The 115,343-nt window shown below is 67.1% G+C and carries 88 protein-coding genes, 1 rRNA gene, 1 pseudogene and 1 riboswitch; of the genes and pseudogenes, 45 read left to right on the top strand and 45 right to left on the bottom strand.

The window, feature by feature from the left end; genetic code table 11:
• The first annotated feature begins 81 nt into the window (after positions 1 to 81).
• The 8 genes from BDI24065_RS00450 to BDI24065_RS00415 all read left to right on the top strand — a co-directional run bounded on the left by BDI24065_RS00450 (position 82) and on the right by BDI24065_RS00415 (position 16,334).
• Positions 82 to 300, top strand: a complete 219-nt coding sequence (locus BDI24065_RS00450) for a transcriptional regulator (RefSeq protein WP_175029514.1) — start codon at positions 82 to 84, stop codon at positions 298 to 300.
• Positions 301 to 395: 95 nt separating this feature from the next.
• Entirely contained in the window at positions 396 to 1,298 is a 903-nt protein-coding gene (locus BDI24065_RS00445) for a ferritin-like domain-containing protein (RefSeq protein ID WP_175029513.1), read from the top strand.
• Between the two features lie 1,004 nt (positions 1,299 to 2,302).
• Entirely contained in the window at positions 2,303 to 9,643 is a 7,341-nt protein-coding gene (locus BDI24065_RS00440) for an ESPR-type extended signal peptide-containing protein (RefSeq protein WP_175029704.1), read from the top strand.
• A 124-nt stretch (positions 9,644 to 9,767) separates the two neighbouring features.
• A complete protein-coding gene (locus tag BDI24065_RS00435) occupies positions 9,768 to 10,430 on the top strand; it encodes an OmpA family protein (protein ID WP_175029512.1) in 663 nt (220 codons plus the stop codon).
• 401 nt (positions 10,431 to 10,831) lie between these two features.
• Positions 10,832 to 11,977: a DUF2827 domain-containing protein gene (locus BDI24065_RS00430; protein WP_175029511.1), complete on the top strand. Its 1,146-nt coding sequence runs from the start codon at positions 10,832 to 10,834 to the stop codon at positions 11,975 to 11,977.
• Positions 11,978 to 11,991: 14 nt separating this feature from the next.
• Entirely contained in the window at positions 11,992 to 13,146 is a 1,155-nt protein-coding gene (locus tag BDI24065_RS00425) for a DUF2827 domain-containing protein (protein ID WP_175029510.1), read from the top strand.
• 47 nt (positions 13,147 to 13,193) lie between these two features.
• Complete coding sequence (locus BDI24065_RS00420) at positions 13,194 to 14,330, top strand: DUF2827 family protein (RefSeq protein WP_175029509.1); 1,137 nt, start codon at positions 13,194 to 13,196, stop codon at positions 14,328 to 14,330.
• Between the two features lie 24 nt (positions 14,331 to 14,354).
• The gene (locus BDI24065_RS00415) at positions 14,355 to 16,334 is read left to right on the top strand and encodes an FkbM family methyltransferase (RefSeq protein WP_175029508.1); all 1,980 of its coding nucleotides are present in this window, start codon (positions 14,355 to 14,357) and stop codon (positions 16,332 to 16,334) included.
• 98 nt (positions 16,335 to 16,432) lie between these two features.
• Here BDI24065_RS00415 and BDI24065_RS00410 read toward each other — a convergent pair whose 3' ends face one another.
• The 3 genes from BDI24065_RS00410 to BDI24065_RS00400 all read right to left on the bottom strand — a co-directional run bounded on the left by BDI24065_RS00410 (position 16,433) and on the right by BDI24065_RS00400 (position 19,678).
• Entirely contained in the window at positions 16,433 to 16,849 is a 417-nt protein-coding gene (locus tag BDI24065_RS00410; protein WP_175029507.1) for a hypothetical protein, read from the bottom strand.
• A 93-nt stretch (positions 16,850 to 16,942) separates the two neighbouring features.
• Positions 16,943 to 17,746: an EAL domain-containing protein gene (locus BDI24065_RS00405; protein WP_175029703.1), complete on the bottom strand. Its 804-nt coding sequence runs from the start codon at positions 17,744 to 17,746 to the stop codon at positions 16,943 to 16,945.
• 789 nt (positions 17,747 to 18,535) lie between these two features.
• Complete coding sequence (locus BDI24065_RS00400) at positions 18,536 to 19,678, bottom strand: DUF2827 domain-containing protein (protein ID WP_175029506.1); 1,143 nt, start codon at positions 19,676 to 19,678, stop codon at positions 18,536 to 18,538.
• A 442-nt stretch (positions 19,679 to 20,120) separates the two neighbouring features.
• Between BDI24065_RS00400 and BDI24065_RS00395 the strand changes: the two genes are divergently transcribed.
• Positions 20,121 to 21,443, top strand: coding sequence for a galactosyl transferase GMA12/MNN10 domain protein (locus tag BDI24065_RS00395; RefSeq protein WP_175029505.1), 1,323 nt, complete (start codon positions 20,121 to 20,123; stop codon positions 21,441 to 21,443).
• Between the two features lie 75 nt (positions 21,444 to 21,518).
• Here the strand turns inward: BDI24065_RS00395 and BDI24065_RS00390 are convergent, their stop codons facing one another.
• The 6 genes from BDI24065_RS00390 to BDI24065_RS00365 all read right to left on the bottom strand — a co-directional run bounded on the left by BDI24065_RS00390 (position 21,519) and on the right by BDI24065_RS00365 (position 29,865).
• On the bottom strand, positions 21,519 to 23,633 hold the full coding sequence (locus BDI24065_RS00390) for a phosphocholine-specific phospholipase C (RefSeq protein WP_175029504.1): 2,115 nt from the start codon (positions 23,631 to 23,633) through the stop codon (positions 21,519 to 21,521).
• Positions 23,634 to 23,675: 42 nt separating this feature from the next.
• Positions 23,676 to 23,879 (bottom strand): hypothetical protein, encoded by a 204-nt coding sequence (locus BDI24065_RS00385; RefSeq protein ID WP_174917077.1) that lies wholly within the window; start codon positions 23,877 to 23,879, stop codon positions 23,676 to 23,678.
• Between the two features lie 317 nt (positions 23,880 to 24,196).
• Positions 24,197 to 26,194: an acetyl/propionyl/methylcrotonyl-CoA carboxylase subunit alpha gene (locus BDI24065_RS00380; RefSeq protein WP_175029503.1), complete on the bottom strand. Its 1,998-nt coding sequence runs from the start codon at positions 26,192 to 26,194 to the stop codon at positions 24,197 to 24,199.
• A 45-nt stretch (positions 26,195 to 26,239) separates the two neighbouring features.
• Positions 26,240 to 27,025, bottom strand: a complete 786-nt coding sequence (locus tag BDI24065_RS00375; RefSeq protein WP_034190576.1) for an enoyl-CoA hydratase/isomerase family protein — start codon at positions 27,023 to 27,025, stop codon at positions 26,240 to 26,242.
• Positions 27,026 to 27,044: 19 nt separating this feature from the next.
• Positions 27,045 to 28,652 carry a carboxyl transferase domain-containing protein gene (locus BDI24065_RS00370; protein ID WP_175029502.1) on the bottom strand — a complete coding sequence of 536 codons (1,608 nt, stop codon included), beginning with the start codon at positions 28,650 to 28,652 and terminating at the stop codon, positions 27,045 to 27,047.
• Between the two features lie 31 nt (positions 28,653 to 28,683).
• Positions 28,684 to 29,865, bottom strand: a complete 1,182-nt coding sequence (locus tag BDI24065_RS00365; protein WP_175029501.1) for an isovaleryl-CoA dehydrogenase — start codon at positions 29,863 to 29,865, stop codon at positions 28,684 to 28,686.
• A 170-nt stretch (positions 29,866 to 30,035) separates the two neighbouring features.
• On the opposite strand from BDI24065_RS00365, the gene BDI24065_RS00360 reads away from it, so the two are divergent.
• Entirely contained in the window at positions 30,036 to 30,782 is a 747-nt protein-coding gene (locus BDI24065_RS00360) for a TetR/AcrR family transcriptional regulator (RefSeq protein ID WP_175029500.1), read from the top strand.
• Between the two features lie 62 nt (positions 30,783 to 30,844).
• Here BDI24065_RS00360 and BDI24065_RS00355 read toward each other — a convergent pair whose 3' ends face one another.
• On the bottom strand, positions 30,845 to 31,333 hold the full coding sequence (locus tag BDI24065_RS00355; RefSeq protein ID WP_174972031.1) for a MarR family winged helix-turn-helix transcriptional regulator: 489 nt from the start codon (positions 31,331 to 31,333) through the stop codon (positions 30,845 to 30,847).
• Between the two features lie 198 nt (positions 31,334 to 31,531).
• Here BDI24065_RS00355 and BDI24065_RS00350 point away from each other — a divergent pair, with 198 nt between their 5' ends.
• The 5 genes from BDI24065_RS00350 to BDI24065_RS00330 all read left to right on the top strand — a co-directional run bounded on the left by BDI24065_RS00350 (position 31,532) and on the right by BDI24065_RS00330 (position 37,381).
• Positions 31,532 to 32,611: an aromatic ring-hydroxylating dioxygenase subunit alpha gene (locus tag BDI24065_RS00350; RefSeq protein ID WP_175029702.1), complete on the top strand. Its 1,080-nt coding sequence runs from the start codon at positions 31,532 to 31,534 to the stop codon at positions 32,609 to 32,611.
• Positions 32,608 to 33,573, top strand: coding sequence for a PDR/VanB family oxidoreductase (locus tag BDI24065_RS00345; RefSeq protein WP_175029499.1), 966 nt, complete (start codon positions 32,608 to 32,610; stop codon positions 33,571 to 33,573). Before BDI24065_RS00350 ends, BDI24065_RS00345 begins: the two co-directional genes overlap by 4 nt.
• A 49-nt stretch (positions 33,574 to 33,622) precedes the next feature.
• A complete protein-coding gene (locus BDI24065_RS00340) occupies positions 33,623 to 34,684 on the top strand; it encodes a Rieske 2Fe-2S domain-containing protein (RefSeq protein WP_175029498.1) in 1,062 nt (353 codons plus the stop codon).
• Between the two features lie 156 nt (positions 34,685 to 34,840).
• Entirely contained in the window at positions 34,841 to 36,184 is a 1,344-nt protein-coding gene (locus BDI24065_RS00335) for an MFS transporter (protein ID WP_175029497.1), read from the top strand.
• A 102-nt stretch (positions 36,185 to 36,286) separates the two neighbouring features.
• On the top strand, positions 36,287 to 37,381 hold the full coding sequence (locus tag BDI24065_RS00330) for a porin (RefSeq protein ID WP_175029496.1): 1,095 nt from the start codon (positions 36,287 to 36,289) through the stop codon (positions 37,379 to 37,381).
• 25 nt (positions 37,382 to 37,406) lie between these two features.
• Here BDI24065_RS00330 and BDI24065_RS00325 read toward each other — a convergent pair whose 3' ends face one another.
• Positions 37,407 to 37,853: a hypothetical protein gene (locus tag BDI24065_RS00325; protein ID WP_175029495.1), complete on the bottom strand. Its 447-nt coding sequence runs from the start codon at positions 37,851 to 37,853 to the stop codon at positions 37,407 to 37,409.
• A gap of 416 nt (positions 37,854 to 38,269) precedes the next feature.
• Between BDI24065_RS00325 and BDI24065_RS00320 the strand changes: the two genes are divergently transcribed.
• The gene (locus tag BDI24065_RS00320) at positions 38,270 to 40,459 is read left to right on the top strand and encodes a TonB-dependent siderophore receptor (protein ID WP_175029494.1); all 2,190 of its coding nucleotides are present in this window, start codon (positions 38,270 to 38,272) and stop codon (positions 40,457 to 40,459) included.
• A 36-nt stretch (positions 40,460 to 40,495) separates the two neighbouring features.
• On the opposite strand, the gene BDI24065_RS00315 is transcribed toward BDI24065_RS00320, so the two are convergent.
• The 5 genes from BDI24065_RS00315 to BDI24065_RS00295 all read right to left on the bottom strand — a co-directional run bounded on the left by BDI24065_RS00315 (position 40,496) and on the right by BDI24065_RS00295 (position 46,107).
• Complete coding sequence (locus BDI24065_RS00315) at positions 40,496 to 41,785, bottom strand: MFS transporter (RefSeq protein ID WP_175029493.1); 1,290 nt, start codon at positions 41,783 to 41,785, stop codon at positions 40,496 to 40,498.
• A gap of 85 nt (positions 41,786 to 41,870) precedes the next feature.
• On the bottom strand, positions 41,871 to 42,905 hold the full coding sequence (gene yiaK / locus BDI24065_RS00310) for a 3-dehydro-L-gulonate 2-dehydrogenase (RefSeq protein ID WP_175029492.1): 1,035 nt from the start codon (positions 42,903 to 42,905) through the stop codon (positions 41,871 to 41,873).
• 179 nt (positions 42,906 to 43,084) lie between these two features.
• Positions 43,085 to 44,116, bottom strand: a complete 1,032-nt coding sequence (locus tag BDI24065_RS00305; protein WP_175029491.1) for a Zn-dependent oxidoreductase — start codon at positions 44,114 to 44,116, stop codon at positions 43,085 to 43,087.
• Positions 44,117 to 44,145: 29 nt separating this feature from the next.
• A complete protein-coding gene (gene manD, locus BDI24065_RS00300; RefSeq protein ID WP_175029490.1) occupies positions 44,146 to 45,354 on the bottom strand; it encodes a D-mannonate dehydratase ManD in 1,209 nt (402 codons plus the stop codon).
• A gap of 21 nt (positions 45,355 to 45,375) precedes the next feature.
• Positions 45,376 to 46,107, bottom strand: a complete 732-nt coding sequence (locus tag BDI24065_RS00295) for a GntR family transcriptional regulator (protein ID WP_175029489.1) — start codon at positions 46,105 to 46,107, stop codon at positions 45,376 to 45,378.
• Between the two features lie 157 nt (positions 46,108 to 46,264).
• Between BDI24065_RS00295 and BDI24065_RS00290 the strand changes: the two genes are divergently transcribed.
• The 6 genes from BDI24065_RS00290 (at position 46,265) to BDI24065_RS00265 (ending at position 52,928) form a co-directional block, all read left to right on the top strand.
• Positions 46,265 to 47,731 carry a mannitol dehydrogenase family protein gene (locus tag BDI24065_RS00290; protein ID WP_175029488.1) on the top strand — a complete coding sequence of 489 codons (1,467 nt, stop codon included), beginning with the start codon at positions 46,265 to 46,267 and terminating at the stop codon, positions 47,729 to 47,731.
• A gap of 140 nt (positions 47,732 to 47,871) precedes the next feature.
• Positions 47,872 to 49,167, top strand: a complete 1,296-nt coding sequence (locus BDI24065_RS00285; protein ID WP_175029487.1) for an MFS transporter — start codon at positions 47,872 to 47,874, stop codon at positions 49,165 to 49,167.
• 217 nt (positions 49,168 to 49,384) lie between these two features.
• Positions 49,385 to 50,176 carry a transcriptional initiation protein Tat gene (gene tetH / locus BDI24065_RS00280; RefSeq protein ID WP_175029486.1) on the top strand — a complete coding sequence of 264 codons (792 nt, stop codon included), beginning with the start codon at positions 49,385 to 49,387 and terminating at the stop codon, positions 50,174 to 50,176.
• A gap of 8 nt (positions 50,177 to 50,184) precedes the next feature.
• The gene (locus tag BDI24065_RS00275; protein ID WP_175029485.1) at positions 50,185 to 51,249 is read left to right on the top strand and encodes a molybdate ABC transporter substrate-binding protein; all 1,065 of its coding nucleotides are present in this window, start codon (positions 50,185 to 50,187) and stop codon (positions 51,247 to 51,249) included.
• Positions 51,250 to 51,309: 60 nt separating this feature from the next.
• Positions 51,310 to 51,996, top strand: coding sequence for a c-type cytochrome (locus BDI24065_RS00270; protein ID WP_175029484.1), 687 nt, complete (start codon positions 51,310 to 51,312; stop codon positions 51,994 to 51,996).
• Positions 51,993 to 52,928: a c-type cytochrome gene (locus tag BDI24065_RS00265; RefSeq protein ID WP_175029483.1), complete on the top strand. Its 936-nt coding sequence runs from the start codon at positions 51,993 to 51,995 to the stop codon at positions 52,926 to 52,928. Before BDI24065_RS00270 ends, BDI24065_RS00265 begins: the two co-directional genes overlap by 4 nt.
• A gap of 52 nt (positions 52,929 to 52,980) precedes the next feature.
• Here the strand turns inward: BDI24065_RS00265 and BDI24065_RS00260 are convergent, their stop codons facing one another.
• The 3 genes from BDI24065_RS00260 to BDI24065_RS00250 all read right to left on the bottom strand — a co-directional run bounded on the left by BDI24065_RS00260 (position 52,981) and on the right by BDI24065_RS00250 (position 57,094).
• Positions 52,981 to 54,903, bottom strand: coding sequence for an SMP-30/gluconolactonase/LRE family protein (locus BDI24065_RS00260; RefSeq protein WP_175029482.1), 1,923 nt, complete (start codon positions 54,901 to 54,903; stop codon positions 52,981 to 52,983).
• Positions 54,904 to 55,368: 465 nt separating this feature from the next.
• The gene (locus BDI24065_RS00255) at positions 55,369 to 55,800 is read right to left on the bottom strand and encodes a GFA family protein (RefSeq protein WP_175029481.1); all 432 of its coding nucleotides are present in this window, start codon (positions 55,798 to 55,800) and stop codon (positions 55,369 to 55,371) included.
• A 100-nt stretch (positions 55,801 to 55,900) separates the two neighbouring features.
• On the bottom strand, positions 55,901 to 57,094 hold the full coding sequence (locus tag BDI24065_RS00250; protein WP_175029480.1) for a porin: 1,194 nt from the start codon (positions 57,092 to 57,094) through the stop codon (positions 55,901 to 55,903).
• Between the two features lie 305 nt (positions 57,095 to 57,399).
• Here BDI24065_RS00250 and BDI24065_RS00245 point away from each other — a divergent pair, with 305 nt between their 5' ends.
• From BDI24065_RS00245 to BDI24065_RS00230, 4 genes are all read left to right on the top strand, one after another.
• Positions 57,400 to 58,032 carry a LysE family translocator gene (locus BDI24065_RS00245; protein WP_175029479.1) on the top strand — a complete coding sequence of 211 codons (633 nt, stop codon included), beginning with the start codon at positions 57,400 to 57,402 and terminating at the stop codon, positions 58,030 to 58,032.
• A gap of 12 nt (positions 58,033 to 58,044) precedes the next feature.
• Positions 58,045 to 58,578 carry a GNAT family N-acetyltransferase gene (locus tag BDI24065_RS00240; protein WP_175029478.1) on the top strand — a complete coding sequence of 178 codons (534 nt, stop codon included), beginning with the start codon at positions 58,045 to 58,047 and terminating at the stop codon, positions 58,576 to 58,578.
• 111 nt (positions 58,579 to 58,689) lie between these two features.
• A complete protein-coding gene (locus BDI24065_RS00235; protein ID WP_175029477.1) occupies positions 58,690 to 59,424 on the top strand; it encodes a metallophosphoesterase family protein in 735 nt (244 codons plus the stop codon).
• 53 nt (positions 59,425 to 59,477) lie between these two features.
• Positions 59,478 to 60,089, top strand: coding sequence for an alpha/beta fold hydrolase (locus BDI24065_RS00230; RefSeq protein ID WP_175029476.1), 612 nt, complete (start codon positions 59,478 to 59,480; stop codon positions 60,087 to 60,089).
• 84 nt (positions 60,090 to 60,173) lie between these two features.
• Here the strand turns inward: BDI24065_RS00230 and BDI24065_RS00225 are convergent, their stop codons facing one another.
• A complete protein-coding gene (locus BDI24065_RS00225) occupies positions 60,174 to 61,496 on the bottom strand; it encodes an ATP-binding protein (protein ID WP_175029475.1) in 1,323 nt (440 codons plus the stop codon).
• Positions 61,493 to 62,233, bottom strand: a complete 741-nt coding sequence (locus BDI24065_RS00220) for a response regulator (protein WP_034190595.1) — start codon at positions 62,231 to 62,233, stop codon at positions 61,493 to 61,495. Before BDI24065_RS00220 ends, BDI24065_RS00225 begins: the two co-directional genes overlap by 4 nt.
• 227 nt (positions 62,234 to 62,460) lie before the next feature.
• On the opposite strand from BDI24065_RS00220, the gene BDI24065_RS00215 reads away from it, so the two are divergent.
• Entirely contained in the window at positions 62,461 to 63,042 is a 582-nt protein-coding gene (locus tag BDI24065_RS00215) for a thioredoxin family protein (RefSeq protein WP_175029474.1), read from the top strand.
• Positions 63,043 to 63,097: 55 nt separating this feature from the next.
• Here BDI24065_RS00215 and BDI24065_RS00210 read toward each other — a convergent pair whose 3' ends face one another.
• Positions 63,098 to 63,736 (bottom strand): FMN-binding negative transcriptional regulator, encoded by a 639-nt coding sequence (locus tag BDI24065_RS00210; RefSeq protein WP_175029473.1) that lies wholly within the window; start codon positions 63,734 to 63,736, stop codon positions 63,098 to 63,100.
• A 123-nt stretch (positions 63,737 to 63,859) separates the two neighbouring features.
• On the opposite strand from BDI24065_RS00210, the gene BDI24065_RS00205 reads away from it, so the two are divergent.
• Positions 63,860 to 65,374, top strand: coding sequence for a PLP-dependent aminotransferase family protein (locus BDI24065_RS00205; RefSeq protein ID WP_175029472.1), 1,515 nt, complete (start codon positions 63,860 to 63,862; stop codon positions 65,372 to 65,374).
• Positions 65,375 to 65,575: 201 nt separating this feature from the next.
• Positions 65,576 to 67,804, top strand: coding sequence for a penicillin-binding protein 1A (locus tag BDI24065_RS00200; protein ID WP_175029471.1), 2,229 nt, complete (start codon positions 65,576 to 65,578; stop codon positions 67,802 to 67,804).
• Positions 67,805 to 67,850: 46 nt separating this feature from the next.
• On the opposite strand, the gene BDI24065_RS00195 is transcribed toward BDI24065_RS00200, so the two are convergent.
• Both BDI24065_RS00195 and BDI24065_RS40915 read right to left on the bottom strand, forming a co-directional pair.
• Entirely contained in the window at positions 67,851 to 69,773 is a 1,923-nt protein-coding gene (locus tag BDI24065_RS00195; protein WP_175029470.1) for a WG repeat-containing protein, read from the bottom strand.
• 54 nt (positions 69,774 to 69,827) lie between these two features.
• Positions 69,828 to 71,090 carry a hypothetical protein gene (locus tag BDI24065_RS40915; RefSeq protein ID WP_254609638.1) on the bottom strand — a complete coding sequence of 421 codons (1,263 nt, stop codon included), beginning with the start codon at positions 71,088 to 71,090 and terminating at the stop codon, positions 69,828 to 69,830.
• Positions 71,091 to 71,350: 260 nt separating this feature from the next.
• On the opposite strand from BDI24065_RS40915, the gene BDI24065_RS00185 reads away from it, so the two are divergent.
• Positions 71,351 to 71,803 (top strand): nuclear transport factor 2 family protein, encoded by a 453-nt coding sequence (locus BDI24065_RS00185; protein ID WP_175029469.1) that lies wholly within the window; start codon positions 71,351 to 71,353, stop codon positions 71,801 to 71,803.
• Between the two features lie 30 nt (positions 71,804 to 71,833).
• Here BDI24065_RS00185 and add read toward each other — a convergent pair whose 3' ends face one another.
• Positions 71,834 to 72,934 (bottom strand): adenosine deaminase, encoded by a 1,101-nt coding sequence (add, locus tag BDI24065_RS00180; RefSeq protein ID WP_175029468.1) that lies wholly within the window; start codon positions 72,932 to 72,934, stop codon positions 71,834 to 71,836.
• Between the two features lie 47 nt (positions 72,935 to 72,981).
• The gene (locus BDI24065_RS00175) at positions 72,982 to 74,331 is read right to left on the bottom strand and encodes an NCS2 family permease (RefSeq protein WP_071331954.1); all 1,350 of its coding nucleotides are present in this window, start codon (positions 74,329 to 74,331) and stop codon (positions 72,982 to 72,984) included.
• A gap of 94 nt (positions 74,332 to 74,425) precedes the next feature.
• Here BDI24065_RS00175 and BDI24065_RS00170 point away from each other — a divergent pair, with 94 nt between their 5' ends.
• Positions 74,426 to 75,337, top strand: coding sequence for a LysR family transcriptional regulator (locus BDI24065_RS00170; RefSeq protein WP_175029467.1), 912 nt, complete (start codon positions 74,426 to 74,428; stop codon positions 75,335 to 75,337).
• A 41-nt stretch (positions 75,338 to 75,378) separates the two neighbouring features.
• On the opposite strand, the gene BDI24065_RS00165 is transcribed toward BDI24065_RS00170, so the two are convergent.
• The 4 genes from BDI24065_RS00165 to BDI24065_RS00150 all read right to left on the bottom strand — a co-directional run bounded on the left by BDI24065_RS00165 (position 75,379) and on the right by BDI24065_RS00150 (position 80,836).
• Positions 75,379 to 76,431, bottom strand: a complete 1,053-nt coding sequence (locus BDI24065_RS00165; RefSeq protein WP_175029466.1) for a nucleoside hydrolase — start codon at positions 76,429 to 76,431, stop codon at positions 75,379 to 75,381.
• A 10-nt stretch (positions 76,432 to 76,441) separates the two neighbouring features.
• Entirely contained in the window at positions 76,442 to 77,554 is a 1,113-nt protein-coding gene (locus BDI24065_RS00160) for a porin (protein ID WP_175029465.1), read from the bottom strand.
• A gap of 162 nt (positions 77,555 to 77,716) precedes the next feature.
• Positions 77,717 to 79,018: a hypothetical protein gene (locus BDI24065_RS00155; RefSeq protein ID WP_175029464.1), complete on the bottom strand. Its 1,302-nt coding sequence runs from the start codon at positions 79,016 to 79,018 to the stop codon at positions 77,717 to 77,719.
• A 399-nt stretch (positions 79,019 to 79,417) separates the two neighbouring features.
• Entirely contained in the window at positions 79,418 to 80,836 is a 1,419-nt protein-coding gene (locus BDI24065_RS00150; RefSeq protein WP_175029463.1) for an MFS transporter, read from the bottom strand.
• 453 nt (positions 80,837 to 81,289) lie between these two features.
• On the opposite strand from BDI24065_RS00150, the gene BDI24065_RS00145 reads away from it, so the two are divergent.
• Complete coding sequence (locus BDI24065_RS00145; protein ID WP_175029462.1) at positions 81,290 to 83,734, top strand: DUF3772 domain-containing protein; 2,445 nt, start codon at positions 81,290 to 81,292, stop codon at positions 83,732 to 83,734.
• A 151-nt stretch (positions 83,735 to 83,885) separates the two neighbouring features.
• Here the strand turns inward: BDI24065_RS00145 and BDI24065_RS00140 are convergent, their stop codons facing one another.
• Positions 83,886 to 84,275, bottom strand: a complete 390-nt coding sequence (locus BDI24065_RS00140; RefSeq protein ID WP_175029461.1) for a hypothetical protein — start codon at positions 84,273 to 84,275, stop codon at positions 83,886 to 83,888.
• Positions 84,276 to 84,543: 268 nt separating this feature from the next.
• Entirely contained in the window at positions 84,544 to 86,055 is a 1,512-nt protein-coding gene (gene amaB, locus BDI24065_RS00135; RefSeq protein WP_174988726.1) for an L-piperidine-6-carboxylate dehydrogenase, read from the bottom strand.
• A 634-nt stretch (positions 86,056 to 86,689) separates the two neighbouring features.
• Here amaB and BDI24065_RS00130 point away from each other — a divergent pair.
• From BDI24065_RS00130 to BDI24065_RS00120, 3 genes are all read left to right on the top strand, one after another.
• Complete coding sequence (locus BDI24065_RS00130) at positions 86,690 to 88,270, top strand: amino acid permease (RefSeq protein ID WP_175029460.1); 1,581 nt, start codon at positions 86,690 to 86,692, stop codon at positions 88,268 to 88,270.
• A gap of 155 nt (positions 88,271 to 88,425) precedes the next feature.
• Positions 88,426 to 89,694: an NAD(P)/FAD-dependent oxidoreductase gene (locus BDI24065_RS00125; RefSeq protein WP_175029459.1), complete on the top strand. Its 1,269-nt coding sequence runs from the start codon at positions 88,426 to 88,428 to the stop codon at positions 89,692 to 89,694.
• A gap of 116 nt (positions 89,695 to 89,810) precedes the next feature.
• A complete protein-coding gene (locus BDI24065_RS00120; protein ID WP_085042517.1) occupies positions 89,811 to 90,485 on the top strand; it encodes a TetR family transcriptional regulator in 675 nt (224 codons plus the stop codon).
• 76 nt (positions 90,486 to 90,561) lie between these two features.
• Here BDI24065_RS00120 and BDI24065_RS00115 read toward each other — a convergent pair whose 3' ends face one another.
• Together BDI24065_RS00115 and BDI24065_RS00110 are read right to left on the bottom strand one after the other, a co-directional pair.
• Positions 90,562 to 92,355 carry a phospholipase D-like domain-containing protein gene (locus BDI24065_RS00115; RefSeq protein ID WP_175029458.1) on the bottom strand — a complete coding sequence of 598 codons (1,794 nt, stop codon included), beginning with the start codon at positions 92,353 to 92,355 and terminating at the stop codon, positions 90,562 to 90,564.
• 105 nt (positions 92,356 to 92,460) lie between these two features.
• The gene (locus BDI24065_RS00110) at positions 92,461 to 93,219 is read right to left on the bottom strand and encodes a DeoR/GlpR family DNA-binding transcription regulator (protein WP_039339705.1); all 759 of its coding nucleotides are present in this window, start codon (positions 93,217 to 93,219) and stop codon (positions 92,461 to 92,463) included.
• Between the two features lie 208 nt (positions 93,220 to 93,427).
• On the opposite strand from BDI24065_RS00110, the gene BDI24065_RS00105 reads away from it, so the two are divergent.
• From BDI24065_RS00105 to nadE, 3 genes are all read left to right on the top strand, one after another.
• Complete coding sequence (locus BDI24065_RS00105) at positions 93,428 to 93,613, top strand: hypothetical protein (RefSeq protein WP_006480515.1); 186 nt, start codon at positions 93,428 to 93,430, stop codon at positions 93,611 to 93,613.
• A gap of 192 nt (positions 93,614 to 93,805) precedes the next feature.
• Entirely contained in the window at positions 93,806 to 94,675 is an 870-nt protein-coding gene (locus tag BDI24065_RS00100; RefSeq protein ID WP_175029457.1) for a DMT family transporter, read from the top strand.
• A gap of 211 nt (positions 94,676 to 94,886) precedes the next feature.
• Complete coding sequence (gene nadE / locus BDI24065_RS00095; RefSeq protein WP_175029456.1) at positions 94,887 to 95,741, top strand: ammonia-dependent NAD(+) synthetase; 855 nt, start codon at positions 94,887 to 94,889, stop codon at positions 95,739 to 95,741.
• A gap of 75 nt (positions 95,742 to 95,816) precedes the next feature.
• Here nadE and BDI24065_RS00090 read toward each other — a convergent pair whose 3' ends face one another.
• From BDI24065_RS00090 to BDI24065_RS00080, 3 genes are all read right to left on the bottom strand, one after another.
• Positions 95,817 to 97,493 carry a S10 family peptidase gene (locus tag BDI24065_RS00090; RefSeq protein WP_175029455.1) on the bottom strand — a complete coding sequence of 559 codons (1,677 nt, stop codon included), beginning with the start codon at positions 97,491 to 97,493 and terminating at the stop codon, positions 95,817 to 95,819.
• A 75-nt stretch (positions 97,494 to 97,568) separates the two neighbouring features.
• Complete coding sequence (locus BDI24065_RS00085) at positions 97,569 to 99,176, bottom strand: S53 family peptidase (RefSeq protein ID WP_175029454.1); 1,608 nt, start codon at positions 99,174 to 99,176, stop codon at positions 97,569 to 97,571.
• Between the two features lie 249 nt (positions 99,177 to 99,425).
• Positions 99,426 to 100,052 (bottom strand): LysE family translocator, encoded by a 627-nt coding sequence (locus BDI24065_RS00080; protein WP_027790530.1) that lies wholly within the window; start codon positions 100,050 to 100,052, stop codon positions 99,426 to 99,428.
• A gap of 134 nt (positions 100,053 to 100,186) precedes the next feature.
• Here BDI24065_RS00080 and BDI24065_RS00075 point away from each other — a divergent pair, with 134 nt between their 5' ends.
• Positions 100,187 to 100,651, top strand: a complete 465-nt coding sequence (locus BDI24065_RS00075) for an Lrp/AsnC family transcriptional regulator (protein WP_046549763.1) — start codon at positions 100,187 to 100,189, stop codon at positions 100,649 to 100,651.
• A 126-nt stretch (positions 100,652 to 100,777) separates the two neighbouring features.
• On the opposite strand, the gene BDI24065_RS00070 is transcribed toward BDI24065_RS00075, so the two are convergent.
• Positions 100,778 to 101,689: a LysR family transcriptional regulator gene (locus BDI24065_RS00070; protein ID WP_043181461.1), complete on the bottom strand. Its 912-nt coding sequence runs from the start codon at positions 101,687 to 101,689 to the stop codon at positions 100,778 to 100,780.
• Between the two features lie 139 nt (positions 101,690 to 101,828).
• Between BDI24065_RS00070 and speB the strand changes: the two genes are divergently transcribed.
• Both speB and BDI24065_RS00060 read left to right on the top strand, forming a co-directional pair.
• Entirely contained in the window at positions 101,829 to 102,785 is a 957-nt protein-coding gene (gene speB / locus BDI24065_RS00065; protein ID WP_011353980.1) for an agmatinase, read from the top strand.
• 54 nt (positions 102,786 to 102,839) lie between these two features.
• Positions 102,840 to 104,165 carry an MFS transporter gene (locus BDI24065_RS00060; protein ID WP_175029453.1) on the top strand — a complete coding sequence of 442 codons (1,326 nt, stop codon included), beginning with the start codon at positions 102,840 to 102,842 and terminating at the stop codon, positions 104,163 to 104,165.
• A 130-nt stretch (positions 104,166 to 104,295) separates the two neighbouring features.
• Here the strand turns inward: BDI24065_RS00060 and BDI24065_RS41610 are convergent.
• From BDI24065_RS41610 to metE, 3 genes and pseudogenes are all read right to left on the bottom strand, one after another.
• A pseudogene (locus BDI24065_RS41610) lies at positions 104,296 to 104,496 on the bottom strand (epoxyqueuosine reductase QueH); the annotation flags it as partial.
• Positions 104,459 to 104,758 (bottom strand): hypothetical protein, encoded by a 300-nt coding sequence (locus BDI24065_RS00050; RefSeq protein ID WP_175029451.1) that lies wholly within the window; start codon positions 104,756 to 104,758, stop codon positions 104,459 to 104,461. The pseudogene BDI24065_RS41610 and the gene BDI24065_RS00050, both read right to left, overlap by 38 nt.
• Positions 104,759 to 104,888: 130 nt before the next feature.
• Positions 104,889 to 107,183 (bottom strand): 5-methyltetrahydropteroyltriglutamate--homocysteine S-methyltransferase, encoded by a 2,295-nt coding sequence (gene metE, locus BDI24065_RS00045; protein WP_175029450.1) that lies wholly within the window; start codon positions 107,181 to 107,183, stop codon positions 104,889 to 104,891.
• Between the two features lie 128 nt (positions 107,184 to 107,311).
• Between metE and BDI24065_RS00040 the strand changes: the two genes are divergently transcribed.
• The gene (locus BDI24065_RS00040) at positions 107,312 to 108,220 is read left to right on the top strand and encodes a LysR family transcriptional regulator (RefSeq protein ID WP_175029449.1); all 909 of its coding nucleotides are present in this window, start codon (positions 107,312 to 107,314) and stop codon (positions 108,218 to 108,220) included.
• Positions 108,221 to 108,242: 22 nt separating this feature from the next.
• On the opposite strand, the gene BDI24065_RS00035 is transcribed toward BDI24065_RS00040, so the two are convergent.
• Entirely contained in the window at positions 108,243 to 108,965 is a 723-nt protein-coding gene (locus BDI24065_RS00035) for a CbtA family protein (RefSeq protein ID WP_175029701.1), read from the bottom strand.
• Positions 108,966 to 108,978: 13 nt separating this feature from the next.
• A complete protein-coding gene (locus tag BDI24065_RS00030) occupies positions 108,979 to 109,188 on the bottom strand; it encodes a CbtB domain-containing protein (protein WP_175015013.1) in 210 nt (69 codons plus the stop codon).
• Between the two features lie 34 nt (positions 109,189 to 109,222).
• Positions 109,223 to 109,360, bottom strand: a riboswitch (cobalamin riboswitch).
• A gap of 49 nt (positions 109,361 to 109,409) precedes the next feature.
• Between BDI24065_RS00030 and BDI24065_RS00025 the strand changes: the two genes are divergently transcribed.
• From BDI24065_RS00025 to BDI24065_RS00015, 3 genes are all read left to right on the top strand, one after another.
• Positions 109,410 to 110,003: a histidine phosphatase family protein gene (locus BDI24065_RS00025; RefSeq protein WP_175029448.1), complete on the top strand. Its 594-nt coding sequence runs from the start codon at positions 109,410 to 109,412 to the stop codon at positions 110,001 to 110,003.
• A gap of 188 nt (positions 110,004 to 110,191) precedes the next feature.
• The gene (locus BDI24065_RS00020; protein ID WP_175029447.1) at positions 110,192 to 111,784 is read left to right on the top strand and encodes an inorganic phosphate transporter; all 1,593 of its coding nucleotides are present in this window, start codon (positions 110,192 to 110,194) and stop codon (positions 111,782 to 111,784) included.
• Between the two features lie 301 nt (positions 111,785 to 112,085).
• Positions 112,086 to 112,829 (top strand): 2OG-Fe(II) oxygenase, encoded by a 744-nt coding sequence (locus BDI24065_RS00015; protein ID WP_175029446.1) that lies wholly within the window; start codon positions 112,086 to 112,088, stop codon positions 112,827 to 112,829.
• Between the two features lie 276 nt (positions 112,830 to 113,105).
• On the opposite strand, the gene BDI24065_RS00010 is transcribed toward BDI24065_RS00015, so the two are convergent.
• Both BDI24065_RS00010 and rrf read right to left on the bottom strand, forming a co-directional pair.
• Positions 113,106 to 114,530: a DHA2 family efflux MFS transporter permease subunit gene (locus BDI24065_RS00010; protein WP_175029445.1), complete on the bottom strand. Its 1,425-nt coding sequence runs from the start codon at positions 114,528 to 114,530 to the stop codon at positions 113,106 to 113,108.
• A 617-nt stretch (positions 114,531 to 115,147) separates the two neighbouring features.
• Positions 115,148 to 115,260, bottom strand: a 5S ribosomal RNA gene (rrf, locus tag BDI24065_RS00005).
• Positions 115,261 to 115,343: the final 83 nt, after the last annotated feature.

Genomic DNA, 115,343 nt, shown 5'->3' with positions numbered 1-115,343 from the left:
GATTTGCATTGGCCGAAAGATTGGTTCACGCCGCGGGCGGGTTTTCGTACGCTGAACCTCCGAACTCTCTCCGCGCACGCCATGAACCGTACGATCCGCTACAAGGGCTACGAAGTCGCCCCCGCTGCCGCCCGGTTGCCGAACGGGCTGTTCGCCGCCAACCTGACGATCGAGAAGGCGAGCGGAGGCCCGTCGCCGAGCGCCGTTTCGTTCGACGCGATCGATTTCTTCTTCGAGGAAGAACACGCGCTGGCCTACGCGTCCCGCTGGGGCCGCCTCTGGGTCGACACGAACGCGTGACGCACGCCGGGCCGGCGTGCACATGGCCGCTCGAAAATACGCGTTTACGGAAGCTATGCAAGAATCTTTCGACCCGTAAACGTATGACAACAGCCATGAGTGACACGCTGCAGGAAGCGCATGCAGCGGCAGATCACGCAATGCGCAACTGGACCTTCGACAGGCAAGGCCCGGTACGGATCGGTTCCGATGCGCACATGCAGATGTTCTGCCGCATGCTGCTCGACACACACAACCCGTACAAGCCGGCGGTGATCGACTGGCCGGCGCTCCGGCCCGCCGAGCTCAAACGGCTCACGTCGCTGCCGATCTGGGACATCGCGGTGCAGACCGAAGGCCGCGCATCGATCCGCGTGGCAACCTATGCGGCGACGATCGGCAATCCGCTGCTGCGCCGCGCGCTCGAGATGGACGGCGGCGAGGAAGCCCGCCACAAGGTCGTGCTGTCGAAGCTCGTCGGCGCATACGGCATCCGGCTCGCCCCCGAGCCGGCGTACCCCGCGCCGAAGGATCCCGAGTGGTGGTGGATCGTCACGGGCTTCAGCGAATGCATCGACAGCTTCTTCGCATTCGGCCTGTTCCGTTCCGCGCAGCGCTCCGGCTATTTCCCGCCCGAACTCGTCGACACCTTCGAACCCGTGATCCAGGAAGAAGGCCGCCACATCCTGTTCTTCGTGAACTGGTACGCGTGGTACTGGCGCTCGCTCCCGTGGTGGCGCCGGCCGTGGTTCTTCGCGCGGGTCGCGGCCGTGTGGGTGCATTTGATCCGGGAGCGCATCGGCATTGCGCGCGGCATCGATTCCGACGGCGTCGCGCGTGACGCGAACTTCCCTGCGACCGGCACCGGGGACATCGGCGATGCGCTCGATCCGCGCGAGCTGATCGAACTGTGCCTCGCCGAGAACGACCGGCGGATGGCCGGCTACGACAAGCGCCTGCTGCGTCCGAGGTTCGTACCGCGCATGGCGCGGCTCGCGCTGCGGTTTCTCAAGAAGTAACGAAGCCGTTCCGGACGATGGCCCGGTTGCCCGATCGCGCAACCGGGTCACGACCCTCGACGATCGAAACGCCGGCGCGACCCGAAGCCCGCACCGACCTGCCCCCACCTGCCGGATGTGGCGCGCCCGACACATTCACTCCCGCCCTTTTTCTTCCGCGCTTCAGGGTGCGCAGACAAATTGTCGCACCCTGAATTTGACGATTCGGGGACGCCAGCGCCGACGCCAGACAGCGTCTTTAACAACCTGTCGCCAGCAGACGCACCGCTGACGCAGGACACGCCTCCGTGACGGATTCGCCCCGTCTTCGAACCCCGCCCTATTGTCACCATTACCGAAATAGTCAATAGGACAAATTCGAAAGATGAATGATGACGATCCGGCCCACAGCCCTGTAGCACTTTTTTACAAATTCGACGAGCCGACCGGCCCGGAACGCCCGTCGCACGGGCCATCGCAGCGAACGAGATGCGCAAATCAGCATAGTCCAATGTCAGAAATTTTAAATTAAATTGATTTACAGTTAATCCGATAAGCCAATAGAAAATCGAGATACAAATTTAGAATTAACAAATTAATAAGATAGTGCTCATATTATCAATTTGCACATCCACATACATTACAATCTAGAAAGATTTGCTTATCTCGCAAACGTTTGCTATTTCATTTGTCTTACAATTGAGTGCCTTGTATGTGTTACCTGCCGCACAAAACCAATGTAACACATTGATTTTTATAAGAAAAATACGCTAGAGCCAGGAGACTCCAAACCCTACACTAAACATTCTTACATCTTTCCAATACATTCTTCGTCGATACATCAAAACACGATGTATTAACCATCTTTTAACTTTCAAAACCCTCCATTTATCACTTTTTATCAATCTGAAAAATCCTCCTCCAATAAACTCCGCCCATCAATTTTGAGATTCGCGCGAGCGCACGGAGTATTCCTCTAACGAAAGAGACCGGTGTGTGGCGTGCATATTTGGAGGTAGCAGGACATGAACCGCACATACCGCTCGATCTGGAACGAAGCGCTCGGCGCGTGGGTCGCCGCATCGGAAATCGATTCGGCACGGGGCAAGCCGAACAAGTCGGCTGTCGTGGTCGCCGCAGTCGCGGCGCTGGCGATCAGCCTGCCCGGGCTCGCCGAAGCCAACACAATCAACACACAGCAGACCTGCTTCACGGGAAGCAACAGCGCGGTCGGCCGCGTGAACCCGGGCGGCACGCAAAACCAGGCCGGCGACGGCTCCGGTACGTATTCGGTCGTGGCCGGATGTAACTCCAACGGCAACGGCTGGACCGGTGTCACCGTCTATGGCGCCTTCGCGCAGGCGAACGGCAATGGCGCCGTTGCCACCGGCATGCAGTCATCGGCCGGCCTGTGGGGCGTCGCGGCCGGCCTCGAAACCACCGCCAGCGGCGCCGGTGCAACCGCACTCGGCTTCGGCTCGACGGCGAGCGCCTTGAACTCGGTCGCAATCGGTGGCGCGGGCGGCAACGGCACGACGCCGCTGTCGCAGGCAAACTCGACCCTCGCATCGGGCGCAGGCTCGATCGCAATCGGTAGCAACGCCACGAAGGGCGCTCAGTCGGCCGCGTCGGACGGTATCGCAATCGGCGGGCAGTCGTCGGTGACGTCGAGCGCCACGTCGGGGATCGCGGTCGGCCGCGGCGCGACCGTCAATGGCGCATACGGCATCGCGCAAGGCGACGGTGTCACCTCCGGCGCGACGGGCCAGAACGTGGCGATCGGCTCGTCCGGCACCACCGCGAACGGCGCGACGGCTGGCGGCGGCGCGGTCGCCATCGGCCGAGGCCAGGTCGCAAGCGGCGACGGCGCCGTTGCGATCGGCGATCCGAACAGCGCAACCGGTACGGGTGCGCTGGCAATCGGCGCGAACAACACGTCCAACGGTTCCGGTGCGCTTGCGCTCGGCAACGGCAATTCGGCGAGCGGCACCGGCTCCGTCGCGCTGGGCAACAGCAGCACGGCAACCAACAGCGCGGTTGCAATCGGCAGTTCCGCAAACGCGACGGGCACGAACGGCTCCGTCGCAATCGGCAATTCCGCCACCGCGACGGGCATTGGCGCGATTGCGCTCGGTACAGTCGGCAGCTTCGCCGCCACCACGCGTGCGACAGGCGCAGACGCACTCGCGCTCGGCAACGGCTCGACGGCCAGCGGCGCCTCCGGCTCGGTCGCCGTCGGCTCCGCCGCCGTGGCCTCGAACAACTATGCGACGGCCTTCGGCTCGAACGCGACCGCGTCGGGTTCGGGTTCGATCGCGTTCGCACAAAACGCGAATGCGTCGGTCTCGAACGCCATCGCCATCGGCGTCGGTTCGACCGCGAACGTCGCGAATTCGGTCGCGCTCGGCAGCAGCTCGGTGACGAGCAGCGCCGCGTCGGTGACGACCGGCGGCAACACCGCCGTCAACAGCACCACGATCGGCGGCCAGAGTTTCGGCAACTACCAGGCCGGGACGCCGACGGGCGGCATTGTCAGCGTCGGCCAGCCGAACGCGGAGCGCCGCATCCAGAACGTCGCGGCAGGCCTCGTCAGCGGGACCAGCACCGACGCCATCAACGGCAGCCAGCTCTACGCGGTTGCAAGCACGACGACGTCGAACATCACGAGCCTGTCGACGTCGGCTTCGACCGGTTTGTCGTCGGCCAACAGCTCGATCACGTCGTTGTCGACTTCGACGTCCACGGGCCTCTCGTCGGCCAACAGCTCGATCGGCTCGCTGTCCACTGGCCTCTCGTCGACCAATAGCTCGGTTACGTCGCTGTCGACGGGTCTCTCGTCGACCAACAGCTCGGTTGCGTCGCTCTCGACTTCGACGTCCACCGGCCTGTCGTCGGCCAACAGCTCGATCGGCTCGCTGTCCACCGGCCTCTCGTCGACCAACAGCTCGGTCACGTCGCTGTCGACTTCGACGTCCACGGGCCTCTCGTCGGCCAACAGCTCGATCGGCTCGCTGTCCACCGGCCTCTCGTCGACGACTAGCTCGGTTACGTCGCTGTCGACGGGCCTCTCGTCGACCAATAGCTCGGTCACCTCGCTGTCGACCTCCACGTCGACGGGTCTTTCGTCGGCTACCAGCTCGATCGGCTCACTGTCGACCGGCCTCTCATCGACCAATAGCTCGGTCACCTCGCTGTCGACTTCCACGTCGACGGGTCTGTCGTCGGCTACCAGCTCGATCGGCTCGCTCTCGACCGGCCTCTCGTCGACCAATAGTTCGGTTACCTCGCTGTCGACTTCCACGTCGACGGGTCTGTCGTCGGCTACCAGCTCGATCGGCTCGCTGTCGACCGGTCTCTCGTCGACCAATAGCTCGGTCATCTCGCTGTCGACTTCCACGTCGACCGGCCTCTCGTCGGCCACCAGCTCGATCGGCTCGCTGTCGACCGGCCTGAGCACGATTACGACCAAGACGAACAACCTTGGCACCAGCACGGCGTCTGCACTCGGCGGCGGGTCCACGTACGACCCGACGACCGGGACGGTTTCCGCGCCGGCGTACACGACCTACAACGCGAACGGCACGACGTCGACCGCCAACAGCGTCGGCTCGGCGATCAACAACATCAACAGCCAGGGCATCAAGTACTTCCACGCGAACTCGACCGGCGCCGACAGCACCGCGACCGGCACCGACGCCGTCGCCATCGGCACCGGCGCCGTCGCCAGCGCCAACAATGCCATTGCCATTGGCAACGGCGCCTCCGCCGGCAACAGCAATTCCGTGGCGCTCGGCGCCGGTTCGCAGACCGGCACGGCCACGGCCACGAGCAGCGCGACCGTCGGCGGCGTCACGTTCAGCGGATTCGCAGGCACCGCGCCGGTCGGCACCGTTAGCGTCGGCAGCCCGAACAACGAGCGACAAATCACCAACGTCGCCGCTGGCCAGGTAACGTCGTCCAGCACCGACGCGATCAACGGCAGCCAGCTCTATTCGGTCGCCCAACAGGTTGGTACCGCGACCAGCGCCATTTCGTCGCTGTCGACGGGCTTGAGCTCGACCAACAGTTCAGTGACCTCGCTGTCGACTTCCACGTCGACGGGTCTGTCGTCGGCCAATAGCTCGATCACTTCGCTGTCGACCTCCACGTCGACCGGCCTGTCCTCGGCGAACAGCTCGATCACCTCGCTGTCGACCTCGACCTCGACCGGTCTGTCGTCGGCCAATAGCTCGATCACGTCGCTGTCGACCTCGACCTCGACCGGTCTGTCGTCGGCTAACAGCTCGATCACCTCGCTGTCGACTTCGACGTCGACGGGTCTGTCGTCGGCTAACAGCTCGATCACTTCGCTGTCCACCTCGACCTCGACCGGTCTCTCGTCGGCTAACAGCTCGATCACCTCGCTGTCGACTTCGACGTCGACTGGCCTGTCGTCGGCCAATAGCTCGATCACCTCGCTGTCGACTTCGACCTCGACCGGCCTGTCGTCGGCTAACAGCTCGATCACTTCGCTGTCGACCTCGACCTCGACGGGTCTGTCGTCGGCCAACAGCTCGATCACTTCGCTCTCGACTTCGACGTCTACCGGTCTGTCGTCGGCTAACAGCTCGATCACTTCGCTGTCGACCTCGACCTCGACCGGTCTGTCGTCGGCAAACAGCTCGATCACTTCGCTGTCGACTTCGACGTCGACCGGTCTGTCGTCGGCTAACAGCTCGATCACTTCGCTGTCGACCTCGACCTCGACGGGTCTGTCGTCGGCTAACAGCTCGATCACTTCGCTGTCGACCTCGACCTCGACCGGCCTGTCGTCGGCCAACAGCTCGATCACGTCACTGTCGACCTCGACCTCGACCGGTCTGTCGTCGGCTAACAGCTCGATCACCTCGCTGTCGACTTCGACCTCGACGGGTCTGTCGTCGGCTAACAGCTCGATCACTTCGCTGTCCACCTCGACCTCGACCGGTCTCTCGTCGGCTAACAGCTCGATCACCTCGCTGTCGACTTCGACGTCGACTGGCCTGTCGTCGGCCAATAGCTCGATCACCTCGCTGTCGACTTCGACGTCGACCGGCCTGTCTTCGGCTAACAGCTCGATCGGCTCACTGTCGACCTCGACCTCGACCGGTCTGTCGTCGGCCAATAGCTCGATCACGTCGCTGTCGACCTCGACCTCGACCGGTCTGTCGTCGGCCAACAGCTCGATCACTTCGCTGTCGACCTCGACCTCGACCGGCTTGTCCTCGGCCAACAGCTCGATCACTTCGTTGTCGACTTCCACGTCGACCGGCCTGTCGTCGGCTAACAGCTCGATCACTTCGCTGTCGACTTCCACGTCGACCGGCCTGTCGTCGGCCAACAGCTCGATCACTTCGCTGTCGACCTCGACCTCGACCGGTCTGTCCTCGGCCAACAGCTCGATCACTTCGCTGTCGACTTCGACCTCGACGGGCCTGTCGTCGGCTAATAGCTCGATCACTTCGCTGTCGACTTCGACGTCGACGGGTCTGTCGTCGGCCAATAGCTCGATCACCTCGCTGTCCACGTCGACCTCGACCGGCCTGTCGTCGGCTAACAGCTCGATCACTTCGCTGTCGACTTCCACGTCGACCGGCCTGTCGTCGGCAAACAGCTCGATCACCTCGCTGTCGACTTCGACGTCGACCGGCCTGTCGTCGGCTAACAGCTCGATCACGTCACTGTCGACTTCGACCTCGACGGGCCTCTCGTCGGCCAACAGCTCGATCACGTCGCTGTCGACTTCGACCTCGACCGGTCTGTCCTCTGCTAACAGCTCGATCACGTCGCTGTCGACCTCCACGTCGACCGGTCTGTCGTCGGCCAATAGCTCGATCACTTCGCTGTCGACCTCCACGTCGACCGGTCTGTCGTCGGCCAACAGCTCGATCACGTCGCTGTCGACCTCGACGTCGACCGGCCTGTCGTCGGCTAATAGCTCGATCACTTCGCTGTCGACCTCGACCTCGACGGGTCTGTCGTCGGCAAACAGCTCGATCACTTCGCTGTCCACGTCGACCTCGACGGGCCTGTCGTCGGCCAACAGCTCGATCACTTCGCTGTCCACCTCGACCTCGACCGGTCTGTCGTCGGCGAACAGCTCGATCACGTCGCTGTCGACTTCGACCTCGACGGGCCTCTCGTCGGCCAACAGCTCGATCACCTCGCTGTCGACTTCGACCTCGACCGGCCTCTCGTCCGCCAACAGCTCGATCACGTCGCTGTCCACTTCGACCTCGACCGGCATCAACTCGCTGTCCACCGGCCTGAGCAGCACGAACAGCTCGGTGTCGTCGCTCTCGACCTCGACCTCGACCGGCCTCTCGTCGGCCAACAGCTCGATCACGTCGCTGTCGACTTCGACCTCGACCGGCATCAACTCGCTGTCTACCGGCCTGAGCAGCACGAACAGCTCGGTGTCGTCGCTGTCCACCTCGACGTCGACCGGCCTGTCGTCCGCCAACAGCTCGATCACGTCGCTGTCGACCTCGACCTCGACCGGTCTCTCGTCGGCCAACAGCTCGATCACTTCGCTGTCCACGTCGACCTCGACCGGCATCAACTCGTTGTCCACCGGCCTGAGCAGCACGAACAGCACGATCCTGTCGCTGTCCACGTCGACGTCGACCGGCATCGGCTCGCTGTCCACCGGCCTGAGCAGCACGAACAGCTCGGTGTCGTCGCTGTCGACCTCGACCTCGACCGCGATCAATGACGCGAAGACGCACTACTACAGCGTCAACGACAACGGCACGACGCAAGGCAACTACGACAACAAGGGCGCGACGGGCATCAACGCCCTCGCGGCCGGCGTGAACGCCAGCGCAGCCGGCAACAGCAGCGTGGCGGTCGGCGACGGTTCGAACGCACAGACGGCAGGTGCGGTCGCGATCGGCCAGAACGCATCGGCAACGGGCGGCAAGGCCGTGTCGATCGGCTCCGGCAACACGGCAACCGGCGACGGCGCAGTCGCGATCGGCGACCCGAGCATCGCAACGGGTACCGGCGCGGTGGCGATGGGCGCGAACGACACGGCGACCGGCAACGGCGCAGTGGCGCTCGGCAACGCGAACACCGCCAACGGCGCCAGCGCGCTCGCACTCGGCAGCTCGAACCAGGCGCTCGCCGACAACACGATCGCGCTCGGCAACCAGGCCACGGCCAACGCCGTCGGCGCACAGGCCTACGGCTCGGCTGCGAAGGCAACCGCCGCGGATGCGCTCGCCTTCGGCACGAACGCACAGGCCAACGTCGCCAACTCGATCGCACTCGGCGCGAACTCGGTCACGAGCACCGCGAACCCGACGTCGAGCGCCACGATCGGCGGCGTCACGTACTTCTTCCAGGGCACTTCGCCGGTCGGCGTGGTGAGCGTCGGCGCCCCGGGCCAGGAACGCCAGATCACGAACGTCGCGGCCGGCCGGATCTCGGCCAGCAGCACGGACGCGATCAACGGCAGCCAGCTCAACGCGACGAACAGCGCGCTCAACACGCTGTCGACGTCCACCGCATCGAACGTCGCATCGCTGTCGACCGGCATCAACTCGCTGTCCACCGGCCTGAGCGCGACGAACAGCAACGTGGCCTCGCTGTCGACGTCGACCTCGACCGCGATCAACTCGCTGTCGACGGGCCTGAGCGCGACGAACAGCAACGTCAACTCGCTGTCGACGTCGACCTCGACCGGCATCGGCTCGCTGTCCACCGGCCTGAGCACGACGAACAGCAACGTGGCGTCGCTGTCGACCGGCGTGAACAACATCAACAACACGTTGAACCAGCTGTCGACGACGATCAACAACAACACGACGCGTGCCGCCAACAGCAACGGCGTCGCGGCCGACATGAACGGCACGGGCAGCGATGCGCCGAAGGTCACCGCCGGCTCGAACTCGGTGGCGATCGGCGCCAATTCGACGGACAGCAACCGCCAGAACGTCGTATCGGTCGGCAACGACACGCAGCAGCGCCAGGTCATCAACGTCGCGCCGGGTACGCAAGGCACCGACGCGGTGAACGTGAACCAGCTGACGCAGGTGCAGACGACGCTGTCGACGGCACTGTCGGGCCAGCAGGCGCAGATCAACTCGCTGGGTTCGCAACTGCAGCAGACCGACCAGATGGCGAAGCAGGGTATCGCGGCCGTCGGCGCGATGGCATCGATCCCGCAGCTCGATCGCGACGCCAACTTCGGGATGGGTGTGGGTACGTCGACCTTCCTCGGCCAGAAGGCAATGGCGGTCAACATGCAGGCCCGCATCACGGAGAACCTGAAGGCGTCGATCAACGGCGGCTTCAGCGGCGGTCAGAAGGTGATCGGCGCCGGCATGCTGTACCAGTGGAAGTAACGCGTCGCGCCGCCAGGCCGTCCGGCTCGCCAGCCGGACGGCCCGCGGCGGCCCCGACGGCCAGACGAGCCCGCCGCGCCCCCCGTGGCGGGCTTCAGTCAACCCAAGCATTGAGGATGTAACCGTGAACAAACTCGCTCTTGCGCTCGCACTTTCCGCAACGGCCCTCGCCGCGTGCTCGACCGCATCCGGCCCGACCTTCAGCGCCTCCGAACTGCAGCCGCGCGACGGCGTGCGTACCTTCCAGGTGGACTGCCACGGCCTGCTGTCGGGCCCGCAGACCTGCATGAAGGCCGCCCGCAAGATTTGCGGCGAAGAGCCGGTGCGTGCCGTCGACTCGGCCCGCGCGCTGCGCGACAAATCCGATCCCGCGACGCTCGTGTTCCAGTGCGGCGCCGCGCCGGCCGAAGCGGCGTCGGCCGCCGCGCCGGCGGCTGCCGTCGTCGAACAGGTGAACCTGTCGGGCGACGCGCTGTTCGCGACCGACCACGCGACGCTCGCCCCGACCGCGCGCGAATCGCTCGACCGATTGCTGAGCGAGCGCGCGGACCACACGTACTCGCAGGTGAGCGTCACCGGCTTCACGGACTCGGTGGGCAGCGACGACTACAACCTCGCGCTGTCGAAGCGCCGCGCCGAATCCGTCGCGACGTACCTGAAGGCGCACGGCCTGAAGACCGACTCGCTGACGGTCTCGGGTCGCGGCAAGGCCGATCCGGTCGCGTCCAACGCGACGCCGGAAGGCCGCGCCAGCAACCGCCGCGTCGAAATCCGCCTGCAGCACTGAGCGGGCCGCCGCCGCGTGCGGCGCCCCGATCCGGCCGGCCGCCAGCGCCGCGCCGGACCCGCACCCGCCCTCCGCCGGACCACCCGGGCGCCGCTTCGCCGGCGCCCGTTTCCGTTGGCCTGCGGCTATGTCAAAGTTCGTCACGTCCCGCCAAAACCGGTGGTTTCCGTGCCACAATCGCCGCAGACAGTCGCCGGGGCAGCCTGCCCGAATCGCACGCCGTGCCGGCGTGCCCGACGACACGCCGGAAACCGGCTGCCGCCCGCGCGAACCAGGTCGCCCGATTCGCCCGCCGCGGCGCACCGGCGCACATGCAACCATGACAATCCACGGCGCGCCGCTTCCGGGCCAGACGCTCGACGCGATGCCCGGTCGCACGACGCCGCAGAGGAAACCAACCGGTGACGGACATCAATGAAGCCGCCTCGGGCGGCACCCGCAAGCAACGGCCGGCGGTCGGCATCTCGCTGTTTGCGCGCGACGGCCAGGCGATCTGGGAAAACGGCATACACCAGAACATCGCGTTCCTCGCGATGATGCTCAAGCGCTCGGATCGCGTCGGCCCCGTCTACTTCCTGAACGGCGGTGACGCCAACGCGCTGCCGGCCGGCCTCGAACTCGACGGCCTCGACATTCCGCTCGTGAAGCCCTCCGACGTCACGCACGAACTCGACGTCGTGATCGAAATGGGCGCGCAGCTGCCGGTCGAATGGCTCAGGCACATGAAGGCGCTCGGCAAGAAAATCGCCGCGTTCTTCTGCGGGCACGTGTATGCCGGCCTGTGCGAAACCCCGATCTTCGGCAAACCGTCGGGGCACATCTTCAACGGCGCGCCGTTCGACGAAGTGTGGCTGCTGCCGCAATATGACAAGACGGCCGCGCCGATGCTGCAGACCATCCTGCGTGCGCCCGTCCACCTGATGCCGCACATCTGGTCGCCGTACTTCCTCGAGCGCCGCATCGCCGCGCTCGCCGCGGAAGGCGCGACGTTCGGCTATCGGCCGGGCCGCCGCCCGTGGCACCTGGCCATGCTCGAACCGAACATCTCGGTCGCCAAGTCCTGCCACTACCCGATGCTCGCGTGCGACGAGTTCTACCGTGCGCGCCCGGACGCGGTTCAGCACATGTTCGTGGTGAATTCGTTGCACATGAAGGAGCACCCGACCTTCGTGCACTTCGCGAACAGCCTCGATCTCGTGCGCCAGCACAAGGCGACCTTCGAGCCGCGCCTCGACCTGCCGGGCTTCATGGCGCGCCACGCGGACGCGGTCGTGTCGCACCACTGGGAAAACGGGCAGAACTACCTGTATTACGACGTGCTGTACGGCGGCTATCCGCTGATCCACAACTCGACGCTGATCGGCGACGCCGGCTATTACTACCCGGACTTCGATTCCGCCGCGGGCGGCCGTGCGCTGCTCGACGCGTGGCTGCATCACGACGAACGCCTCGACGACTACCGCACGAAGACCGACCGGCTGCTGCAGTCGGTCTCGATCGACAACCCCGCGAACCTCGACGCGTTTGTCTCGCGTCTGGTCGCCTGAACCGGAGAATACGCATGTCGGACTCCAATGCCCGTCAAGCGCCCGGCGAGGGCAAGCGTCTCGTCGTCGGCGTGTCGCTGTTCGTGCGCGGCGCCGGCCAGTCGCTGTGGGAAAACGGCATCTTCCAGAACTGCCTGCTGCTGATCCTGCTGCTGCGCCAGTCGCCGCTCGTCGCTCAAGCCGTGATGGTGAACGGTGGCGAGCAGGTCGCCGATCCGCAGATGATGCTCGGCGAATGGGACGTGCCGCTGCTGTCGATGGACGAAGCGCTGGAACGCTGCGACGTGCTGATCGAGATGAGCGCGCAGTTCGGCGCGGACTACCTGCGCGCGTTCCGCGAGCGCGGCGGCAAGGTCGTCACGATGCGGGTCGGCAACGACTACGTGATCGATATCGAACGCGCGATGTTCGACAAGCCGTCGGGTTTCCTGTTCTCGGGTGCGCCGTACGACGCCGTGTGGACGATTCCCGAGTTCGAGCGCTCGTGCCTGCACTATTACCAGACGGGCCTGCGTGCGCCCGTCACGATCGTCCCGCACATCTGGCACCCGATGCTGTTCGACAAGGCGCGCGCGACGCTCGGCGCCGGGCTGTCGTTCGGCTATGAGCCCGGCAAGCCGCGCTGGCGCGTGACGATGTTCGAGCCGAACATCTGCATGGTGAAGACGAGCGTCATCCCGATGCTGGTGGCCGAGGAAGCGTATCGCGCGAAACCGGATTTCCTCGAGTTCGTGCGCGTATGCAACACGCTGCACCTGAAGGAGCATGCGACGTTCGTCCACTTTGCGAAGAGCCTCGACATCGTGAACCACGGGATCACGACGTTCGAAAGCCGCTATGCGGTGTACGAGTTCATGGCCGCGTACGGCGATGCGGTGGTGTCGCACACGTGGGAAAACGCGCAGAACTACCTGTACTACGAGCTGCTGTACGGCGACTACCCGCTGATCCACAACTCGCCGTTCCTCGGCAAGGCCGGGTATTTCTATCCGGACTTCGATTGCCAGGCCGGCGGCCGCGCGCTGCTGAAGGCGTTCGCCGAGCACGACGCGAACCTGGAGGCGTACCGCGAGCAGTCGAAGCACGTGCTCAGCTCCGTCAGCATCTACAACCCCGAGAACGTCGCCGCCTATACGGACGCGATCGCCACCCTCTATCGCGACGCGTGACGCACCGCTTCTCGCAATAAACCGCCCGCCCCCACGGAGCCGATCCGATGAAACTCAATGTCGCGATAACGATGAACGTGCAGCGCGACGCGACACAGTCGATCTGGTACAACGGCGCGAACCAGCACTGCGTGTACCTGTACATGCTGCTGAAGCAGTCGCCGCTGATCGGCGAAGTCTGGCTCGCGCACGACGACGGCGTCACCGACTATCCGCAGGCGCTGATGATGGACGCGTTCGGCGACGCGCTGCGGCCGCTGTCGGCCGTCGTCCACCAGACCGACCTGCTGATCGAGATGAACGCGTTCATCGATTCGAGCCACACGGAGGCCGTGCGCCGGCGCGGCGGCAAGTGCGTGTCGTACCGCTTCGGCAACGATTACGTGATCGCCGTCGAGACGATCAACTTCGAGAAGAACGCGTGGCGGCCGAACCCGAACCGCGTGCAGTTCGACGAGATCTGGACCAACCCGCAGCACATGCACACGTGCGCGGCCTATTTCCAGGCCGTCTATCGCGCGCCGGTGATCGAACTGCCGCACATCTGGTCGCCGTATTTCATCGAGCGCAGCCTCGACGCCGATCCTGAACTGAAGGCGCGCTTCGGCTATCGCAACCACGGTATCGCGAAGCGCATCGCGTTCTTCGAGCCGAACCTGAACGTCGTGAAGAGCGCGATCGTGCCGATGCTCGCCGCGAACGCGTGCTACGTCGAGCATCCGGAACTCGTCGAGCACGTGTACATGACCAACACGTTCGACAAGAAGGAAAACGTCGCCTTCAAGCATCTCGCGCTCGGGCTCGAGATGGTGCGCGACGGCAAGGCGACCGCCGACGTGCGCGCACCGTTCGTCGCGTGGGCCGCGCATCACACCGACATCGTCGTGTCCCATCACTGGGAAAACGGTCTCAACTACCTGCTGTACGACGCGCTGTACGGCAACTATCCGCTCGTGCACAACTCGCCGTTCCTGCGCGACGTCGGCTACTACTACCCGGACTTCGAGATCTTCGATGCGGCGCGTGCGATCGCGACCGCCGCGCAGACGCACGACGCGCGGCTCGACGACTATGCGGCGGCGGCCCGCCGCTGCCTGCACCAGGTCGACACGCTCGCCGAGCACAACGTCCACGCGTATTCCGCGCAGATCCGGCAGCTGTTCGCCGGCCGCGCACTCGGCTGACCTCATCCGTCCCCGCCCCCGCCCATGAATCAGACCGTCCGCCATTTCGTCGTGATCGATTCGATCCACGGCCCGTTCCTCATCAACCGGCACTGCGCGCTTCAGGCCGAGGCGCTGATCAAGACCGGCCGGCCGCATATCCAGGGCGAGCTCGACACGATCCTGCACGTGATCGACCAGCTACCGGACGATGCGATCGCGGTGGACGGCGGCGCGAATGCGGGGCTCGTGTGCGTGCCGATCGCGCACCGGCTGCGTGCGCGCGGCGGCCGCGTGTATGCGTTCGAGCCGCAGCGCACGCTGTTCCATGCGCTCGGCGGCACCGTCGCGCTCAACCAGCTCGACAATGTCCATCTGCTGAACATGGGACTCGCCAGCGCCAACGGGACGATGAAGGTGCCCGACGTCGACTATGGACAGGATGCCGACTTCGGCCAGGTTTCGCTCGTCGAGGAGCAGGCGGACGGCGGCACGCCAACCCCCGTCGTACGGCTCGACTCGCTCGGCCTGCCTCGGCTGGATTTCCTGAAGCTCGACATCGAAGGGATGGAGATCGACGCGCTGCGCGGCGCGCGCGAGCTGATCGAGACGCATCTGCCGTGGTGCTGGATCGAATACTGGAAAGTCGGCGAGGCGCCGATCGTCGACACGTTCGCCGGCCTCGACTACACGTTCTACCGGATCGACGGCCTGAACATGCTGTGTGTGCCGAACCCGCGCTGGGACCGGCAGAAGCTGTTCATCTCGGGCGAACCGCTCGCCGTCGTGGCGAAGGCGGAAAACAATCCGGCGCACCCCACAGCGACAACCGCAGCCGCCGACGCCGATGCGCCCGAAACGAACTGGAATCGCGCACTCGACCACGAGTCGCGCTGCGAATGGGGGCATGCAATCGACCGCTGGCAGCGCGCGCGCGGCCGCGGTCTCGACGACGACGCGATCGCGCTGCAGCTTGCGTCATGCTACGGCTTCGCCGGCGCACCCGATGCCGGGCTTGCGGCGCTCGAACGCTTCGGCGACGCGGACGCGCTCCCTGACGCCACGCGCGGGCGCATCGAGCTGGCGCGCTCGGCGCTGCTACTGCGCGCCGGCCAGCGCGACGAAGCGGCCCGCGCCACCATGGCGAGCGAAAACGTGCTGACGGCTGCGCAGTTCGGGCTGCCGCCGGAGCGGCTTTACCAGGGCCAGCCGCTGCAAGGCAAGCGGCTGCTCGTGCTCAGCTACGGCGGCGTCGGCGACCAGCTCCAGTACGCGCGCTACCTGCCTGCGCTCGACGCACTCGGCGGCACGAGCGTGACCGTCGTCGTGCCGGACGCGCTGACGGGCCTGCTGCGTCACGCGTTCCCGCACATCGAATTCATCGGTGCGCACGGCGCGTGGGTCGACACGTCTCAGATCGCGCACGACTACTGGTGTTCGTTCCTGATGCTCGCCGCGCAGTTCGGCTACGCACCGGCGCCCCAGGGATCGGCGGCCGCGTACCTGTCGTGCCCGCCCGCGCACGCGGCCGCGTGGCGCGAGCGCCTGCAGCGCGACGGCCATGCCGCCGGCACACGCCGCATCGGGCTCAACTGGCGCGGTCGCGACGAAAGCGACGCGCGCTTCCATCGCGCGGCCAGCCTGCGCGACCTCGCGCCGCTCACGCGGATGCACGGCCACGCCGCGTACTGCGTCAACCGCGACCTGTCCGCGCAGTCCGAGCAATCGGACCTGCCGGTGACGTTCCCGCATCACGCGATCGGCGATTTCAGCGACCTGGCGGCGCTCATGCTCGCGCTGGATGCCGTGGTGACCACCTGCACCGCGCACATCCACCTCGCCGGCGCGCTCGGCGTGCCGGCCGTGCTGCTGCTCAGCCCGAAAGCCGACGCGCGCTGGGAAACCGGCTCGCGCACCGCGCTCTATCCGGGCATCCGGATCGTGCGCGCCGCGCACGTCGGGCAATGGGACGACGCGGTCGACCGCGCGATGGCGTTCGTGCTCGGCGGATTCGGAAAGGATTGATCGACTGGATGCGGGTCGGGGCCGCTGCGCGCGGATGATGTCGACGCGGGCAGCGCGTCTCGCGCTGTGCCGGGGCCCGCGGCTGGCGCGAACCAGCGCTAGACCAGCACCCGATCGCCGCTCTGCGCGGCGAACGTCCGGCCATGCCGCCGCCCCATCCGCGCGAGCACGGCGAAGCAACGCGCCGCCGGCCGGCTGGCGCCGCCGGATTGCCTGGCGAGACCGTCGGATACGCCGCGCGCGATCGCCGAATCGTCGCCGCACGCGCCCGCAATGACGCCCGCGTAATAGTGCCGCGCCGCCAGCTCGCGGCCGCCGGCGTCGAGCGGCTTCATCCGCTGAATGCGACGCGCAATGGCCTTCAGGCCGTCGAGATACGGCGCGACGTCGATCGGCACCTCGGTCGATTCGGCGCCCAGTTGCCACAGCATGTCGGCCAGCTCGGCGATCGCGACGAGGTCGCGCGCACCGGCCGCCTGCGTGCCCGTTCCGCCTCCGGCCTTCGTCCCCGCCATGCTCACGCCCCTTTGCGATTCGTCCCGGCCACGCGCCGATCACGCCCGACATCGGCGTGCATCATGCACGCCCCCTCGCCTGTTCCCGCGCCGTCACGCGGCGGCCGACGACCGCCATGAGAAACGGATGCCCTGCGCCCAGGCGACGCCGGCATCCACGATGATCTGCCGGTCGACCTCGCTCTCCACGCCTTCGACGACAACGTGCCGCGCGCCTTCATGCGCGAACGCGATCAGCCTGCGGAACTGGTAACGCCCGATCGCGTTGCGCTTGATCATCGACAGGATCGACCGATCGAGCTTCACGATGTCGGGATTGCCGACCACCAGGTTGTTCAATGCGCTGAAGCCGACACCGAAATCGTCGATCGCGATGCGGCACCCGGCTTGCCGGAAGCGGTTCACGAACGAACGCCCCGCGACAGGGTTCAGCGGCCCCGTCTCCGTGATTTCGACCACCAGCCGCGCCGCGACCGACGGCTCGCGCTCGAGCCGCCTGAAGATGGCCAGCCACGCGTCGTCGACCACCGCGCTCGCCGCCGCCACATTGCAGCCGTAGACGGCAGCCGGATCGGCGCGCAGCGCGTCGATTGTCCGGCCGACCACGAGCCGGTCGAACCACCGCATCAGCCCGAGCGCCTCGAGGCGCGGCAGGAACGCGACCGGCGGCAGCGCATCGCGCTCGCCCCACCGCAATCGCGCCAGGCATTCCCGGTACAGCACACCGCCCGACAGGTCGGCCCGGCACACGGGCTCTTGCGCGAACCCGAGCCGGCTTTCCACGAAACTGCGTACCGACGCGAGGTCGGGATGATCGTCGGGGGCGCCGAACACGAGATCGATTTCGTCACGATTCGCTTCCCGATTCGCCTCCAGGCGAGCTTCGACCGCATTCATCCGGCGCTCCGGCAAATGGCGAGCCGCCGACAGCGGCTCGACCTCAACAAACATGCGGAGCATGCCGACCATGACGCGCTCCGCCGCCTACCCGGCCCATCCTGTTATGTCGATCTTTTCCGGGAGCGTACTTTTCGCTTCGGCGCGCCGTCAAATTCGATATTTTTCAACGATATTCAGTTACTGGAAATACACCATGTCCGCGCGATACCGACTGTGCGACAGGTCACACTAACGCAAATTACGGAACCCCAATCCAGATACTGTTTATTCTTCTCGTCTAAACAACCTTGTCCGAATCAATTCACCCGCCATTTGCATGCCCCGCAATTCTCGAAGCATTCAATTGATCAGATAAATTCCGGCTCCGTGAAGCCCCGTCATCGCACGCTGCCAAGCCCGTCGCGAAGGCCGGCCACCCGGATTTCCGTTCGCTGGAAATCGGCCGTCGCAGGCCATTCGATCACCGCAGCATTCAATTTTCCCGTTTCAAACGAATTATTAAATTTCTAAACGGAATCGAGCTGCATTAAATCAATAATATCAAGTTAAATCATATGATGATTATCGATTGAAACATGTTTAACAATCTTAAAGACTTGTTAACCTCTAAAATGATTTCCGACGGACTTCCCTCGGAGCCGTCAAATTCGTGCCTTCGAAAACCGTCGAACCGACCGGGTTCGGCGGTTTCTTTTTTTAACGGCATTATTTCGTCAGACATTAGGGCGGGACAATCCCGATGGCGGGATTCGGCGCAACGGTGTGCGCCGTGCAAAAAATCGGGCCTTACGCGGCCGATGCGCCGACCAGGTTCGCGAGCAGTGCGTCGTATTCGGCGACGAGTGCCGGATTCGACGACGTATAGCGGCCGAGGATCTCGCGCTGGCGCCGCGTGTACCCTTCCCAGTCGTCGTCGTGCGTATGCAGCGCACGCAACAGCGCATCGGCGCCCAGCTGCACGTCGTTGTCCGGATAGTAGTAGCCGAGATCGGGCGCGAGGCTCGCGTTGTGCACGAGCGGATAGCCCTGCCAGCACACGTCGAAATAGAAATAGTTGAGCGGGTTCGACCACTGGTGCGACACGACGATATCGGTCAGGTCGGCCAGGAACAGCGGCGTGTCGAAGCGCCCGACGAAGCTCGCCTTGCCCGCGCGCACGACGTCCAGGTAGTTCATCAGCATCACGAACTCGGGGCTGTCGTGCGCGAGGCGGTCCGCATTCGTCACGTGCGTGAAGCAGATCGCGTCGGGGTCTCGCCGATACGCTTCGTCGATGATCAGCATCGGATACACGCAGAACTTCACGACGTTTTGGTTCGGCTCCATCACGGTCAGCCGCTTGCCGGGCTCGGTGCGCGGCCGGTATTCGCCATTCCCGGGCAACGACGCCGCGCGCGCGCTCAGGAACATCGGGTCCCACACGAACGGCACGACCCGCCCCGGGCAGCGGCGCAGCGATTGCAGGAACGGCAGCGACGACGGCGCGATCTGCGGAATCGCCCACACCTCGTCGAAGCCGCGGTTGATGAACAACGAATCCCACAGCCGGCGGCCGAACAGCATCGATTCCATCGCGTTGATGTACTCGACACCACAGCAGTAGCTGACGAGCTTCGCACCGCGCGACTTCAGGTAGGCCGTCTGCTCGCCGTCGATCTGCCCGCCGAGCTCGATCACCACGTCGAGCGAATCCTTCATGTCGGCGAACGGGCGCGTGTCGTACACGTTGCGATCCCACGGCAGCGCATCGGTGAGCGGCACATCGGTGGTGTTGACCAGCGTCACGCGGTAGCCGTGCGGCGACGCCATCAGCAGCTTCGCGAGAAACAGCGCGTTCTGCTTGATGCCGTTGATCCACAGGCTTTCGTCGGGGGCACGCAGTCCGATCGTGATACCGATGCGCAGGCCGTTCAGGACAGGAGACGTCATCGTCGGCGGATGGAAGGTTGGATAGGGGTGGAATGGACGCAGTGTAGCGCGCGAAGCGCCGCCCGCGTCAAGCGGCGCACGCCGGCGGCAACCCGCCATTCTAGCGGAGCGCCGGCCGCATACTGTCAGGGATGGTCAGCGCGCGGCCGGCGCATGCAAATCGGCGAGACGGTTGTGCCATACTCCGGCGACCGGCCGCGCCACCGGGTTGCCGGGGTTGCCGGGCGGTATCGGCATCCAGCGCGGGCAGAAAACGACCTCGCAGCAACGCTGCTGAAAAAATGGCTGACAGAATGGAACGCGACGCCGCGCAAATCTTCCGGGCAATCCATCACGAACAGGGGCGGCACGCGCAGGAACGTGTGCCCGGCCGCGATGCCGCGCCGAAACACACCGCGCCCGGCGCCCGCCGTCACCCGCTTCGCGGCCGTCGGAGCGCGCGATGATCGTCCTCAGCCATTTCAGTCACGACGCGCCCGCCAGCCTCGAGAATCACCGGCTGTACGCACAGGCGCACGGATATCGCCACGCATTCGTCGACGCCTCCGCAATGCCGCAGGCGCTGCCGTTGCGGCCGCTCCATCGCTACGAATCGCTGCTCCACGTGCTGCGCGGCGCGCAGCCCGACGAACTCGTGTTGCTGCTCAGCGAAGACGCGGCGATCATCGAGCCCGTCGCGCTCGACCGCCTGATGAGCGGCCGCGACATGCTGCTCGTCGACGCGTTCGCGCCGCCGCTGCCGCAGGTCGACGTGCAGATCTGGCGCAATACGCCGGCCGTGCGGGCGATCGTGATGCAGCTCGTACAGCGCTGCAAGCTCGGCAGCGAACCGCGGCTGACCTCCGAGGCCGCGCTGTTCGCGGCGCTCGACACGCATCGCTACATGACGCCGATCGACGGGCTGTATCCGGTCATGCCGACCAGCCCCGACCTCGATCCGATGTGGAGCCGCGAACCGACGTTCGCGATCAGCATCGACGACACGCCGCACGATCCCGAACGGAAAGGCACGACGCCCCGCTTCCGCGACACGCTCGTGGCGTACGTCAATCGATGCCGTGCCGCCGGCCGGCCGATGTTCTCGTTCGATCACGCCGCCGCCAATACGCCGGACGAAGCCGCCGAGCGCAGCACCTACAATCCGGGCCGCCCGATTGCGCTGATGACGCTCTACACGCCGAACATCGGCAACTATGCGCGCGTCGCCGAGCGGAATTTCCGGCGCTATTGCGACACGCACGGCTATACGCTCTACGTGCATCGCGACATTCCGGCCGAGATCGGCCTGAACGCAACCGGCAACTGGTTCAAGCCGTGGCTGCTGCATGCATACCTGCAGCATCACGAATGGGTCGTGTGGCTCGATGCCGATGTGCTGATCGCAGACCAGCAGAAAGCGCTGGCGCCGCTGCTCGAAGGCCGCGACTGGCTGCTCGCGCACGATATCGGCCAGTGGGCGTTCAACTCGGGCGTGATGGCATTCCGGCGCACCGCGCGCAACGACGCGATGCTGCGCGACATGATGACGACGATTGCCGCGCTGCACGACCGGTCGAGCGTCTATGCGAGCGATGGCGATCAACTGCATTTCATTCGCGCGATGGAGCGCGACGGGCAATTGCACGGCGAAGGCGTGGCCGATCTCGTCAGCTTCAACACGCCCTGGCTGTTTCGCCGCGCGGACAGCTACATCGTGCATTACTACGGGATGTGGTCCGCGATGCGCGCGCTGATGATGGCGCACGACGACGGGGTGCTGCGCTGACGCCGTCGGTTCAACCTCGACGTTGCAAACGCGTGCGCCGGCCGGGCTCAACCGGCCGGCGCACGCGGGCCAAGGTCAGATCGCCGTAACCGTCGGCGCCACGGCGGCCGGATCGGTGAGGCTCGGCTTGCCGGTCTCGACGTGCCCCGCGAGACGGCGCGTCCAGCCGGCGTTCCCCGCCACCGCGAACTGCAGGTCGTACCAGTGGCTGCTGCACGACAGATCCCAGTGCGCCTCGACGCGCTGCCCCGCCGGCACCGTCAGCGTGCGCGGTGCGCCGCCGTACGCGACGTCCGTCGCCGTGACCGTGAGCGTGCCGGTGCCCGCATTGGCGATCGTCACGTACACGTCGCCGTTGGCGGTGTCGTAGCACGGCGTGATTTCAGGCTTCGCGCCGGCATCCGCGGCGGCCGACCCGGCAAAGCGCCGGAAATAGCCGTTCGGCCCCCACACGCTCACCAGGTAGTTGCCGTTCGCGTCGAGCGCCCACGTATCGGTCAGCTGCTTGCCCGCTTCGACCGTGTAGCGGCGCGGCATCGCGGTCGCGTCTCCCGTATAGACCCAGAAGTGCGCGCCCTGCGTGCCGGTATTCGCAAACGTCAGCGCGTAGCCCTGCGCCTGGAGCTGGCCGGTCACGTGCAATTCGTACGGCAGCGCGCGCGCCGGCCGCGTGCCGGCCTCCTGTGCCGTCACGACCTGCTGCGCGGTGCTGGCCGGCGCGGTCTGCGACGACGCGCGCGAGCACTGCAGGTCCGCCTGCGCGACATACGCCTGCGTGCTCGGCAGGGTCGGCAGCGTGGCATCCGATTTCGAGAAGTCGAGCGCCGACGTCAGGTCGCCGCAGATCGCACGGCGCCACGGCGAGATGTTCGTTTCCATCACGCCGAAACGCTTCTCGATGAATTGCAGCACCGACGTGTGATCGAAGACCTGCGAGCAGACGAAACCGCCCTTCGACCACGGCGAGACCACGAACATCGGCACGCGCGGGCCGAGACCGTACGGCAGGTTGTCGGCCGTGTACGTGCCGGTCTGCGTCGACGTCACGACGTTGTGCCGCTCGAGCGACACATCCACCGTGCTCATGCCGGAGCCCGGCAGCGTCGGTGCCGACGGCGGCACGACGTGATCGAAGAAGCCGTCGTTCTCGTCGTACATGACGAGCAGGACGGTCTTGCTCCAGACGTCCGGATTCGACGTCAGCGCATCGAGAATCGTCGACAGGTAGTACGCGCCGTAGAGCGGCGTGAACTTCGGATGCTCCGAATACGCGGCGGGCGGCAGCAGCCACGACACCTGCGGCAGCGCGTTCGCCTGCACGTCGGCCTTCAGCTGCGTGATCGGGCGCGTGCTCATCCCGCGCGTCTGCAGCGACGAGCCGGCCGGCGCATTCACGAAGTTGTTGAAGCACGCGAGCATGTTCGTGCCGTAGTTGCCGGTGAAGTTGTCGAACCCGGTGCCCTGCTGGTAGATCTGCCACGAGATGCCCGCTTTCTCGAGGCGCTCCGGGTAAGTCGTCCAGCTGAAGGGCGGCAACTGGATCTTGTCGAACTGGTTGTCGATGTAGTCGGTGTTGTCGAGCAGCGGGCCGCCGCCCGTGCCGAGCGGGTCGACCATGCCCGTCATCAGGTACATGCGGTTCGGGTGCGTGTTGCCCGGAATCGAGCAGAAGTAGTTGTCGCACACCGTGAACGCATCCGCGAGCGCGTAATGGAACGGGATGTCGTCGCGGACGTGGTAGCCCATCGTCATGTTCGACTTCTGCACCGCCCATTGGTCCGCGCGGCCGTTGTCGATCGCGCCGTGCGTCGTCGCCCACGTATGCGGCAGACCGCCGATGCACTGCGCGTTGACGCCCGGGTTGGTCGTGTCGTAGCGGAACGGCGCGATCACGCTCGTCTTGTCCTCCTGCCGCGGCTGGAACCACACCGGCTTGCCGTTCGGCAGCGTGACCGGGAAGCGGTCGTTATAGCCGCGCACGCCGCTCAGGTGGCCGAGGTAGTGGTCGAACGAACGGTTCTCCTGCATGAACACGACGATGTGCTGGACATCCTGGATCGTGCCCGTGACGGAATTCGGCTCGATCGCCAGCGCCTTGCGGATCGATTCGGGAAGCAGTGCGGTGGCGGCGGTCGCACCGGCGAGGCCGGCGGAGAACTTCAGAAAGTCGCGTCGCGAATGGGTGGCCATGCTGGTTGCTCTTGATTGGATTTCTGGTGGAAACGGCCGGGATCAGGAAGCGGGCGAGGAAGCAGGTGCGGTGAAACCGGGCGGGCAGTGCATCTGCGCGGTGGCGACCACGCCGCCGCCGCAAGCGGCCTTCTGCTGCGCGACGGGTGCGGCGGGTGCCGTCACGTCGTCGTTGCAGGCACCGAGAAGTGCTGTCAGCGCGATCAGACCAACGACCGCGAAAGGCCGTAGGGCCGACTTTCGCATAACGTCTCTCCGTGGATGTGATGACGTGACGCAGGCGCGGGTGCGCACCGGTCATGTCGACGGCGAGATGCTAATTTCAGCGTGTTACACGACAGTGTCGCGTAAGGAGGCGAGCTGCGTCCACGCAGGTAGCGGCACGTGTCGTGGCGGAAGGGTAGCGAGAGGCGTAATGCAATCGAAAGATTCGCATTGCTTCGTTTTGCCGTCGCGATCGAAGCAAGTCCGTCGCAGTACCGGTCGTGCAACGAATCGCGAAGCGTTTTTTTACGGGCCGGCAGCCGCGGCAGCCGGCCCGCACACAGCGAAACAGGCGACGCTCAGGCTTCCGCCATCATCAGCAACTGCGCGCCATCCGACACCTGGTCGCCGACGCCGTACAGCACTTCCGCGACGACGCCCGCGCTCGGCGCGCCGATCGTGTGCTCCATCTTCATCGCTTCCATCACGATCAGCGGCGTGCCCGCTTCGACCTTCTGGCCGGGCTCGACCAGCACCGCGATCACCTTGCCGGGCATCGGCGCGGTCAGGCGGCCACCGCCCTGCTCCGCGTCACCCGCATGCGCGAGCAGGTTGCGCCATTCGAACGTCTCGGCCGCGCCCCGCGTGAACACGTGGAAGTTGTCGCCGTCCGCATACACGCGGCCGCTGCTGCGCACGCCGCCGAGCGTCACGTCGAAATCGAGCGGCGTGGCGCCACGCGTCCATGCGAACGGTTGCGCGGCGGCGGCGCCGGCCGCGAGGCGCGCGACCGCGCCGTCGTCCTCGTATGTGGCCGTCACGTCCGCTTCGCGCTCGGCCGCATGCCATTCGAGCGTGCGGCGATAGCCGCCGTTCAGCCGCCAGTCCGGCAGCGCGCCCCACGGCGACGAACCCTGCGCGGCCGCGCCGCGTTCGCGTGCGAACAGCGCCGCGCACGCGAGCGCCAGCATCGCGCGCGGCGGCTCTTGCGGCGCGAACAGTGCGTCGTGGTTGCGCTCGATCAGGCCCGTGTCGAGATCGGCCGTCGCGAACGGTTCGCACGCCACGATCCGCTGCAGGAATGCGGCGTTCGTGTGCAGGCCGACCACTTCACATGCACGCAGTGCGCGCAGCATCAGGCTCAGCGCTTCCGCACGATCCGCGCCGTGGACGATCAGCTTCGCGATCATCGGGTCGTAGAACGGCGTGATCGAATCGCCTTCGCGCACGCCGCTGTCGACGCGCACCGACGCACCGATCGCGAACTCGACACCTGCCGGCAGCCGCAGGTGCTTCAGCGTACCCGTCGACGGCAGGAAGCCGCGCGCCGGGTTCTCCGCGTAGAGACGCGCCTCGAGCGCATGCCCCTGCACGCGCAGTTCATCCTGCTTCAGCGGCAACGGCTCGCCGGAGGCGACGCGCAATTGCCATTCGACGAGATCGAGCCCCGTGACCATCTCGGTGACCGGATGCTCGACCTGCAGGCGCGTGTTCATTTCCATGAAGTAGAACGCGTCGCCCGTCATGATGAATTCGACGGTGCCCGCGCCGACATAGCCGACCGCGCGCGCAGCCGCGACGGCCGCTTCACCCATCGCGCGTCGCACGTCGTCCGGCAGCCCCGGCGCCGGTGCTTCTTCCAGCACCTTCTGGTGACGGCGCTGCACCGAGCAGTCGCGGTCGAACAGGTACACGGTATTGCCGTGCGTGTCGCCGAACACCTGCACCTCGACATGGCGCGGGCGCGTCAGGTATTTCTCGATCAGCACGCGATCGTTGCCGAAGCTGCTCGCGGCTTCGCGCTGGCACGACGCGAGCGCCGCCGGGAAATCGTCGGAGCGCTCGACCACGCGCATCCCCTTGCCGCCGCCGCCCGCGCTGGCCTTCAGCAGCACCGGATAGCCGATCGCGTCGGCTTCGCGATGCAGGTTGGCCGCGTCCTGGTCGTCACCGTGATAGCCCGGTACAAGCGGCACGGCCGCCGCGTGCATCAGCGCCTTCGCGGCAGCCTTCGAGCCCATCGCCGCGATCGCGTCGACCGGCGGCCCGATGAAGACGATGCCGGCCGCTTCGCACGCATGCGCGAAATCTTCGTTCTCCGACAGAAAGCCGTAGCCGGGGTGGATCGCCTGCGCGCCGGTGGCGCGCGCGGCTTCGATGATGCGCTCGATGCGCAGGTAGCTGTCTGCCGCGGCCGAGCCGCCGATGTGCACGGCCTCGTCGCACGCGGCCACGTGCTTCGCGTTCGCGTCCGCGTCGGAATAGACGGCGACGCTCGCGATCCCGAGACGTTTGCACGTCGCGGCGACGCGGCACGCGATTTCGCCGCGGTTGGCGATCAGAATCTTGTCGAACATGGCTTCGGTGTCGTCCGGAAAGAGGGGGTCACGCGCGCTGCGCGATCATTCACGCCACGACGGCGTGCGCTTTTCGAGGAAGGACGCAATCCCTTCGCGCGCTTCCGCGCCGGCGCGGGTTCGCGCGATCCAGTCGGCGGTCTGCTCGATCAGCGTCGCGTCGAGCGGCCGGCCGGCCACGTCGGCAACGAGCCGCTTGCACGCCTTCACCGCATCGGGGCCGTTCGCGACGAGCGTCGCGGCCAGCTTCGCGACGGTTTCGTCGAGCGCGTCGGCCGGCACCGCGTCGTGAATGAAGCCAAGCGACGCCGCGCGCGCGCTGTCGAACACCTCGGCCGTCGTGAAGTAGCGGCGCGCCGCGCGCTCGCCCATCGCACGCACCACGTAAGGCGCGATCGTCGCGGGGATCAGCCCGAGCCGCGCTTCCGACAGGCAGAACTTCACGCCGTCGGCGGCGATCGCGATGTCGGCCGCGGCAACGAGGCCCACGCCACCCGCATACGCATCGCCATGCACGCGGGCGATCACCGGCTTGCCGCAGCGATGGATCGCCTCGAGCATCCGCGCGAGCTTGCGCGCATCGGCACGGTTCTCGTCGTCCGAGTAACCGGCCATCTTCTTCATCCAGTTCAGGTCCGCGCCTGCGCAGAACGCCGCGCCTTCCGCGGCGAGCACGATCGCGCGCACGCCTTCATGCGCGTCGAGCCATTCGAACGCGGTGGTCAGCTCGGCGATCGTCGTCTCGTTGAACGCGTTGCGCACGTCGGGACGTGCGAGCGTGACGGTCGCCACGCGGCCGGCTTCGCTTACCTTGATCGTTTCGTATCGCATCGTTCAGCCCTCCCGGCCGTTACATGCGGAACACGCCGAAGCGTGTGTCTTCGATCGGCGCGTTCATCGACGCGGCGAGGCCGAGGCCCAGCACGTCGCGCGTCTGCGCGGGGTCGATCACGCCGTCGTCCCACAGCCGCGCGCTCGCGTAATACGGATGGCCCTGGCGCTCGTACTGGTCGCGAATCGGCTGCTTGAATGCGTCCTCTTCCTCGGCGGACCACGAACCGCCCTTCGCCTCGATGCCGTCGCGGCGCACCGTCGCGAGCACCGATGCGGCCTGCTCGCCGCCCATCACCGAGATGCGCGCGTTCGGCCACATCCACAGGAAGCGCGGGCCGAAGGCGCGGCCGCACATCCCGTAGTTGCCGGCGCCGAACGAGCCGCCGATGATCACCGTGAACTTCGGCACCTTCGCGTTCGACACGGCCGTCACCATCTTCGCGCCGTGGCGCGCGATACCTTCGTTCTCGTACTTGCGGCCGACCATGAAGCCCGTGATGTTCTGCAGGAACACGAGCGGAATCTTGCGCTGGCAGCACAGCTCGATGAAATGCGCACCCTTCACGGCCGACTCGGAGAACAGGATGCCGTTGTTCGCGACGATCCCGACCGGATGGCCCCAGATGTGCGCGAAGCCCGTGACGAGGGTCGTGCCGTAGCGCGCCTTGAATTCGGCGAATTCGGAATCGTCGACGATGCGCGCGATCACCTCGCGCACGTCGAACGGCTTGCGCGTATCGACCGGAATCACGCCGTACAGGCTCTTCGCGTCGTAGCGCGGCGGCTTCGGCTCGCGCAGCGCCACCGGCGACGCGATCTTCGGCGCGAGATGATCGACGATGTTGCGCGCGATCGACAGCGCATGCGCGTCGTTCTGCGCGAGATGGTCGGCCACGCCCGACAGGCGCGTATGCACGTCGCCGCCGCCGAGATCCTCGGCGCTCACTTCCTCGCCGGTCGCGGCCTTCACGAGCGGCGGCCCGCCGAGGAAAATCGTGCCCTGCTCCTTCACGATGATCGACTCGTCGCTCATCGCCGGCACGTACGCGCCGCCCGCCGTGCACGAGCCCATCACGACGGCGATCTGCGCAATCCCCGCCGCCGACATCGTCGCCTGGTTGAAGAAGATGCGGCCGAAGTGGTCGCGATCGGGAAACACGTCGTCCTGGTTCGGCAGGTTCGCGCCGCCCGAATCGACGAGGTACACGCACGGCAGCCGGTTTTCCGCGGCGATTTCCTGCGCGCGCACGTGCTTCTTCACGGTGACCGGATAGTAGGTGCCGCCCTTGACCGTCGCGTCGTTGCACACGATCACGCATTCGCGGCCGGCGATGCGGCCGATCCCGGTGATGACGCCCGCGCCCGGCGCGTCGTCGTTGTACATGCCGTTCGCCGCGAGCTGCGAGAACTCGAGGAACGGCGCACCCGGATCGAGCAGTTGCGCGATGCGGTCGCGCGGCAGCAGCTTGCCTCGCGACAGGTGCTTGTCGCGCGCGGCCTGGCCGCCGCCCTGCGCGAGCTGTTCGATCTTCGCGCGCAGGTCGGCGACGACCGCCTCGAGCGCGGCGGTATTCGCGCGGAAGTCTTCCGAGCGCGGGTTCAGTTTCGATTCGATGATCGGCATCGACGGGGCTCCGTTCGCGTGACGTAGGGCGTTACATCGTTTCCGCGAACAGCTCGCGGCCGATCAGCATCCGGCGGATCTCGCTCGTGCCGGCGCCGATCTCGTACAGCTTCGCATCGCGCCACAGGCGCCCGACCGGGTATTCGTTGATGTAGCCGTTGCCGCCGAGGATCTGGATCGCCTCGCCGGCCATCCACGTCGCCTTCTCGGCCGTATAGAGGATCACGCCCGCGCAGTCCTTGCGCACCTGGCGGATGTGGTCGCTGCCCGCCGAATCGAGGTGGCGGCCGACCGCGTACAAGTACGCGCGGCAGGCCTGGAACGTGGTGTACATGTCGGCGACCTTGCCCTGGATCAGCTGGAATTCGCCGATCGCCTGGCCGAACTGCTTGCGGTCGTGGATATACGGCACCACTGCGTCGAGGCACGCGGCCATGATGCCCGTCGGGCCGCCGGACAGCACCGCGCGTTCGTAGTCGAGGCCGCTCATCAGCACCTTCACGCCGCCGTTGAGCTGGCCGAGGATGTTTTCCTCCGGCACTTCGACGTCCCGGAACACCAGCTCGCCCGTGTGCGAGCCGCGCATGCCGAGCTTGTCGAGCTTCTGCGCAACCGAGAAGCCCTTCATCCCCTTCTCGACGATGAACGCGGTGATGCCGCGCGAGTTGGCTTCGACGTCCGTCTTCGCGTAGACGACGAGCGTGTCGCAATCGGGGCCGTTGGTGATCCACATCTTCGTGCCGTTCAGCACATAGCGATCGCCGCGCTTGTCGGCGCGCAGCTTCATGCTGACGACGTCGGAGCCGGCGTTCGGCTCGCTCATCGCGAGCGCGCCGATGTGTTCGCCCGACACGAGCTTCGGCAGGTATTTCTGCTTCTGCGCGTCGGTGCCGTTACGGTGGATCTGGTTCACGCACAGGTTCGAGTGCGCGCCGTACGACAGGCCGATCGACGCCGATGCGCGCGAGATCTCTTCCATCGCGACCATGTGCGCGGTGTAGCCCATGTTCGCGCCGCCGTATTCCTCGGCCACCGTCATGCCGAGCACGCCGAGATCGCCGAACTTCTTCCACAGATCCATCGGAAACTGGTCGGTGCGGTCGACCTCCGCCGCGCGCGGCGTGATTTCCTTCGCCGCGAACGTCGCGACGGCGTCGCGCAGCATCTCGATGTCTTCACCGAGCATGAATTGCACACCGGGCAGGTTGATCATGTCTCCTCCGTCTCCAGAAAGTGTGTGGCACTCACCGATTTCTGAGTTTCGCTCAGATCGAATGAATGCGCAGATTCATTGACCAATACAGCGTAAATTTTGCACAGTTTCGCGCCTGGCCGGGTTCGGCGTCAATAGTTTTTTGAGTGATACTCAGATATCATGCCGAGATGACAGCCGCTACCGCCGACACCATGACCGCCACCGTCAAAGCCGACCGCGCCGACACGTCGCGCGCGCCCGCCGGGCGCAAATCCCAGCAACGCGTGCAGGACATTCTGCGCGCGGGCCGGGAAGTGTTCGCCGAAAAAGGTTACGAGCATGCGACTGCCGCCGAGATCGCGCAGCGCGTGGGCGTCTCGGAGGCGACGGTGTTCAGCTACTTCCGCGGCAAGCGGGAGCTGTGTGCGCGTGTCATCGCGGATTGGTACGACGAAAACATCGCCGCATTCGAGGCAGGGATGCCGCAGGACGCGTCGGTGCAGCAGCAGTTCGCGTTCATCGTGCGCACCCACCTGCGGCTGATGCTGGTGAACGGCACCGGCCTGTGCGCGCTGGTGCTGTCGGAAGGCCGCGCGAAGCAGCATGCGCTGAGCGACGAGCTCACCGCGCTGCAGCGCCGCTACACCGCGCCGCTGATGGACGTGCTCGCGCGCGGCCAGGCGGCCAGGCAGGTGCGCACCGACCTGCCGCTGAGCCTGCTGCGCTCGATGGTGTTCGGGCCGATCGAGCACGTGCTGTGGGATGCGATCCTCGGGCACCGCAAGCTCGATACGGAAGCGACGGCCACGCAGCTCGTCGACATGCTGTGGGCCGCCGTGCAGCCGCCGGCGCCGGAACAGGCGGCGCTCGTGCGCTTCAGGAACGAAGTGGCGGAAGCCGTGCGGCGGCTGGAAGACGAAAGCACGCGCGGGTGACGCGCGGCGGGCAGCGCGCCCGCCGCCTCATCGTCTCCCCACCGTCGTGGGGTTCGGGGGCGCTATGACTCGTCGCTGACGCGCAGCGGTGCGCGGCTCTGCTCGTTGTTCAAATGGACGAACTTGCGCAACAGGCGCACCAGTTCCTGCGAATCGTCCTCTCCCATTCCGTCGAACAGGCCGGCACGCAGCTCCTTCACCGACGGAATCAGATGCGTGAGCAGTTCGACGCCCGCCGGCGTCAGCAGCAGGCGGCGCTGACGCCGCGGCAGCACCTCGCGCACGATCAATCCTTTCGCTTCAAGCCGGACCGCGAGATCCGCGGTCGTCGACGTGTCGAGCGCGACCCGCTGCGCGAGCGTCACCTGGTCGAGCCCCGGGCACTCGTACAGCATCCGCAGGACCGCGTACTGCACCGGCGTCACGTCCCGGCCCAGCTTCTCGTAGAACATCGCAACCGCGATCTGGTGTGCGCGCCGGATCAGGTGCCCGGGTTCGTCGTACAGATCGAGCGGGAAAACCGGCAGGTCGGCGGGATTCGTTTTTTCCATGAATAGTCGATGACATAAGCGGCGCGTGCCGGTTGCGCGCGCCGGCGGCATGGCGCTGCCTCGCGCCATTTCCCGGGAAAACCAGTATACCGCCCGCCTTGCCCCGGCCAACCTCAATGAGTACACTGAATCTCATTCAGTACACGGAATGAAGAGATGCCGCGTACCGGTGGCATCGACCTGACGGAGACGACGAACGTGTTTCTCAAGAATGCTTGGTACGTGGCGTGCACGCCCGATGAAATCGACGGCAAGCCGCTGGGCCGCAAGATCTGCAACGAGTCGATGGTGTTTTACCGCGCGGCGAATGGCCAGGTCGCCGCGCTCGAGGACTTCTGCCCGCACCGCGGTGCACCGCTGTCGCTGGGATTCGTGCGCGACGGCGTACTCGTGTGCGGCTATCACGGGCTGGAAATGGGCTGCAACGGCAAGGCGGCCGGCATGCCGGGCCAGCGTGTCGGCGGCTTCCCGCCGATTCGCAGCTTCCCGGCGATCGAGCGTTACGGATTCATCTGGGTCTGGCCAGGCGATGCGTCGGAAGCCGATCCCGCCAAACTGCCCGCGCTGGCGTGGGCCGAGGATCCGGCCTGGGCCCACGGCGGCGGCCTGTATCACATCCGCTGCGACTACCGGCTGATGATCGACAACCTGATGGATCTCACGCACGAAACCTACGTCCATGCGACGAGCATCGGCCAGAAGGAAATCGACGAAGCGCCGCCGAAGACCACCAGCCACGGCGATGAAGTCGTCACGAGCCGCTTCATGGAAAACGTGATGCCGCCGCCGTTCTGGCAAATGGGGTTGCGCGGCAACGGGCTGGCCGACGACGTGCCGGTCGACCGCTGGCAGATCTGCCGCTTCACGCCGCCGAGCCACGTGATGATCGAAGTCGGTGTCGCGCATGCGGGCCACGGCGGCTACGACGCGCCGGCCGGACTGAAGGCGTCGTCGATCGTCGTCGATTTCATCACGCCCGAGACGGATACCTCGATCTGGTACTTCTGGGGGATGGCGCGCAACTTCCGGCCCGACGATCACGCACTGACCGCCGAGATCCGCGAAGGCCAGGGCAAGATCTTCGCCGAGGATCTCGAGATGCTCGAGCGCCAGCAGCTCAACCTGGAGAAGTGGCCCGATCGCAAGCTGCTCAAGCTCAACATCGACGCCGGCGGCGTGCTGTCGCGCAAGGTGATCGAGCGGCTGCTCGCCGACGAGCACGCGTCGAGCCCGTCGCGGCCCGTGATTCCGGTCGCGCAGATCAAGGAGGCGTCATGAGCGCCGCGACGCTGACGGTCCGGGTAGCCCGCAAGTGGCAGGAAGCACGCGACATCTGCGGCTTCGAATTCGTCAGCGAGGACGGCTCGCCGCTGCCGCGCTTCGATGCCGGCGCCCATATCGACGTACATCTGCCAGGTGGCCTCGTGCGCCAGTATTCGCTGTGCAACCACCCGGAGCATGACGACCGCTATCAGATCGCGGTGCTGCGCGATGCCGACGGTCGCGGCGGGTCGCGCGCCATTCACGACGAAGTGCGGCAAGGCGATACCGTGCGGATCGGCGTGCCGCGCAATCAGTTTCCGCTCGCCCCCGACGCGCCGCACCACCTGCTGCTCGCAGGCGGGATCGGGGTCACGCCGATTCTCTCCATGGCGGAACGGCTGTTCTCCTCCGGCTTGCCATTCGACCTGCACTACTGTGCGCGCTCGACCGACCGCATGGCATTCGTCGAGCGGATCAACGCGGCCGGGTTCCATGACCGCGCCCGCTTCCACGTCGACGACGGCGACCCCGCGCAACGCTTCGACCTGGCCGCCGTGCTCGGCGCGGCGCCCGACGGCACGCACCTGTACGTATGCGGGCCGCGCGGCTTCATGGATGCAGTGCTGAACGCCGCGCGCGAGCGCGGCTGGGCCGACGCGCGACTGCACTACGAGTTCTTCGGCGGTGCGGTTGCGTCGTCCGGCTCGGACCGTGCGTTCCAGGTCCGGATCGCGAGCAGCGGCAAGGTGATCGACGTGCCGGCCGAATGCACGGTCATCGCCGCGCTGGCCGCGAACGGCGTCGACGTGCTGACGTCGTGCGAGCAAGGCGTTTGCGGTACCTGCGCGACGCGCGTGCTGCAAGGCGAGCCCGATCATCGCGATTCGTATCTGACCGAAGCGGAACAGGCGGCCGGCGACCAGTTCATGCCGTGCTGTTCGCGGTCGCGAAGCGACCTGCTGGTACTCGATCTGTAGACGAACCCGCCCGACCCGAGGCGGCCAACCACAATACTGGAGACAATCAATGGAGCAACATCCCCGGTCATCAGTCAATACTCCTCAATTCCCGGTCGACCGATGGTGGGTCGCCGCGCTGTCATCCGAACTGACGGACAAACCCGTCGCCCGCACGCTGCTCGGCCATCCGGTCGTCCTGTTCCGGTTGCCGTCCGGGGAAGTCGGTGCGCTGGAGGATCGCTGCTGCCACAAGTCGCTGCCGCTGTCGTGCGGCTCGCTCGAAGCGCGCGGCCTGCGCTGCGGCTATCACGGCCTGCTGTTCGACCGCGGCGGCGCCTGCGTGGAGATTCCCGGGCAGGACCGGATTCCGGCCAAGGCGTGCGTGTCGTCGTACCCGGTGCAGGAGCAGGACGCAATCGTGTGGATCTGGATCGGCGCCGACGCGCACGCTCGACCGACCTGCGCGCCGCCGCGCTACGCGTTCCACGAGGATCCGCAATACCGGTTCGGCGGCGGCAACTACCATTACGACGCACCGTATCAACTGATTCACGACAACCTGATGGACCTGAGCCACCTCGGCTATGTCCATCTGAACACGATCGGCGGCAACGCGCCGCTGCACATGGGCGCGGAAACCCGCGTCAGCAGCGACGGCGACACGGTGACACTGGTTCGCCGGATGCCGGATTCCGTCCCGCCGCCGACCTACACCGCCGCATGGCCGTTCGCGGCCCGCGTCGATCGCTGGCAGGAAATCGAGTTCCACGTGTCGCACATCCGGATCTGGACCGGCGCGATGGACGCCGGTACCGGCGACCTGCACGACCCGGCGCGCGGCGGCTTTCACATGCGCGGCTTCCACGGCATCACGCCCGAGACGGAAACCACGACGCACTACTTCTGGACCGTCGCGACCAATCCGCAACACGACGTCGAGCGCGTCGCGCAAACGGTCATCGAGCAATCCGCGGCGACGTTCGACGAGGACAAGACCGTGATCGAAGCGCAATACCGGAATCAGTTGCGGTTCCCGGGCGGCCGACAGATCGACATTCACGTCGACGCGGGCCCCAATCGCGCGCGGCGCGTGATCGAACGACTGCTGCTGCAACCCGAACCCGCGTAAGCATCGGGCCGGCGCACCAGCGGCGCCTGCCGGCCGCGGCGGGTGTTCCCCGGGGATGCCCGTCATCCCGCGCATTCGGTTTCATCCCATCCGCTACCGCCGGCTTCGATTCCATTCCATTTGATTAGTCATACTATTTTATGAAGGATCTTTGACGTGAGCGCAAATATCCGCAATACGATCGACGAATCCCCGATGAGCGCGTTCCAGACGATGGCGGTTACGGCCTGCGTCGTGCTGAACATGCTCGATGGCTTCGACGTGCTGGCCGTCGCGTTTGCCGCGCCGCACCTGGCGGCCGAATGGAAACTGAGCGGCAAGGAAATCGGCCTGCTGTTGAGTGCCGGGCTGGCCGGCATGGGCATCGGCTCGGTGCTGATCGCGCCGCTGGCCGACCGCGTCGGCCGCCGCCGCATCATCCTGCTCTGCCTCGCCGTGATCTCGACCGGGATGCTCGCCTGCGCGGCCACGCACGGCACGCTGCAACTCGCCATCGCGCGGGCGTACACGGGGCTCGGCATCGGCGGCATGCTCGCGAGCCTGACCGTGATCAGCGGCGAGTACGCATCGAACAAATGGCGCAGCGCCGCGATCGGCATGCAGTCGACCGGCTACGCGATCGGCGCCACCGCCGGCGGCGTCATCGCCGGCACCCTGCTGTCGACGTGGGGATGGCGCAGCGTGTTCGCGTTCGGCGGCATCCTGACCTTGCTGGCGATCCCGATGGTGCTTGCGCTGCTGCCGGAATCGCTCGATTTCCTGCTGGCGAGGCGCCCGGACGACGCGCTGCAGAAAATCAACCGCATCCTCGCGAGAATGAAGCGCGCACCGATCGACTCGCTGCCGGCCGCGACCTCGCCCATCGACACGGCGAGCCCCGCGTCGAGCTGGACGGCCGTGCTGCGCGCACCGCTCGCGCGCCGCACGATCGCGTTGTGGATCGCGTTCTTCCTCGTGATGGGCAGCTTCTACTTCGTCGTGAGCTGGACGCCGAAGCTGCTGGTCCAGGCCGGGCTGTCGGCATCGCAGGGCGTCACCGGCGGCGTACTGCTCAACCTCGGCGGTATCGCGGGCGCGTCGCTCTTCAGCCTGCTGTCGACGCGCTTCGGCCTGCGCAACCTGTTGGGCGCGACCCTGCTGCTCGGCGGCGCGCTGATGGTCGTGTTCGGCGCGAACACGGGCTCGCTCGGCATCGGGATGACCGTCGGGGTATTCCTCGGCGCGGTGATCAATGCGTGCGTGGCCGGCATGTATGCGCTGTCGCCGACGCCGTACCCCGCCGAGATCCGCACGACCGGCATCGGCCTTGCGGTCGGCATCGGCCGCCTCGGCGCGATCCTGTCGCCGATGACGGTCGGTGCGCTGCTGGACGACGGCTGGTCCGTGTCCCATCTCTATCTCGCGTTCCTCGTACCGATGGCCGGTGCGGCAATCGCCGTCTTCATGGTGGGCGCGCGTGCCGCGGCACCGCGCCGGCAACGCGACCCGGCGATGTCGTAACACGCAACGCCCGCAGTCCTGCCGATACCCGTCGGCATTCCGGATCCGTCCGGGTCAATAAAAAAATCGATAAGCATATCTACATACTGTTTGGAGACAGCCATGAAAACGAAACTGGGCGTCGCACTCGCGACGGCAATGGCGCTGGCCGGACCGGCCTGCGCGCAAAGCAGCGTCACGCTGTACGGGATCATCGATACCGGCGTGTCCTACTACAACAACGCCGCGCACGGCGGATCGTTCACGGGCATGCCGACGCTGACCGGCGAGGTACCGTCACGGTGGGGGCTGAGAGGCACGGAGGATCTCGGCGACGGCTACCAGGCCTTCTTCGTGCTCGAAAACGGCTTCCAGCCCGGCACCGGTGCACTGAACTACGGCGGGCGCCTGTTCGGGCGACAGGCGAATGTCGGCGTGAACAGTCCGTTCGGCGCGCTGACCCTCGGCCGGCAGATGAACATGTCGATGATCGTGCTGACCAATGCCGACGTGATCGGCCCGTCGATTCACTCGATGGCGGATTTCGATTCCTATCTGCCGAACGCGCGCAGCGACAATGCGATCGGCTACAAGGGCACGTTCCACGGCGTGACGCTCGGCGCCACCTACAGCTTCGGCCGCGACGCGGCCGGGCCGGCAGGCCCGTCGGCGACGGGCTGCGCCGGACAGGTGCCCGGCGACATCGTCGCCTGCCGCCAGTACACGGCGATGCTCGCGTATGACGCGAGCAACTTCGGGCTCGCCGCGTCGCACGACGTGATGCGCGGCGGCGGCGGCGCGCTCGCCCCGCTGAACAACCCGGCGTACACCGATACGCGCGACATCGTCGCCGGCTACGTGAAGATCGGCCCCGCGAAACTGGGCGCCGGATGGATCCGCCGCAACCTCGCGGCGGCCGAACACCTGCAGGCCGATATCGTGTTCGCCGGCGGCACGTACTACGCGACACCCTACCTCGCGCTCGACCTTCAGGGCGTACGCTACCTGCAGCGCCGCGAAAGCAGTGAAGGCGGCACGAATGCCACGCTGCTCGTCGGCCGCGCGAACTATTTCCTGTCGAAGCGGACGACCGTCTATACGTCGGTGGGCTACATGTTCAACAGCACGCTGGCTGCGAACGCGGTCGCTGCCGGCGGGACGGTCGGGACCGGGATGAACCAGCTCGGCGTGATGGCCGGCATCCAGCAGAAGTTCTGAACGCCGGACACCGCGCCAGCGCAGGTCAGTTGGCGAGCCGGCAGTGCGACAGCTTCAACCCCGGCAGGACGGGCGCATCGATATAGCCTTCGTTCACGCAACTGAAGCGGAACGCGGCCGACGTGACGAACGGCTTGATCTCGCCGCCGGGGAATTTCGGCTTCAGCGCTTCCTGGTCGGCCACGTCGAAATGCGTGTCGAACTGCTCGCCGTCGGCCGTCAACGCGCCGAAATAGGTGCCGCCCGGATCGCCGCCCATCCGGATCACGGCGCCGACGAACACGAGGCGCTTGCCGTCGTACTTCGTCTTCGCGGCAGCCATATCCTGCGTATAGGCCTCGATCACGGCGCCGTAATGCGCATCGATCGCGGGCTCGGTGTCCGACGCTGCGCAGGCGGTCTGGTGAACGCCCGCCAGCATCGTGCACGCCGCAAACGCGGCCGCCGCGAACGGCGCGGAAATCTTTTTCATGGGTGGTCTCCCGTCAAGCGTGGTGGTTGAAGTGATTGAATACGGCGCTTCGCCGGCTGCCCGGCACAACGCTCGATGAATTCGCTTCCGTTGCTTCAGTCGTTCGAATGGCGGAACACGGCTGCGATCACTTCTCCACCCGCATGGTCGTGTGCGGTGCGCAGCGTCGCGCTGAACGCGACGTGACAGGAAGATGACATGGTGCGGCCCCCGGCTCTCTCATTGAATTTCACTGCGTCTGATTTTGGTCGCTACGGTAGCAGACGGCCGACGGCCCGGCAACCAAGGCCCGCATGCCGCCGATCGCCTCATTGCAATTGCAAATGATTCTCATTACATATATTATTCACACCTTGGTCGCGGTGAAACGCCGCGGCACGCGACACGATCCTTAGTACTCCGTCCTGCATCGATTCATGCCATCCCGTCGAACACCCCGCCGCGCCCGGACCCTGCGTCCGTGGCGCACGAGCCTGCCTGCCCTGATCACCCTGTGCGTCGCGAGCGGCACGCATGCGTCCGCCGCCGAACAAGGCGCCGCCGAACCCGCCGCCTCTGCTTCCGCTTCCACGCCCGCGCCGCCGGCCGCGCGCGAACTCCCGGCCATCAGCGTCAGCGCATCGGCAACCGCCGATCCGACGATCGGCTATCAGCCGCGCACCACGAGCATCGCGGGCGGCGACAACCGTTCGATCAAGGAAATCCCGCAATCGGTCGCGGTGGTCAGCAGCAGCGTGATGCAGGACCAGCAGGCGCGCTCGCTCGACGACGTGCTCGGCAACATCAGCGGCGTCACGCAGACCAACACGCTCGGCGGCACGCGCGACGCGTTCATCAAGCGCGGCTTCGGGTCGAACAACGACGGCTCCGTGCTCGTCGACGGCGTGCGCACGCCGGTGCTGCACAGCTACCTCGCGACGATCGACCGCGTCGAAGTGCTGAAGGGCCCGGCGTCGCTGCTCTACGGGATGCAGGATCCGGGCGGCGTGATCAACCTCGTCACGCGCAAGCCGGAAGACACGTTCGGCGGTTCGATCTCGGCCTCGCGCACGAGTCACGGCGGCAGCAGCGCGACGTTCGATCTCACCGGCCCGCTCGGCAAACCGGGCCAGGTCGCGGGCGGCACGCTCGCGTTCCGGCTGACCGGGCAATACGACACGAGCCGCTACTGGCGCAGCTTCGGCCGCCAGCGCGACGCGCTGATCGCGCCCGCGCTGTCGTGGCACGACGCGAACACGTCGATCGACGTCAGCTACCAGTACGTCGACTACACGACGCCGTTCGATCGCGGCACCGTGCTCGTGAACGGCCAGCTCGACGATGCGCTGCGCTATCGCCGCTACGAAGAAGCGTGGTCGCAGAGCAATGGCATCCAGGAAACGCTGCGCGCGCGCATCGAGCACCGCTTTTCCGATGCGTGGCGCGTGCGCGCGACCTACGGCTGGGGCCGCGATCGCTACGACCAAACCATCACCCGCGCCACCGCATTCAACAGCACGACCGGCGCACTGACGCGCTCTTCCGACGCGAACCTCGGGCGCAACGATTCCGACCAGATCGCGACGCTCGGCCTGCTCGGCAACGTGACGCTCGCCGGGATGAACCACGCGATCTACATCGGCGGCGAATACGAGCGGCAGCGCAGCTTCCGCGGCGACACGATCCGCGGCAAGGCGACGAAGGGCTTCAACCTGTACGACCCCGTGTACGACCTGCTCGCACCCGGCGGCCTGCCCAATCCGAAGCAGAGCGATTCACGCTCGGTAGCGCACGCGTATTCGACGATCGTGCAGGACTCGGTGAAGCTCACCGACCGGCTCACCGCGGTGGGCGGATTGCGCTGGGAAAACTGGCAGCAGGAATCGGGGATGGGGCGGCCGTTCGCGTTCGCCGACCGCTCGCGCGGCAGCGTCTGGTTGCCGCAGTTCGGGCTCGCGTATGCGCTCACACCGGCGCTGACCGCCTATGCGAACGTGAGCCGCTCGTTCAAGCCGAACGTCGCCACGAACGTCGCCGCGCCGCTCGCGCCGGAATATGGCCGCGTGCTCGAAGCCGGGCTGAAGTTCAGCCTGAAGCCGGCGATCACCGGCACGCTCGCGGTCTACCAGATCGACAAGCGCAACGTCGCGGTCACGGTCGGCGATCTCACGTCGACGATCGGCACCGCGCGCTCGCGCGGGATCGAGCTCGACGTCGCGGGGCAGATCACGCGCCATCTGAGCGTGATCGGCAGCTATGCGTATACGAACGCGACCGATCGCGACAGCGACACGCCGCTCGCCAACGTCGCGCGCCACACGGGCAGCCTGTTCGCGGTGTACGACACGGCGATCGCGAACCTGCCCGGCCGCTGGCGCTTCGGCGGCGGCGCACGTCTCGTCGGCGCGCGTTCGGGCGACACCGCGAACAGCTTCACGCTGCCCGGCTACGTCACCGTCGATGCGTTCGCTGCCTACGAAACGACGATCGGCAAGTTCCCGACCCGCTTCCAGCTCAACGTGAAGAACCTGCTCGACAAGACCTACTACCCGTCGAGCAACAATAACCTGATCATCGCGGTCGGCGAGCCGCGGCTCGTCACGCTGACGACGACGGTGTCGTTCTGACCGCCATCGTGCGGACGGCCGCGGCGTGGCGCGCGGCTAGTCCGCCTTGGGCGGACAGACCCGGTAGAACACGATGCTGCACAACGCGAGGAAGCCGGCCAGGATGGTCATGCCGGTCCGCAGGCCCGCATAGCCGATGATCGTCGCGCCGAGGATGCCGGACAGGCTCCCGCACGCGTTGATCAGCGCGAAGCCGGCCGCGGCTGCCGGGCCGGACAGCACGCGCCCCGGCAGCGTCCAGTAGATCGGCATCAGCGACAGGATGCCCGATGTCGCGACGGTCAACATCACCAGTGCGAGCCAGAAGTTGTCGTGCGCAATCGTCGCGACGAGCAAGCCGATCGCGGCCAGCGCGACGGGTATCACGCCGTGCCGGCGCAACCGCCCGGATTGCTCCGCGCGCTTCGCGTTCACGTACATGCAGATGGCGGCCACGCCGAACGGGATGGCGGTCAGCAGCCCGACCGTCAGGTTGTTCGCCACCCCCGCGTCGTGAAACAGCGTCGGCATCCAGAACGTCAGGCCATAGAACCCGGTGTTGAACAGGATCATCACGACGATCAGCGCGTAGATCTTCGGCGACCGGAATGCATCGGCCACGCGATGCGACTTGACGGCCGCCTCCTTTGCGACGTTCGCCTCGATGATCTGCTTCTCGCGCGCGCTCAGCCAGTCCACGTCTGCCGGACTGTTTCGCAGCAGCATCAGGATGACGACGCCCAGCACCACCGACGGCAGCCCTTCGAGCAGGAACAGCCACTGCCAACCGCGGATGCCCGCCACGCCGTTCATCGTCTCCATGATCGCGCCGGACAGCGGCGCACCGAACACGACGGCGACCGGCAACGCCATCAGGAACAATGAATACATGCCGCTTTGGCGCCGGGCAGGCAGCCACGTGTTCGTGTAGTACATGACGCCCGGGACGAAGCCGGCCTCACAGACGCCCAGCAGGAACCGCAGCGAATAGAACGCGGCCTCGTTCCTCGAGAAGATCATCAGGATCGACACGATCCCCCAGGTGATCATGATCCGCGCGATCCATGCCCGCGCGCCGACACGCCGCAGGATCAGGTTGCTCGGGATCTCGAACAGCATGTAGCCCCAGAAGAACACGCTCGCACCGAGTGCGAACGACGCATTCGTCAGACCGAAATCGGCCGCCATCTGCAGTTTCGCGAACCCGATGTTGACGCGGTCCAGGTAGGACATGATGAAACCGAGGAAGAACAGCGGGACGATCCTCAGTATCACTTTCCGGTACAACGCATCTTCGTTCCGTGCCTCGATGCCTGCGTCCAGCGCAAGCGCGACATCCGCCCTCATGGTCAGTTCTCCCGATTAAAACAAGCGTCCTTGCAACAATGGGTTCGATCCGTCGTCTCGTGCCGGCGTGGCCGCCGTCGTGTCGTCAGCGCTTCTGCGACGCCCGGCGTTCCGCGAGCGCGAGCACGTCGGCCCAGATTCCGTCGTCGACGGCGATCCCGTGCTGCCGCTGTTCGATCCGGGTGCGCAGCGCACTCTGCCCCGGATAAAGCACTTCGTTGCTGTCTTCCGCGAGCTCGGACGTGTTCACGTAGTCCGCCACGCCGTCGGCCACGTGGTTCGTGAACGCTTCGCCGCCGAGCTTGCGCGGGTCGATCACGATGAAGACCTGCGAGCACCCGGTGCAGCTTCCTTGCTGAATCGCATCGATCCCGTTCGTCGCGAGCCCTTCGGACAGCACCGCCGCGAGCACGTCGAGCATGATCGCGAAGCCCGAACCCTTCCAGTAGCCCATCGGCAAAATGCGCATCGACGCCTCGATCGGGCCGGGCTCGGCCGTCAAATTCCCGCCGCTGTCGAAGCCTGCCGGAAACGGCATGTTCCTCCCCTTGAGGCGGGTGGCCTGCAGCTTGCCGTACGAGTACTGCGACATCGCCATGTCGAGCACGATATGGCCGCGCTCGCGCGGCACCGCCATCACGAACGGGTTGTTGCCGACGCGCGTATTCTTGCCGCCCCAGCCCGGCATGCAGGATTCGGTGTTGGTCCAGCAGATCGCGATGTAGCCGCGCTCGGCAGCGTGCCAGCCATAGGTGCCGCCCCGCATCCAGTGGGTCGCGTTGCGCATCGCCACGATGCCGACACCCTGCTCGTCGGCGATCTCGATGGCCCGGCCGGTCGCGGACAGCGCGTTGAGAATACCCGGGCCGCGATGGCCGTCGCAGACCTCGATCGCACCGAATTGCTTGACGCGCTCACGCACGCCGTCAAGGTTCACCCACCCCTTGTCCAGATAGTCGACGAATCGTGCGACGCGATTGATGCCGTGCGAATTGACGCCGTCGCAGGTCGATTCGGTATGCACCCGCGCGCAGATCTCGGCGTCGCGTTCGCGCATGCCGGCATTCACGAGCGCCGCATGGATCGCACGCTGCATGTCTTCGAAGGGAATCCGGGTCACGATGCATGTCTCCTGATGGTGGATATCGATGTGTTCGATCCCGAACCTGCCCCCGATGCGGCGCGCGGGATTCGCACCGCCCTGGCCCGCCGTCGGCGGGCGATCGCGTCATGCGACCGGTGCGGCGCGACACGCGCGACACGCTCCGGCCGGTGCGGCGAAACAGGATGGAACCGCGATCAGCCGCCCGCGAAATCGAGCAGGATCTTGCAGCTTTCCGCCGGATTGCGCTCCGCCATGTCGAACGCCCGCGCGACATCCCGAAAGCCCACCTTGTGCGTGACGATATGCTCGGGCTCGATCAGCCCGCGGGCGATCCAGTCGATCACCTGCGGGAACATCGCGCAGTTCAGCCGCGACGCCGCGAGCGTCAGCTCCTTCTTCGTCAGCTCGGCCTGCACGATCGCCGACGGTTCCGATGAAAAACCGAGCACGCCGATCCGCGCTGCCGGCGCGGCGATCCGCACGGCTTCCTCGAGAATCGACGGATGGCACACCGCATCGAAGATCAGCGTCGGGCCGCCGTCGACGCCGCGCCGTTCCAGCGCGTCGGGCAGCGACTCGACGCTCGTGTTGATGATCTCGTCTTCCGCCGCGCCGCACTTGCGCGCGAGCTGCAGCCGCGCATCGAGCCGGTCGGTGATGAACGCGCGGATGCCGTACACGCGCTTGAGCACCTGCAGGATCGTCAGCCCGACCGTGCCGGCGCCGTAGATCAGCGCAACATCGCCCGGCAGCACGCCGGTGCGCGACGTCGCATTCGCGGCCACCGCGAACGGCTCGACGATCGCAGCGCAGGTATCGGCGATCGCTTCAGGAATCCGGTACGCATTGCCGGCCGGCACGCACGTGTACTGGCTGAAGCCGCCGTCCCGATGCACGCCGAGCACGGTCAGGTGGCGGCACACGTTGCGACGGCCGATCGTGCACGCGTGGCAATGCCCGCAGCTGATCACCGGGTCGACCGCAACGGTCTCGCCGAGCCGCGCGGCATCGACGCCCGCGCCGACCGACTCGATCGTGCCGACGAACTCGTGGCCGATGATGCGCGGGTACGACACGAACGGATTCTTGCCGTGAAAGATGTGCAGGTCCGACCCGCAGATGCCCGCATAGCGCACCTTCACGCGCACTTCGCCGGCGACGGGCACGGGCAGCGGCACCTCACGCACGCCCATGCTGTTCGGACGATCGACAACGACACTCAACATTTCGATTCCCTCCTTCCGATCTTCAACGCTTACCAGTTCCACATCGAGCCGTCACGCAGCCGGGCGACCGGCAGGTATGCGCGCTCGTACGGATATTTCGCAGCCAGCGTCTCGTCGATGTCGACGCCGAGGCCCGGCACGTCGTCCATCACGAGATAGCCGTCCTCGAAGCGGTAGCTGTGCGGAAACACTTCATCGGTCAGCGGGCTGTGCGGCATCAGTTCCTGGATGCCGAAGTTCGGCGCCCACAGCCCGAAGTTCACGGCCGCCGCCATGCAGACGGGCGACAGGTCGGTCGCGCCGTGGAAACCGGTACGCACCTGGTACATCGCCGCGTAGTCGGCAATACGCCGCACGTGCGTGATGCCGCCCGCATGCACGATCGTCGCGCGGATGTAGTCGATCAGCTGGTCGCGGATCAGGTCCTTGCAATCCCATATCGAGTTGAACACCTCGCCGACCGCGAGCGGCGTCGTCGTGTGCTGGCGAATCAGGCGGAATGCGTCCTGGTTCTCCGCGGGCGTCGCATCCTCGAGCCAGAACAGCCGGTGCGGCTCGAGATCGCGGCCGAGCCGCGCGGCCTCGATCGGCGTGAGGCGGTGATGCGCGTCGTGCAGCAGGTGCGGCGCATCGCCGACCGCGTCGCGTACCTTGCGGAACAGTTCCGGCGTGTGGCGCAGGTAGAGCGCAGTGTCCCAAGGCTCCTCGGGCGGCAACCCCTTCTCGGCGGGCTCGTATGCGCCCGCGGTCTTGCCGACGCCGTACACCTTGTCGAGCCCCGGCACGCCCGATTGCACGCGGATCGCACGGTAGCCTTCCTCGATGTGCGCGCGCACCGCGTCGACCGCTTCTTCATGATCGCGCCCGTTCGCGTGGCCGTACACCATCAGGCCGTCGCGACTCTTGCCGCCGAGCAGCTGATAGACGGGCATGCCCGCGAGCTTGCCCTTGATATCCCACAGCGCCATGTCGATCGCGGCGATCGCCGTCATCGTCACGGGCCCGCGCCGCCAGTACGCGCCGCGATACAGGTATTGCCAGATGTCCTCGATGTTGCGCGGGTCGCGGCCGACGAGGCACGGGAACACGTGGTCTTCCAGGTACGCGCGCACAGCGAGCTCGCGCCCGTTGAGCGTCGCGTCGCCGAGGCCGTACACGCCTTCATCGGTCACGATCTTCACCGTCACGAAGTTCCGGCCCGGACACGTGACGAAGGTCTGCAAGCGTTCGATTTTCACTGCGCTCCTCCAGCGGGCGTTTCAGTCGACAAAGTAATGGGGCGCGCGGCTGCGCACTTCCGGCAGATGCGAGCCGATCCGGTCGACGTGCATCGCAACGGATGCACCGAGCAGCGCCATGTTGCGCGACGCGATGTGCGCGAGGATCTGTTCGTGTTCCTGCAGCGCGCGGCGCGCATGATCCTCGACGCGGTCGAGCAGCAGCCAGCGCACGCGGTCGAACTGGCGCTTCATCGGCTGCAGCATTTCCCACACGTGCGGCCGGCCCGCGAACGCGAACATCCGGCCGTGCATCGCCTCGTCGAGATCGAAGAACGCTTCGACGTCGCCGGCCGCCACGGCCTCGCGCTGCGCGTCGATGATCCGCGACAGCTCCGCGAGCTGCGCCGGCGTGATCTTCTGCGCGAGCTCGACATGGTTCGCGCATTCGAGCGTGCTGCGCGCGAAGCGCCCTTCCTCGAGGATCGACACCGGAATCGGCGCGACCAGCGTGCCGACCTTCCGGATGATCTGCACGAGCCGCTCGTCGGCGAGCTGCGCAAATGCTTCGCGCACCGGCGTGCGGCTGACCTTGATCGTGGTGGAGATCACCGCCTCCGACAGCGCGATGCGCGGCGGCAGTGCGCCGCGCACGATCGCGTGGCGCAGCAGCGCATGCACCTGCTCCGTATATGACCGGCTCTCGTCCAGCGAGAACCCCTGCAACGCCGTGACCACGACGTCCGCTTCTTCCAGTACTGCCGTTTCGCTCATGGTTGCGATTGATCCGACTCGATATCGATGACTACCATGGTACATAAGCCGCCCGATTCAGGCGATTTAGCGTTTACACCGATAACTTCACGCTAAAAGTCGAAATAACCTGCACGCATCTCCACATCTACCATGGTACAAACCGCTGCTAACCGTCATGCCATCCGCCCCCGATTTCCTGCGCACCGCGCCGCCCGGCACGCGCCGCCCCGGCTATGACCGGCAGGCGGTCCGCACCGGCATCGTCCATCTCGGCCTCGGCGCGTTCCATCGCGCGCACCAGGCGCTGCATACCGAAACGGTGCTCGAACAAGGCGACCTCCGCTGGGGGATCGTCGGCGTCGAACTGCGGCGGCGCCATACCGTCGACCTGCTCGCCGCGCAGGATCACCTGTACACGGTGACCGAACGCGACGGCCACGGTGCGCGCACGCGGATCGTCGGCGCGGTGCACGGCGCGCTGTTCGCGCCCGAATCGCTGCCCGCGCTGCTGGCGCTGATCGCCGACCCGGCCGTGTCGATCGTCAGCCTGACCGTGACCGAGAAAGGCTATTGCCGCCGCCCCGGCGGCGGCGGGCTCGATGCCGACGATCCCGCGATTCGTCAGGATCTGGCGACGCCCGACGCGCCGCGCACCGCACTCGGCGTGATCGCGGCCGGCCTGCGCCTGCGGCCGGCCCATGCGCCGCTGACCGTCGTCTGCTGCGACAACATGACGTCGAACGGCGACACGCTGCGCGCGCTGCTGATCGACTACGCGGAACGCATCGACGGCGCGCTCGCGCGGCGTATCCGCGACGACGTCGCGTTCCCGAACAGCATGGTCGACCGGATCGTGCCGGCCGCGACGCCCGAATCGCTCGACTGGGCGCACGCGCATCTCGGGTCACGCGACGCGGCCGCGATCGTCTGCGAGCCGTTCTCGCAATGGGTGCTCGAGGATCGCTTCGCCGGCCCGCGCCCGCGCTGGGAAGACGCCGGCGCGCACCTCGTCGGCGACGTACGGCCCTACGAAACGATGAAGCTGCGGCTGCTGAACGGCTCGCATTCGGCGATCGCGTATGCGGGGCAGTTACGTGGTCGCGCGACCGTGTCCGACGCGATGGCCGATCCGGCGATCGCGGCGCTCGTCGACGGTGTGATGACGCGCGACCTGCTCGCGACCGTCGACGTGCCGTCCGGTTACGACGCGCATGGCTATTGCGCGACGCTCGTGCAGCGTTTCCGCAATCCGACGCTCGCGCATCGCACCGAACAGATCGCCATGGACGGCACGCAGAAGGTGCCGCTGCGCTGGCTGCCCGCGCTCGGCGAAAGCGCGGCTGCCGGTGTCGAGCGCCCGTACCTCGAACGCGCGCTCGCGCTGTGGCTGCACTACCTCGCCACCGCGCAGGACGAATCGGGTCGGCCGCTCACGATCAGCGATCCGGGTGCCGCCGCGCTCGGCGCGACGTTGTCGGCGGCCGGCGATGCCGCCGATGCGGTTCGAGCCGCCCTCGGCAGCACCGCGCTGGCCGGCTCGACCGCGTGGCCCGATGCGTTGATCGCGCGTGTCGGTGCGCACCTGTCGACGCTGCGCGCGCACGGCACCGACGCGTTGCTCGCCCCGTTGCACGCGCGCTGAACGACCGCTTTCCCCGGTTCACGGGCACCCGACGCGAACCGCGCAATACCGCTTCGCAGCCCGCCGATACAGAAACCGGCGCGGCGAACGATCGACGAGACAACCATGACGGCCGGCCCACCGGCACGAAGGAGACGGACATGAAGCAGAAGTCGCAGGCGTGGTTCACGGTGTTCCTGCTGTTCCTGGTGTACGGGATCAACTATCTCGACCGCGTCGCGCTGTCGATCGTCGCGCCGATCGTGCAGACCGATCTCGGCATCGACGCCGCGCAGATGGGCCTCGTGTTCAGCACGTTCTTCATCGGCTACGCGCTGTTCAACTTCATCGGCGGGCTCGCATCCGACCGGCTCGGGCCGAAGCTCGTGTACGTGCTGTCGGTCGGCCTGTGGTCGGTGTTCTGCGGGATGACCGCGCTCACCGTCGGCTTCGTGAGCCTGCTGATCGTGCGGCTGCTGTTCGGCATGGCCGAAGGGCCGCTGTGCTCGGCCGCGAACAAGATGGTCAACAACTGGCTGCCGCGCGACGCCGCCGCGACCGCGATGGGCCTGCTCAGCGCCGGCTCGCCGCTCGGCGGTGCGATCGCCGGGCCGATAGTCGGCCTGCTGGCCGCGCAGTTCGGCTGGCGGCCGGCGTTCTGGATCGTGTGCGCGATCGGGCTCGCGTGGGTTGTCGTGTGGATGATGTCGACGTCGGATCGCCCGGCCACGCCGGTCAACGACGCGCCGCGCGCGTCCGCGGCAACGCTCGCCGCGTCGACCGCCCACGTGCCTGCGACGGCCGACGCCGCGACGCCGGCGCACACGCTGTCGCACTACGTGCGCCAGCCGCGCATCCTCGCGACGGCCGCCGCGTTCTTCAGCTACAACTACGTGCTGTTCTTCTTCCTGAGCTGGTTCCCGAGCTACCTCGTGCGGGCGCACCACCTGAACATCAAGGAGATGAGCGTCGCCACCGTCGTGCCCTGGCTCGTCGGCACGGTCGGTCTCGCCTGCGGCGGCGCGATCTCGGATGCGCTGTACCGGCTCACCGGCAATCTGCTGCTGTCGCGCCGGATCGTGCTCGTCACCTGCCTGCTTGGCGCCGGCGCATGCGTGGCCGTCGCGGGCGCCGTGCAGTCGACGCAGGGCGCGGTCGCGCTGATGTCCGTGTCGCTGTTCTTCCTGTACGTGACGGGCGCGATCTACTGGGCGATCGTGCAGGACGTCGTGCATCCGGCGCGCGTCGGCGGCGTCAGCGGTTTCCTGCATTGCATGGGCAGCCTGTCGGGCGTGATCGGGCCGGCGGTGACCGGCTTCATCGTCGAGCGCAGCGGCTCGTTCGCGTCCGCGTTCGTGCTGGCCGGTGCGATCGCACTGGCGGGTGCGGTGCTGGCCGGCGTGTTCGTCCGCAACGTGCGGCCTGCGAGCGTGCTGCGCGAACGCACCGCGCACTGATCGTCCACGGTCGACGAAGGCCGCGCGGCGCCGCATGAGTCGGCACCGCGCGGCCTTGTCGTTTCCGCCAATCATCGGACCCTCGAATATCTCTCATCCGATATCGCGATTTCCGGTATCGATCGCACGCCTCTAGACTGGCTACGCGATGGCGACGTTCCGCCACGGCGCGGCAACGCGACACGCCCCCCACAAAAACGATTCCGGGAGATAAGCCATGTCCGACCGGCATGCGCGCCGAGGCGCGCTCAAGACACTCGGCCTCGCGGCCGGCACCGCGCTGCTCGCCGCCGCGCGCCCCGCTCACGCCGCCACGCCTGAAACCGGCGCGCTGCTGCCCGGCGGCGCCACGCACCTCGCCGACCTCACGCGCCGCCTCGCGGCCGCACCGAGACGGCGCGACTTCAAGACGGTGCCGATGGTCCTCGAACGCCCCGACCAGTGGGATCACGCGGCACTCGCCGAACTGACCGGCTACCGCGGCGGCCCCAAGCAGGTGTGGGACAACACCGAGCTCGGCGGCCCGTGGCTGAACCTGATGCGCAATTCGCTGAATGCGCAGATCTGGTCGTATCGTCACCCGGATTTTCTCGTCGTATCGGCCACGCACGGCAGCGCGCATCTCGCGCTGTTCGACCAGGCCGCGTGGGACAAATACGGACTCGCGAAATTCGCCGGCGCCGCGTTCCCGACCAACACGCTGCTCGACGCGAAGCCCGCGCAATCGAAGGGCGCGCAAGACCACGAGTTGCCCGACGGCGCGTTTTCCTCGCACGACAACAGCCTCGCCGCGCTGCAGCAGCGCGGCGTCGTGTTCCTGTCGTGCCACAACGCGATCTGGGAACTCGCGGAACGGCTCGACGGCGCGAACGCCAATCCCGACAAGCTGCCGCTCGATGCGCTCGCGGCCGACCTGACCAACCACGTGATCCCGTCGGCGATCGTCACGCCGGGCGCGGTCGGCACGCTGCCCGAACTGCAGCAGGCCGGCTTCACATACGCAAAATGAGCGCCGCGATGACCTCGATCCCCCCGCAACTACAACCGCCATCGCCGTCGCGCCGCCGTCGGCGCACGCTGCGCGCCGTGCTGGCCGCATGGCTCTGCTGCGCATCGGCCCTCTCGCTCGCCGCGCCCGCCGACACCGCTACGACCGTCTTCCCGCCCTGGCAAAACGGCCGCAACAACGACGCGACGCACCGTGGCCTCGAATTCACGGTGCCGCAGGTCGACGTGCTTGCCGATTTCCATGGCGACCTCACCGCGCCGAAGCTCGTGCTGTTCGTCGGCGGCAACTACTTCTTCGCGATGGCGCCGCTCGTCGCGAAGTTCGAGGAAGACCATCCCGAGTATCGCGGCCGCATCTACTGGGAGACGATCCCGCCCGGCCTGCTCGTGAAGCAGATCCAGGCGGGCGGCACGATCACCGTCGGCAACATGACGTGGACGGTCAAGCCCGATGCGTATTTCGCGGGGCTCGGCAAGATCAACGGGCTGATCGCGGACGGCACGCTCGCCGGCCCGGCCGTGCCGTACGTGACGAACCAGCTGACGATCATGGTGCGCGCCGGCAATCCGAAGCGCATCGCGTCGCTGAACGACCTCGCGCGGCCCGACGTGCAGCTTGCGATGCCCAATCCGGCCTTCGAAGGCGTCGCGCGGCAGATCCGCGCGTCGCTCGTGAAAGCCGGCGGCGATGCGCTCGCGCGTACCGTCTACGACGACAAGGTGCGCACCGGCACGACCGAGCTCACCCACATCCACCACCGGGAAACCGCATTGTTCCTGATGCAGGGGCGTGCGGACGCGGGCGTGCTGTGGCAATCCGAAGCGGCATTCCAGGAACAGGTCGGGCATCCGCTGATGCACATCGACATTCCGGCCGAGCAGAATACGACGGCGATCTATGCAGGCGCGATGGTGAAGGACGCACCGCATCCGGAGGCCGCGCGCGCATGGCTCGCGTTCATCCGGTCGCCGGAAGCGTTCCGGATTTTCCAGCGCTACGGCTTTGGCCGCTACGATGCGGCGACACCGGCGCAGCACCTCGCGCCGGAGCAGAAGCAGCCCGACGCGGGCTGACCGCGCGGCCGCGCCGGCAGTCCGGCGGCGCGCACGCGACCGACAACAAGGAGGGGACACGTGAACGATACGGTGGACACACCGCGCCGCCGGTTCGCGCCGCTGCTGCTCGCAGCGGCCGCGTTGCTGGCTGGCCACGCGCGCGCCGACGACGCGACGCGCGGCAAGACGATCGCCACACAGGGCACGACGACAGGCGTCGCCGCGTGCATCGGCTGCCACGGCAGCCAGGGCGAAGGTAACTCGGCGGCCGGCTTCCCGCGGCTCGCGGGCACTCATGCCGCCTATCTGTCCGCGCAGCTTGCCGCGTTCGGGGACGGCAGCCGCCAGAACCCGGTCATGCAGCCGCTCTCGAAACTGCTGACGCCGCACGAGCGCGATGCGGTATCCGCGTACTTCGCGAGCCTGCCCGCGCCGGCCGGCATCGTCGCGGCCGACGACACGTCGATCGCCCCGGCGAACACCGGCGCGTGGCTCGCGACGCGCGGACGCTGGTCGCAGGGCCTGCCCGCGTGCGCCCAATGCCATGGCCCCGGCGGTCTCGGCGTGGGCACCGCGTTTCCGCCGCTCGCGGGCCAGCCGGCCGCGTACATCGCCGGCCAGTTGACCGGCTGGAAACACGGCACGCGCCCGCCCGGGCCGATGGCGCTGATGCCGGCGATCGCCGGCAAGCTGTCCGACGCCGACATCGACGCGGTGGCCGCCTACTACGCGCGCGGCGGCGCAGCACAAGGAGACAAGCAATGACCGACCGCACGACGCTGATCCGCCGCGCCCGCGCGGCCCTGCTCGGCGCGGCCTGGATGCCCGCGCTCGCGTTCGCGGCCGCCCCGCAGGACGCACCGGCCACCGCTTCCGCACCCGCGCCGGCCACGATGGCGACGGCTGCCAGACCCTTCGCGCCGCCCGCCGAATCCGCGATACCCGCCGACGAGTTCGGCAAGACCGTGAAGCTCGGCGAGCAGATCTTCCTGCACACGCCCGAGTTCGCGGGCAAGTACGTCGGCAACAAGCTGACCTGCGCGAGCTGCCACCTCGACGCGGGCCGCCGGCCCGATTCGAGCCCGATGTGGGCCGCGTACCTGCTGTATCCGGCGTACCGCAGCAAGAACGGCCACGTGAACACGTTCGCCGAGCGCCTGCAGGGATGCTTCCGCTACAGCATGAACGGCAAGGCGCCGCCGGCCGGCGACCCGATCCTCGTCGCGCTCGAGACCTATTCGTACTGGCTCGCGAAGGGCGCACCGGTCGGCACGAAGCTGCCGGGGCAGGGTTTCCTGAAACTGCCGCCGCCCGCGCAGAAGGCCGACTATGCGCGCGGCGCCGCGGTCTACACGCAGCACTGCGTGCTGTGTCACGGGGCGGACGGCCAGGGGCAGTCAAGCGGCGGCAAGGCGGTCTTCCCGGCGCTGTGGGGCGCGCGTTCGTTCAACTGGGGCGCGGGGATGGGCGACATCCGCAATGCGGCCGGCTTCATCAAGGCCAACATGCCGCTCGGGCTCGGCGGCACGCTGACCGACCAGGAGGCGTGGGACGTCGCGACCTTCATGGACAGCCAGGAACGTCCGCAGGATCCGCGCTTCACGGGCTCGGTGCAGGATACGCGCGCGAAGTTCCACAACTCGCCCGATTCGATGTACGGGCTCAGCGTGAACGGGCGCGTGCTCGGCGCGCCGTGACGCGGGCGCCGTGCGGGCTATCCGGCCCGCACGGCCTGCACGGCTTGCGCGCTCACGGATGCCAGCGATACACGATCATGCTGGTGCCGTTGTAGTTGTCCTTCGTGATCACGTATTCGCCGGTCGAGCGCAGGTACGCGCGGATCCCGTACATCGAGTCGACGTCGTTGCCGACGTCCATCGCCGACGTGTTCGAGTTGGTCAGCGTCGTGACGAGGGCGCCCGTGTTGAGATCGAACACGTCGACGTTCGGCACGGTGTGCACGTAGCCGACGAACAGGTAGTGGCCGGCCGCGGCGATCGATTTCGGGTTCGCGCTGGTCAGGTTGATCACCGGGTTCGGCGCGGTCGTGTTGCCGCTCTTCCAGCCGTGATAGACCTCGATGTGCCCGTTCATCGCGGTCCAGTCCCAGTTGTTCGCGAGGCCCTGCGCGAGGATCATCGTGTCGCTGTCCGCCTGGTAGAGGATGCGCGTGGTAGGCGCCACGGTGCTCGGCACGGGCGTCGTCACCGGCTTGCCCCATGACGGCTTGCCGGTCGCGTCGAAGCCCGTCATCGGGTAGCGGGTAATCGCGTTGGAGCCGTTCAGCCCGGCCCACACGTCGCCGTTGCCGTCGATGTCGAAACCGGTCGTGACCTGCAACGTCGTGTTGAACGGCTTGCCCGGCAGCGAGCCGGCCGGATTCGCGATATAGCCGGTCGCCGGCGTGAAGTAATAGAAATTGAAGTTGCCGGGGTTCTGGCCCGACGCGACGAGAATCCGGTTGCCGCCGACCGTCACGAGCTGGCCGAAATGCTGGCCGCGCTGGTAGTCGTTCATGTCGAGGCGCGGGTCCTTCGGATAGGTGAACGGGTCGACCGTGTTCGCGACGAACGTGCCGCCCGCCGAGCCCGTATACACGTTGTTGCCGCTGTAGAAGAACGCGCCGTCCGTCGCCGGGTCGGGTGCGGCGATCGCCTCGAAGTTCAGCGCCTGCAGCTTCCATTGCAGCGCGCCCGTCGGGCTGTACGCATGCAGGTCGGTGCTGCCGTTGCGCCCGAGATCCCAGCCGCCGCCCCACGCGTTGTTGAGCACGTACAGGTTGCCGCCGGAATCCTTGCCGATCCCGACCACGCGCGTGAAGCGCTTGTCGCCCACCTGCCCCTTGATGCCCGAGGTCGTGTCGAGATAGCCGCCCTGCACGCCGAACGTGCCGATCTGCTGCGGCAACCCGGCGAGGCTGTAGATCTTGATGTTCATGTCCGGGCCCTGGTCGCCCACCAGCAACTGCCCCGTCGACGCGTCGAAATACAGCGACGACGGCCGCGCGCCGGCCGCCATCTGGATCGTGTTCGTCAGCGTGCCGGTCGCGCCGTACTGCACGACCACGCCCGCGCTCATGCGCGCCACCCACAGGTTGCCCGCCGCATCGAGCGCCAGCGCGCCGGGCCCGGTCACGCCGATATCGCGCTGCCAGACGCCGTCGGTCGTGTAGACGCGCACGCGGTTGCCGTAGAAATCGCTCGCGTACAGCAGGTTGCCGGCCGTCGCGAGGCCGGTGATCACGTCCGGGTTCGGAAGGCCCGTCCACGTGCTGACCGGGATGCGCAGGTCGCGCTTGTTCGTGCTGCGGTTGTAGCGGCCCACCGAGCCGCTGCCGAAGGTGCGGTTGTAGCCGAGCGCGACGAAGATCGACGTCGCGTTGCCGGTGATCGCGCCGCCCTGGAATTCGTCGTGGATGCCGATCGTGCCCATCGTCTGGCCGTTCTGGTAGAGCGCGACGCCGCCCGCGTTCTCGTCCCAGCGCGACGACGTGTAGATCACGCCCTCGGGCGCGACCCACATCGAGCGCGCGGCATTGCCGACGTGCTGCGCCAGCGTGCCGTACGTGTTCGCGAGCCAGTCGGTCGAGTATTGCACCTGCGCGTGACTCGCCGGCGCCAGCATCGCCATGCACATTCCCAGCAACGCCGCCCGAATTTGTTTCATTGACATGAATAATGCTCCCGAACGTTCAATGGTCGACACTGTAAATCGCGGCGCATGAAATATTGGTGATTCCGGCTAAAACGCATTCGCCGTCATCCCGAATTATTCACTCCGTTCTTTTTGCCGTCCGGCGCTTTTCCGTCAACGATGGTCAAACCCGTTCACCGCGCCGCAGCAGCTCGCCGGGCGCACGATTTCGGTGCTTTTTCCCCGGCATTTTCTTCCGGGCCACTCAATACGAACACGTCATTTTTTCTGAAATGCCCGCATGGTCTTTTTCATTCCCCGGAAATGGGCTCGATGATTACAAATCGAAATTGAAATGAAAGAGAAAAAATATTATCCGGCGCAATCGCGTTATCGCGATTCAGCGCGGCGGCATGCGGCGGGAGGAAGGGAGGGGAAAGCCGGATACGGCGGAGAAAACCCGAAAACCGCGCGCCGGCCGTGCCGGCACGCCGCCGCGATCGTTCAGTTCGCGTCGTCGAGCGTCGGGCCGTCCCAGCCGTCGAGGAATTTCGGCAGCGCGTCGACGATGTCGACCACGCGGTGCCGGTAGAACAGGTGCATCGTCGGCTGCAGGTCGCCGGGCAGTTGCCCGCCGTGCGCACGCGCGGCCAGGCTGTTCGGCACGACGCGCATGCCGAGCCGGTTGGTGCCGAACACGATCTCGCCGCACGACGCGCAGTACGTGCGCGACATCGACTTCGCCGGATGCGGGAACGTCGTGCTACCGCCTTCGACGGCCACCTGCTCGGGCGGCCACGCGGTCGCGGACAGCACCGGCGTCCCGTAGAAATCGCGGCAGGTCGCGCAATGGCAGTTCGCGCGCGCCGCCGGCTCGCCGCGCAGCGTCACGGTGACGGTTCCGCACAGGCAGCTCGCGGAATGCGTTCGGGTCATGTCGTCTCCTCCAGGAAAGGAGGCGACAGTATAGGAGCATGGGTGCAACGTTGCCGGCATCGGCTGCGGGCAACGTTGCGGCTGCAACGATCGCGATGCGTCAGAACTTCTGGCGCAGGCCGAGGCTGACAATGGCCTGCGAGCGCGAATCGGACGAGTGGCCGTTCGCCTTGTCGGACACCGACGCGGTCGCGACCACCGGCCGGCCGAGCGCGTCGAGCGTCATGCCCGATGCATGCTGGTACGCGCCGAGCAGGTACACGCTGGTGCGCTTCGACAGGTCGTACACGGCGCCGAGCGTGACGTTGTGATACTGCGCGCGGTCGTCCACGCCATCGACATCGCTGCCGCGCGTGTAGCTGTAGCCCGCGAACAGTTGGGTCTGCGGGCGCACGTTCCAGCGCGTGAACACGCCCGCGACGTTGAACGTCGCGTGGCCCGTGAACAGCGACTGGCCGCCGCTGCGGTACTGCACGTTGCTGTAGTTCACGCCGACGACGGCCGGGCCGAAGTCGTAGGTCGCGCCGGTCGCGATGATCTGCTGCGATTGCGCGCTCGCATAGCCTTCGTTGATCGACGAGTTGAACAGCCCGTCGTCGGTGCTTTGCCACTTGCCGGCCGTCGGGTCGGTCGCCCCCGTCTTGCTGTTGTCCGACCGCTCGTAGCCGACGCCGACGCGCAGCGGGCCCGCCGCGTACGCCGCGCCGACGCTCCACGTGTTGCGCTGCTTCATGCTGCCCGGCTGGCTGCCGAAGCCGTACAGCGCGCCGAACGTGAAGCCCGAGTAGTTGGCGCTCGTGTACTTGATCGAGCTGTCGACGCGCGCGGTCTGGTCGAGGTCGTCGATGTCGCCCGGGTGCGCGCCGAAGCCGCCGATGTACGACGACGGGCCGACCGGGCTCACGAAGTCGTCGAGCGACGTGTACTGGCGGCCGAGCGTGACCGAGCCGTAGCGGTCGCTGCCGAGGCCGACGAACGCCTGGCGGCCGAACTGGCGGCCGCCCTGGCCCGACGTGCCGTTCGTGATGTCGAAGCCGTTCTCGAGGACGAACAGCGCGCGCAGCCCGCCGCCGAGATCCTCGGAACCCTTGATGCCCCAGCGGCTGCCGGACAGGTTGCCGGTCGTGAGCCCGACGTTCGAATGGCCGGTGTACGCGCCCGCCGAGCCGACCCGCTCGTTGCTGCGATAGGTCACGCCCGCGTCGACGATGCCGTACAGCGTGACGGAGCTTTGCGCGGCGGCGATGCCCGCGAGCGAGAGCAGCAGCGGGGCTGCGATCAGTTGCTTGTTCATGGTTGTCGTGTCTCCGGGCGGTGAGCCCGTTGTTCTGGCTGTCAGTTGCGAGTAGCGCGCGGACGGCGAGATCCGCCGGCGGTGCGAGGCCGGCAGCGTCCGCGCGCGACGACGCGGCGGGCATGCCCACTGCGGCCGCCATGGTAGTTGGAACCGGTTCTAATCGATAGCGGAATAGTGAAAACAGTTTCTTGTCAAAATCGAGATAGTCGATCCGGCGACCGTGGGCGCGGCGCGCCGTCCCTGTACAGCCTGGGCGGACGCAGCCGATAATCGAACGCGCGCCATCCATCGGGAGTGCCTTCATGCATGAAACGACCTTGCTGATCTTCGCCGCCGTCGCCTTCGTCGGCATCGCGACACCCGGCCCGACCGTGCTGCTCGCGCTGACCAACGGCTCGCGCTACGGCGTGCGCCGCGCGGCCTACGGCTTCGTGGGCGCGATGCTGTCCGATTTCGTGCTGATCGTCGCGGTCGCGCTCGGCCTCGGCGCGCTGCTGATGGCGTCGGCGTTCTGGTTCTCGGTGGTGAAGTGGCTCGGCGCCGCGTATCTCGCGTACGTCGGCATCCGGCTGCTGATGTCGAAGGGTTCGCTCGACGTCGCCGCCGCGCACGGTGGCGACGCATCCGGGCGCAACGCGTCGATCTTCGCGAAGAGTTTCCTCACGGCGGTGACGAACCCGAAGGGCTATCTGTTCTTCTCCGCCTTCCTGCCGCAGTTCCTCGATCCGTCCGCGCCGCTCGCGCCGCAGTATGTCGCGCTCGCGGTCACGTTCGCGCTGCTCGACGGGGTCGTGATGTTCGGTTACGCGCTGCTCGGCGCACGCGCGGTGCGGCTGCTGAAGCGCGCGGGCGCGCTGTGGCTCGAACGCACGTGCGGCGCGATGCTGCTCGCGCTCGCCGGATCGCTCGCGCTGTACCGGCGTCATGCCGCGTAGGAGCGGATTCCGATGAGAGTCGCTACGCCGCCCCGCTCCGGCTTTCCCGGCCTGTCGCTGCGCCAGCTCGAACGCGCCGACCTCGACGCGTGGTACGCGTACCTGACGAACCCCGACGTCTTCCGCCACACGAGCTGGAACCTGCGCTCGCCCGACGATCTGCTGCCGCTGTTCGACGCGATCGAATCCACGGATCCCGATTCTATCCGGCGTCTCGCCGTGATCGACGAAGCCTCGGGCGTGCTCGCCGGGACGATCGGCCTGCATACCGTGTCCACCGTGAACCGCTCGGCGGAGATCGCGTACGATCTCGCGCCGTCGCACTGGGGGCGCGGGATCGCGAGCGCGCTGTGCACGGCCGTCACCGAGTGGGCATTCGCCGAGGGCTTCATGCGCATGCAGGCCGTCGTGCTGACCAGCAACGCGGGCTCCGCGCGCGTGCTGCAGAAGTGCGGCTACCGCTACGAAGGGCTGTTGCGCGCCTACAAGATGGTGCGCGGCACGCCGGGCGATTTCGCGATGTACGCGCGCCTCGCGACCGACTGACGCGCGACCCGCCGCTTCACGTCAGACCGCGCACCGCTTCGCATGCGCACGCCATTGGACGGCCTGTGCCGAATTGGCGACAATCGCCGTTCCCTTCCTCGACGATCCGCCATGAAAATCGCCGCGCTGTCCGACATCCACGGCAACCTCGCCGCGCTCGACGCGGTGCTCGACGACGTCCGCCGCCGCGGTGCCGACGTGATCGTCAATCTCGGCGACATCCTGTCGGGCGCGCTTCATCCGCCCGAAACGGCCGACCGCCTGATCGCACTCGACCTGCCCACCATCAAGGGCAATCACGAACGGCAACTGCTCACCGGCGATCGCGAGTCGATGCGGCTGTCGGATCGCTGGGCGCACGACACGCTGCGCACCGACCATCTCGACTGGATCGCCGCGCTGCCCGAACGCATGACGCTCGGCGACGACGTGCTGATGGTGCACGGCACGCCCGACAGCGACCTCGTCTATTTCCTCGAAACGGTCACGCCCGACGGCTGCCGCGCGGCCACGCCCGATGAAATCGCGCAGCGCGCGGGCGACGAACCGGCATCGCTGATCCTGTGCGGCCACACGCACCTCCCGCGCACGGCGAAGCTCGACGACGGCCGGCTGATCGTCAACCCGGGCAGCGTCGGGCTGCAGGCGTATACGGACGACCTGCCGCATCCGCACCGCATCGAGACGGGCTCGCCGCACGCGCGCTACGCGATGGTGTCGCGCACGGCGTCCGGGTGGAACGTCGAATTCCATGCGGTCGAATACGACTGGCACACGGCCGCGGCCACCGCGGCCACGCGCGGGCGCGACGACTGGACCGTCGCGCTGCGCACCGGCCGGTGCTGACACACCCGGCTCACCCTTCCGCTTCACTTCATTCACCGGGAAACCGCACCGCCATGCCCGTTCCGTCGCAACTGCTCTTCCTGCCCGGCGCATCGGGCAGCACCGCCTTCTGGCAACCGCTCGCCGGCCTTCTCACGCATCCGGCCGAGCGTCGCATCGTCGGCTATCCGGGCTTCGGCGATACGCCGCGCGATCCGGCCGTCGACGATTTCGACGGCCTCGTGCGTCACGTGCTGGAAACGATCGACCGGCCGACCGCCGTGATCGCGCAATCGATGGGCGGCGTGATCGCGATGCGCGCGGCGCTCGACAAGCCTGCACTGATCACGCACCTCGTGCTGACGGTCACGTCCGGCGGGCTCGACATGGCAGGGCTCGGCGCGCAGGACTGGCGCACCGGTTTCGCGGAAGCCAACCCGCAGCTTCCCGACTGGTTCCTGACGTTCCGCGCCGACCTGTCGCGGGATATCGGCCGCATCGCGCAGCCGACACTGCTGCTGTGGGGCGACGACGATCCGATCAGCCCCATCGCGGCCGGCCGGCGCCTGCTCGAACGATTGCCCGACGCGCGGCTGCACGTCCTGCATGGCGGCCGGCACGATCTCGCGGCCGTGCATGCGGCGACGCTCGCGCCGCTCGTCGATGCGCATCTGCGGCGCGCGTGACGTCGCGCACGGCAGCTTCAACGTCGGCTTCGGTTTCGATTTCGGCACTAACCTGAAACCGCGACGCTCACGCGCCGCATCACATCACGCCGCGTTCCTCAACGTAAGCCGCGCCTCCAGCCCGCCGCCATCCGTCCGGTTGTTCAGCGTGAGCGTGCCGCCCATCGCGAGCGCGAGCTGCCGCGCGATCGCGAGGCCGAGCCCCGTGCCGCCCGTCTCGCGATTGCGCGACGTCTCCACGCGCCGGAACGGCTCGAACACCGCGTCGAGCTGATCGTCCGGAATGCCGGGCCCGCGGTCGAGCACGGCGATCACCGCGCCGCCGTCCGGCGCGGCGTGCACGTCGATCTCGGCCGCGCCCGCGAACTTCAGCGCGTTGTCGACGAGGTTGCCGACGATACGGCGCAGCGCCTTCGGCCGCGTGACGAGTGCGAGCGGCGCGCGGCTGTGCAGCGCGACGTCCTGCCCCGCATCGGTGTAGTCGCACACGATGCTGTCGAGCAGCGCATCGAGATCGATCCGGCGCGCGGCTTCCTCGGTGCCGTGCAGCGTCCGCGCGTATGCGACGCCCTCCTTCACCAGATGCTCCATCTCGAGCAGGTCCTGGCGCAGCTTCGCGCCCTGTGCATCGTCGTCCATCATGTCGGCGCGCAAGCGCATCCGCGTGATCGGCGTCTGCAGGTCGTGCGAAATCGACGCGAGGATCTGCATGCGCTCGGCCATGTACTGCGCGATGCGATCCTGCATCGCGTTGAACGCCCGGGCGGCGCGCGCGACTTCGGACGGCCCGCCCTCGTTCAGCCGCTCGCCCTTCAGGTCGGGGCCGAGTGCATCGGCGGCCTGCGCGAGCTGCTTGAGCGGCCGCGTCGCGAGCCGCACCGCGAGCCAGCAGCACGCGGCCAGCACCGCGAGCTGCAGCACGAGCACGACCGGCAGCCAGCCCGACAGCGGCACCGTCGACATCGGACGGATGTCGATCGTCAGCGGCGCCCCGTCGGTCAGGCGCAGGTGCACCTGCAGATGTTCGCGATCGCCGGGAATCGCGTTCGCGGTCAGCGGGTAGTCGCCGCCGATGCCGTCGGAGATCGACCGCTCGACGCGCGCCGACAGCCGCGCTTCCGGCGGCGTGCCGGTCTCGCCGGGCCCGAGGATGAACGTATAGCTGCGCCGCGCGAGGCGCGGCAGCCAAGCGGCCCGCTCGGCGGGCGGCAGGTGGTCGAGCAGCGCGACCGAGCTCGCGACCTCGCGCTCGATGTAACCCATCATCAGGTTGGTGGTCGCCTGGTCGCGCTCGGTCACGGTGAGCCAGAACGACAGCGTCTGCGCGAGCGCGAGGCCCACGCACAGGATCAGCGCGAGCCGCGCGAACAGCGAGCGCGGCCAGTGCCACGGCATGCGCGCGCTCATGGCGTACCGTCGACGGCGGTCACGGCCGACGAGAACACATAGCCCTCGTTACGCAGCGTCTTGATGTAGCGCGGTTCGCGCGCGCCGTCGCGCAGGCGCTGGCGCAGCCGGCTCACGAGCAGGTCGATCGACCGGTCGAACGGATCCGACTGCCGCCCCTGCGTGAGATTGAGCAACTGGTCGCGCGTCAGCACGCGCTGCGGGTTGTCGAGGAACACGCGCAGCAGCCGGTATTCGGCGCCGCTCAGCGCGACCAGCGTGCCTTCGGCATCGAGCAGGTGGCGCCCGGTCGTGTCGAGCCGCCATTCGCCGAACGCGAGCATCTCCGCGGTTTCCGTCACCTGCATCCCGGGCGGCAGCATGCGGGCGCGGCGCAGCACCGAGCGGATCCGCGCGAGCAGCTCGCGCACCGCGAACGGTTTGGCCAGGTAGTCGTCGGCGCCCATCTCGAGGCCGATGATGCGGTCGGTTTCCTCGCCGCGTGCGGTCAGCATCAGCACCGGCACCGTGCGGAACTTGCCGGCGCGCAGGTCGCGGCACAGCGTGAGGCCGTCCTCGCCCGGCATCATCAGGTCGAGCACGATCAGGTCGGGGGCGCCGTCGTCCAGCACGTTGCGCATCTCGCGGCCGTTCGCGGCCAGCGACACGCGCATGCCGTTCTTCTCCAGATAATCCGCGATCAGTTCGCGGATCGCGCGATCGTCGTCGACGATCAGCACGTGGTCGATCTTGTCCATGAGTCGTTGTCGGTGTCGAGGGTTTCGGGCAGGCGATGTCCGCTTTTATACCGCACGACGGGCATGCGTTTGTATCCCAATGTATCGCGCCGCCGTGACGACACACAACATTGCACACGCGTGGCTTGCCGGACACATCGCAGATACGTCGGCGCCGCCTAATGGGGCCTGTCGAAACCCGTCCGGCCGCCGCCACCGAGCAGCGGCCTCCCGCTCAGGAGAACGCCATGCTGCCCCGACTCAAGATCGCCACCCTCGTCATCGCCCTTGCCGCCACCGCCGGGCTCGCCGCCTTCGCGGGCACCCGCGACGACGCGGGCATGCCGACTTCGCAGGCCGGTACGGCGGCGCCCGATTTCACCGGCATCGACCGCTGGCACAACAGCCCGCCGCTGACACTCGGCCAGTTGCGCGGCAAGGTCGTGCTCGTCGATTTCTGGACGTACTCGTGCATCAACTGCATTCATACGATTCCGTACGTGAAGGAGTGGGACCGGAAGTATCGCGACCAGGGGCTCGTCGTGGTCGGTGTGCATACGCCCGAGTACCCGTTCGAGCGCGACGCGGGCAACGTCGCCGATGCGATCAAGCGCTTCGGCATCCGGTATCCGGTCGCGCAGGACAACCGCTACGCCACGTGGCGTGCGTACGGCAACCAGTACTGGCCCGCGCTGTACCTGATCGACGCGAACGGGAAGGTCGTCTATACGCGCTACGGCGAAGGCGAGTACGACAAGACCGAGGCCGCGATTCGCGGCGCGCTCGCGCAAGCCGGCGAAGGCGCAAAGGGCGCGACGCGCACGCAGTAACGGGCCGGCGCGCGGGCGTGGCGCCTGCCCGCGCGTGCCTGCCTGTCGAGGGCGCTCACCCGCGCTTCGCGTCGGCCGCCGCGATCATCGCTTCGCCGATCGCGAGGTTGCCGTTCGCGACCAGCGCGTCGCCGGCGCCGCGGATATCGGCCACGTCCTTGTTCTGCCCGAGCTTGCGCTTGCCCACGAGCCGCGTGATCTCGATCTGCAGCCCGACGATCGCCTGCAGCATCGTGTCGAGATAATCCGCCGGCGCGTCACCCATCTTCCACGGCACCGGCTGCGCCGCCTCGTGCGTGCGCGTCAGCCGGGCCACCACGCCGCGCACGAACTTCTCGTCGTCGCGCACCGTGATGCGGCCATGCGCATGCACGACCACGTAGTTCCACGTCGGCACCTGCCGGTGCGCCACATGCTTGCTCGGATACCAGGTCGGCGAGATATACGCGTCGCCCGCACGGAAGATCACGAGCACCTCGTCGCCGTTCGCGACGTCCTGCCAGACCGGGTTCGCCCGCGCGACGTGTGCATGCAGTTCGCCGAGCCCGCCGTCGCCGGGCAGCAGCTCGAACGGAATGTGGTTCGCGTCGAGCCCGCTCTTGCCGTGCGTGATCAGGCTGCCGAACGGATGCTGCACGATCAGCTCGCGCAGCGCGTCGGGGTTGGGTTCGTTGAAATCGGCGGGGACGTACATGTCGGCTCCACGGTCGTACGGGGGTTGGAATGGATCGGGCGCTGGCCCGTCATGCGCCGATTGTGGCTCCAAACTGGTTTATGCTGTAGAGCCGGTTTGAAACAATTTCAGCAGACCAGAATCATGGCAAGAACGGCCCGGAACGCCGATATCCCGTCGCTCGGCGCGCTCGATCGCGCGGCCGGCGACCTGAGCCGCCAGCTCGCGCAGGCGCTGCGCGAAGCCGTGCGGCGCGGCGACGTCCATCCGGGCGACGCGCTGCCGTCCACGCGGCTGCTCGCCACGTCGCTGCAGGTGGCGCGCGGCACCGTCGTCGATGCGTATGCGCAGCTCATCGCCGAAGGCTTCCTCGAATCGCGCGGCGGCGCGGGCACGCGGGTCGCGAACGCGCTTGCGCTCACCGAGCCACCGCCCGTCAACGCGCCCGAACCGCCTGCCCGGCGCCGCCCGCCGGCGCATGCCGGCCTCCCGGAGCCGGCCGCCACCTTCGCTCGGATCGCCGGCGAATTCCGTCCGCTGCCGGCGATGCCGTTCGCGATCTCGGTGCCGCTCGGCCTCACCGCACCCGACGACATCTGGCGCCGGCTCGGCAACCGCCTGCGCGCGCGCGGCGCCGGTGCGCCGTCCGGCTATGCCGATCCGCAAGGCGCGCTGCCGCTGCGCGAAGCGATCGCCGACTACGTGCGCCGCTCGCGCTCGGTGCGCTGCCATGCCGACCAGGTCGTGATCACCAGCGGCACGCAGCAGGGGCTGCATCTCGCGAGCCAGGTACTGCTCGGTGCGGACGATCAGGCGTGGGTCGAGAATCCGGCCTATCGCGGCATCACCGCGCTGCTCGACAGCACGGGCCGGCGCGACGCGATGGTGCGGGTGCCGGTCGACGCCGACGGCCTCGACGTCGAAGCCGGCATCCGCATCGCGCCGCATGCGCGGGTCGCGTTCGTCACGCCGTCGCACCAGTATCCGCTCGGCATGCCACTCAGCATGGCGCGGCGCAATGCGCTGCTCGCGTGGGCGCGTGCGCAGCGCGCGTGGGTGGTCGAGGACGACTACGACAGCGAGCTGCGCTACGAAGGCCATCCGTTCCCGTCGCTACAGGGGCTCGACCCCGATCGCGTGATCTACCTCGGCACGTTCAGCAAGATCCTGTTTCCGTCGCTGCGGCTCGGCTACGTGATCGCGCCCGACGATCTCGTACCGGCGTTCTGCGGCGCACGCGTGTTGATGGATCGCCATGCGCCGACCGCCGACCAGCACGTGCTGGCCGCGTTCATCGCGGAAGGCCATCTCGACCGCCACATCCGCCGCGTGCGCAGCGTGTATGCGGAACAGCGCGCGCTGCTGATCGACACGCTCGGTGCGCGGCTGCCGCGCGAACGCGCGTGGGTGCAGCCGGGCGACCAGGGGATGCACGTCGTGCTGTGGCTCGCGGAAGGGATCGACGATCTCGACGTGGTCGAGCGCGCCGCGCAAGCCGGCGTCGCGGTGCGCGCGGTGTCGCCGATGTTCGCGCCGGGTACGGCCCGCCGGGGCCTCGTGCTGGGCTTCGGCGGGTTCGGCCGCGCGCAGATGGAAGCGGCCGCGCAGCGGCTCGCGGATGTGGTCGCAATGGCCGCGGACGACGCCGTGCCACGCTGACCAGACGGCTTCGAGCGCCGGCGGGTCGGCGGGTCGGCCACGATTCGTCGGGGGAATCGCGCCGGGCTGCGCCGTAAAAGGTTGTCGGCGGGCAACAAACGTAATCGTCTGTAAATCCTGCAAGCAAACGGCTGTTTTTACCGATGTCGCACATGTGCCGTTTGCTAGGATCGCGCCTCTCCCATCCGCGCTCCTGCCGCCTTGAATCGCTTCGTGCCGCTTCTCCGAGACGCGTGGCTCCGTTGCCGCGCCCGCGTCGCACCGTTCGCCGCCGCCTGCGGCGCACACCTCCGCGCGCTGAGCGCCGGGATCCTGCATCGCCTGCGTCATCCGACGCGCCGCGGCGTCGCGCTGACGCTCGCCGCGATACCGGTGCTGGGCCTGCTGGTGCTGCTCGCGTTCATTCCGTTCACGCCCAGCATCGGCGACATCCGCAAGGCACGCATCGACCGCCCCGCGCGCGTGCTGTCCGCCGACGGCCAGCTGATCGCCGAGTTTCGGCCCGTCAACCGCGAATGGGTGCCGCTCAAGCAGATCTCGCCGCACATGGTCGACGCGCTGATCGCGACCGAGGACCACCGCTTCTACGCGCATCACGGCATCGACTTGCGGCGCACGATCGCCGCAGGGCTGCATACGTTCTCGGGCGACCGCCAGGGCGGCTCGACGATCACGCAGCAGCTCGCACGCAACCTGTATCCGGATGAAGTCGGCCGCGCGCCGACGCTCACGCGCAAGGTAAAGGAGCTGATCACCGCGTTCAAGATCGAGTCGGTGTACAGCAAGGACGAGATTCTCGAGACCTACCTGAACACCGTGCCGTTCCTGTACAACGCCTACGGCGTCGAAATGGCCGCGCGCACCTACTTCGGCAAGTCGGCCGACCAGCTCGACATCGTCGAAAGCGCGACGCTCGTCGGGATGCTGAAGGGCAACAGTTACTACAACCCGGTGCTGAACCCGGAACGCGCGGTGCAGCGGCGCAACATCGTGCTCGACCGGATGGCGCAGATGCACATGCTGACGCCGCAGCAGCTCGCGAAACTGCAGCGCCAGCCGCTGCGCGTCGACTTCGAGCCGCAGTCGGGGCAGCCCGGCCTCGCGCCGCACTTCGCGGTGCAGTTGCGCAAATGGCTGATCGCGTGGGCCGATCGCAACAACTACGATCTGTACTCGGACGGCCTCGTCGTGCGCACGACGCTCGACGCACGGTTGCAGGACATGGCGACGCAGGCGCTGACGCGGCAGACCGAACGGCTGCAGGCGATCGCCGACAGCGCGTGGCGCGGCCCGTCCGGCTGCGGGCTGCGCAACGACCTGTTCCGCGGCTTTATCCGCCAGACGCCCGAGTATCGCCAGGCCCGCGACACGGGGCTTGCCGACGTGCCGGCACTGAAGCAGCTCGGCGCCAACCGGGAATTCATGCGCACGCTGTGCGAGCGCAAGACGCAGGTGCAGGCCGGCTTCGTCGCGATCGATCCGCGCAACGGCGCGATCCGTGCGTGGGTCGGCAGCCCCGATTTCGGCAGCGAGCCGTTCGATCACGTGTCGCAGGCGCGGCGCCAGCCCGGTTCGACGTTCAAGCCGTTCGTCTATGGCGCCGCGTTCGCGGACGGCATGCGGCCGGGCGATACGTTCGTCGACCGCCCGGTGGCGATCCCGATCGACGGCCGTGCGGTCTGGCGCCCGACCGATGCCGAGCCGCCGACCGATGAGCCGATGACGCTGCGCGATGCACTCGCGCTGTCGCGCAACCGCGTCACCGCGCAGGTGATGCAGCACGAAGGCGCCGCGAAGGTCGCGCAGCTCGCACGCGCAATGGGCGTGCGCGACAGCCCGCTCGACGCGGTACCGTCGCTCGCGCTCGGCACGAGCCCCGTCACGCTGAAGGAGATGGTGTCCGCGTACGGCACGATCGCAAACCGCGGCGTGTACGTCGCGCCGCAGATGATCACGCGCATCGAGGATCGCGACGGCAAGGTGCTCGCCGCCTTCGGCAGCGCGCCGCCCGAACGTGCTTTGCCCGAGCCCGCCGCGCAGACGCTGGTCGACGTGATGCGCGATGTCGTCGATCGCGGCACCGGCGCCGACATCCATTCGCGCTACGGGATCCGCGTCGACGTCGCCGGCAAGACGGGCACGACGCAGGACAACGCGGACGGCTGGTTCATCCTGATGCATCCGCAACTGGTGGCCGGCGCATGGGTCGGCTTCGACGACGGCAGCGTGACGCTGCGCAGCGATTACTGGGGCGCGGGCGCACACAGCGCGCTGCCGATCGTCGGCACGTTCTACGATGCGGCGCTGCGCGCGCGGGCGATCGATCCGCATGCGCAGTTCTCGCCCGACTTCCGGCCGCGCAGTGCGCCGGCGCCGCGGCGGCGCACTGCGCATCCAGGCCTGTTCGACTGGCTGAAGTTCTTCCGCTGATCGGGGTGCCGGCGGGCCTCGCCGGCATCCACGACAGCGGCCCGGCCTACCGAAGTGTCGTCGTCGCGTGCCCGTCCGCGTACAGCCAGACAGGCACGCCGTCGTCGCGCAATGCGGCGACCGGTTCGCCCAGACTCCAGTTCTGAGCGACTGCGACACGGCGGACGAACCACGGCATCAGCATCGCGTGACCGTCCGCGCCGTCGTGATCGTCGTCGAACAGCGCATCGTCACCGATTCGCGTGTAACGCGCCGGATGCAGCACGGTGCCGTCCGCGCGAAGCACCGTCGCCCGCACGTCGTTACCGCTCTCGTCCTCCACGCAGGCCAGCCAGCCGTGATCGGCGCCCCAGAACAGGCCGGCCACGTCGTCGAAGCGCCCCTGCACGACCGTCGCGCCCGTCTCGAGATCGCAGATCGCGAGCTGCACCGGCTCGCCCGGCAGGACGCCGATCGCGTAACGCGTGAACAACTCGCCCGGCACGGCTTCGTCATCCGGCAACCACGACAGCACACCCATGTTGACGAAGTCGAACGGCGTCAGCACGCGGCCCTGCCCGTCGACGATCGCGCAACGCCCGTCGTCGCGCCGCACGATATGGCGGATCGCACCGAGCTCGGTCAGCATGTCCGTCCGTTCGTCGTCGGTCAGCCTGGCGACTTCCGCGTAATGCGGCTCGACGACCACCCGGCCCTTCGCATCGACGAGGCCGACGTGACCGTTGCGCTGCGCGACGAAGGCGCCGCATTCGGACGACCATTCGAGCACGTCCCACTCGGGCTGCGCGCGCCATTGCCCGTCGCGCCCGATCAGCCCCCACCGCTCGCCTTCGGATACCGCCGCGACTTTGCCGTCCTCGAATTCATGCGCATCGTCGAAACGCGGCGGAATCACCCACGCACCGTGCGTGTCGACGAAGCCCCAGCGGCCGTCCAGGCTCGCGGATGCAACCCCGCCCGTGAAATCGCCGAAATCGTCGAGCGACGGTTCGAGCACCCACGTGCCGTCCGTGCGCACGAGCCCGAACCGCTCGCCGATGCGCACGCAGGCGACGTCGCCGCTGAAATCCCACACGGCGTCGAACGACGGTTCGCGCACGATCCGCATCTGGTCGCCATCGCCGTCGCCGTCGACATCGCCATCGGCGAACAGCAGGCCGACTTTCCCGTCGCGGGCGGCCCACAGCAAGCGATCGTCGCGCGCGCCGCTCGTCCACAGGTTCGTCCACTCGGGCGGCACGATCACGTGCCATGCGTCGTCGATTTCACGCCGCACGCCCCACAGCCCGTTGCGTGCGCGAAAGCTGAATGTGCCGTAGCCGAGCCAGTTGCCGTGCACCTCGCCGGCATCGAACATCTCGGCAAACGTCACGCCGCGCGGCGGCTCCTGACGGACGAAATAGTGATGCGACATGCCGCCGAACCCGAAGCCCCACGCCCAGTCGCGCCAATCCGGTGACGTATCGATCTCGAGCGCATCGCGCACGCCGCGCACGTCGCGGAAATCCATGCAGTTCGCGACCTGCCACCACAGGCGCGTACAGGTATCGCGCTCCTGGTCGATGTAGTCGTTCGGATCGCCGCCGTCTAGCCACGACAACTCGTCGAGATTCGCGGAAAAGCGTGGTGCGCCATGCGCATCGCCGAGCGCGTCGATCGATTCGCCGAGATGACGCACGACCGCATCGAACTGGCGCGCCAGCGCCGGATCGTCGCCGGGCAGCGGATACGCGACGACAAACGACGCGAGCCGGCTGATGCGCGCAAGCGCGGCGCGCGCGTCGCTGGCGAGATTCGGCGTACCGGCATCGCCGAACACGCGCTGATCGGTAATCGCGTCGCCCGCGCCGCCGTCGGCGAGCAGCACGCGCCACAGCAGCGGAAAGTGATTGTTGGATTCCGCGAGCGCGATCGTTCGCGCGTCGTCGCCGTCACCGGCCTGGAGATACAGCCATGATCGATTGCCCATCGGATGGGTCGCCCTCGTTCTTGTTGTCGGTGTATTGCGCCGGTTCGCCCGCCGTCAGCGTGCGGCGGATGCCTTCAGCAGCCGCAGGATCTCCGGCGTGTCGGCTGCATCCGCCAGCACTTTCGCAGACGGTTTCACGCCCGCGTCGAGCAGGCGCTGCACGCCGTCGACACGGCGCGCAGTCACCTCTCCGTCGAGCAGCGCATCGTCATGCAACACGTCCGGGTTCGCATCCTTCGCGAGCAGCACGAAGACTGAAGCCGCCACGGGTGGATTCAATGCGTCCGGCAACGCGACGTCGGCGACGCGGTATGGGTTGTTGTCGTGGATTTGCCAGCGCAGCACGCCGCGTGCCTGCAACTTGCCGAGCACGGCGAGTGCATCCGGTTCCGGCAGTTTCACGATTTCGGCGACGAGGTCGCTCGCCTGCTCTTCGCGGCCATCGCGCAGCGTGTCGGGCGGCGGCAGGTTCGGCACCAGCGCGTCGAGCACGAGTGCCTGCCGGCGCGCGCGATCGGGCGACGTCTGCGCGCCTGCGTCGGGCCGGTTCTGCCGCAGCAACTGGCCAGCCACGCGCCAGCGATCGTCGCGGCCGAGCTCGTCACGCGGCACCTGATGCGCGCGCAACAGCACGCCGAGCCGGCGCCACATCGTATCGACTTCCTCGACGTCGTTCGACGTCAGGCCGTCGCCGACGATCTCGTCGAGCGCCTGGCCGCACACGAACGCGCGCTGCCGCAACGGATCGAGTTCGGCGAAATACGTGTGTGCGGGTTCCGGCATCGCATCGAAGTCGGCCTGGCTCATGTCGGGCGGACGGTGGCCCGGGCACGGGCCCGCGCCGGCAATCTCCCGGCCCGCCACCGCCTTCACGGGCTCCGGCGGCGAATCGCCGCTGCGCGCGACCGGATACAGTTCCATGCCGTTGACCTGAAAGCCCTGCATCGCCAGCATCACGACGCCTGTCGTCGAATGCTTCGTCTCGAAGTTTCTGCCGGCAAGCGACGTGACCTGATACGGCGCGCCGATCGGCAGCTTGATCAGTTCGCCGCCCGGCACGTCGAGCACGCAAGCGCCCGGCGGCGCCTTGTCGGGGCCTTCGGTTTCCAGCTCGGCCTCGTGCGTCGGGGCCGTTTCGACACGCCATTGGCCGGCGTCGCGCGCGCGCAGCACGATCTCGCCGCCTACTTTCTCGACGCGCAGCGTCGCGGGTTTGCCGGCCGCCGGCGCGTAATCGCCGAGCAACGCATCGCAGGCAGTGCCGGCCCGCGCGGACAGCGACGCGAGCAACAGCAGACAGAACAAGGAGGTACGCACGGCTGAAGCCTCTCTCTATTCGAATTGTTTTGGGAATGTCCGGCGCGACAGCGCACGGTGGCCGCGACACGACCGATCGCTGCCGGACGCCAATATAGCGAACGCGGGCGACGTGTGCCAGCCGGTGCGGGTACATACCGATGATGTGCAGGGAAATGGAAAGGTATGGAGCGAAGCGCCGGATTAGTCCACCCGGACGAAGCGGCGCCGCCGCGCACCGTGCACCATCGTCGTCATCGTGCAACGACGGCGGAGCCCGCATGACCCACAGCGCAGTCGAGATCGCGAACCTGCTGTACCGCTACGCCGAGTTGCTCGACGCGGGCGACCTGCCGCGCGTCGCCGAGCTGTTCCGGCACGCGCGCATCAAGACGCAGGACGATGCACCGACGATCGGCGCGGATGAACTGCTCGCGCTGTTCAGCGCGAGCGTGAAGCGCTACCCGTGCGGCACGCCGCGCACGAAGCATGTGGTGAGCAACCCGATCATCGAGATCGACGAAGCCGCGCATCGCGCGACGGCGCGCTCGTACTACACGGTGCTGCAGGCGGTCGACGGGTTCCCGCTGCAACCGGTCGCGGCGGGCCGCTATCACGACGCATTCGAACGCGTCGACGGCGCGTGGCGTTTTTCGTTCCGCGATTACACGCTGTTCGATTTCGCAGGCGACCTGCGCCATCACGTGAACCCGAGCGAATCGCCGGCCGGTTGAAGCACCGGCCAGCGTCAAACGCAGCCGCGCTCAGCCCACGGCGAGCGTCGCTGCCAGCGCATCGAACTCAGGCGCCCATGCCGCACGCCACGCGGCCTTCGTTGCGTCGTCCACCCACGCGCCGTCGATCCCGTTCAGCATGAACTGCTTCAGCTCGGCCACGGTGAAGCCGAAATGGCTGAACATCAGCTCCCATGCCTCGGCCGGATTGACCTTGTGCAGCGTCGGATCGTCGGTGTTCGGATGGATCTTCAGCCCGAGGCCCGGCATCTTGCGCATCGGATGCCGTTCCGCCCATTGCTCCGGCGGCAGCGTACGCAGGTAGTACGAATTGGTCGGCACGACGGTGAAGACGATCCCGCGCTCCGCATAACGTGCGCACAGCTCCGGGTTGTCGACGATCGTATAGCCGTGATCGACGCGATCGACCTGCAGCAGATCGACGGCCGTCTCGACGTTGCGCCACGGCATCCCGAACTCGCCCGCATGCGCGGTCGTGCGAAAACCCGCCGCGCGTGCATTGCGGTAAGCCTTCCAGAACAGCTCCGGCGGCCGGTCGTTCTCGCGATAGTCGATCCCGAGCCCCGCGACTTCGTCCGCGCGGTTCGCCTTCATCCAATCGACGATCGCCACGGCTTCGTCGGGATCCTGCTCGCGGTCGATGCTCGGGATCAGGCGCGCGCCGATCCCGAAATCGCGCGCGGCGTCGCGGATCGCCGTCACGATCGCGGCCTGCGCATCCGCATACGCGATGCCCGACACACGCACCGTACCCGTCGGATTCCAGAAGAATTCCGCGTGCCGGACGTTGTGCGCGGCCGCGTCTTCCAGATACTCGTAGGCGATCCGCCGCAGGTCGTCGGGCTGCGTGAGCAGATACTTGTCGAGCGCGCGCAGCACGTGCAGCACGCCGACCGGTTTTTCGCCGCGCGCATAGAATGCGTCGATCTCCGCACGCTCGATCGGCGCGCCGCTGCGCTCCGCGAGCGCGACGAACGTGTCGTGCCGCACCGCGCCGAGCAGGTGGCAATGCAGCTCGACCTTCGGCAGCGCGTGGAAGAAGGCCCGATGGGCCGGCGTGATCTCGATGCCCGTGCGCGCGGCCGGGACATTACCTGGTGTTCCCTTCATTGCAGTCTCTTTTTTCGGTAGTGCCATTGCGTCGCGAAAGCCGTCTCTCAGTGCGGCTTCACGACGGTCCAGAAGTAATAGCCGAGCGGAAGCGCGAGCACGACGAGTCCCCACGACACATCGCGCCAGCGGCCGGCCAGCAGCTTGACGAGCACGTAGCACAGCAGCCCGCCCGCGATGCCGGTGCCGAAGCTGTTCGACATCAGCGTAAGCAGCACCATCGACATCACGGGCAGCGCATCGGTGAAGTCGTCGAAGTGCGTATGGCGGATCGTCGCGAACATCGACAGCCCGATCAGGATCAGCGCCGGCGCGGTCGCTTCTTTCGGGATCGCGAGCGCAACCGGCACGAACAGCAACATCGCGGCGAACAGCACGGCCGCGGCCAGCGACGACAGCCCGCTGCGGCCGCCGGCCTCGACACCCGCCGCCGATTCGATCAGCGCGGTCAGCGCGGGAATGCCGAACACGGGCCCGAGCGTCGCCGCGAGCGAATCGACGAGGAACGGCCGGTTGATGTTCGGCAGGTTGCCCTGTTCGTCGAGCAGGTTCGCCTTCGCGCCGACCGCGAGCGCGGTGCCGAGCGTCGAGAAGAATTCCGCCGCAAAAAACGCGAACAGGTACGGCGCGGCCGCGAGGCTCAACGCGCTGCCGATGTCGAGCTTGAACGCGATCGGCGCGATGCTGTGCGGCAGCGACACGAACGACGCGGGCAGGTGCGTGACGCCGAGCGGCACGCCGGCCGCGGCCGCGACGAGGATCGCGATCAGGATCGCGCCGGGCACCTTGCGCGCCTGCAGCACGATCGCGACCGCGAGGCCGATCAGCGCGACGAGCGCGCCCGGCCTCGAGAAGTCGCCGAGCGCGAACGCATTGGTCTTCGCGTTCGCGACGACCATCCCCGCATTGCGCAGCCCGAGCATCGTCACGAACAACCCGATCGACGCGCCGAGCCCGAGCTTGATCTGCACCGGAATCAGCCGCACCACGACGCCGCGTGCGCCGAGGATCGTCAGCAGGAAGAACAGCACGCCCGATACACATGCGATCCCGAGGCCCGTCTGCCAGCCCACGTGCTCCGTCGTCGCGAGCGTCACGCCGATGATCACCGAGCCGCCGATGCCGGGGCCGACGAGGAACGGCAGGTTCGCGTAGAGCCCCATCAGCGTGGTGAACAGCACGAACACGATGATCGTCGCGGTCGTCGCCGCGCCGCGCTCCATCCCGCCCGTCGCGAGCAGCGACGGGATCACGACGAGCAGGTACGCGGCCGCGAGAAACGACGTGACGCCCGCGATCGTCTCGGTGCGCACGCTCGTGCCGCGCGCGGCGAGCGCGAAGCGGCGTTCGAGCCAGTTGGCCGGCGCTCGCGCCGGCATCGTGTCAGTCGCTGACATGGTGGTTCTCCTGTGATTCCGAATATTGTCCTGTGTCGATTCACGCAGCGCGGTCTTATACTGCCGCGTACCGCATTCCGACCGTTATTGCCCGATGTCGTCCGACCGCTCGTCGCTGCTGCCCGCGCTCACGCTGCGGCAGGTCCAGCACTTCGTGGTACTCGCCCACGCACGCAGCTTCACGCAAGCCGCGCAGGCGCTGTCGCTCACGCAGCCCGCGCTCACCGCGTCGATCCGCCAGATCGAGTTCCTTCTCGGCGGGCGCCTGTTCGCGCGCTCCGCGCACCGGCTCACGCTCACCTCCGCGGGCGAAGCCGTGCTGCCGCTCGCCGAACGCCTGCTCAACCAGGCGCGCGGCACCTTCGACGACATGTCGCGGCTCATCGGCGAACGCATCCAGACCGTGCGCATCGCGTTCATCCCGTCGGTCGCGGGCCGCCTGCTGCCTGCGCTCAATGCGCTGCGCGAAGCCCACCCGACGCTGCGCTTCACGCTCACCGACCTGCCGAACAGCGCGCTCGTCGAAGCCGTGCGCGACAGCGTCGCGGATCTCGGCATCGGCGTGCGCGAACCGGACAGCGACGACGGTACGCTGCGCTACCGGCAGCTCTTCGAGGACGAGATCGTGATCGTCGTGCGGCATGACGATCCGCTCGCCCGCGCGAAGAGCGTCACGTGGGCGAAGCTCGTCGATCGCGAGCTCGCGGTGTTCGTGCGCGGCAGCGTCAGCGAATCGCTGCATCGCACCGGCGGCGCCGAGAAGCTGCGCCTGAATGTCACGTACCGGATGGAATACACCGAGCCGCTCTACGCGCTTGCGCGCAACGGCCTCGCGACCGCCGTGCTGCCGAGCCTCTACACGATGCATCTGCACGACCCCGAACTCGTTGCGCTGCGCGTCGACAAGCCGCGCGTCACGCGCGCGATCTCGCTGATCTCGCTCGCCGGCGACGATCGCGGCCCGCACGTGCGGGCCTGCCGCGAGTGGATTGCCAAGCACATCTGATTGCGTTCACTGTTCGCCGTGCGCCGTGAGACTGCCCACGTTCAGGGCAGCTTCGCGATCCGTTCGACGAGCGTCGCGTAGAAGCGGTCCGCGTCGACTTCGTTGATCCACGTCGCATTCGCCGCGCGGCCGCTGCGCCCGTTCCAGTCGACGACGGTCTCGCCGAGCGTCCACTGTCCGGTCGTCTCGACCATCACGTTCACCTTGCGTCCGCCGAACAGCGTCGGATCGACGAGATAGCCGACCGCGGTCGGGTCGTACATGGGCGCGTCCTCGATACCGCGACGCTTCTTGTTGTACGCCAACTCGGCATCCATGATGTCCGCGACGATCGCGCCGCAGCGGTTGCCGAGCGCGCGGAACGGTGCCACGCGCGCCGGCGTGATCGGCGCCTTCACCGCGACATCGCGCGGCAGCACGACGATCGGCACGCCGCTGCCGAACACGACTTCGGCCGCCTGCGGATCGACGTAGATGTTGAATTCGGCGGCCGGCGTGATGTTGCCGCGCTCGAAGAACGCGCCGCCCATCAGCACGATTTCGTGCAGCGCGCCGCGAATCTGCGGCGCTTCGACCAGCGCGGTCGCGATGTTCGTCAACGGGCCGAGCGCGCACAGCGTCACGCTGTTCGGCGCTGCGCGACTCAACGTATCGACGAGATACGACACAGCCTGGCCGGCGGCAAGCGGCGCGCGCGGCTCGTGCAGTTCGACGCCTTCGAGCCCGGTCTTGCCGTGCACGTTCGCGGCCGTCACGAGGTCGCGCACGAGCGGACGCGGGCAGCCCGCGTAGACAGGCAGCGTCTTCGTGCGGCCGGCCCAGTCGCGGATGATCCGCGCATTGCGTTCGGTCAGGTCGAGCGGCACGTTGCCGGCGACGGCGGTCAGTGCGCGCACGTCCAGCCGGTCCTGCGCGCCCAGCGCGAACAGGATCGCGATGGCGTCGTCCTGCCCCGGGTCGGTATCGATGATCACCGTGCGGCGCGCGGCCTCGCCGCCGGCCGCGAACGCGCCCGTTTCGGGCAGCAGCGCGGTGCCGGCCAGCGCGGCGGACAGTTTCAGGAAGGTGCGGCGGGATGCGATCGGATAAGTCATGGTCGGGCGCTCAGAAAACATGCCGGACGCCGAGCGTCGCCATCATCTGGCGCGTGCCGGTCGAGCGCGCGTACGCGAAGATCTGCGCATGGTCCGCGTCGCCGGCCGCCTGCTGCGCGATCACCGTCAGCGCGACGTCGGTGCGTTTCGACAGGTAGTAATCGGCCTGCAGGTTCACCTGGTGCCATTTCGGCCGCTTGTCGATCACGTCGTACTTGCCGTTCGTGAACGCATATGCGGCGCCGAGGAAGAGCTGCGGCGTCATCGTGTAGACGACGTTCACGCCGAGGTTCTGCAGGTGCAGGTGCGTATTGTCGAGATAATCGTAGCGCACGTCGGTAAACATCGCCGCGAACTGCGCGCGGCCGATCGTGTAGAAGCCGCCCGTGCCCGCGATCCGCTGCCGGCTCGCATAGGCCGCGGGCGACATCGCGCTCTTGCTGAAGATCAACAGCGGCGACGCATAGTCGTTCGCGATCGCGCCGTCCTGGTTCGTCGCGCTGTACGGATGGTTGTACTGCGCGTAGACCGCGCTCCAGCGCAGCGGGCCCTGCTCGTAGCCGAGCCCGAAGCTGTAGGCGCTGTTGTTCGCGAAGCCCGTCGCGTTGCTGAAGCCGTACAGCGCGGTGAATTTCAGGCCGTAGTAGACGGGGCTCACGTACTTCACCGAGTTCTGCACGCGGATGTCGTTGTAGCCGTTGTCGTTGTCGCCGATGTTCACGCCGTTGCTCGCGATGATCACGGGCCCGATGTAATCGTGGATCGCGTCGTACTGGCGGCCGAACGTCAGCGAGCCGTAGGTGCGGTCGGCAAGGCCGACGTAGGCCATCCGCCCGAATTCGCGGCCGTTCTGCGCGGCCGTGCCGGTCATCACGTTGAAGCCGTTCTCCAGCTGGAAGATCGCGGACAGGCCCTGCCCGAGATCCTCCTTGCCCTTCAGCCCCCAGCGCGGGTTCTGGTTCGTGCCGGACAGCGCCTGCCAGGCGTTCTTGCCGCCCTGGTTGGTCGCGAACCCGACACCGGCCGAGATGAGACCGTACAGCGTGATGCTGCTTTGCGCACAGGCATGCGTCGCGAAGGCGCCGAGCATCGCGAGCGGGGCGAGCTTGTAGAGTGTTTTCATGCGGGTCGTGTGATCGGTGGTGGTCCAGGCGCGGCAGGGTTCCGCGAAACTGGCCTCGACTATACGAACCCGGATCGGATAATAAAAGTTTGCTTTTATTATGGTTCAATAAAACGGATTTATTCTCATCTTGATCGCTCCCCGTACCCGCCGCGCCGGCCGTCAGTCCGCCGTGTCGCCGCCCTTCGGCAGCTTCGACCACGCCTTGCGCCCCGGCAACGGCGACCACGCCGGCCGCGTCTTGCGTGCGCTGTCGATCACGACCAGGTAGCGGCCCGCGATCGGCGTGATGTCGCGATCGCGGCGCAGCACCCACAGCGACTTGCCGGCCTCGACGCGCGCCTGGTAATCGTCGTCGAGCAGCCCGTGCCGGTCGAAGAACGTGTTCAGCGACGCAGGAATCCGCACGCACCCTTTCGAGTGCCGGATACCGAGCAGCGATTCGAGGCGATCGGGGTCGGTCGCATGCATCTGGAAACGCATCGGCGACACGCCGCCCTTGCCCCACCCGCGCTCGCCATCCACCCAGCCGAAGTCGTAGATGCGCATGTCGCGGCGGCCGTAGCCGCGAATGCCGTTCTCGTTCGTCGTGCCTTCCGCGCGGAAATCCATGTTGTCCGGCGAGTGGTGGAACACGCCGAGCGGCGTCAGGAAATGGTCGTACTTGCCCGGCAGCCCGGTGCCGACCGGCGATGCGCCGATCATCATCCACGCGTTGGCCGGCGTCGCGCGGAAGTAGATGAACAGCGCCTGCACGGTTGGCACGCGATCGACCATCGCGATGTATTCGCCGGCGAGGTCGCCGAGGTCCGCATCGACGAGCGCCTTCTGGAGCCGCTCGCCGTACGCGCGCTGCTCGCTTGCGGGCACGTTCAGGCGCCGCGTGACTTCCTGCGTGAAGCGCTTGCGCATGTCGACCGCGCGCGCCGTCGCATTTTTTGCCTCGTCGGCTGACAGTGGCGGATGCTGGCGCGGCGGTGTCGGTGCGGGTGCCTCGGCCTCGCTGGCGGGCGTGGCGGAAGCAGCCGATGCAGGTGTGGCGGCGGAAGCGGCAGAGGCCGGCGACGCACCCGATGCCGGGCTGGCAGGCTCCGCAGGACGCGCGTGTGATGCGGCAGGCGCGGGCTGCGCCGCCGACGCACCGGACGATGCATGCGCCGACGAAGCGGGATGTGCCCGAGAAGCTGCCGATGCAGGCGACTCGACTGATGAGGATGACGTAGCGGCGGGCAACGGTGCGTCGGACGCCGCGAAGGCAGGCCGTTCGACAAGCACGGAAATCGGCAGCGCAGCAGCGAGCGAGATACACAGGGCTGCGGCGCGGGCAAGACAACGCGGCTTCGCAAATCGCCGCATCAAGCTGAAAAGCATCATACGTTCGAAGCCATCGGCCGATCCGGCCGCCGCATGCTGCTGTTGCGGGCGGCGCATCTGCCGCGCGAGCCATCGACACGTCCGGCGCATCGCGTGCGCCCGGCGCCGACGCCTCTTCGCAGCGGAGCCGTTCGCTGATGCAACGCGTACGATTCGATGGCGGCTAATGAGTCGTCAGGCCTTTCATTTTACGCGCCTGCGCAAGAATCGGCAGCGACGGAAGTTGCGGTTTCACGGCGGATTTGCGCGTCGTCACGCTTTGTTTCAACTCGTTGCTGCCCACTCTTTCGTTGCGTGGCAATCTTGTTTGTTGCGTATGCGAGATCGACACATGGAGCCGTGTTTTTCGCCAACGCGCGAGGGCTTCTGCAAATCGATTCGTATGCCAGATCATTCCCGATACGCGGTACACGCCATACGCGCGATGCAATCTTCATCGCATCGCACGCATGCCGCACGAACCGCGCGACACGCGTGCACCCCCACCGATTACTTCGAGATGGCTTCGAGCGCAATGCCCTTCGTGCGCGGCCCCATGAGCCCGATCGCGGCCATCACGACCACCATCGCGCCCGCGATGAACGCGAACACGCCGAAGGTGCCGAAGCCCTTCAGCACGGCCGCGATCACGAACGACGAGAAGATCGCCGAGAAGCGGCTCCACGAATAGACGAAGCCGACGGCCCGTGCGCGGATCGACGTCGGGAACAGCTCGGCCTGATACGCGTGGAAGCTGTACGACATGATGTTGCTGGCGAGCGTGAGGCCGATGCCGAGCACGATCAGGAATGCGCCCACCGTCGTCTGGCTGAACAGCAGCCCGCAGACGACGATCGCCGCCGCCATCGCGACGATCACCGACTTGCGCTCGAAGCGGTCGGCGATCACGAGGCCGATCAGCGGGCCGATCGGCGCAGCGAGCGCGATCACGCTCGAATACATCAGGCTCGACGTGATCGTGATGCCCTGCTTGATCAGCAGCGTCGGCACCCAGTTCGCGAAGCCGTAGAAGCCGACCGTCTGGAACACGTTGAAGATCGTCATCATGATCGTGCGGCTGCGATACGGCTGCACCCACATGTCGCGGAAGCTGCCGCGCGGCGGCACGGGTTCGGCGGGCGCGGGCGGCGGCAGCGGTCGGCCGTATTCGGCTTCGACCTTCGCCTCGAGCACACGCATGATGCGATCGGCTTCTTCGACCCGGCCCTGCTGCGCGAGCCAGCGCGGGCTTTCCGGCAGTTCGCGGCGAATCCACCACACGAACAACGCGCCGTGCGCGCCGATCAGCACGACCCAGCGCCAGCCATCGAGGCCGAACGGTGCGTGCGGCACGAGCAGGTACGCGAGGAACGCGACCACCGGCACCGCGACGAACCCGACCGCCTGCTCGCACGCGAATGCGCGGCCGCGGATCTGCTTCGGGACGAGCTCGGAAATGTACGTGCCGATCGTCACCATCTCGACGCCGAGGCCGAGACCGACGACGAAGCGCCAGAAGTTCAGCCCGGCAGCGGTGTCCTGGAACGCCATCACGACGTTGGCGGCCGTGTACCACAGCAGCGACCACGTAAAGATCGCGCGGCGGCCGAAGCGGTCGGCGAGGAAGCCGCATGCGATCGTGCCGATGAAGAGCCCTGAGAACAGCGCGGCGATGAAGCTCGCGACGCCCGTGGTGCCGAACAGGCCGTGCGTCGTTGCCGACAGGATCCCGCTTTTCACGAGGCCGGGGGCGACGTAGCCGCTATAGAGCAGGTCGTAGAGCTCGAAGAAGAAGCCGAGGCTCAGCAGGACGACGAGCTTCCAGACGGTGCGGGTGGGCGGCAGGCGGTCGAGGCGGGCCGAGATGGAGCCGGGGTCGACGGGTGGGGATTGGGCAGGTGCCTGCGAAAGGCTGTCCGTTGAGGCCATCGTGGGCGCGTCTCCTGATCGTGTCGTGTTGTTGTCCGGCGACCTTCGAGCCGCCGTCGGGCGAATCGCTGCATTGTACCGGCAGGTCCGTTCGGCGCGAGCGCACCCCGGCCCCGATATCTGGAACGCGACGTCCCGCAGGCCGCTCCCGGATGCCGAACCGATTCGGACACCCCACTTTTGCGCCGGACAATGTGTAACTTGCGTAACCGTCTGTCGGGTACGGGAAACGCGCCAGAACGACTATCCGGCGCCACACCGCGGCGGCGCCGGCCCCGCCGTCCGGGCCTGGTGCACCGTTTCACGCAGGTACGCGCCGCCGGAATCGCCACAAACGGGGTACGCAATCGGGACAACCACGCGTTCCACACCCCGGTAACATGCTACCGGGCCAACCACCGGCTTCCGGGCGCCTTTCGGCGACCGGCATTGTCGGCAAATCGTAAGCATTCCATGTTCATACAACGACTATCCACCTACGCTCGGCGGATCGCACTGATCGCGCTGCTGCAGTTCGCGGCGATCGCGACCGCGTCGGCGTTTCCGGCGGCCGCCTCGGCCCCGAACGCGAGCGGCGTCGGCGCGCCCGTCCCTGCCATCTCGCTGAACGACGCCGTCGCGCAGCTCAAGCAGATGCAGGCCGAACTGGACCGCATCAAGCAGCAGACCTCGACCGCGTCCAACAGCAAGGAGCTGGACGGGCTCAGCGACTCGACGCAGGAGCTGAGCACCGATGTCGAGAAGCTGCAGAGCGATCTCGTTCCGCAGCGTGCGCAGATCCAGGGGCAACTCGACGTGCTCGGCCCCCCGCCCGCCGAGGGCGCCGCGCCGGAAACGCCGGCCGTCGCGAAGCAACGGGCCACGCTGAACGCGCGCAAGACACAGATCGATGCAGCGCTGAAGCAGGCCGCCGACCAGAAGACCAGCCTCACGAACCTGAACGAGCAGTTCGCGAAGCTGCATCGCGGCCTGCTGAAGAACCAGCTCGCGTTCCGCTCGGGCGGTATTTTCAGCGCACAGTTCTGGCTGCCGCTGTTCCATCTTTCGCCGGACGACGCCCAGCGGCTCGGGGATTTCGACGAAGAAATGCTCGACATGCTGCGCTCGTCGTGGGTGCCCGGACAAAAGGCGATCACGGTGCTGCTGCTGGTTGCCGCGTTCGCGGCATGGATGGGCGGCCGCCGGCTCATCGAGCGCGGGCTCGCCTGGTTCTGCGTGAACCGCCTGCCGGCCACCCGTTTGCGCCGCAGCGCGCTGGCGTTGTCGACCGCGCTGTCAACGCTGCTGGCAACCGCCATTGCCGTGCAGATCCTGTACCTCGCGGTCGCGCGCCATTACGACCTCACGCCGGCGCTGACCGATCTGTGGGACCAGTTCGCGAAGCTCGCCGCGACCTGCGCACTGATCGCCGGGCTCGGCCGTGCGCTGCTCTGCACGAAGCATCCGTCGTGGCGCCTGCCCGCGCTCGCCGATCCCGTCGCGCGCGCGATGAAGCCGTTCCCCGGCATCCTGGCCGCGCTGCTGCTGGTGTCCGGCACGCTCGAGTCGATCAACCGGATCGTCGACACCAGCCTGTCGGTCACGCTGTTCGGCCGCGGAATCGTGTCGCTCGTCGTCGCGGTGACGGTCGGTGCATCGTTGCTGCGCTCGAACCGCGCGCGCAGCGCGCTCGCGGCCGCCGGCGAAGCGCCCGAGCAGCGCTCGACGCTCGCCGGGCTGATCCATGCCGCCGTCACGCTGGCCATCATCGCGACCCTGATCGCACTCCTGATCGGCTACATCACGGTCGCGCGCTTCATCACCTACGAGCTCGTGTGGTTCGAGATCGTGCTGGGCGCCACCTACATCCTGATCCAGCTGACGCGCGACGCGAGCGAAAGCCTGTTCTCGTCGAGCCTGACGACGGGCCAGCAGATCAAGCACCTGTTCGCGCTCGAGGATCGTCACCTCGACCAGGCCCGCACGGTGCTGTCCGGTTTCGGCACGAGCCTGCTGATGCTGATCGCGGCCATCGCGCTGCTGACGGGCGGCTTCGGCACGACGCCGGGCGACCTGCTCGACAGCGCGGTGGCGATGATCGGCAGCCAGCGGCTGCAGAGCCTGAACATCATGCCCGACCGGATCATGAACGCCGTGATCGGGTTCGCGATCGGCTTCTACCTGCTGCGCTCGCTGCGCCGCTGGCTCGACAGCGAGTTCATGCCCGCGCTCGGCATGGATACGGGGATGCGCGTGTCGCTGATCACGCTGTTCACCAACGTCGGCTACGTGCTGCTCGTGCTGATGACGCTCGGTCTGCTCGGCGTCAGGTGGAACAACCTCGCGTGGATCGTCAGTGCGTTGTCGGTGGGTATCGGTTTCGGCCTGCAGGAGATCGTGAAGAATTTCGTGTCGGGGCTGATCCTGCTGACCGAGCGCCCGGTGAAGGTGGGCGACATGATCAGCATCGCGGGCGTCGAAGGCGACATTCGCCGCATCAACGTGCGCGCGACCGAGATCCAGCTCAGCGACCGTTCGACCGTGATCGTACCGAACTCGCAACTGATCTCGCAGAACCTGCGCAACGTGACGATGGGCAACAGCACGCAGGGTGTCGCGACGCTGGTGCTGACGTTCCCCTTGAACACAGATCCCGAGCAGGTGCGCGACCTGCTGCTCGAAGCGTATCGCTCGCATGACGCGATTCTCGAGAAGCCGGCGCCGTCGGTGACGTTCAGCCAGCTCACGCCGGACGGCATCACGCTGAGCGTGACGGGCTACGTGTCGAGCCCGCGGATCGCCGGTTCGACGAAGAGCGATTTGCTGTTCGAGATCCTGAAGCAGTTGCGCGCGGCGGGGATCACGCTGTCGAGCCCGCAGATGCTGGTCGTGCAGAATATGCCGGCGGTGGAGCAGTGATGCACGCGCGCCATGCGCATTCACGCTAGCCGGCTGTCCACGGTCGATGCGAAGGTTCGCGACATCGTCCCCGACCCCCCATTCATGTCCGGCTTGCGTCATGAATACGATGTCGCCGCCCGCGCGCCGGGCGGCGACAGCCAGATGCCGATCAACCCGGCACATTCGTCAATGGCGGCAACGAAATCCCGCCCTGCTCCAGGACGGCGATCGCCTTGCGAAGAAAAGCCAGCGGCTGATCGGTTCTCGCGCCGTACAAATCGACGATCCCGACCTCGACAACGGCTTCGACCAACGTCATGAACCTTTGCAACTCGCCATCGGGCAGGGCCGATTCGACGCCTGCCGGAACGGGATCGCCTCTGCCGTTGAGTTCGAGCAAGGCCCCTTTGCGCTCCCACTCGGACAAGCTCCCGGCGGAAGCGATCGCATCGAGATGAGCGAGAAGCGCATCGATGGCCGCGTGTGAAATCCCGTTTGCGTCGCAATAGCGACGCAAACACGAAGCCGCATAGACCTGCATGCCGACCGGCGACACCATCGCCAGTCTCTCGAGAAGCGCTTGTCCGTTCACGATCTCGGCACCGTCAACCTGGGCCGGCTGATCCGTTCACCCGAGAAAGCGTCTGTCGACGTGTCACTCGCATACGTTCCCGGCCTGCCATCGATCCATCATCCGCGCCAATCGCCCCGATCGACGCCCCCGCGCACGATACCGCATTACGCCGCGCCAAACACGAAGGGCCGGCACCGCAACGCGGCAGCCGGCCCTGTCTACTCACACGCAGCGCCCATCCGGGCGCCCCGCATCAAACGTCGAACTTAACCCCCTGCGCCAGCGGCAGCTGACGGCTGTAGTTGATCGTGTTCGTCGCGCGGCGCATGTAAGCCTTCCACGCATCCGAACCCGACTCGCGGCCGCCGCCCGTTTCCTTCTCGCCGCCGAACGCGCCGCCGATCTCCGCGCCGCTCGTGCCGATGTTCACGTTGACGATCCCGCAGTCGCTGCCCGCTGCCGACATGAATTGCTCGGCCTCGCGCATGTCGTTCGTGAAGATCGCCGACGACAGCCCTTGCGGCACCGCGTTGTGAAGTTCGACCGCATCGTCGAAGTTGTCGTAGACCATCACGTACAGGATCGGTGCGAACGTTTCGCGCTCGACCACCGCCGATTGCTTCGGCATCCGCACGATGGCCGGACGCACGTAGTACGCATCCGCGTGACCGACGTCGACGCGCTCGCCGCCCTTCACTTCGCCGCCCTGCTCGCGTGCATCGCCCAGCGCCTTCTGCATCGCATCGAACGACGCGCGATCGACCAGCGGGCCGACCAGCGTGCCTTCCTCAAGCGGGTTGCCGACCTTCACCGACGTGTAGGCTTTCTCGATGCGCGGCAGCAGTTGTTCGACCAGGCTGCGATGCACGATCAGGCGGCGCAGCGTCGTGCAGCGCTGGCCGGCCGTGCCGACCGCCGCGAACGTAACCGCGCGCACCACGAGATCCAGATCGGCGCTCGGCGCGACGATCATCCCGTTGTTGCCGCCGAGTTCGAGGATGCCGCGCGCGAGACGCTGGCTCAGCACCTTCGCGACTTCCTGGCCCATCCGCACGCTGCCCGTCGCGCTGACGACCGGCACCTTCTTCGATGCCGTCAGCACCTCGCCGACATCGCGCATGCCGAGCACCAGTTGGCTCAGCTCCGCCGGCGCGACGCCCGGGTGGGTCTTTTCGAATTCGCGGATCGCCTTCTGCAGCAGCACGTGGCATGCGATCGCGGTAAGCGGCGTCTTCTCGGACGGCTTCCACACGACCGAATCGCCGCACACGAATGCGAGTGCCGCGTTCCACGCCCACACGGCGACCGGGAAGTTGAACGCCGAGATCACGCCGCACACGCCGATCGGGTGCCACGTTTCCATCATCCGGTGGCCCGGGCGCTCGGATGCGATCGTGAGGCCGTAAAGCTGGCGCGACAGACCGACCGCGAAATCGCAGATGTCGATCATTTCCTGCACTTCGCCGAGGCCTTCCGACGTGATCTTGCCGGCTTCGAGCGTGACGAGGCGGCCGAGCTCGGCCTTGTGCTCACGCAGCACGTTGCCGAACACGCGCACGAGTTCGCCGCGCACCGGCGCCGGCACCGTGCGCCACTTGAGGAATGCGTCGTGCGCGGCGTCGATCTTGCGCTCGGCGTCGGCGGGCGTGTCGACGGCCAGCGTCGCGAGCGTCGCGCCGTCGAGCGGCGAACGCGCGGTCAGCGCATTGCCTTTCCACTGGGCGAGATCGATATCGAGCGCGGCAAGAATGTCGTTGAATTGCATCACTTCCTCTTCAGGGACAGATTGATCGGTGCGGCGGCAGCGCCGCCCGCGTGATTCGATTGGAGCGCGTTCGCGCGCCCTGTGCAAGCGGATGCGCCGCGCGGCAGGCCCGGTACGCCATTCGGCGCATCGCGCTGCGCCGCCGCCGGAAGCCCGGCTGGACGGCGCGCTCCCGCCTCGCAAGGCACGATCCATGAAACACATTGTCGGTGGCCACAAGTCGGGCCGCTATTGATATTAACTCACGACTTCATTCCGAAAGCGCAACACCTCCGTAGGTCGGATCGATGCGTTTTCGTACCGATATCGGACGCTTCTCAAGCCCACAGACAGGCTATCGGACATGTCGGGACAAGACGCAAGTTGATGACAAAGTCGCATCACCCTGTGCGGAAATATCGTTTGCTGCCTGCTCATCCGGCCCACACAATCGTTGCGACGTCGAGGTGCAATGCACCCGGCGCGCCGCCGGCCGCCATCGCGGCTGCCGGACGACAGACGAAGGCGACACGCATCGCGGCCCGGTTCATCCGGCCCGTTCCAGCACCGCATCACCGCTGCCCGCCCCGCGGCCGGCAACGCGTCGCGCTTCGTCACCGAAAAACAATCCCGGAGACAGCGCCCAGCGCCCGCCATGCATTCAGATGCCCGCCCCGATTCACCCCGTCCGTCCGGCACGCCGCCCGCGAAGCCGTCCCTCCACCGTGCACTGCAGGCACGCCATCTGCGGATGATCGCGATCGGCGGCTCGATCGGCACGGGCCTGTTCGTCGCGTCCGGCGCATCGATCTCGCAGGCCGGCCCCGGCGGCGCGATGCTCGCGTACATGGTGATCGGCCTGATGGTCTATTTCCTGATGACGAGCCTCGGCGAAATGGCCGCGTTCATGCCGGTGTCGGGCTCGTTCGCGACCTACGGCGCGAAGTTCGTCGACGAAGGCTTCGGCTTCGCCCTCGGCTGGAACTACTGGTACAGCTGGGCCGTCACGTTGGCGGTGGAACTGGTCGCCGCGCAGCTCGTGATGAACTACTGGTTCCCGCACGTGCCGGGCATGTGGTGGAGTGCGCTGTTCCTCACATTGATCTTCGCGCTCAACGCGCTGTCGGTGCGCGGCTTCGGCGAAGCCGAATACTGGTTCGCGCTGATCAAGGTGCTGACGGTGCTCGCGTTCGTCGGCGTCGGTCTGCTGATGATCTTCGGGATCATGCAGGGCGGCCCGAGCGCGGGCTGGGGCAACTTCACGATCGGCGACGCGCCGTTCGCCGGCGGCTGGGCAACGATGCTCGGCGTCGCGATGATCGCGGGCTTCTCGTTCCAGGGCACCGAAATGATCGGCGTCGCAGCGGGCGAATCGGAAAACCCGCGCACGACGATTCCGCGCGCGGTGAGCCAGATCTTCTGGCGCATCCTGCTGTTCTACGTGTTCGCGATCTTCGTGATCGGCGTGCTGATTCCCTATACCGACCCGAGCCTGCTGAAGAGCGACGTGACCGACATCGGCGTGAGCCCGTTCACGCTCGTGTTCCGCCATGCGGGCCTCGCGTTCGCGGCCGGCGTGATGAACGCGGTGATCCTGACGGCCGTGCTGTCGGCCGGCAACTCGGGCATGTATGCGTCCACGCGGATGCTCTACAACCTCGCGGTCGAAGGCCGTGCGCCGAAGATCTTCGCGAAGCTGTCGCGCGGCGGCGTGCCGCGCAACGCGCTGTATGCGACGACGGCCGTCGGCGCCTTGTGCTTCCTCACGTCGCTGTACGGCGACAAGACCGTGTACCTGTGGCTGCTGAACACGTCGGGTATGGCCGGCTTCATCACGTGGCTCGGCATCGCGGTCAGCCACTACCGGTTCCGCAAGGGCTTCCTGAAGCAGGGCTACTCGCTCGACCAGTTGCCCTACCGGTCGAAGTGGTTCCCGTTCGGCCCGCTGTTCGCGTTCGCGCTGTGCGCGGTCGTCGCGCTCGGCCAGGACTACCAGGCGTTCCTCTCCGACAAGATCGACTGGGTCGGCATCGCCGCGACCTACATCGGCCTGCCGTTCTTCCTCGCGATCTGGCTCGGCTACGCGCTCGTGCGCAAATGCCGCCTCGTGCGCTACGAAGACATGGAGATCGCGCCGTGGATCGAACGCAACGCGACGCCCGAACCCGCGCCGCAGGCTGAAACCGGCTACGCGGGCTACGTCGCCCGCCCGGCCAACCCGACGCCGGGCGCCTGACCGCCGGATCGGCCCGAATCAGCCCGGATCGCACCGGCCGCCGCCCAGGCGCGGCTGCCGGCGCCCAGACAACCCCCATTCGACGCGGCGCGCGCGTTCAGGCAAGATCGACGCGCGCCGTCTGTTTTTCCGCCGTTACGAGTCATCGAAATCGCATGCAGAACTTCTACGAAGCCACCGTTACCCGCCAGCCCTACCCGCAACTGACCGGCACGATCGACACGCAGGTCTGCATCGTCGGCGGCGGCCTCGCCGGCCTGTGCACGGCGCTCGGCCTCGTCGAACGCGGCGTGCATGACGTTGTCGTGCTCGACAGCGAACGCGTCGGCTTCGGCGCATCGGGCCGCAACGGCGGCTTCGTGTTCGGCGGCTACAGCCTCGACAACGCGGACCTGCTGCGCACGCTCGGCCGCGACGAAGGGCGCCGGCTGTACCGGCTCACCGTCGATGCGGTCGAGCTGATCCGCGCGCGGATCGCGCGCTACGGCATCGACTGCGACATCGTCGACCAGGGCGTGATGCTCGCGAACTGGTTCGACGATCCTTCCCGGCTCGACAGCGTGCGCACGCTGATGAAGGATGAACTCGGCGTCGACTGGGAACCCGTTTCGACGGACGCGCTGCGCAAGCGGCTGAAGACGCAGCGCTATTACGGCGGCCTGTTCGAGCCGAACGCCTTCCACTTCCATCCGCTCAAGTACGTGCTCGGCGTCGCGGCAGCCGCATCGCGCGGCGGCGCGCGCGTGTACGAACGCTCGGCCGCGCTCGGCATCGCGCGCGAAGGCGCCGGGTACGTCGTGCGCACGGCGCAGGGCACGGTGCGCGCGAAGGACGTCGTGTTCGCCGGCGGCGGTTACGCGCGTGGCGTGTCGCCGCGCATCGAGCGCGCCGTGCTGCCGATTGCGACCTACGTGATCGCGACCGAACCGCTCGGCAAACGCCTGCCCGATGCGATCGACGCGCCGTACGCGATCTACGACACGCGTTTCGCGTTCGACTATTACCGCCCGCTGAAGGACACGCGCATCCTGTGGGGCGGCCGGATCTCCGTGCTCGATCGCGGCCCCGACGCGATCGCAAGGCTGCTGCGGCGCGACCTGCTGCGCGTGTATCCGCAGCTGGAAGGCGTGAAGGTCGACTACGCGTGGGGCGGGCTGATGAGCTATGCGCGGCACAAGATGCCGCAGATCGGCCGCGACGCGGACGGCGTGTGGCATGCGATCGCGTTCGGCGGCCACGGGATGGCGCCGACCACGGTCGCCGGCGAAGCGCTCGCGGCGGCGCTGGCCGAAGGCCGGCCGGTGCCGGAAGGCTTCAACGCGTTCGGGCTCACGCGCACGTTCGGGCTGGCGGGCCTCGCCGCCGCGCAGCTCACGTACACGGCGTACCAGGCCCGCGACGCGCTCGCGTCCTGCCGCCGCTGAGCAGCGGCCACGGCGGCCGAAACCGCCCTGCCGATTAGAGCGCCGGGTCGGCCGGGCGGGGATTTCCCACATGCTAGAATGGCTTTTCCAAGCCGCCGAAGCCACAATAAAGTCACATGAAAGCAGGAAGCAAGGCCGCCACGTCCGACACCCGCGCGCTTCCGTCCGATGCGCGGCGCAAATACGATCCCGAGCAAACCAAGCGCAACATTCTCGACGTCGCCACGCAGGAATTCTCCGCGATGGGCCTCGCCGGTGCGCGCGTCGATGCCATCGCCGAGCGCACGAACACGACGAAGCGGATGCTCTACTACTACTTCGAAAGCAAGGAAGGCTTGTACGAGGCCGTGCTGGAGAAGGTGTACGGCGACATCCGCGCGCTCGAGCAGGAACTGCACGTCGGCGACATGGAGCCGCGCGAGGGCATGCGCCGCCTGGTCGAATTCACGTTCGACTATCACGACAAGCATCGCGACTTCGTCCGCCTCGTGTCGATCGAAAACATCCACGGCGCGAAGTATCTCGAACAGCTCAAGTCGTTCAAGAACCGCAACGTCAGCATCATCAAGACGCTCGAGGAACTGGTCGAGCGCGGCGCGGCGAGCGGCGCGTTCCGCCAGGACATCGATGCGTTCGACCTGCACCTGTTGATCAGCTCGTTCTGCTTCCACCGCGTGTCGAACCGCTACACGTTCGGCGCCGCGTTCGGCCGCGATCCGTCGGCGCCGCGCCTGCGCGCACGGCATCGCGACACGATCGCCGACGCCGTGCTGCGCTACGTCGCCGCGTAAGCGGCGGCATCAGCCGGTTTCCGCTGCCGGCCACACCTCGGGCGCGCGCCATCCGCGCCCGTCGCTCTCCCGCGCGTCAGTCCGTCGGCGCGGTCGACGCCAGTGCGATCCGCGCCTTCTCTTCCGGGCTTCCCGCCACGTAATACTTCTTCGCCCAGCTCGAATCGGGCGCAAGCGCGAGCCGCGCATGCGCGCCCGTGCCCCCGTCCGTGCCGTGCTGCTTTGCATTGATCGCCAGTGCCCGCGCGCGATAGTGCTCGTACAGCCGCAGGAATTCCGCGAGATAGATCGCCGCGATCCGCTGATCGCGGATCTCGAGCAGGTTCTCGTCGTTGTACTGCTCGGAATTGCGGCTCATGTTCGCCGAGCCCGTATAGACGACCGGATTCGCGCCCTCCGCATCGATCACGATGAACTTGTGATGGATCACGACCGGCGGAAAGGCCGGCGCCGGTTCACCCGGGAACAAGCGCAGCTCGGGCTCGAAACCCTGCGGCACGGTGGCCGGCGAGAAATACGCGGCATCGATCACGTCGTGGTTGTCGCGGCTGCGGTGATACAGCTCGAGGTTCGCGAGCGTGGCCGCATCGAGCGTCTGGCCGGCCTGCTGCTCGGCATCGGCCTTCGTCGCGCTGCCGACGTTGATCTTGTTCACCAGCCCGAACATCATCAGCCCGCGGTCGCCGGCCGCGAAGCACGCGTCGCGCAGCGCCGCGTCGGTCGGCATGAACAGGCAGAACGACACCGAATGCTTCGCGGCCGCGATCGCGGCGACGATCGTGTCGATCTCGGTGCGCTGCCCTGCCGGCTCCGGCGAAAACGCGAGCCGCACCTGTGCGCTGCCGATCGTCATCGGTTCCGACCAGCCCGGCGACAGCTTCGCCGTCTCCGCGATCGACGGATTCCCGGCCAGCGCATGCGCGCGATCGTTGTACAGCGCGGCAAGCGCGGGCGAGTCGAACGCGTGCAGCACGTTCGCCTGCTCCGTGAGCCCCTCGGTCGTGAAGTTCGCGGAGCCGGTCAGCACGCGCGCGGGCACCGCGTTCGACGGCGCATCGGTCACGATGAACTTGTCATGCATGATGTGCGTCTTGTCGCGCGGCGCGAGCGTCGCGAGACCCTGCAGCGCATCGACGGCCGGCTGGTTCGGCGACGGCAGCGGCGGCTTGCCCTTGCGCGCCGTCGTGTGCGCGTCGTAGACGATCGCGAGCGATGCTTCGCCGTGCTTGCGTCCGAACGCTTCGAACGCGGGCAGCGCCCACAGCGTATCGGTCAGGTGATAGACGGCCGACGCCGCGCGCGACGCCGGGTCGAGCATCTCCGCGAACACCTGCTCCATGTCGTTCGCGAGCCACGTGCGCAGCTTCAGCGCCTGCGCGGCACTCGGCGCCGCATTCGGCGCGAGGCCCAGCGCCGTCACCTGCCTCGCGAATGCCTGCGAGCTGACCACCGCGCGGTTGAACCACGTGCCGATGCCGTCCTCGATATGCGCGGGCAGCAAGACGTCGCACACGCCGGCTTGCGCATCGAGCACCTGCAGGTTCGCCGGCGTGCCGACGACCGGATACACGTCGTAGCGGAACGACGCACCGCGGTCCTGCGGATCGATGCGCGCGTCCCACCACATGAATTTCTGGATCGGCGCCTGATCGGTCGGCGCGTCGCCCTGCGTGTGCGCGGCCGGGCCGTCGAATGTCAGGCGGTTCGGCAGCCAGCTGTTCGGCGCGCGCGTCTTGCCGTCGGCCGACCAGAAGCCCGGCGTGCGCCGGATCGCGAAGCCGAGGAAATCGGACCGCGACGCCGCATCGGGCCAGTCGAAGGCCAGCAGGACCAGGGTGGGGGAAAGATAGCTGCGCACGCTGACGGTCATTCGTTGCTCCCTGGCCTTGCGGCCGGTCGAGGTGAATGGGTCAGTCTTGACGGCAGTTCTTCCCTGGGGATGACGGTTCGATGAACCTTGTATGTCGGACGCGCGTCAGTCGCACACCAGCAACTCGATCCCGCGCGCGGTCAGCGCACGGCGCACGGCCTTGTCGGGCGCGCGCTCGGTCACGAGATAGCGGGCCGCAGCCGTACCGTTGATCCGCACCGGCGTCACGCGGCCGAATTTCGAATGGTCGGCGACGATCATCGCGGTGCCGGCCGCCGCGATCATCCGGCTGCGCACCTCGGCCGCGAGCCGCGAGTAGTCGGTGCATTCGCCGTCGGGCGTGATGCCGCCGGCGCCGACGAACGCGAAATCGACGTGGTACTGCGCGAGCTGCTGGATCGTGTCGAGCCCGAAGGTCGCGTCCTCGTCGTCGGACAGCTCGCCGCCGAGCAGCGTCACGCGATTGCCGTTGCGCCGCGCGAGCACGAACGCGGTGCGCCAGTCGTTCGTGTAGATCGACAGCCGGTGCCGGTCGGCGAGCGCGAGCGCAACCGCATGCGGCGTGCTGCCCGAATCGATCAGCACCGACGCATCGTCGGGCACGAACTCGGCCGCGCGCCGCCCGATCGTGCGCTTCGCTTCCGCGTTCGCGGCTTCGCGCTCGGACAGGCTCGGCTCGCGGCGATCCGCGGCCAGCGCACCGCCGTGCGTCATCACGAGCAGGCCGCGTGCGGCCAGTGCGTTCAGGTCGCGCCGCACGGTCTCGCGCGACACGTCGAGCGAGCGGACGAGTTCCGCGACCGACAATGCGCCCGACCGTCCGAGTTCCGACAGGATGAATTGATGACGTTGTTCCGCCAGCATCGCGTGTGCGCCCGAGGCGACTGGTAATGGGTAAGCCGCCCATTGTATTACGGCCGTTTGACCGGCATTTGACTGCGGCGCGAAACCAGGCGGGCCGAGTTTCCCGAAAGCGAAATTCAGTATTGCCTCACGCGCGCGAATCGGCGCGGCGCCGGTTGCTACACTTTGCGCTTCGCCGTAAGACAGACCAAGCAAAGGGGCTCGCGCCATGTATCGCAAAGGCAGTGTGATCGAAATCCAGTTTCCGCCCGAACGTCTCAACGACGCGGCCGGCGATCCGTACTGGATCGACCTGACGCTCGACGAGGCCCGCCGGCTCTACGAACAGCTCGCCGCGCGCTTCGCGACCGACGCACGCGCCAACCAGCCGCTCGACACGTTCTCGATCGACTGATCTTCGCGGCTTCACGCTCGCTCCGCCTCCCGGAGCGGCGCCCGTCCCCTTCCCCGGCACCGCCCGGCCCAGCCGGCCGGCCGCCTGCGCGGCACGCAGCATGAGTGCAGGATTCGACAAGACGCCCGCATCGCTTCCCCCGATACTGGCCGACTTCACGATTCTGTCCGGCCGCCTTGCGGCCCGCCACGCATGCTGACCTCGCTCGTCGCCGCCGCTTTCGTCGCACTCTGGTCCACCGGCTTCATCGTTGCGCGGGCAATCAAGCCCTACGCCGATCCCAACCTGTTCCTGCTCGCCCGTTTCGCGGGCACAGCTGCGCTGTTCGGCGCGGTGGCGCTCGTCTCGCGCGCGCCGTGGCCGGCCCGGCGCGAATGGCCGCGTCACCTGATCGCGGGCGCGCTGCTGCAGGGCGTCTATCTCGGCGCGAGCTACTGGGCCGTTGCGCAAGGGCTGAACGCGGGCGTCATGGCGCTGCTCGGCGCGCTGCAGCCGCTCGCCACTGCCGTGCTCGCCGTCCCGCTGTTCAACGAACGCCTGCCCGCGCGCGGCTGGTTCGGGATGGCGCTCGGGCTTGCCGGCGTCGCACTCGTGCTGGCGCCGAAGGTCATGGGCGGCGTCGTGCCACCGCCGGGCGCCGCGCCAGCGTGGCTCGTCGTCGCCGTGTCGGTGCTCGCGGTCGGGTCGATCACCGCCGGCTCGCTGTACCAGAAAGGCAAGCTCGCGCAGAGCGACCTGCGCACGGCGGTTGCCATCCAGAACTTCGGTGCCGCCATCGTCGCGGCCATCTTCGTCGCGCTGCTGCACGAGACGCGCTGGATCGGCGCGCCGGCGCTGTGGGTGTCGCTCGTATGGGGCGTCGTGTTCCTGTCCGGCGGCGCGGTCACGATGCTGATGTGGATGCTGCGGCGCGGCAATGCCGCGCGCGCGACGTCGCTGCTGTTCCTCGCGCCGCCGCTCGCCGCGCTGCAGGGCTACTGGCTGTTCGGCGAAACGCTCGCGGCGATCCAGCTCGCCGGCTTCGCGCTCGCGCTGGTGGGCGTCGTGCTCGCGCGGCGCTGACGCGCGGCCGCCGGGCCGGCACACCCATCGGAACCGTGCACCAGGATGCCCGTCGCGCGGCATCCTGCACCCGCCCGGCGCACCGTGCACCACGGCGAAGCAGCCCGTCTCGCCGAAGCAACGCGAAATCGCCGGATCGCACGCCCGGCGCGGCGCCGCGCCGCGATTGCGCTTATGATGGGCGCCTTGATTTCGTTCCGGAACTCCCTTCATGACATCCGCCGATTACGCCAGCCGCCAACGCGCGATCATTGCCGAACTGAACGTCGCCCCGCAATTCGACGCCGAGGCCGAGATCGCCCGCCGCGTCGAATTCCTCGCGCAATACCTTCGTTCGACCGGCCTGCGGACCTACGTGCTCGGCATCAGCGGCGGCGTCGATTCGTCGACGGCCGGCCGGCTCGCGCAACTGGCGGTCGAAAAGCTGCGCGCCGACGGCTACGATGCCCGCTTCGTCGCGATGCGCTTGCCGAACGGCGTGCAGAACGACGAAGACGATGCGAAGCGCGCGCTCGCGTTCGTCCGCGCGGACGAGGAACTGACCGTCAACGTGAAGCCCGCCGCCGACGCGATGCTCGACGCGCTGGCCGCGTCCGGTCATGTGTTCGAGACGCCGGCCCAGCAGGATTTCGTGCACGGCAACATCAAGGCGCGCGAGCGCATGATCGCGCAGTACGCGGTGGCCGGCGCGCAGCGCGGCATCGTGATCGGCACCGATCACGCGGCCGAGTCGCTGATGGGTTTCTTCACGAAGTTCGGTGACGGCGGCGCGGACATCCTGCCGCTCGCGGGGCTGAACAAGCGTCGCGTGCGCGCGGTGGCCCGTGCGCTCGGCGGCGAGGAACTGATCGTGATGAAGGTGCCGACGGCCGACCTCGAGGAACTGCGCCCGCTGCGCCCCGACGAGCACGCGTACGGCGTGAGCTACGACGAGATCGACGATTTCCTCGAAGGCAAGGCGGTGAGCGACCACGTGTACGAAACGGTGCTCCGCTTCTACGACGCTTCGCGCCACAAGCGCGCGCTGCCGTACACGATGTTCGACTGGCCGACTGCACAAGCATAAGCCGGCCGCCCAGGCCGCATAATACCGCCGCGCGCACTGCAACGGCTGCGCGCGGCGTACTCCCGACGGGCACCGCTACGCGTGCCCGCCCGTCTTCGTCGCCTGCAGCGCGCGAATCCGCATCCGCGCACCCGTGTCGCTGACCGTCGCGTCGTACATCGCTGCGAGGTCGCGCTTGAGCGCGGTACGCGAGCCGCCGTCGAGATACACCATGTGCCCCGACGGATAGAAACGCGCGGACAGGTTCTGCCGCACCTTCTGATCCTCGAGCGGCATCTGCTGCAGGTCGATCACAGTCTGGTAGAACGGCGTGACGAAATCGTAGAAGCCGTTCGCGGACAGCACCTTCAGATCGACGTTCAGCGCCATCACCGCCGCGAGATCGCCGGCCGTGTAGAGGATCACGTTCCCCTGCGCATCGATGCCCTGCTGCGCGCCGGTCGGGTCGATGTGGCTGAAATCCCAGTTCTGGAACGCCTGGTCGTTCAGGTCGGTGAACGCGGAATTCGACGTGAACTTCAGCTGCTCGTTCAGGTAGCTGTTCCACATCGCCGTATAGACGCCCGTCACGGCCGTCATCGTCGGATCGTTGCCGCCCGAGTTCGGGTCGATCTTGCCGGCGATGCCCGACGAGATCCCGGTCACGCGGCCGTCGTACGAGCCGAGCGCGAGCCCCTGCGCATGCAGCAGCGTCGTCAGGAACAGCGAATTGCCGCGCGTGTCGTAGCCGGCGATGTTGAGACTCCACGATTGCAGCGTCGCCGTATCGATGCCAGTGTATTGCGACAGCTTCTGCACGGCGGCCGGGTCGGCATGCGGGACCGTGCGTAACGCGTTCAGGTAGTCGGTGCGCGAGAACTGCGCGACTTCCTCGACGAACGCGCCGAGATCGGTCGGCGCCGGCGTGACACCGAGTTTCTTGTGGTACCACGCGTCGGCCGCCGCGGTCGGCAGCGCGCCGACCGGGTTGCCGGCCTGCCGGTAGTCGAGGATCGACGATTGCAGCGTGACGCCGTTCAGGTCGACGCCGTCCTCGTGCAGCTTGTACGCGAGCACGCAGCTGCGCGCAGTGCCGTACGATTCGCCGAACAGGTATTTCGGCGAATTCCAGCGGTTGTTCTTCGTCAGGTAGCGCTTGATGAACTGCTTCAGCGAATCGGCATCCTGGTCGACGCCCCAGAAGTTGCGGTTCTTGTTCGGCGCGACGGCCGCCGAATAGCCGGTGCCGACCGGGTTGATGAACACCAGGTCGCTGTGGTCGATCATGCTGTCCGGGTTGTCTTCCATCTGGTACGGCGCGGGCGGCGTGAAACCCGGCATCGACGTCTTGATGCGCTTCGGCGCGAACGAGCCCAACAGCACGAACACCGACGACGAGCCCGGCCCGCCGTTATAGAAGAACGTCACGGGCCGCGTTTCTTCCTTCGCGCCGTCGGCCGTGAATGCAACGTAGAAGATTTTCGCGGCCGGCTGCGAACTGCTCGGGTCGACCGTCACGAGATGGCCGGCCGTCGCCGTGTACGCGATGCGCTTCCCGCCGATCAGGATCGTGTGATGCGTGATCGCGGCCGCCTCGGTCGTGTCGGTCACCGAGTCGTCGGGGCCGTTGCCGTACGCGACCGGATCGAAGAACGGCTGGTCGCGGCCGTGGCTGAGCGCGACCGGGTTGACGGTCGGCGGCACGCCCTGCGAATTGTGGTCGCCGTGATGCAGCGGATACACGCCGCCGGAAGATGCGGAATCGATGCCCATCGTGCTGCTCCTGGAGGTGAGAAAAAGGCGCGGGCAGGAAGCCCGCGCCATACGGAAAGACGTGTCCCGCGGCCGTCAGCTCGACGGCTTGCGCGTCAGAATCGCCGCGAGCTGCGCGCCGTTCGGGCTGCCGAGGCCCGTGCACGCATCCCAGCCCTGCGCAGCCGCATACGTGCCGTTCGAGCCCTGCGTGATGTCGCGCAGCGCACCCGGATTCCTGTAGAGCACCGGATTGACCCAGCCGGCAGTCGCACCGCCCGCCGCCGCACTCGCCGCCGCATTGATCCGCGCGATCAGCGCGGCCCACAGCGGTGCGACCGCGCTCGTGCCGCCCATCACCGTGGCCGTGCCCGCGATCGACACTTCGTAGCCCGTCTGCGGCGACGCATCGCCGGCAACGTCCGGCACGCCACGCTTCGCAAGCGGGGTACTGCTGCCGTCGGCGCGCGTGACGGTCAGCCCCTGCTGCCAAGCCGGCAGGTCGAAGAGCGTGCTGACGCCGCCCCCGCCCGCGCCGCCGCCGGCCGCCTCGTCGTTCCACGTGACCTCACTGCGGATACCCTGCCCGGGCAACGCGTCGAGCTGCGTGCCGCCGCAGCCGAGCACGTACGGGCTCGATGCGGGGAAGTCGACATGATCGGCGCCGTCCTGCAGCCCGTCGCCGGAGCCGCTGTCGCCGGATGCCGCGCACACCGTGATGCCCTGCGCGGCCGCCGCCTGCAGCACGCGGTTGAACGCCTGCGCGGACTGCGTCTGCCAGATCGCTTCCGGGCCGCCCCAGCTGATCGAGATCACCGACGGCTTGTTGGTCGTGTCGCTGACGGCCGCGTTGACGGCCTGGATGAAGCCCGCGTCGCTGTTCGCCGCGAAGTACACGGCGATCTTCGCGGCCGGCGCGATCGCACCGGCGATCTCGATGTCGAGCGCGACTTCGCCGTCCGGGCCGCTCGGGTCGCCGGTCGGCGTGTTGCGGCCGGTGCCGACGTTCACGTCGACGAGCGTCGGCGGCGTCGTGATGCCGAGCCCGCGGAAATACTGCTGGATGTCGGCCGCGCGGTAGCCGCCGCCGAGTTCGATGATCGCGATGCATTGCCCGGCGCCGTCGCCGGCCGGGAAGCCGTACAGCGATGCCAGCTGGATCGGGGTGAACGTGACGCCTGCCGCGCCGCCGCGCGCGGGCTTGAACGGCGGACGCAGCCGGAAGTGCGGCCGCGCCTGCGGACGGCTGTCGAGGCCGAGCACGGCCGTGACGGCGTCGCCGAGATCGTCGGGCAGCGCGATCGGGCCGGAGCGGCCGCGATACTGGCCGATCGATTGATGCTCGAAGCGCTCGAGCTTGACGCCGAACGCCGCTTCGAACTGCTGGATCGTGCCGGACAGCACGACGACGCTTTCGACCGGATCGACGCGATCGACCGTCAGCTGGTGACGACGCGCGAAGTCCTCGGCCTTGCGAATATCGTCGGGATTGGCGGAAAAGCGTTGCGCGAAAGTTGCGCGCGACACCGGTTTCGCTTGCGCATCGCCGGTGGCGAGCTGGTGAAGCAGCGTATCGAGTTGCCCCTCTTCCTGCCGCCGCAACATGATCGTGACGTGGATGCGTTCTGCCGGATCGCACGGGCCGAGGCACTTGGACTCGGCGACGATTCGGGGTTCACGGTCGGCGTGAAGATGCCTTGCCATGTTCAGACCCTCCTTGGTACCGCGTTGCACGGAACAGCCAGGAAATCGGACAGGGCCGGCGGGAGACGGTTCCGTTCGGTCGGTCGGGTTCGCAGCAGCGCGAAGTAACAGGGAGTTTAGAACAGTCAGACGATTTGCGCGCACCCCCTTCTGCGACGGGGCGCCCGCACGGGCCGGCGTTGCGCACGGCCTTCATCCGGTGCGGCGACGCGCCGCGCAACCTGCGCCGGCGCGACGCCGCATCGGCACTCAGTCCATCGACAGGCGCAGCGCAAAGCCGATCAGCGCGGCGGAAAACGTCCAGCGCTGCACCGTCTGCGCGAGCGGATGCGCGCGCATCCACGCGGCGATCCGCGACGCGCCGAACACGCAAGCGAGATCGAAGCACACGCCGGCCGCCACCAGCAGCGCGCCCAGCTCGAACATCTGCAACACGACCGGCCCGGCCTCGGGGCGCACGAACTGCGGCAGCAGCACCGAGCAGAACAGCAGCGCCTTCGGGTTCAGCAGGTTGGTGAGCAAGCCTTTCACGAACGACTGGCGCAGTTCGCCCGCCGTGGCCGCCGCATCGCCGTCGCCGAGTGCGAACACGGGCGACCGGAACACCTGGATCGCGACATAGGCGAGATAGAGCGCGCCGCCGTAGCGGATCACTTCGTACAGCCACGGTGCGCTGCGGATCAGCGCCGCGACGCCGCAGGCGGACAGCGTCACGTGCGCGGTGCGCGCGAGCGACAGGCCGGCCGCCGCCGCCATCCCCGGGCGCACGCCGCGGCCGATGCTGGTCTGCAGCACCAGCGCCATGTCCGGCCCCGGCACCGCATAGATGGCCGCCAGCGCGGCGAGATAAATCAACAGCAAATGCGTGGAAATCATGGTCTGCCCCTGTCCTCTTACGACGATATGTTGCCGCCAGAGTGCGAGGGATTATTGGCCATCTTTGGTTCAAGAATGGCGATCCTTAGGGGAATCCGCCACAATCAAGAAATCCAGAAAAGGATTCCGCCAACATGACCGAACTCGACAAAACCGACCGCGCCATCCTCGCCGCGGTGCAGCGTGACGGCCGCCTGCCGATCGCGCGCCTCGCCGATTCCGTGGGCCTCTCCGAGACGCCCTGCGCGCGGCGCCTGAAGCGCCTCGAAAACGACGGCTACATCGAGCGCTACCGCGCGCAGCTGTCGCGCCAGGCGCTCGGTTTCGGCGTCGTGGCGTTCGTGCTCGTGCGGTTCGCAACGCACGATCGCAAGACCGCCGACCGCTTCGAGCGGGAAGTACTCGGCATCGAGCGGATCCTGGCGTGCCACAACGTCGCGGGCACCGCCGACTACTTGCTGCAGGTGGTGGCGCGCGATCTCGACGACTACGGCACGTTCCTGCGCGAATCGCTGCGGATGCTGCCGGGCGTGACGTCGATCGAATCGGCGCTGTCGCTGCGCGAGGTCAAGCATGACGCGGGGTTGCCGGTGCCGTGATGCCGGCGGACGGATGGCACGCGCCAGCCGAACCGGGTGCCCGATTCGTCACTTCGACGCCGATCGATGTGGGCCGTGTCGGGGCACGCTGCCGCAACACTCGTTCACATTGTTGATGCCGGCGGCCTACGCGATGTCGGGCGGCTGGTGCGCGCGTTCGAGATCCTCGAGAAACGCTTCCACCAGCGGATTGCCGCGCCCATTGCGCGCGACGACCATGTGGAACGTCACGTCGTAGCGCAGTTGCTCCGGATTGAGCGGCGTGAGCAGCCCCTGCGCGACGTACGGCGCCGCGAAGTGCTGCGGCAGGTAGCCGAGGTGGTGGCCGGACAGGATCAGCAGCGCGACGGCCTCCATGTTGTCGGCGGTCGCGGTCACGCGGTCGGGCGTCGTCGACATCTGCGCTTCGGGTAGCGGATACGAGCGCCACGCCCATTCGAAGCCCGCGACATCGGCGGGCGTCAGCGCGCCGGCGCCGTCGAACAGCGGATGGCCGCGCCCGCAGTACGCGACCTGGCGCTCGATGAACAGCGGCGTGTAGTGCAGCGACGGCACCCGGTGCCAGAAGTAGCCGACCGCGATCTGGATCTCGTCGCTCAGCAGCTTCTCCTCGAGATCGCCCGGCGCGCGCACGGAGATCGAGAAGCGCACGGCCTCGTCGCGGGTGCGGAACGCGGCGATCGCCTCGGCGATCCGCGCGTTCTGGCTCACCGGCGTATGGCCGATCAGGCCGATGTGCAGCGTGCCGACCAGTTGGCGGTCCATATGCCGCGCCGCCATCCCGAATTCATCGAGCGCGGCCAGCAGCTTGCGGCTCATCGCGTGGAACCGCTCGCCCTTCGGCGTGAGCCGGAAGCCGCTGCGGCCGCGCTCGCAGAGCCGGTAGCCGAGCCGCGTCTCGAGCGACGACAGCTGCGCGCTGATCGTCGACTGCCCGACGTTCAGTACGGCCTGCGCGGCCGATACGCCGCCCGCGTCCGTGACCGCGAGAAACACGCGGATCAACCGCAGATCGAGGGTCGACAGATTCCCCAGCACGTTCATCCCCTTCCATACATCGATGAAAATCGATGTTTACGTCGATATCTTCGCATTCTTCTTTGCCGGCGGAGCGCGTAAAACTGTGCGCCAAGCCGCGTCGCATGATACGGCACCCCCACATCGGAAGAGACAGCCCATGAACGACCACACCCATTTCCAGCCGCTCGGCGGCAATGAAATGCCGCGCTGCGGCGGCATCGCGACGATGATGCGCCTGCCGCACGTGGCGAGCGCCGAAGGCCTCGACGCCTGCTTCGTCGGCGTGCCGTTCGACCTCGGCACCTCCAACCGCACCGGCGCACGCTTCGGCCCGCGCCAGATCCGCACCGAATCCGTGCTGCTGCGCCCGTACAACATGGCCACGCGCGCCGCCCCGTTCGACTCGCTGCAGATCGCCGACATCGGCGACGTCGCGATCAATCCGTACAACCTGCACGATTCCATCGCACGCATCGAAGCCGCGTACGACGCGATCCTCGAACACGACTGCAAGCCGATCACGCTCGGCGGCGACCATACGATCGCGCTGCCGATCCTGCGCGCGATCCACCGCAAGCACGGCAAGGTTGCATTGATCCACGTCGATGCACATGCCGACGTGAACGACACGATGATGGGCGAAAAGATCGCGCACGGCACGCCGTTCCGCCGCGCGGTCGAGGAAGGCCTGCTGCACGGCGACAAGGTCACGCAGATCGGCCTGCGCGGCACCGGCTACGCCGCCGAGGATTTCGACTGGTGCCGCGAGCAGGGCTTCCGCGTCGTCCAGGCCGAGGAATGCTGGAACAAGTCGCTCGCGCCGCTGATGGAAGAAGTGCGCGCGCGGGTCGGCGACACGCCCGTCTACATCAGCTTCGACATCGACGGCATCGACCCGGCCTACGCGCCGGGCACCGGCACGCCGGAAATCGCGGGCCTCACGGTGCCGCAGGCGCTCGAGATCATCCGCGGCGCGAAGGGGCTGAACATCGTCGGCTGCGATCTCGTCGAAGTCGCGCCGCCGTACGACCCGTTCGGCACCACGGCGCTGCTCGGCGCGAACCTCGCGTACGAGCTGCTGTGCGTGCTGCCGGGCGTCGCATACCGCGACTGACCCCCGCCCCACCACCTATTCCAAATCAGAGAATTCAGAGGAGCACATATCAAGATGGGGACTTCCGTCAAGCAACCCAAGCGGGCGGCGCTCGCGTCGTTCGTCGGCACCACGATCGAGTGGTACGACTTCTATAGCTACGCGACCGCCGCCGCCATCGTGTTCGGGCCGCTGTTCTTTCCCGGCGAAAACCGCTTCATCAGCCTGCTCGCGTCGTTCGGCTCGTTCGCGGTCGGCTTCTTCGCGCGGCCGCTCGGCGGCGTGATGTTCGGCTACCTCGGCGACCGCTTCGGCCGCAAGCGCTCGCTGCTCGCGACGCTGATGCTGATGGCCGTGTCGACGGTCGCGATCGGCCTGCTGCCGACCCACGCACAGGCCGGTGTGATTGCCCCGATCCTCCTCGTGCTGATGCGCGTGCTGCAAGGCATCGCGGTCGGAGGCGAATGGGGCGGCGCGGTGCTGCTCGCCGGCGAGCATGCGCCGGAAGGCAAGCGCACGTTCTTCGCGTCGTTCGCGCAGCTCGGCAGCGCGAGCGGCCTGATCCTGTCGATGCTCGCGTTCGGCGCGATCAGCACGCTGTCGAAGGAAGACATGATGAGCTGGGGCTGGCGCGTGCCGTTCCTCGCGAGTTCCGTGCTGCTGATCGTCGGCTTCGTGATCCGCGCAAGCGTGTCGGAATCGCCCGAGTTCGAGGAGGTCAAGAAGAGCGGCAACATCGCGCAAAAGCCGCTGCGCGAAGCACTCAAGTACTGGCCGCTGCTGCTGCTCGCGATCGGCGCGAACGTGTACGGCATCGCCGGCGTGTATTTCAGCAACATCTTCATGATCAGCTACGCGACGCAGTTCCTGTCGCTCGACCGGTCGATGGTGCTGCATTGCATGACGATCGTCGCCGTACTGCAGTTCGTCGTGCAGCTCGCGGCCGCGTTCCTCGCGCAGCGCTTCGGCACCACGCGCGTGCTGCTGATCACCGGCGCATGGGCCGCGATCGTCCCGTTCGTCATGCTGCCGCTCGTGCACATGGGCACGCCGCTGTCGATCACGGTCGGCGTCGGCCTCGCGACGCTCGCGGAATCGGGCTACTACTCGGTGGTCGCGGGCTTCGTCAGCGGCATCTTCGTCGCACGCATCCGCTACACGGCGATCTCGATCGCGTACCAGGTGTGCGGCGCGCTCGCCGGCGGCCTGACGCCGCTCGTCGCGACCATCATCGCGCAGAACACCGCGCCGCAATGGTGGCCGCTCGCGCTCCAGTACACGAGCGCTGCGATCCTGTCGTCACTGTGCGTGTGGCTGATCTCGCGCCGCGTCAGCATCGACGATGCGGGCGCGCCCCGCAAGACGGCCGACACGCTGCCGCGCGCGGCTCGCACCGCGTAGCGCACACGCGTACCGGGCGGCGGCTTCACCCGCCCGGGTCTCGCACGAACAAAGGGCGACCCGGGTCGCCCTTTTTCTTTCCATGTCCAGGCCGTCGCACGCACACCGTCATCGTTGATCTTCCGCAGCGTGGACGAACGTTCGGATTGCAGATCAAGATCGTGTAGTCGACGGCCGAAGCGCGCATCGCTTCCATCACTTCACCCGAGCATGGCGCGCAGCACGGCTGCAGCAATACCTTGCGCGGGCCGCCAGGAAGCGGGAGCGGTGTCCGTTCGCCGGAGTCGTCCTGTTCACTCCGCGCCGAAGAGGGTGTTCCGAAGGACGTCACGCATCGCGCCGTCCGCTTGCTCGGCGCGTCTTTTCGCCGTGGCGAAATCCGGGGAGCCGCGGTCGGTATCGACCAGCGCGGCCTGTGCGTCGTCGCTTGCGATCCACGCGCCGGCGATCGCACGCAATGCGTCGCGGTCGCGACGCAGCAGCCGGGTCACGACCGTGCGACCGATCTCTTCGTACATCGCCCAGCAATCGTCGCTGTCGTCTTCGAGCGCCTGCATCAGTTGCCCGATTGCCTCGTTCGCTGCATGACTCACCTGGTACGCCTCCCGCTCCTGATGTCACAGTAGAAACGACGCGTCCCGGGGCGTGCCCGGGACGGTTCGAACCGATGCGTCGCCCGCCGCCGATCGACGATCGGGACGGCAGGCACGCATCGTTCTCGTGTTATTGCACTTGATTGCGCAGCGTCTTCGCGGCGGCGACCATGTTCGTCAGCGCCGGAATCACTTCCGCCCACTGGCGCGTCTTCAGGCCGCAGTCCGGGTTCACCCACAGGCGTTCCGCCGGAATCCGCTCGGCCGCCTTCTTCATCAGGCCGACGATGTGTTCCTGCGTCGGGATGTTCGGCGAGTGAATGTCGTACACGCCCGGCCCGATTTCGTTCGGATACTTGAAGTTGTCGAACGCGTCGAGCAGCTCCATGTCCGAGCGCGAGGTCTCGATCGTGATCACGTCCGCATCCATGTCGGCGATCGACGCGATGATGTCGTTGAACTCCGAATAGCACATGTGCGTGTGGATCTGCGTATCGTCCCGCACGCCGTTCGCGGTGATGCGAAACGATTCGACCGCCCACTTCAGGTATTCGCCCCATTGCGCGCGACGCAGCGGCAGCCCTTCGCGCAGCGCGGCCTCGTCGATCTGGATCACGCGCACACCGGCCTTCTCGAGATCGAGCACTTCCTCGCGGATCGCGAGCGCGAGCTGGTAGCACGACACCGAGCGCGGCTGGTCGTCGCGCACGAACGACCAGTTCAGGATCGTCACCGGGCCGGTCAGCATGCCCTTCATCGGCTTGTTCGTCAGCGACTGCGCATACGTGATCCACTCGACCGTCATCGCCTTCGGGCGGCTGATGTCGCCGAACAGGATCGGCGGTTTCACGCAGCGCGAACCGTACGACTGCACCCAGCCGAACTGGCTGAACGCGTAGCCGTCGAGCTGCTCGCCGAAGTATTCGACCATGTCGTTGCGCTCGGCCTCGCCGTGCACGAGCACGTCGAGTTCGAGCGATTCCTGTTCACGGACGCTGCGTTCGATCTCGGCCTGCATCGCCTTGCGGTAGCCGGCTTCATCCAGCGCACCGGCCTTGAACTGGCTGCGGGCCTGGCGGATTTCGCCGGTCTGCGGGAACGAGCCGATCGTCGTCGTCGGGAACGCCGGCAGGTTCAGGCGCGCCGACTGCTTCGGCGCGCGCTGCGTATAGGGGCTCACACGGTTGCCGAGCTGCGCGTCGATCCGGGCGATCGCGGCCTTCACCGCCGGCTTGTTCACGCGCGGCGAGTGGCGACGCGACTGAATCGCGGCGGCGTTCGCGGCCAGCGCATCGGCCACCTTGTCGCGGCCTTCGTTCAGCGCGGTCGCGAGCACCTTCAGCTCGTCAAGCTTCTGCAGCGCGAACGCGAGCCACGAGCGGATTTCCGCATCGAGCTTCTCCTCGCTCGCGAGATCGACCGGCACGTGCAGCAGCGAGCACGACGGTGCGAGCCACAGGCGATCGCCCAGTTGCTGCGCGAGCGGTTCGAGCCAGTCGAGCGTCGCGTTCAGGTCCGTCTTCCAGATGTTGCGGCCGTTGATCGCGCCCACCGACAGCACGTGCCCGGCCGGCAGTTCACGCGCCAGCGTGTCGACTTCGTCGCGTGCGTTGATCGCATCGATATGCAGGCCGTCGACCGGCAGCGAGGTCGCGAGCGCCAGGTTGCCCTGCAGCTGGCCGAAGTACGTCGCGAGCAGCACCTTGATCCGGCGCGTTTCGAGCGCGGCGTACGCGGTCCTGAACGCTTGCTGCCATTCGGCGTCGAGTTCGGTGACGAGAATCGGTTCGTCGATCTGCACCCACTCGACGCCCTGCGCGGTCAGCGTGTCGAGCAGCGCGCCGTACACGGGCAGCAGCTTCGGCAGCAGCGCGAGGCGATCGGAATCGTCCTTCGCCTTGCCGAGCCACAGGTACGTGACGGGGCCGAGGATCACCGGCTTCGCAGCCACGCCCTGCGCCTGCGCCTCCGCCAGTTGCTGGAGCAGGCGCGACGGATCGAGCGAGAAGTTCGTGTCCGCGTGGAATTCCGGCACGATGTAGTGGTAGTTCGTATCGAACCACTTCGTCATTTCACCGGCCGAGACGCCGCCGCAGCACGCGGCATGCGCTTCCGCCGACTGCGCCGAACGGCCGCGCGCGACACGGAAATAGTTGTCGAGCACGTCGCCGTGGAAGCCCTGCACGCGCTTCGGCAGGTTGCCGAGCGTGAAGCTCATGTCGAGCACCTGATCGTAGAACGCGAAGTCGCCGACCGGGGCCAGATCGAGGGCGCGCTGGTCGTTCCAGTGACGCTGGCGCAGCTCGGCGCCAAGCGCCTTCAGCGCGTCGCGCGACGATTCGCCCTTCCAGTAGCGTTCGAGACCGAACTTGAGTTCACGCTTCGCGCCGATGCGCGGAAAACCGAGGTTGTGTGTCGTGACCATGAGCCGCCGTCCAGAAGAGAAATTGAAGGTCCGGCAACCATCATAGGGATTTCAAATCATGAAATAAAATGGCATTATTTCATTCATCCATTAAAATTTTTCATGCATCCATTGCGTGCGCGAAATCCATGCTGGAACGATTCCATCTCGTCGTCATTCGTGAGGTCGAGCGCCAGGGCTCGCTGACCGCGGCCGCCAATGCACTGCACCTCACGCAATCGGCACTCAGCCATACCGTCAGGAAGATCGAGCAGCAGCTCGGCACGCCGATCTGGGATCGGGAAGGCCGCGGCCTGCGCCTCACGCAGGGCGGGCAGTATCTGCTGAAACTGGCGAACCGGCTGCTGCCGCAGTTCGAGCTCGCCGAGGAGCGGATGAAGCAGTACGCGAAGGGCGAGCGCGGCACGCTGCGCATCGGGATGGAGTGCCACCCGTGCTACCAGTGGCTGCTGAAGGTCGTGTCGCCGTACCTGTCGCGCTGGCCGGACGTCGACGTCGACGTGAAGCAGCGCTTCCAGTTCGGCGGGATCGGCGCGCTGTTCGGCTATGACATCGACGTGCTCGTGACGCCCGATCCGCTGAACAAGCCGGGCCTGCGCTTCGACCCGGTGTTCGACTACGAGCAGGTGCTGGTGGTCGCCGACTCGCACCGGTTCGCGAACGCCGACTACGTGACGCCCGAACAGCTGACCGACGAGATCCTGATCACCTACCCGGTCGAAACCGACCGGCTCGACATCTACAACCAGTTCCTGACACCGGCCGGCATCGTGCCGAGGCGGCACAAGTCGATCGAGACGACCGACATCATGCTGCAGATGGTGGCGAGCGGACGCGGCGTGGCCGCGCTGCCGAGATGGCTTGCCGACGAATACGCGGACCGGATGCCGGTCGTGCCGGTCAAGCTCGGCAGGAAGGGAATTGCGAAGCAGATCTTTCTCGGCATCCGCGACGCGGATGCGACGATCGACTATCTGGCCGCGTTCGTCGCGCTGGCGCGCGAATCGACGTGGAGCGCGCCGCGCATGCTGCGCTAGGCGCGCCCCGTAGAAATGCGCGTCAGGCGGCGCGCATCCCGACGCGCTCGGAACGCTCGACCCATGCACCGAACAGCAGGCCGATCGTCGTCCACATGATCACCTGCATGCCGATCGCCGCGGCGCGGAACTTCCACAGCACGACGGCCGGGAACGCAGCCGGCACTTCGTTGATCGACGGCAGTCCGAGCTGCACGGCCGCGATGATCGCGATGAACACGAGCCCCGCGACGATCGACGCGTTCCATTGGCCGAGCTTCGCCAGCAGATGACGGCGCAGGTTGACCGAGAACACCATCGTCGCGATCGAGATCGCGATCATCAGGAAGAACAGCCCCGTGCGATAGCCGATCGTGTCGGGGTCTCCGACCGACGGCGGATTGGCCGGGTACTTGATGTTCGGCACGATCACGAGCGCGATGAATGCCGCCAGCGCGAGCCACGCGGCGAGCGGCCGTGCGGGGAGACGGCTGCCTCGGCCATACGCATACGCAAAGACCAGCGAGAACAGCCCGCCGAACGCCGCGCCGTAGGTCACGACGCCCGTCAACAGGCCGAGGCCGGCCTGCGTGTGACGGCTGACCAGCTCGGGCTCCGGCGCGTCGCCCTTGGCGGCGTCGAGTTTTTCTTCGAAGGAGATTGCCTGATCGACTTGCGGTTCGCCGACGATTTTGGCGAAACCGAACGTGAGAAGGCCTGCGGCGATGCCTGCGAGCATCCCGCGCATGAGCAGCTTTCCGACCATCATGGACTCCGCGTCAGTGGCAGGGGAAGCCGAGCAGATGGCGGCCGTCGTGCACGAATTCGTGGACATACATGCCCGGCACGAGCGACGTTGCGCCCTCTTCCGCGCCGACGAAGTAAATCGCGAGCAACAGGATCAGGCCGACGAACACGGCCCAAGGCAACAGTTCACGGACGGGGATGGGCGCCGGCACGACCGCCGGCTTCAGCACTGCTTCGCTCATGGATGCACCTCAGGGGGAATCGCGCCCCGACAAATGTTGGATGGGTACGAAGGCAGGTCTGGCTTCCGGGATCATGGATCACCGGTTACAGTGGCGCGACCGCGCCGGGATTGCACCGGCTTCCGCGTTTCGTATCGGGCGAATTGTACGCGCGAACGTTCGCGTATTGAAGCGGCGACAGGGGGGCGAACGCGTCCGTCCGGGATCATCCGAAAATCGACATGAACATGCATGCCTCGCTGCGCCTGATCGCACACGCCTCGACCCGGGCGATGCGCACCGGCACGTTTCCCGACGACGATCCGCTCGACGCGCACGGGCTCGCCGACGCTGTGGCGCTGCGCGACCGGTGGACGGACATCGCCGGCTCGCGCGTGTTCGTGCTGTGCAGCCCCGCCCGCTGTGCGGTGCAGACCGCCGATGCGCTCGGCCTGAACGCCGACATCGACGACGCACTGCGCGACATCGACTACCGAAACTGGCGCGGCAAGCGGCTGCGCGACCTCGCGCGCGACCTGCCTGACGAACTCGGCGCGTGGATCGGCGATCCGTTGGCGTCGCCGCACGGCGGCGAATCGTTCGACGCAGCGATGCGCCGCGTCAGCGCATGGTTGAACGCGCTGCAACACGGCCGCGACATCATCGCGATCACGCATGCGCCGATCGTTCGCGCGGCCGTCGCACATGCCATGCGACTGGATCCCGTCGCAGCTACCCGCATCGACGTCGCGCCGCTGTCGTGCACGTCGTTCGCTGCGTCGCCGCACGGATGGAGGTTGATCGCCGACGACGATCGGCGCGACACTGATGCATAGCCGCCTGCCGTGTTGTGTTTACTGTGTCGACCACGACACAAGCCGAAGTGCCGAAGTGTCGCGTCGCAAGCGCATCGCGACGCTCACCTTGCGTTTCTGTAAGACACACCGTTCGTTGTCCCTGCTGTCATCAAACTGACTGCTAGCCGAAGCTAGGATCGGTCGCGGTTCCCTTACGAGATACCGTCATGAATCAACCTGCTTCGTCTGCCCCGAACAGTCCGGGCTCCGTCGAGCGCACCAAGCAGCTCGGCTATGCCGTCTTCCTGCTGGTGCTCGCGATCGGCGCGGTCTATATCGCCACGCACCTGATCGACGATCTGTCGCCGGTGCGCGAAGGATCGCTGTTCCCGTACCTGATGCTCGGTGCTGCGCTGGTGATCGCGCTCGGCTTCGAATTCGTCAACGGTTTCCACGACACCGCGAACGCGGTCGCGACCGTGATCTATACGCACTCGCTGACACCGAACGTCGCGGTGATCTGGTCCGGCATGTGGAACTTCCTCGGCGTGATGATCTCGAGCGGCGCCGTTGCGTTCGGCATCCTGCAACTGCTGCCGGTCGAGCTGATCCTGCAGGTCGGCAGCGGGTCAGGCTTCGCGATGGTGTTCGCGCTGCTGATCGCCGCGATCGTGTGGAACCTCGCGACCTGGTATTTCGGGTTGCCGTCGTCGAGCTCGCATACGCTGATCGGGTCGATCATCGGCGTCGGGCTGATGAATCAGCTGATGCACGGGCCGTCCGGCACGAGCGGCGTCGACTGGGGCCAGGCGCTCGGCGTCGGCAAGTCGCTGCTGTTCTCGCCGATCGTCGGCTTCCTGTGCGCGGCACTGCTGCTGCTCGTACTGAAGGCCCTCGTGCGGATTCCTGAGCTGTACAAGGAGCCGCCGAAGGATCAGCCGCCGCCGTTCTGGATTCGCTGCCTGCTGATCCTGACCTGCACGGGCGTGTCGTTCGCACACGGTTCGAACGACGGGCAGAAAGGGATGGGCCTCATCATGCTGATCCTGATCGGCACGGTGCCGACCGCCTATGCGCTGAACAAGGCCGTTACGCCGGCCGAGACGCAGACCTTCGTTGCAGTCGCGAACCAGGCAGCCGCGACGTTCGGGAAATACACGAACGGCGTCGCACCGTCTTCGAACCCGCGCGCCGACGTCGAGCTTTACGTACAGCATCGCGAACTGACGCCGGCCGTGATCCCCGCCGTGCAGCAGTTGTCCACGTCGCTCGCGACCGCGGTCGGCGCGTCGGGTTCGATGGCGGCCGTGCCGCAGCGCGACGTCGACAACGTGCGCAACACGATGTATCTGGTGTCCGAAGCAATTCGCCTGATCGAGAAATCCGGACAGCCCGCGTTCGCCGCCGACGACAAGCTCGCGATCGACAACTATCGCAAGCAGCTCGACCACGCGACCAAGTTCATTCCGACGTGGGTCAAGGTTGCGGTCGCGATCGCGCTGGGCCTCGGCACGATGGTCGGCTGGAAGCGGATCGTCGTGACGGTCGGCGAGAAAATCGGCAAGCAGCATCTGACGTACGGACAGGGTGCGTCGGCCGAACTCGTCGCCATGCTCACGATCGGCGCGGCCGACGTGTACGGATTGCCCGTGTCGACGACGCACGTGCTGTCGTCGGGCGTCGCGGGCACGATGTCGGCGAACGGCTCCGGGTTGCAATGGAGCACGGTGCGCAGCCTCGTGCTGGCGTGGGTGCTAACGCTGCCGGCGTCGATCGTGCTCGCCGGCGGGCTCTATTGGTTGTTCCGGTCGGTGGCCTGATCGGTGATGCGGTGGGTGGCCGGCAGGAGCCGGCTGCCTGCTGCGGAAGATTTGTCTCTCCGTCTCTCCGTCTCTCCGTCTCTCCGCTTCGACTCGTCGACGCATCCGGTGCGCCCATGCCGTCGCGAGCGTTCACCCTCTTCCTTTCCCGAATTGAAGCGCAAGATCTGGAGCGCGCCGGCGCATGGACATCCGTAGACTGGGCCCATCAATATCTACCGTGGGCTCAACCGTGCGGACGACGTGGCCGAAGCATTCCGCACGACTGCATGGCCCCATCGCTGACGAACGAGGTACGCCCGTGAACATTGCCGACCTGCAACCTGCCGTGGAATCGCTGGATATCGCACAACGCGTCGACGCGATCGACTGGACGACCGTCGATACCGATCTCGAGCGCCATGGATGCGCGCGCGTGCCGAGCCTGATCTCGGCAAGCGAATGCGCGGCGCTCGCGTCGCTCTATCCACGCGATGTGCTCTATCGCTCGCGTGTCGTGATGGCGCGGCACGGCTTCGGTCGCGGCGAATACAAGTATTTCGCGTACCCGCTGCCTGCGATCGTCGCCGAGCTGCGCGCAACGATCTACCCGCATCTCGCGCCAATCGCGAATCGCTGGAACAAGGCACTCGGGATCGACGTCCGCTATCCGGCAGACCACGCGACCTTCCTCGATCGCTGCCACGCAGCGGGACAGACGCGACCGACGCCGCTGATCCTGCAATACGGTCCCGACGACTACAACTGCCTCCATCAGGACCTCTATGGCGAACACGTCTTTCCGCTTCAGGTCGCGATCCTGCTGTCGGCGCCGGGCCGCGATTTCACGGGCGGCGAATTCGTGCTGACGGAACAGCGGCCACGCATGCAGTCGCGCGCGGAAGTGGTGCCGCTGATGCAAGGCGACGCCGTCATCTTCGCCGTGCACGGCAGGCCCGTGCAGGGAACGCGCGGCGTCTATCGCGTCAACCTGCGCCACGGCGTCAGCAGGATCCGGAGCGGCCATCGCCACACGGTCGGCATCATCTTCCACGACGCACAGTAACCGGCAATCGGAACGCTCACGATGCTGGCAGCGCATCCGTCACGCAGACGGATTTGCGCGGGAAATGCCGCGCATCCGACATGCCAATCGCTCGTTATCGATTCGGGTTCCTTGCGAGCGGGCATCAGTGCGCGACCCGCTCCCCCATCCAACCTGGCAGATGATCGCTTTCGATTCCCGCCAGACCGTCGCGACACGTCGGGTCGACGTTCCAAGTGAGCAACAGGGGGCCCGAGCACTCACCTGCCGCGGCATAAAGTCATCGGGAAATCCGGCCTACCCGCGCGCCACATTCGCCCGCAGCCGGTCACCCGCATCGGAAGCGAGCCGCGCGTAGCCAGGCAACGTCAGCAACGCGAGTACGCCCGCCGCGACGAACGCCCAGCGGAAGTCGTCGAGTACGTAGTGCATGCCGGCCGCATCGCCACGCACCAGCGCCGCAAGTCGCAGCGACAACGCCCCGAACGCGATGCCCATCCCGATCGTCATCTGCTGCGCCGCGCTCCACAGCGTGCTGGCCGCGCTTGTCTGCTGGGTCGGGATGTCCGCATAGGCCAGCGTCGCGAGTGTCGTGAACTGCATCGACCGCGTCAGGCCGTAGACGAAGACAACGAACAGCGTAATCGCCAGCGGCGTCGATGCGGTCAGCCAGCCACATGCGATCGTGAAGAGGCCGACCATCGTCACGTCGACGAGCGCGACGCGTCGAAAACCAAAGCGGTCGAGAATCCACGACGTTCCCGCCTTCATCCCGAGATTGCCGAGCGCGCTTGCGAGCAACAGCAGGCCGGACTGGAACGGCGACAGCCCGAAACCGATCTGGAACAGCAGCGGCAACAGGTAAGGCACGGCGTTGATGGCCATCCGCGTAATCGAACCGGTGATCACCGTCACCGAGAACGTCGGCACCTTCAATGTCGTGAAGTCGAGCAGCGGATGCGCGCAACGTCGCGCATGCCACCACGCGGCAATGCCGAACAGCACACTCGCGCCCACCAGGACGGCCGCGCGCGTGAAGTGAACGTCCTGCTGGCCGGCCGCTTCAGTGCCGATCAGCAGACAGGTCAGCGCGCCCCCAGCGAGCACGAAGCCGCCCCAGTCGAGCGGCCGTTGCTCGTCGGCCCGCGTGTTCCGCACGATCAGCCAGGTGCAGACCAGTGCTGCAATGCCGAACGGAACGTTCAGCAGGAAGATCCATCGCCATGACGCATAGGTCGTGATGAAGCCGCCGATCGGCGGCCCGACGACAGGCGCGACGATGCCCGGCCACGTGATCGTCGCGATCGCACGCATCAGCTTCGCCTTCTCGGTGCTGCGCACGACGATCATGCGCCCGACCGGCACCATCATCGCCCCGCCGACGCCTTGCAGCAGCCGCGCAGCCGTGAACGTCACGACGCCCTCGGACAACCCGCACAGCACCGACGCGCCGGTAAAGACGACGATCGCACTGGCGAACACGGTGCGCGAGCCATAGCGATCCGCGATCCAGCCGCTGATCGGGATGAATACGGCAAGCGCCAGCATGTAGGCCGTCATCCCGAGGCTCAGCGCGTTTGGCCCGACGCCGAACGAGCGCGCCATTTGCGGCAGCGCGGTCGCGATCACGGTCGTGTCGAGGTACTCCATGAAGAACGTTGCGGCGACGAGATACGGCAAGAAGTCGGTCGTCCGACCACTTTGGGCAGGGCTGTCAGTCATGAACGGTGCGCGAAACGGAATACGGAGAACACCGACTGCCAGCCGCGCCTGGAAGCGCCGGGAATCGGAACGAATGGCGATATTACCCCGAAGGGCTTGTACCCCGCTCTGCCGGGCATGTCGCGCGAATGGACTTTATGCGCATAGATTTCTTTGACGATCTAGGGCTGAGTTCGCTGCGTGGCGCAGACGATCACGTCGACGCAGCGTGTCGAAGGATCGCAGGATGATCCAGGAGGTCTTTCGCCCGGACGCATTAATTGCCAGCCATTTTTGACCAACGTCGCCCATCGTCAGCCATTACAGCACCATCCATGGATGAATCGACGATAGATTGGCACTCACTGGAGTGCCGATTGATGTGGGATAAGGGAGAGCGGGCCGGGAGATTTCCGTGGCGCAGAGCTGGAGATCGCTCGAGAACATTGGAGGCCTGAGTCGATGCATTCGACGCCTCGGTTCCAGCCGGATTGATGCGGAGCGCAGCGGAACGTGCGTGGAGATAGGAGTGACGCGGAGCTGTATCCAGCCTGCTGTCCATCCCGATTCCGCTGCGCATTTTTGCCGTGCCAATGCAAAAACCCCCGCCTTTCGGGCGGGGGTTCCTGGCTTAGGGAGCCTGACGATTACCTACTTTCACACGGGAATCCGCACTATCATCGGCGTAGAGTCGTTTCACGGTCCTGTTCGGGATGGGAAGGGGTGGGACCGACTCGCTATGGTCATCAGGCAAAAGGGGTTGTTGTGCTGGCTTCGCAGCACAACCAATCTTGGAAGAAGCAGTAATTTTGAGTTGTGTGTATCACACACGAG

It is taken from the genome of Burkholderia lata, from assembly GCF_902499025.1.
Taxonomy (GTDB): Bacteria; Pseudomonadota; Gammaproteobacteria; order Burkholderiales; family Burkholderiaceae; genus Burkholderia; species Burkholderia lata_C.
Note: the sequence above shows the minus strand (reverse complement) of the source record. Positions and strands in the feature narration are given on the sequence as shown.

Coding starts and splice junctions, on each gene's coding strand:
- BDI24065_RS00450 (WP_175029514.1), top strand. CDS start 82: ATGAACCGTACGATCCGCTACAAGGGCTACGAAGTCGCCCCCGCTGCC.
- BDI24065_RS00445 (WP_175029513.1), top strand. CDS start 396: ATGAGTGACACGCTGCAGGAAGCGCATGCAGCGGCAGATCACGCAATG.
- BDI24065_RS00440 (WP_175029704.1), top strand. CDS start 2,303: ATGAACCGCACATACCGCTCGATCTGGAACGAAGCGCTCGGCGCGTGG.
- BDI24065_RS00425 (WP_175029510.1), top strand. CDS start 11,992: ATGTCGGACTCCAATGCCCGTCAAGCGCCCGGCGAGGGCAAGCGTCTC.
- BDI24065_RS00420 (WP_175029509.1), top strand. CDS start 13,194: ATGAAACTCAATGTCGCGATAACGATGAACGTGCAGCGCGACGCGACA.
- BDI24065_RS00415 (WP_175029508.1), top strand. CDS start 14,355: ATGAATCAGACCGTCCGCCATTTCGTCGTGATCGATTCGATCCACGGC.
- BDI24065_RS00410 (WP_175029507.1), bottom strand. CDS start 16,849: ATGGCGGGGACGAAGGCCGGAGGCGGAACGGGCACGCAGGCGGCCGGT.
- BDI24065_RS00405 (WP_175029703.1), bottom strand. CDS start 17,746: ATGAATGCGGTCGAAGCTCGCCTGGAGGCGAATCGGGAAGCGAATCGT.
- BDI24065_RS00400 (WP_175029506.1), bottom strand. CDS start 19,678: ATGACGTCTCCTGTCCTGAACGGCCTGCGCATCGGTATCACGATCGGA.
- BDI24065_RS00395 (WP_175029505.1), top strand. CDS start 20,121: ATGATCGTCCTCAGCCATTTCAGTCACGACGCGCCCGCCAGCCTCGAG.
- BDI24065_RS00390 (WP_175029504.1), bottom strand. CDS start 23,633: ATGGCCACCCATTCGCGACGCGACTTTCTGAAGTTCTCCGCCGGCCTC.
- BDI24065_RS00385 (WP_174917077.1), bottom strand. CDS start 23,879: ATGCGAAAGTCGGCCCTACGGCCTTTCGCGGTCGTTGGTCTGATCGCG.
- BDI24065_RS00380 (WP_175029503.1), bottom strand. CDS start 26,194: ATGTTCGACAAGATTCTGATCGCCAACCGCGGCGAAATCGCGTGCCGC.
- BDI24065_RS00375 (WP_034190576.1), bottom strand. CDS start 27,025: ATGCGATACGAAACGATCAAGGTAAGCGAAGCCGGCCGCGTGGCGACC.
- BDI24065_RS00370 (WP_175029502.1), bottom strand. CDS start 28,652: ATGCCGATCATCGAATCGAAACTGAACCCGCGCTCGGAAGACTTCCGC.
- BDI24065_RS00365 (WP_175029501.1), bottom strand. CDS start 29,865: ATGATCAACCTGCCCGGTGTGCAATTCATGCTCGGTGAAGACATCGAG.
- BDI24065_RS00360 (WP_175029500.1), top strand. CDS start 30,036: ATGACAGCCGCTACCGCCGACACCATGACCGCCACCGTCAAAGCCGAC.
- BDI24065_RS00355 (WP_174972031.1), bottom strand. CDS start 31,333: ATGGAAAAAACGAATCCCGCCGACCTGCCGGTTTTCCCGCTCGATCTG.
- BDI24065_RS00345 (WP_175029499.1), top strand. CDS start 32,608: ATGAGCGCCGCGACGCTGACGGTCCGGGTAGCCCGCAAGTGGCAGGAA.
- BDI24065_RS00340 (WP_175029498.1), top strand. CDS start 33,623: ATGGAGCAACATCCCCGGTCATCAGTCAATACTCCTCAATTCCCGGTC.
- BDI24065_RS00330 (WP_175029496.1), top strand. CDS start 36,287: ATGAAAACGAAACTGGGCGTCGCACTCGCGACGGCAATGGCGCTGGCC.
- BDI24065_RS00325 (WP_175029495.1), bottom strand. CDS start 37,853: ATGAAAAAGATTTCCGCGCCGTTCGCGGCGGCCGCGTTTGCGGCGTGC.
- BDI24065_RS00320 (WP_175029494.1), top strand. CDS start 38,270: ATGCCATCCCGTCGAACACCCCGCCGCGCCCGGACCCTGCGTCCGTGG.
- BDI24065_RS00315 (WP_175029493.1), bottom strand. CDS start 41,785: ATGAGGGCGGATGTCGCGCTTGCGCTGGACGCAGGCATCGAGGCACGG.
- BDI24065_RS00305 (WP_175029491.1), bottom strand. CDS start 44,116: ATGTTGAGTGTCGTTGTCGATCGTCCGAACAGCATGGGCGTGCGTGAG.
- BDI24065_RS00295 (WP_175029489.1), bottom strand. CDS start 46,107: ATGAGCGAAACGGCAGTACTGGAAGAAGCGGACGTCGTGGTCACGGCG.
- BDI24065_RS00290 (WP_175029488.1), top strand. CDS start 46,265: ATGCCATCCGCCCCCGATTTCCTGCGCACCGCGCCGCCCGGCACGCGC.
- BDI24065_RS00285 (WP_175029487.1), top strand. CDS start 47,872: ATGAAGCAGAAGTCGCAGGCGTGGTTCACGGTGTTCCTGCTGTTCCTG.
- tetH (WP_175029486.1), top strand. CDS start 49,385: ATGTCCGACCGGCATGCGCGCCGAGGCGCGCTCAAGACACTCGGCCTC.
- BDI24065_RS00275 (WP_175029485.1), top strand. CDS start 50,185: ATGACCTCGATCCCCCCGCAACTACAACCGCCATCGCCGTCGCGCCGC.
- BDI24065_RS00265 (WP_175029483.1), top strand. CDS start 51,993: ATGACCGACCGCACGACGCTGATCCGCCGCGCCCGCGCGGCCCTGCTC.
- BDI24065_RS00260 (WP_175029482.1), bottom strand. CDS start 54,903: ATGTCAATGAAACAAATTCGGGCGGCGTTGCTGGGAATGTGCATGGCG.
- BDI24065_RS00255 (WP_175029481.1), bottom strand. CDS start 55,800: ATGACCCGAACGCATTCCGCGAGCTGCCTGTGCGGAACCGTCACCGTG.
- BDI24065_RS00250 (WP_175029480.1), bottom strand. CDS start 57,094: ATGAACAAGCAACTGATCGCAGCCCCGCTGCTGCTCTCGCTCGCGGGC.
- BDI24065_RS00245 (WP_175029479.1), top strand. CDS start 57,400: ATGCATGAAACGACCTTGCTGATCTTCGCCGCCGTCGCCTTCGTCGGC.
- BDI24065_RS00240 (WP_175029478.1), top strand. CDS start 58,045: ATGAGAGTCGCTACGCCGCCCCGCTCCGGCTTTCCCGGCCTGTCGCTG.
- BDI24065_RS00235 (WP_175029477.1), top strand. CDS start 58,690: ATGAAAATCGCCGCGCTGTCCGACATCCACGGCAACCTCGCCGCGCTC.
- BDI24065_RS00230 (WP_175029476.1), top strand. CDS start 59,478: ATGCCCGTTCCGTCGCAACTGCTCTTCCTGCCCGGCGCATCGGGCAGC.
- BDI24065_RS00225 (WP_175029475.1), bottom strand. CDS start 61,496: ATGAGCGCGCGCATGCCGTGGCACTGGCCGCGCTCGCTGTTCGCGCGG.
- BDI24065_RS00220 (WP_034190595.1), bottom strand. CDS start 62,233: ATGGACAAGATCGACCACGTGCTGATCGTCGACGACGATCGCGCGATC.
- BDI24065_RS00215 (WP_175029474.1), top strand. CDS start 62,461: ATGCTGCCCCGACTCAAGATCGCCACCCTCGTCATCGCCCTTGCCGCC.
- BDI24065_RS00210 (WP_175029473.1), bottom strand. CDS start 63,736: ATGTACGTCCCCGCCGATTTCAACGAACCCAACCCCGACGCGCTGCGC.
- BDI24065_RS00205 (WP_175029472.1), top strand. CDS start 63,860: ATGGCAAGAACGGCCCGGAACGCCGATATCCCGTCGCTCGGCGCGCTC.
- BDI24065_RS00195 (WP_175029470.1), bottom strand. CDS start 69,773: ATGGGCAATCGATCATGGCTGTATCTCCAGGCCGGTGACGGCGACGAC.
- BDI24065_RS00185 (WP_175029469.1), top strand. CDS start 71,351: ATGACCCACAGCGCAGTCGAGATCGCGAACCTGCTGTACCGCTACGCC.
- add (WP_175029468.1), bottom strand. CDS start 72,934: ATGAAGGGAACACCAGGTAATGTCCCGGCCGCGCGCACGGGCATCGAG.
- BDI24065_RS00175 (WP_071331954.1), bottom strand. CDS start 74,331: ATGTCAGCGACTGACACGATGCCGGCGCGAGCGCCGGCCAACTGGCTC.
- BDI24065_RS00170 (WP_175029467.1), top strand. CDS start 74,426: ATGTCGTCCGACCGCTCGTCGCTGCTGCCCGCGCTCACGCTGCGGCAG.
- BDI24065_RS00165 (WP_175029466.1), bottom strand. CDS start 76,431: ATGACTTATCCGATCGCATCCCGCCGCACCTTCCTGAAACTGTCCGCC.
- BDI24065_RS00160 (WP_175029465.1), bottom strand. CDS start 77,554: ATGAAAACACTCTACAAGCTCGCCCCGCTCGCGATGCTCGGCGCCTTC.
- BDI24065_RS00155 (WP_175029464.1), bottom strand. CDS start 79,018: ATGCGCCGGACGTGTCGATGGCTCGCGCGGCAGATGCGCCGCCCGCAA.
- BDI24065_RS00150 (WP_175029463.1), bottom strand. CDS start 80,836: ATGGCCTCAACGGACAGCCTTTCGCAGGCACCTGCCCAATCCCCACCC.
- BDI24065_RS00145 (WP_175029462.1), top strand. CDS start 81,290: ATGTTCATACAACGACTATCCACCTACGCTCGGCGGATCGCACTGATC.
- BDI24065_RS00140 (WP_175029461.1), bottom strand. CDS start 84,275: ATGGTGTCGCCGGTCGGCATGCAGGTCTATGCGGCTTCGTGTTTGCGT.
- amaB (WP_174988726.1), bottom strand. CDS start 86,055: ATGCAATTCAACGACATTCTTGCCGCGCTCGATATCGATCTCGCCCAG.
- BDI24065_RS00130 (WP_175029460.1), top strand. CDS start 86,690: ATGCATTCAGATGCCCGCCCCGATTCACCCCGTCCGTCCGGCACGCCG.
- BDI24065_RS00125 (WP_175029459.1), top strand. CDS start 88,426: ATGCAGAACTTCTACGAAGCCACCGTTACCCGCCAGCCCTACCCGCAA.
- BDI24065_RS00120 (WP_085042517.1), top strand. CDS start 89,811: ATGAAAGCAGGAAGCAAGGCCGCCACGTCCGACACCCGCGCGCTTCCG.
- BDI24065_RS00115 (WP_175029458.1), bottom strand. CDS start 92,355: ATGACCGTCAGCGTGCGCAGCTATCTTTCCCCCACCCTGGTCCTGCTG.
- BDI24065_RS00110 (WP_039339705.1), bottom strand. CDS start 93,219: ATGCTGGCGGAACAACGTCATCAATTCATCCTGTCGGAACTCGGACGG.
- BDI24065_RS00105 (WP_006480515.1), top strand. CDS start 93,428: ATGTATCGCAAAGGCAGTGTGATCGAAATCCAGTTTCCGCCCGAACGT.
- BDI24065_RS00100 (WP_175029457.1), top strand. CDS start 93,806: ATGCTGACCTCGCTCGTCGCCGCCGCTTTCGTCGCACTCTGGTCCACC.
- nadE (WP_175029456.1), top strand. CDS start 94,887: ATGACATCCGCCGATTACGCCAGCCGCCAACGCGCGATCATTGCCGAA.
- BDI24065_RS00090 (WP_175029455.1), bottom strand. CDS start 97,493: ATGGGCATCGATTCCGCATCTTCCGGCGGCGTGTATCCGCTGCATCAC.
- BDI24065_RS00085 (WP_175029454.1), bottom strand. CDS start 99,176: ATGGCAAGGCATCTTCACGCCGACCGTGAACCCCGAATCGTCGCCGAG.
- BDI24065_RS00080 (WP_027790530.1), bottom strand. CDS start 100,052: ATGATTTCCACGCATTTGCTGTTGATTTATCTCGCCGCGCTGGCGGCC.
- BDI24065_RS00075 (WP_046549763.1), top strand. CDS start 100,187: ATGACCGAACTCGACAAAACCGACCGCGCCATCCTCGCCGCGGTGCAG.
- speB (WP_011353980.1), top strand. CDS start 101,829: ATGAACGACCACACCCATTTCCAGCCGCTCGGCGGCAATGAAATGCCG.
- BDI24065_RS00060 (WP_175029453.1), top strand. CDS start 102,840: ATGGGGACTTCCGTCAAGCAACCCAAGCGGGCGGCGCTCGCGTCGTTC.
- metE (WP_175029450.1), bottom strand. CDS start 107,183: ATGGTCACGACACACAACCTCGGTTTTCCGCGCATCGGCGCGAAGCGT.
- BDI24065_RS00040 (WP_175029449.1), top strand. CDS start 107,312: ATGCTGGAACGATTCCATCTCGTCGTCATTCGTGAGGTCGAGCGCCAG.
- BDI24065_RS00035 (WP_175029701.1), bottom strand. CDS start 108,965: ATGGTCGGAAAGCTGCTCATGCGCGGGATGCTCGCAGGCATCGCCGCA.
- BDI24065_RS00030 (WP_175015013.1), bottom strand. CDS start 109,188: ATGAGCGAAGCAGTGCTGAAGCCGGCGGTCGTGCCGGCGCCCATCCCC.
- BDI24065_RS00025 (WP_175029448.1), top strand. CDS start 109,410: ATGAACATGCATGCCTCGCTGCGCCTGATCGCACACGCCTCGACCCGG.
- BDI24065_RS00020 (WP_175029447.1), top strand. CDS start 110,192: ATGAATCAACCTGCTTCGTCTGCCCCGAACAGTCCGGGCTCCGTCGAG.
- BDI24065_RS00010 (WP_175029445.1), bottom strand. CDS start 114,530: ATGACTGACAGCCCTGCCCAAAGTGGTCGGACGACCGACTTCTTGCCG.